At 62.3% G+C, this 114043-nt stretch carries 99 protein-coding genes and 5 pseudogenes (2 of these 104 only partly in view); 49 read left to right on the top strand and 55 right to left on the bottom strand.

Features of this window, described 5'->3' with window-relative positions; translation table 11 throughout:
- Both AC6I6U_RS17935 and AC6I6U_RS17930 read right to left on the bottom strand, forming a co-directional pair.
- A protein-coding gene (locus AC6I6U_RS17935; protein WP_497877373.1) for a filamentous hemagglutinin family protein crosses the window boundary here: on the bottom strand, positions 1-840 show its 5' portion. Its footprint begins 11715 nt before the window's first position; the window shows 840 of its 12555 coding nt (coding positions 1-840); the start codon lies at positions 838-840; its stop codon lies beyond the left edge, outside the window.
- 212 nt (positions 841-1052) lie between these two features.
- Positions 1053-2264 carry a substrate-binding domain-containing protein gene (locus AC6I6U_RS17930; RefSeq protein ID WP_497877372.1) on the bottom strand — a complete coding sequence of 404 codons (1212 nt, stop codon included), beginning with the start codon at positions 2262-2264 and terminating at the stop codon, positions 1053-1055.
- Between the two features lie 367 nt (positions 2265-2631).
- Here AC6I6U_RS17930 and AC6I6U_RS17925 point away from each other — a divergent pair, with 367 nt between their 5' ends.
- A complete protein-coding gene (locus AC6I6U_RS17925; protein ID WP_497877371.1) occupies positions 2632-3273 on the top strand; it encodes a DUF1345 domain-containing protein in 642 nt (213 codons plus the stop codon).
- A gap of 163 nt (positions 3274-3436) precedes the next feature.
- Here the strand turns inward: AC6I6U_RS17925 and hppD are convergent, their stop codons facing one another.
- Complete coding sequence (gene hppD, locus AC6I6U_RS17920) at positions 3437-4513, bottom strand: 4-hydroxyphenylpyruvate dioxygenase (RefSeq protein ID WP_497877370.1); 1077 nt, start codon at positions 4511-4513, stop codon at positions 3437-3439.
- A 348-nt stretch (positions 4514-4861) separates the two neighbouring features.
- Between hppD and AC6I6U_RS17915 the strand changes: the two genes are divergently transcribed.
- From AC6I6U_RS17915 to gloA, 3 genes are all read left to right on the top strand, one after another.
- Positions 4862-6403, top strand: a complete 1542-nt coding sequence (locus AC6I6U_RS17915) for an EAL domain-containing protein (RefSeq protein ID WP_497877369.1) — start codon at positions 4862-4864, stop codon at positions 6401-6403.
- 253 nt (positions 6404-6656) lie between these two features.
- Complete coding sequence (locus AC6I6U_RS17910) at positions 6657-7016, top strand: histone-like nucleoid-structuring protein, MvaT/MvaU family (RefSeq protein ID WP_497877368.1); 360 nt, start codon at positions 6657-6659, stop codon at positions 7014-7016.
- 598 nt (positions 7017-7614) lie between these two features.
- Positions 7615-8148, top strand: coding sequence for a lactoylglutathione lyase (gene gloA, locus AC6I6U_RS17905; protein WP_497877367.1), 534 nt, complete (start codon positions 7615-7617; stop codon positions 8146-8148).
- A 127-nt stretch (positions 8149-8275) separates the two neighbouring features.
- On the opposite strand, the gene ahpF is transcribed toward gloA, so the two are convergent.
- The 3 genes from ahpF to AC6I6U_RS17890 all read right to left on the bottom strand — a co-directional run bounded on the left by ahpF (position 8276) and on the right by AC6I6U_RS17890 (position 11749).
- Positions 8276-9841, bottom strand: coding sequence for an alkyl hydroperoxide reductase subunit F (gene ahpF, locus AC6I6U_RS17900; protein ID WP_497877366.1), 1566 nt, complete (start codon positions 9839-9841; stop codon positions 8276-8278).
- A gap of 267 nt (positions 9842-10108) precedes the next feature.
- Positions 10109-10672 (bottom strand): alkyl hydroperoxide reductase subunit C, encoded by a 564-nt coding sequence (gene ahpC, locus AC6I6U_RS17895; protein WP_017907017.1) that lies wholly within the window; start codon positions 10670-10672, stop codon positions 10109-10111.
- 132 nt (positions 10673-10804) lie between these two features.
- Entirely contained in the window at positions 10805-11749 is a 945-nt protein-coding gene (locus AC6I6U_RS17890; protein WP_497877365.1) for a tyrosine-type recombinase/integrase, read from the bottom strand.
- Positions 11750-11926: 177 nt separating this feature from the next.
- Between AC6I6U_RS17890 and AC6I6U_RS17885 the strand changes: the two genes are divergently transcribed.
- Entirely contained in the window at positions 11927-12934 is a 1008-nt protein-coding gene (locus tag AC6I6U_RS17885) for a DNA-binding protein (protein ID WP_497877364.1), read from the top strand.
- Here AC6I6U_RS17885 and AC6I6U_RS17880 read toward each other — a convergent pair.
- On the bottom strand, positions 12905-13150 hold the full coding sequence (locus AC6I6U_RS17880) for a hypothetical protein (RefSeq protein ID WP_497877363.1): 246 nt from the start codon (positions 13148-13150) through the stop codon (positions 12905-12907). The genes AC6I6U_RS17885 and AC6I6U_RS17880 overlap by 30 nt on opposite strands.
- A 145-nt stretch (positions 13151-13295) precedes the next feature.
- Positions 13296-13526, bottom strand: coding sequence for a hypothetical protein (locus AC6I6U_RS17875; RefSeq protein ID WP_497877362.1), 231 nt, complete (start codon positions 13524-13526; stop codon positions 13296-13298).
- A 73-nt stretch (positions 13527-13599) separates the two neighbouring features.
- Here AC6I6U_RS17875 and AC6I6U_RS17870 point away from each other — a divergent pair, with 73 nt between their 5' ends.
- Entirely contained in the window at positions 13600-14094 is a 495-nt protein-coding gene (locus AC6I6U_RS17870) for a hypothetical protein (protein ID WP_497877361.1), read from the top strand.
- Between the two features lie 93 nt (positions 14095-14187).
- Here AC6I6U_RS17870 and yghU read toward each other — a convergent pair whose 3' ends face one another.
- Positions 14188-15066, bottom strand: a complete 879-nt coding sequence (gene yghU, locus AC6I6U_RS17865) for a glutathione-dependent disulfide-bond oxidoreductase (protein ID WP_497877360.1) — start codon at positions 15064-15066, stop codon at positions 14188-14190.
- A 54-nt stretch (positions 15067-15120) separates the two neighbouring features.
- The gene (locus AC6I6U_RS17860; RefSeq protein WP_497877359.1) at positions 15121-16083 is read right to left on the bottom strand and encodes a LysR family transcriptional regulator; all 963 of its coding nucleotides are present in this window, start codon (positions 16081-16083) and stop codon (positions 15121-15123) included.
- A 180-nt stretch (positions 16084-16263) separates the two neighbouring features.
- Between AC6I6U_RS17860 and AC6I6U_RS17855 the strand changes: the two genes are divergently transcribed.
- Positions 16264-17790, top strand: coding sequence for an MFS transporter (locus AC6I6U_RS17855; RefSeq protein ID WP_497877358.1), 1527 nt, complete (start codon positions 16264-16266; stop codon positions 17788-17790).
- A 1-nt stretch (position 17791) separates the two neighbouring features.
- On the opposite strand, the gene AC6I6U_RS17850 is transcribed toward AC6I6U_RS17855, so the two are convergent.
- Positions 17792-18427 carry a TetR/AcrR family transcriptional regulator gene (locus AC6I6U_RS17850; protein ID WP_497877357.1) on the bottom strand — a complete coding sequence of 212 codons (636 nt, stop codon included), beginning with the start codon at positions 18425-18427 and terminating at the stop codon, positions 17792-17794.
- A gap of 82 nt (positions 18428-18509) precedes the next feature.
- On the opposite strand from AC6I6U_RS17850, the gene AC6I6U_RS17845 reads away from it, so the two are divergent.
- Positions 18510-19175, top strand: coding sequence for an O-methyltransferase (locus AC6I6U_RS17845; protein WP_497877356.1), 666 nt, complete (start codon positions 18510-18512; stop codon positions 19173-19175).
- A gap of 119 nt (positions 19176-19294) precedes the next feature.
- Here AC6I6U_RS17845 and AC6I6U_RS17840 read toward each other — a convergent pair whose 3' ends face one another.
- From AC6I6U_RS17840 to AC6I6U_RS17830, 3 genes are all read right to left on the bottom strand, one after another.
- A complete protein-coding gene (locus AC6I6U_RS17840) occupies positions 19295-20314 on the bottom strand; it encodes a branched-chain amino acid aminotransferase (RefSeq protein ID WP_497877355.1) in 1020 nt (339 codons plus the stop codon).
- A 152-nt stretch (positions 20315-20466) separates the two neighbouring features.
- Positions 20467-21543 carry a diguanylate cyclase domain-containing protein gene (locus AC6I6U_RS17835; RefSeq protein ID WP_497877354.1) on the bottom strand — a complete coding sequence of 359 codons (1077 nt, stop codon included), beginning with the start codon at positions 21541-21543 and terminating at the stop codon, positions 20467-20469.
- Between the two features lie 91 nt (positions 21544-21634).
- Positions 21635-22543 (bottom strand): NAD(P)/FAD-dependent oxidoreductase, encoded by a 909-nt coding sequence (locus AC6I6U_RS17830; protein WP_497877353.1) that lies wholly within the window; start codon positions 22541-22543, stop codon positions 21635-21637.
- A gap of 140 nt (positions 22544-22683) precedes the next feature.
- Between AC6I6U_RS17830 and AC6I6U_RS17825 the strand changes: the two genes are divergently transcribed.
- Positions 22684-23169, top strand: a complete 486-nt coding sequence (locus tag AC6I6U_RS17825; protein ID WP_497877352.1) for an Rrf2 family transcriptional regulator — start codon at positions 22684-22686, stop codon at positions 23167-23169.
- Positions 23166-23510, top strand: a complete 345-nt coding sequence (locus tag AC6I6U_RS17820; protein WP_497877351.1) for an FKBP-type peptidyl-prolyl cis-trans isomerase — start codon at positions 23166-23168, stop codon at positions 23508-23510. The genes AC6I6U_RS17825 and AC6I6U_RS17820 overlap by 4 nt, the downstream gene beginning before the upstream one ends.
- A 4-nt stretch (positions 23511-23514) precedes the next feature.
- Here AC6I6U_RS17820 and AC6I6U_RS17815 read toward each other — a convergent pair whose 3' ends face one another.
- Positions 23515-23970: a GNAT family N-acetyltransferase gene (locus AC6I6U_RS17815; RefSeq protein WP_497877350.1), complete on the bottom strand. Its 456-nt coding sequence runs from the start codon at positions 23968-23970 to the stop codon at positions 23515-23517.
- Between the two features lie 139 nt (positions 23971-24109).
- Here AC6I6U_RS17815 and AC6I6U_RS17810 point away from each other — a divergent pair, with 139 nt between their 5' ends.
- Positions 24110-24949 carry an NAD-dependent protein deacetylase gene (locus AC6I6U_RS17810; protein WP_497877349.1) on the top strand — a complete coding sequence of 280 codons (840 nt, stop codon included), beginning with the start codon at positions 24110-24112 and terminating at the stop codon, positions 24947-24949.
- A 24-nt stretch (positions 24950-24973) separates the two neighbouring features.
- Here AC6I6U_RS17810 and AC6I6U_RS17805 read toward each other — a convergent pair whose 3' ends face one another.
- Entirely contained in the window at positions 24974-25672 is a 699-nt protein-coding gene (locus tag AC6I6U_RS17805) for a glutathione S-transferase N-terminal domain-containing protein (protein ID WP_497877348.1), read from the bottom strand.
- Between the two features lie 121 nt (positions 25673-25793).
- Here AC6I6U_RS17805 and AC6I6U_RS17800 point away from each other — a divergent pair, with 121 nt between their 5' ends.
- Positions 25794-26018, top strand: coding sequence for a YgdI/YgdR family lipoprotein (locus AC6I6U_RS17800; RefSeq protein WP_497877347.1), 225 nt, complete (start codon positions 25794-25796; stop codon positions 26016-26018).
- Between the two features lie 44 nt (positions 26019-26062).
- Here the strand turns inward: AC6I6U_RS17800 and AC6I6U_RS17795 are convergent, their stop codons facing one another.
- From AC6I6U_RS17795 to lexA, 4 genes are read right to left on the bottom strand one after another with little or no spacing between them, the layout of a single operon-like run.
- Positions 26063-29143, bottom strand: a complete 3081-nt coding sequence (locus AC6I6U_RS17795) for an error-prone DNA polymerase (protein WP_497877346.1) — start codon at positions 29141-29143, stop codon at positions 26063-26065.
- Positions 29140-30558 (bottom strand): Y-family DNA polymerase, encoded by a 1419-nt coding sequence (locus AC6I6U_RS17790; protein WP_497877345.1) that lies wholly within the window; start codon positions 30556-30558, stop codon positions 29140-29142. The genes AC6I6U_RS17795 and AC6I6U_RS17790 overlap by 4 nt, the downstream gene beginning before the upstream one ends.
- Before the next feature lie 7 nt (positions 30559-30565).
- Positions 30566-31183 (bottom strand): translesion DNA synthesis-associated protein ImuA, encoded by a 618-nt coding sequence (gene imuA / locus AC6I6U_RS17785; RefSeq protein ID WP_497877344.1) that lies wholly within the window; start codon positions 31181-31183, stop codon positions 30566-30568.
- Positions 31183-31803 (bottom strand): transcriptional repressor LexA, encoded by a 621-nt coding sequence (gene lexA, locus AC6I6U_RS17780; protein ID WP_497877343.1) that lies wholly within the window; start codon positions 31801-31803, stop codon positions 31183-31185. The genes imuA and lexA overlap by 1 nt, the downstream gene beginning before the upstream one ends.
- A gap of 424 nt (positions 31804-32227) precedes the next feature.
- Here lexA and AC6I6U_RS17775 point away from each other — a divergent pair, with 424 nt between their 5' ends.
- The 4 genes from AC6I6U_RS17775 (at position 32228) to AC6I6U_RS17760 (ending at position 41128) form a co-directional block, all read left to right on the top strand.
- Positions 32228-33364, top strand: a complete 1137-nt coding sequence (locus tag AC6I6U_RS17775) for an aKG-HExxH-type peptide beta-hydroxylase (RefSeq protein WP_497877342.1) — start codon at positions 32228-32230, stop codon at positions 33362-33364.
- A gap of 99 nt (positions 33365-33463) precedes the next feature.
- Positions 33464-39088, top strand: coding sequence for a dermonecrotic toxin domain-containing protein (locus AC6I6U_RS17770; protein ID WP_497877341.1), 5625 nt, complete (start codon positions 33464-33466; stop codon positions 39086-39088).
- Between the two features lie 205 nt (positions 39089-39293).
- Positions 39294-40496, top strand: a complete 1203-nt coding sequence (locus AC6I6U_RS17765) for an MFS transporter (protein ID WP_497877340.1) — start codon at positions 39294-39296, stop codon at positions 40494-40496.
- A 44-nt stretch (positions 40497-40540) separates the two neighbouring features.
- Positions 40541-41128 carry an NUDIX domain-containing protein gene (locus AC6I6U_RS17760; protein WP_497877339.1) on the top strand — a complete coding sequence of 196 codons (588 nt, stop codon included), beginning with the start codon at positions 40541-40543 and terminating at the stop codon, positions 41126-41128.
- Between the two features lie 6 nt (positions 41129-41134).
- Here AC6I6U_RS17760 and nadE read toward each other — a convergent pair.
- The 3 genes and pseudogenes from nadE to AC6I6U_RS17745 all read right to left on the bottom strand — a co-directional run bounded on the left by nadE (position 41135) and on the right by AC6I6U_RS17745 (position 43845).
- Positions 41135-41957: pseudogene (gene nadE, locus AC6I6U_RS17755) on the bottom strand (NAD(+) synthase).
- Position 41958: 1 nt separating this feature from the next.
- A complete protein-coding gene (gene pncB / locus AC6I6U_RS17750) occupies positions 41959-43188 on the bottom strand; it encodes a nicotinate phosphoribosyltransferase (protein ID WP_497877338.1) in 1230 nt (409 codons plus the stop codon).
- A 3-nt stretch (positions 43189-43191) separates the two neighbouring features.
- Entirely contained in the window at positions 43192-43845 is a 654-nt protein-coding gene (locus AC6I6U_RS17745) for an isochorismatase family protein (RefSeq protein WP_497877337.1), read from the bottom strand.
- A gap of 166 nt (positions 43846-44011) precedes the next feature.
- Between AC6I6U_RS17745 and AC6I6U_RS17740 the strand changes: the two genes are divergently transcribed.
- The 3 genes from AC6I6U_RS17740 to AC6I6U_RS17730 are packed head-to-tail and all read left to right on the top strand — an operon-like array spanning position 44012 to position 45799.
- Positions 44012-44557: an adenylyltransferase/cytidyltransferase family protein gene (locus AC6I6U_RS17740; RefSeq protein ID WP_497877336.1), complete on the top strand. Its 546-nt coding sequence runs from the start codon at positions 44012-44014 to the stop codon at positions 44555-44557.
- 1 nt (position 44558) lies between these two features.
- Positions 44559-45275 (top strand): NUDIX hydrolase, encoded by a 717-nt coding sequence (locus AC6I6U_RS17735; protein WP_497877335.1) that lies wholly within the window; start codon positions 44559-44561, stop codon positions 45273-45275.
- Between the two features lie 8 nt (positions 45276-45283).
- On the top strand, positions 45284-45799 hold the full coding sequence (locus AC6I6U_RS17730; protein ID WP_497877334.1) for an NUDIX hydrolase: 516 nt from the start codon (positions 45284-45286) through the stop codon (positions 45797-45799).
- Here AC6I6U_RS17730 and AC6I6U_RS17725 read toward each other — a convergent pair.
- Both AC6I6U_RS17725 and hemB read right to left on the bottom strand, forming a co-directional pair.
- Positions 45796-46896 (bottom strand): DUF1615 domain-containing protein, encoded by a 1101-nt coding sequence (locus AC6I6U_RS17725; RefSeq protein ID WP_497877333.1) that lies wholly within the window; start codon positions 46894-46896, stop codon positions 45796-45798. The two genes, AC6I6U_RS17730 and AC6I6U_RS17725, sit on opposite strands and share 4 nt — an antisense overlap.
- Positions 46897-46967: 71 nt before the next feature.
- Positions 46968-47942, bottom strand: coding sequence for a porphobilinogen synthase (gene hemB / locus AC6I6U_RS17720; RefSeq protein WP_497877332.1), 975 nt, complete (start codon positions 47940-47942; stop codon positions 46968-46970).
- Positions 47943-48634: 692 nt separating this feature from the next.
- Here hemB and AC6I6U_RS17715 point away from each other — a divergent pair.
- From AC6I6U_RS17715 to AC6I6U_RS17705, 3 genes and pseudogenes are all read left to right on the top strand, one after another.
- On the top strand, positions 48635-48946 hold the full coding sequence (locus AC6I6U_RS17715; RefSeq protein WP_497877331.1) for a hypothetical protein: 312 nt from the start codon (positions 48635-48637) through the stop codon (positions 48944-48946).
- A gap of 440 nt (positions 48947-49386) precedes the next feature.
- Positions 49387-50082, top strand: coding sequence for a fumarylacetoacetate hydrolase family protein (locus AC6I6U_RS17710; protein ID WP_497877330.1), 696 nt, complete (start codon positions 49387-49389; stop codon positions 50080-50082).
- Between the two features lie 70 nt (positions 50083-50152).
- A pseudogene (locus AC6I6U_RS17705) lies at positions 50153-50326 on the top strand (AraC family transcriptional regulator); the annotation flags it as partial.
- A gap of 18 nt (positions 50327-50344) precedes the next feature.
- Here AC6I6U_RS17705 and rtcA read toward each other — a convergent pair.
- The 5 genes from rtcA to AC6I6U_RS17680 all read right to left on the bottom strand — a co-directional run bounded on the left by rtcA (position 50345) and on the right by AC6I6U_RS17680 (position 56687).
- The gene (gene rtcA, locus AC6I6U_RS17700; RefSeq protein ID WP_497877329.1) at positions 50345-51367 is read right to left on the bottom strand and encodes an RNA 3'-terminal phosphate cyclase; all 1023 of its coding nucleotides are present in this window, start codon (positions 51365-51367) and stop codon (positions 50345-50347) included.
- Between the two features lie 12 nt (positions 51368-51379).
- Entirely contained in the window at positions 51380-52168 is a 789-nt protein-coding gene (locus AC6I6U_RS17695; protein WP_497877328.1) for a nucleotidyltransferase domain-containing protein, read from the bottom strand.
- A 19-nt stretch (positions 52169-52187) separates the two neighbouring features.
- The gene (locus AC6I6U_RS17690) at positions 52188-53528 is read right to left on the bottom strand and encodes a PBS lyase (RefSeq protein ID WP_497877327.1); all 1341 of its coding nucleotides are present in this window, start codon (positions 53526-53528) and stop codon (positions 52188-52190) included.
- A 4-nt stretch (positions 53529-53532) separates the two neighbouring features.
- A complete protein-coding gene (locus AC6I6U_RS17685) occupies positions 53533-54759 on the bottom strand; it encodes an RtcB family protein (protein ID WP_497877326.1) in 1227 nt (408 codons plus the stop codon).
- A 380-nt stretch (positions 54760-55139) separates the two neighbouring features.
- A complete protein-coding gene (locus AC6I6U_RS17680; RefSeq protein ID WP_497877325.1) occupies positions 55140-56687 on the bottom strand; it encodes an RNA-binding protein in 1548 nt (515 codons plus the stop codon).
- 204 nt (positions 56688-56891) lie between these two features.
- Between AC6I6U_RS17680 and rtcR the strand changes: the two genes are divergently transcribed.
- The 6 genes from rtcR to AC6I6U_RS17650 all read left to right on the top strand — a co-directional run bounded on the left by rtcR (position 56892) and on the right by AC6I6U_RS17650 (position 64186).
- Entirely contained in the window at positions 56892-58499 is a 1608-nt protein-coding gene (gene rtcR / locus AC6I6U_RS17675; RefSeq protein WP_497877324.1) for an RNA repair transcriptional activator RtcR, read from the top strand.
- 172 nt (positions 58500-58671) lie between these two features.
- Positions 58672-59115, top strand: a complete 444-nt coding sequence (locus AC6I6U_RS17670; protein WP_497877323.1) for a CBS domain-containing protein — start codon at positions 58672-58674, stop codon at positions 59113-59115.
- 267 nt (positions 59116-59382) lie between these two features.
- Entirely contained in the window at positions 59383-60066 is a 684-nt protein-coding gene (gene pmrG / locus AC6I6U_RS17665) for a lipopolysaccharide core heptose(II)-phosphate phosphatase PmrG (RefSeq protein WP_497877322.1), read from the top strand.
- Between the two features lie 241 nt (positions 60067-60307).
- Positions 60308-61999 (top strand): lipid IV(A) 4-amino-4-deoxy-L-arabinosyltransferase, encoded by a 1692-nt coding sequence (gene arnT / locus AC6I6U_RS17660; protein ID WP_497877321.1) that lies wholly within the window; start codon positions 60308-60310, stop codon positions 61997-61999.
- Positions 61996-63564, top strand: a complete 1569-nt coding sequence (locus AC6I6U_RS17655; protein ID WP_497877320.1) for an ArnT family glycosyltransferase — start codon at positions 61996-61998, stop codon at positions 63562-63564. The genes arnT and AC6I6U_RS17655 overlap by 4 nt, the downstream gene beginning before the upstream one ends.
- Positions 63565-63661: 97 nt before the next feature.
- Positions 63662-64186, top strand: coding sequence for a DUF2867 domain-containing protein (locus AC6I6U_RS17650; protein ID WP_497877319.1), 525 nt, complete (start codon positions 63662-63664; stop codon positions 64184-64186).
- A gap of 55 nt (positions 64187-64241) precedes the next feature.
- On the opposite strand, the gene ggt is transcribed toward AC6I6U_RS17650, so the two are convergent.
- The gene (gene ggt / locus AC6I6U_RS17645; protein ID WP_497877318.1) at positions 64242-65969 is read right to left on the bottom strand and encodes a gamma-glutamyltransferase; all 1728 of its coding nucleotides are present in this window, start codon (positions 65967-65969) and stop codon (positions 64242-64244) included.
- A gap of 196 nt (positions 65970-66165) precedes the next feature.
- On the opposite strand from ggt, the gene AC6I6U_RS17640 reads away from it, so the two are divergent.
- Complete coding sequence (locus tag AC6I6U_RS17640; RefSeq protein WP_497877317.1) at positions 66166-67629, top strand: SulP family inorganic anion transporter; 1464 nt, start codon at positions 66166-66168, stop codon at positions 67627-67629.
- 17 nt (positions 67630-67646) lie between these two features.
- Here the strand turns inward: AC6I6U_RS17640 and AC6I6U_RS17635 are convergent, their stop codons facing one another.
- The 6 genes from AC6I6U_RS17635 to AC6I6U_RS17610 are packed head-to-tail and all read right to left on the bottom strand — an operon-like array spanning position 67647 to position 79249.
- Positions 67647-70994, bottom strand: a complete 3348-nt coding sequence (locus tag AC6I6U_RS17635; RefSeq protein WP_497877316.1) for an ImcF-related family protein — start codon at positions 70992-70994, stop codon at positions 67647-67649.
- A gap of 9 nt (positions 70995-71003) precedes the next feature.
- Positions 71004-72230, bottom strand: a complete 1227-nt coding sequence (locus AC6I6U_RS17630) for a KPHS_23130 family T6SS system protein (RefSeq protein WP_497877315.1) — start codon at positions 72228-72230, stop codon at positions 71004-71006.
- A 2-nt stretch (positions 72231-72232) separates the two neighbouring features.
- Positions 72233-73315, bottom strand: coding sequence for an SEL1-like repeat protein (locus AC6I6U_RS17625; protein ID WP_497877314.1), 1083 nt, complete (start codon positions 73313-73315; stop codon positions 72233-72235).
- Positions 73312-74595 carry an SEL1-like repeat protein gene (locus AC6I6U_RS17620; RefSeq protein WP_497883052.1) on the bottom strand — a complete coding sequence of 428 codons (1284 nt, stop codon included), beginning with the start codon at positions 74593-74595 and terminating at the stop codon, positions 73312-73314. Before AC6I6U_RS17620 ends, AC6I6U_RS17625 begins: the two co-directional genes overlap by 4 nt.
- Entirely contained in the window at positions 74595-76559 is a 1965-nt protein-coding gene (locus AC6I6U_RS17615) for a phospholipase D-like domain-containing protein (protein WP_497877313.1), read from the bottom strand. The genes AC6I6U_RS17620 and AC6I6U_RS17615 overlap by 1 nt, the downstream gene beginning before the upstream one ends.
- The gene (locus tag AC6I6U_RS17610) at positions 76556-79249 is read right to left on the bottom strand and encodes a type VI secretion system Vgr family protein (RefSeq protein WP_497877312.1); all 2694 of its coding nucleotides are present in this window, start codon (positions 79247-79249) and stop codon (positions 76556-76558) included. The genes AC6I6U_RS17615 and AC6I6U_RS17610 overlap by 4 nt, the downstream gene beginning before the upstream one ends.
- 517 nt (positions 79250-79766) lie before the next feature.
- Here AC6I6U_RS17610 and AC6I6U_RS17605 point away from each other — a divergent pair.
- Positions 79767-80165 (top strand): hypothetical protein, encoded by a 399-nt coding sequence (locus tag AC6I6U_RS17605; RefSeq protein ID WP_497877311.1) that lies wholly within the window; start codon positions 79767-79769, stop codon positions 80163-80165.
- 6 nt (positions 80166-80171) lie between these two features.
- On the opposite strand, the gene AC6I6U_RS17600 is transcribed toward AC6I6U_RS17605, so the two are convergent.
- The 4 genes from AC6I6U_RS17600 to AC6I6U_RS17585 all read right to left on the bottom strand — a co-directional run bounded on the left by AC6I6U_RS17600 (position 80172) and on the right by AC6I6U_RS17585 (position 84529).
- Positions 80172-81146, bottom strand: a complete 975-nt coding sequence (locus tag AC6I6U_RS17600) for an arsenic resistance protein (protein WP_497877310.1) — start codon at positions 81144-81146, stop codon at positions 80172-80174.
- A 101-nt stretch (positions 81147-81247) separates the two neighbouring features.
- Positions 81248-82603, bottom strand: a complete 1356-nt coding sequence (locus AC6I6U_RS17595; RefSeq protein WP_497877309.1) for an MATE family efflux transporter — start codon at positions 82601-82603, stop codon at positions 81248-81250.
- 93 nt (positions 82604-82696) lie between these two features.
- Positions 82697-83227, bottom strand: coding sequence for a DUF3087 domain-containing protein (locus AC6I6U_RS17590; RefSeq protein ID WP_497877308.1), 531 nt, complete (start codon positions 83225-83227; stop codon positions 82697-82699).
- A gap of 429 nt (positions 83228-83656) precedes the next feature.
- Positions 83657-84529 (bottom strand): LysR family transcriptional regulator, encoded by an 873-nt coding sequence (locus AC6I6U_RS17585; RefSeq protein ID WP_497877307.1) that lies wholly within the window; start codon positions 84527-84529, stop codon positions 83657-83659.
- 195 nt (positions 84530-84724) lie between these two features.
- Between AC6I6U_RS17585 and ampC the strand changes: the two genes are divergently transcribed.
- Together ampC and AC6I6U_RS17575 are read left to right on the top strand one after the other, a co-directional pair.
- Positions 84725-85894, top strand: coding sequence for a class C beta-lactamase (gene ampC / locus AC6I6U_RS17580; RefSeq protein ID WP_497877306.1), 1170 nt, complete (start codon positions 84725-84727; stop codon positions 85892-85894).
- An 86-nt stretch (positions 85895-85980) separates the two neighbouring features.
- A complete protein-coding gene (locus AC6I6U_RS17575) occupies positions 85981-86382 on the top strand; it encodes a hypothetical protein (RefSeq protein ID WP_497877305.1) in 402 nt (133 codons plus the stop codon).
- Positions 86383-86389: 7 nt separating this feature from the next.
- Here AC6I6U_RS17575 and AC6I6U_RS17570 read toward each other — a convergent pair whose 3' ends face one another.
- Entirely contained in the window at positions 86390-87298 is a 909-nt protein-coding gene (locus tag AC6I6U_RS17570) for a helix-turn-helix domain-containing protein (protein ID WP_497877304.1), read from the bottom strand.
- A 172-nt stretch (positions 87299-87470) separates the two neighbouring features.
- On the opposite strand from AC6I6U_RS17570, the gene AC6I6U_RS17565 reads away from it, so the two are divergent.
- Genes AC6I6U_RS17565 through AC6I6U_RS17555 form a run of 3 tightly spaced genes read left to right on the top strand, consistent with a single transcriptional unit; the run spans position 87471 to position 91253 of the window.
- Positions 87471-88829 carry a glutamine synthetase family protein gene (locus AC6I6U_RS17565; RefSeq protein ID WP_497877303.1) on the top strand — a complete coding sequence of 453 codons (1359 nt, stop codon included), beginning with the start codon at positions 87471-87473 and terminating at the stop codon, positions 88827-88829.
- Positions 88830-88866: 37 nt separating this feature from the next.
- Positions 88867-89955 (top strand): polyamine ABC transporter substrate-binding protein, encoded by a 1089-nt coding sequence (locus tag AC6I6U_RS17560; protein WP_497877302.1) that lies wholly within the window; start codon positions 88867-88869, stop codon positions 89953-89955.
- Positions 89952-91253, top strand: coding sequence for an NAD(P)/FAD-dependent oxidoreductase (locus AC6I6U_RS17555; RefSeq protein ID WP_497877301.1), 1302 nt, complete (start codon positions 89952-89954; stop codon positions 91251-91253). Before AC6I6U_RS17560 ends, AC6I6U_RS17555 begins: the two co-directional genes overlap by 4 nt.
- A gap of 104 nt (positions 91254-91357) precedes the next feature.
- On the opposite strand, the gene AC6I6U_RS17550 is transcribed toward AC6I6U_RS17555, so the two are convergent.
- From AC6I6U_RS17550 to AC6I6U_RS17540, 3 genes are all read right to left on the bottom strand, one after another.
- On the bottom strand, positions 91358-91630 hold the full coding sequence (locus tag AC6I6U_RS17550; protein WP_497877300.1) for a colicin immunity domain-containing protein: 273 nt from the start codon (positions 91628-91630) through the stop codon (positions 91358-91360).
- Positions 91627-93828, bottom strand: coding sequence for an S-type pyocin domain-containing protein (locus AC6I6U_RS17545; RefSeq protein ID WP_497877299.1), 2202 nt, complete (start codon positions 93826-93828; stop codon positions 91627-91629). The genes AC6I6U_RS17550 and AC6I6U_RS17545 overlap by 4 nt, the downstream gene beginning before the upstream one ends.
- 236 nt (positions 93829-94064) lie before the next feature.
- Entirely contained in the window at positions 94065-95672 is a 1608-nt protein-coding gene (locus AC6I6U_RS17540) for an ABC-F family ATP-binding cassette domain-containing protein (protein ID WP_497877298.1), read from the bottom strand.
- Positions 95673-96005: 333 nt separating this feature from the next.
- Between AC6I6U_RS17540 and AC6I6U_RS17535 the strand changes: the two genes are divergently transcribed.
- From AC6I6U_RS17535 to AC6I6U_RS17525, 3 genes are all read left to right on the top strand, one after another.
- Positions 96006-96530, top strand: coding sequence for an RNA polymerase sigma factor (locus AC6I6U_RS17535; RefSeq protein ID WP_497877297.1), 525 nt, complete (start codon positions 96006-96008; stop codon positions 96528-96530).
- Positions 96527-97348: a FecR family protein gene (locus tag AC6I6U_RS17530; protein ID WP_497877296.1), complete on the top strand. Its 822-nt coding sequence runs from the start codon at positions 96527-96529 to the stop codon at positions 97346-97348. The genes AC6I6U_RS17535 and AC6I6U_RS17530 overlap by 4 nt, the downstream gene beginning before the upstream one ends.
- A gap of 79 nt (positions 97349-97427) precedes the next feature.
- On the top strand, positions 97428-99767 hold the full coding sequence (locus AC6I6U_RS17525; protein ID WP_497877295.1) for a TonB-dependent siderophore receptor: 2340 nt from the start codon (positions 97428-97430) through the stop codon (positions 99765-99767).
- A 3-nt stretch (positions 99768-99770) separates the two neighbouring features.
- On the opposite strand, the gene AC6I6U_RS17520 is transcribed toward AC6I6U_RS17525, so the two are convergent.
- The 3 genes from AC6I6U_RS17520 to AC6I6U_RS17510 form a co-directional block, all read right to left on the bottom strand.
- Positions 99771-100082 (bottom strand): AzlD domain-containing protein, encoded by a 312-nt coding sequence (locus AC6I6U_RS17520; RefSeq protein ID WP_497883051.1) that lies wholly within the window; start codon positions 100080-100082, stop codon positions 99771-99773.
- Positions 100082-100777, bottom strand: coding sequence for an AzlC family ABC transporter permease (locus tag AC6I6U_RS17515; protein ID WP_497877294.1), 696 nt, complete (start codon positions 100775-100777; stop codon positions 100082-100084). The genes AC6I6U_RS17520 and AC6I6U_RS17515 overlap by 1 nt, the downstream gene beginning before the upstream one ends.
- Positions 100778-100894: 117 nt before the next feature.
- Positions 100895-101554: a ribonuclease T2 family protein gene (locus tag AC6I6U_RS17510; RefSeq protein WP_497883050.1), complete on the bottom strand. Its 660-nt coding sequence runs from the start codon at positions 101552-101554 to the stop codon at positions 100895-100897.
- A 295-nt stretch (positions 101555-101849) separates the two neighbouring features.
- Here AC6I6U_RS17510 and AC6I6U_RS17505 point away from each other — a divergent pair, with 295 nt between their 5' ends.
- The 5 genes and pseudogenes from AC6I6U_RS17505 to AC6I6U_RS17485 form a co-directional block, all read left to right on the top strand.
- Positions 101850-102674, top strand: coding sequence for an aspartyl/asparaginyl beta-hydroxylase domain-containing protein (locus tag AC6I6U_RS17505; RefSeq protein WP_497877293.1), 825 nt, complete (start codon positions 101850-101852; stop codon positions 102672-102674).
- A gap of 174 nt (positions 102675-102848) precedes the next feature.
- Positions 102849-103064, top strand: a complete 216-nt coding sequence (locus AC6I6U_RS17500) for a hypothetical protein (RefSeq protein WP_497877292.1) — start codon at positions 102849-102851, stop codon at positions 103062-103064.
- Positions 103028-103252 (top strand): annotated as a pseudogene (locus AC6I6U_RS17495) (spermidine/putrescine ABC transporter substrate-binding protein PotF); the annotation flags it as partial. The gene AC6I6U_RS17500 and the pseudogene AC6I6U_RS17495, both read left to right, overlap by 37 nt.
- A 65-nt stretch (positions 103253-103317) precedes the next feature.
- A pseudogene (locus tag AC6I6U_RS17490) lies at positions 103318-104267 on the top strand (aminotransferase class III-fold pyridoxal phosphate-dependent enzyme).
- A 143-nt stretch (positions 104268-104410) separates the two neighbouring features.
- A pseudogene (locus AC6I6U_RS17485) lies at positions 104411-104635 on the top strand (response regulator transcription factor); the annotation flags it as partial.
- A 36-nt stretch (positions 104636-104671) separates the two neighbouring features.
- Here the strand turns inward: AC6I6U_RS17485 and AC6I6U_RS17480 are convergent.
- Positions 104672-105949, bottom strand: coding sequence for a serine/threonine transporter (locus AC6I6U_RS17480; protein WP_497877291.1), 1278 nt, complete (start codon positions 105947-105949; stop codon positions 104672-104674).
- A gap of 489 nt (positions 105950-106438) precedes the next feature.
- On the opposite strand from AC6I6U_RS17480, the gene AC6I6U_RS17475 reads away from it, so the two are divergent.
- Entirely contained in the window at positions 106439-106984 is a 546-nt protein-coding gene (locus AC6I6U_RS17475) for a DUF4946 domain-containing protein (RefSeq protein WP_497877290.1), read from the top strand.
- 31 nt (positions 106985-107015) lie between these two features.
- Here AC6I6U_RS17475 and AC6I6U_RS17470 read toward each other — a convergent pair whose 3' ends face one another.
- From AC6I6U_RS17470 to galU, 5 genes are all read right to left on the bottom strand, one after another.
- Positions 107016-107975: a quinone oxidoreductase family protein gene (locus AC6I6U_RS17470; protein WP_497877289.1), complete on the bottom strand. Its 960-nt coding sequence runs from the start codon at positions 107973-107975 to the stop codon at positions 107016-107018.
- A 34-nt stretch (positions 107976-108009) separates the two neighbouring features.
- Positions 108010-108183, bottom strand: a complete 174-nt coding sequence (locus tag AC6I6U_RS17465; RefSeq protein WP_186679880.1) for a DUF1427 family protein — start codon at positions 108181-108183, stop codon at positions 108010-108012.
- 261 nt (positions 108184-108444) lie between these two features.
- Positions 108445-109212: an AraC family transcriptional regulator gene (locus AC6I6U_RS17460; protein ID WP_497877288.1), complete on the bottom strand. Its 768-nt coding sequence runs from the start codon at positions 109210-109212 to the stop codon at positions 108445-108447.
- A 2-nt stretch (positions 109213-109214) separates the two neighbouring features.
- Complete coding sequence (gene gorA, locus AC6I6U_RS17455; RefSeq protein WP_497877287.1) at positions 109215-110573, bottom strand: glutathione-disulfide reductase; 1359 nt, start codon at positions 110571-110573, stop codon at positions 109215-109217.
- 134 nt (positions 110574-110707) lie between these two features.
- Positions 110708-111547, bottom strand: a complete 840-nt coding sequence (gene galU, locus AC6I6U_RS17450; protein ID WP_010448179.1) for a UTP--glucose-1-phosphate uridylyltransferase GalU — start codon at positions 111545-111547, stop codon at positions 110708-110710.
- Positions 111548-111827: 280 nt separating this feature from the next.
- Between galU and AC6I6U_RS17445 the strand changes: the two genes are divergently transcribed.
- Both AC6I6U_RS17445 and AC6I6U_RS17440 read left to right on the top strand, forming a co-directional pair.
- Positions 111828-112016 carry a hypothetical protein gene (locus tag AC6I6U_RS17445; RefSeq protein WP_497877286.1) on the top strand — a complete coding sequence of 63 codons (189 nt, stop codon included), beginning with the start codon at positions 111828-111830 and terminating at the stop codon, positions 112014-112016.
- Between the two features lie 5 nt (positions 112017-112021).
- A complete protein-coding gene (locus AC6I6U_RS17440; protein WP_497877285.1) occupies positions 112022-112303 on the top strand; it encodes a hypothetical protein in 282 nt (93 codons plus the stop codon).
- A 20-nt stretch (positions 112304-112323) separates the two neighbouring features.
- On the opposite strand, the gene AC6I6U_RS17435 is transcribed toward AC6I6U_RS17440, so the two are convergent.
- The gene (locus AC6I6U_RS17435) at positions 112324-112683 is read right to left on the bottom strand and encodes a hypothetical protein (RefSeq protein WP_497877284.1); all 360 of its coding nucleotides are present in this window, start codon (positions 112681-112683) and stop codon (positions 112324-112326) included.
- A 211-nt stretch (positions 112684-112894) separates the two neighbouring features.
- Between AC6I6U_RS17435 and AC6I6U_RS17430 the strand changes: the two genes are divergently transcribed.
- The 3 genes in view from AC6I6U_RS17430 to alkB are tightly spaced (at most 40 nt apart) and all read left to right on the top strand, a layout consistent with a single transcriptional unit that may run on beyond the window.
- Positions 112895-113200 carry a DUF1883 domain-containing protein gene (locus AC6I6U_RS17430; RefSeq protein WP_186679865.1) on the top strand — a complete coding sequence of 102 codons (306 nt, stop codon included), beginning with the start codon at positions 112895-112897 and terminating at the stop codon, positions 113198-113200.
- Between the two features lie 40 nt (positions 113201-113240).
- Complete coding sequence (locus AC6I6U_RS17425; protein ID WP_497883160.1) at positions 113241-113402, top strand: hypothetical protein; 162 nt, start codon at positions 113241-113243, stop codon at positions 113400-113402.
- Between the two features lie 18 nt (positions 113403-113420).
- A protein-coding gene (gene alkB / locus AC6I6U_RS17420) for a DNA oxidative demethylase AlkB (protein WP_497877283.1) crosses the window boundary here: on the top strand, positions 113421-114043 show its 5' portion. 40 nt of this gene lie beyond the right edge of the window; the window shows 623 of its 663 coding nt (coding positions 1-623); it begins with the start codon at positions 113421-113423; the stop codon falls past the right edge of the window.

Below are 114043 nucleotides of genomic sequence, written 5' to 3'. Positions count from 1 at the left end.
CTGGATGATCGCACCACGCTGAACCTCGACCTTGCCCGCCGCATCGGTGAAGGTCGGCTGGGTACCATTGGTGTCGACATAGATGCCGCGCTGGGTGAACTGGTCATCGGTGATAGTTGCCGCGGCGGCCACCAGGTTGCGCACGTTGACCTGGCTGGAACCGCTGAAGACCACGCCGTTGCGGTTCATGATCATCACGGTGCCATTGCCCTTGACCTGGCCCTGGATTTCGCTCGGACGCGCCAGCGGGTCGTTGACGCGGTTGAGTACCGCCCAGTTCGACTGCTGCTGGAAATCCACCGTGGTGTTACGCCCGACGTTGAAGGTTTCCCAGTTGAGAATCGCCTTGTCGGCGGTCTGCTCGATGGTCACGGTGGTCTTGCCACCAGCTTGGGTCTGGGTCGGTGCCTTGGCATTCAGCCAGCCCTGGGTCAGGCTGTTGTCGACCTGCAGGCCGCCCTTGCCCAGCCCATCGGGAATGTTGCTCAACTGGCCAAGCGCGGCCTGGCGACCGGCAGCCTGGGCTGCCTGCTGGGCGGCGATGGCGGCCACGGTGCTGTTGAGATTACCCAGCGAGCGCTGCAACTGCTGGTTGGCACGGCTCTGCTCCGCCAGGGTCGGGATACCCGGAATCTGTCCGCTGTTGTTGCGCGCCGCAGTGGCCGACAGGTTGGCCCCCTTGTTGGTGAACCAGGCCGAACTGAACGCCGTTTCCGCCTGGGCACTGCCCGCCACCATCAACAGGGCGATGGCATGGGCCAGGGGCTTGAGCCGCAGGATCGAGGAAGCGTCGTCGTGACGCCGGGCGTTGAGTCTTGCCGAGGGTTTGCAACGCAGCATCACTACATCCTTTTCAAATCGTGCAAAGGGCTGCAACGCGTGACCCGATCTGTGACGGGGCGTTGCTCATTACCGGATAGGCAGTTACAGGAGGTCGCGACCGAACTCCTGTCATCGAAAATTCATCTGCCGGGAGTCGTGCTCCCACATGCAAAAAATCAGCAACGGCAGGGCCGTTGCTGATCGGGTATTACCAGTCGTTGAAGCGGGGGTTACAGCGGACGACCGATGGTGTTGCAGACGCTGGTGTTGCCGATAGCCTGAGCGCTGGTAGTGGTCAGGAAGGTCTCGCGGATCGCATCCTTCCAGGCTTTAGGCAGGGCTACGAAGCGGTTGTTGGTAATGGCACCGTCGTTGCTCAGAGCAGCCACGGCATTGTAGTGACGAGTGAAGAAGGTACGGACCTGAGAGCTCTGGGTCGCATCAGCGTAGCATTGGCTGAACACCAGGTTGGTGAAGCCAAGGATTGGATAACCCGAAGATGGATAAGCTACAACGCTTGGGTCAGTGGCGCTGGTGGTAGCAGCGAAAACCGGTACCCAGTTGTTCGGGTTGGCGCGGACGCTTGCAGGAGTAGCAGCTGGAACCGGTACGGCGGCGATAGCGGCCGAAACGTTGGCAGGAGCTGGCGACAGGCCGTTGATCTTGGCTACTTTGGTGGCGTCGTCCAGACCGGCCAGGGAGGTAGCGGCGAAATCAGGGCTCATGTAGGTCACACGGCCTTCGACGGCATTGACGGAAGCCATGACGCCAGCACTGGTGTCAGCCTGGGCTGGCACGTCCTGGTCGGCGCTGATGGCGTTCGATGGCAGACCACCCGAGAAGCTGGTGCCGAAGGTGGTGGTGACAGCGAAGGTGCCGCCTTCAGTTGCAGCCGAGCACTTGGCGTTCAGGAAGCGGGTGAACAGCTCGGTGGTACCGCTGCTGGCTTTGCGGTAAACGATCTGGATGTTCTTGTTGACGCCTGGAACGATAGTGCTCCAGTTGGAGATACGACCGGAGAACACGCCGCAGAGCTGGTCAACGGTCAGGTCTACGCTATTGCCGCCAGCCAGGTTGAACGGAATGGCAACCGAAGTGGCAACCGATGGAACCTGGATCAGCGGGCCCCAGGCAGTGCCGTGAGCGGTAACATAGCCATCCAGTTCAGCCTGGGTCAGTTTCGAGTCGCTGCCTGCCCAGTGCACGTTCTTGTTGGTGGTACCGGCCACGAACTTGGTGTAGTCGTTGTTCAGGAAGGCTGCCTTGCCTGCGCCGCTGCCTACGCCGATGTAAGGAGCAAAACCGGCAGTCAATACGCCGGAAGTCTGGTACAGCGGTTGTGGCAGGGTGGCACCGCCGCCGTTGAGGTCAGCCATCGCGGCTTGTGCGGTGCACAGGGCGGCGAGAGTCAGGGAAACTGCCAGAGCGTTGCGCTTAAACATGAAGAATCTCCTTTCGTCGTGTTCGTACGTTGAGGTTGCTCGTTCGTGACGCCATGGCGCTCGTGCGTCGACTTGGTTCCAGACGACTTGTGGGCTGAGGCCATGACGCAGAAGTTCTCAACTTCCGGTGACAGATAAAGGAAAAAACCTCGGGTGAATGCGATTGATTTTCAAATTATTTATCGGGTGTTTTTGCTGTTTTTACTGCAAGTTCGCGGTATTTTTCGGGAGTGGCAAAGAGCCCTGTGCTACAGGCGAGAAGAACCGGGACACAACTTTACGGATATGACAGAACAGGGAACCCGAGTTCTAAAGTAACGTCGCCTGCCAAGATGCAGAAAATCCAGAAACTTTCAGGCCATCATTCATGCCCCATCTCGCCCGAACCCATCCGCGACTGACCATCGCCACCCTCCTCGGCCTGGCTGCCGGTGTGCTGGTGCCGATCAGCCCAGTGCTGACCAAAGTGCTCATTGGCTGGAACAGTGCCGTCTGGTCCTACCTGGTGATGATGTTGTGGCTGACCCTGCGCTCCAGTTCCAAAGATGTGCAGCGGTTCGTCGAGCGCGAGGACGAGAATGCCGGGACAGTGCTGCTGATCGTGTCGATCGCCGCCATTGCCAGCCTGGCGGCCATTACCTTCGAGCTGGCGGGCGGCAAGGCCCTGGATACACATGCCAGGGCTTGGCACTACGCCTTTACCGGGCTGACGGTAGTGGGCTCATGGCTGCTGATCGGAGTGATTTTCAGTGTGCACTATGCGCGACAGTTTTATCTGTCGGAGGCGGATGAGCCGCCATTGCGGTTTGCCGATGGCGAAAAATATCCGGACTATTGGGACTTCCTGTACTTCTCCTTCACCATCAGCGTGGCAGTACAGACTTCGGATGTCGGGGTGGCGACTCGGGGAATGCGCAAGGTAGTACTGGCGCAATCGTTGATCGGCTTCCTGTTCAATACAGCGATATTGGGGTTTTCGATCAATATTGCGGCGGGGTTGTTTGGCTGAGAGGCTGGCTTACACCAGATTGTAGAAGCCTGGCTTGCCAGCGAATGCGGCCTTGAGGGCGCCAGAAACTTCGTGGGCAAGTCGGATCGCCGTACCGCCTACTCCTACAGGGCCGGAAACATCCGGAAGAACCGGATATTTCCGGCAGGAGCAAACGCCAGGATTACTCGGTGGTCAGCACACCACGACGAATCTGGTCACGCTCGATGGACTCGAACAACGCCTTGAAGTTGCCCTCGCCGAAACCATCGTCACCCTTGCGCTGGATGAACTCGAAGAATACCGGGCCCATCAGGGTTTCCGAGAAAATCTGCAGCAGCAGGCGCTTGTCGCCCTCTTGCGAGGCACCGTCGAGCAGGATGCCACGCGATTGCAGTTCCCCGACCGGTTCGCCGTGGTTCGGCAAGCGGCCTTCGAGCATTTCGTAGTAGGTGTCCGGCGGCGCGGTCATGAAGCGCATGCCGATCTTCTTCAACTGGTCCCAGGTCTTGACCAGGTCATCGGTGAGGAAGGCCACGTGCTGGATGCCTTCGCCGTTGAACTGCATCAGGAACTCTTCGATCTGCCCGGCACCCTTGGACGACTCTTCGTTGAGCGGAATGCGGATCATGCCATCCGGCGCGGTCATCGCCTTGGAGGTCAGGCCGGTGTACTCGCCCTTGATGTCGAAGTAACGGATCTCGCGGAAGTTGAACAGCTTCTCGTAGAAGTTCGCCCAATAGGCCATGCGCCCGCGATAGACGTTGTGGGTCAGGTGGTCGATGATCTTCAGGCCCGCCCCTTTCGGGTTGCGGTCGACACCGTCGAGGTAGACGAAGTCGATGTCATAGATCGAGCTGCCCTCACCGAAACGGTCGATCAGGTACAGCGGCGCACCACCAATGCCCTTGATCGCCGGCAGGTTCAGTTCCATCGGGCCGGTGGCGATGTGGATCGGCTGGGCACCCAGTTCCAGGGCACGGGAATAGGCTTTCTGCGCGTTCTTCACACGGAAGGCCATCCCGCAGACGGACGGGCCGTGCTCGGCGGCGAAGTAAGAGGCTTCGCTGTGGGGTTCGTTGTTGAGGATCAGGTTGATTGCGCCCTGACGGTACAGGTGCACGTTCTTGGAACGGTGGGTCGCAACCTTGGTAAAGCCCATGATCTCGAAGATCGGCTCCAGGGTGTTCGGGGTCGGCGATGCGAATTCGATGAATTCAAAGCCCATCAGGCCCATCGGGTTTTCAAAGATATCTGCCATGGTGGCGCCTCATCATGTCAATCAAGTAACGGTCGGTTAGTTGCTGTCGATGCGGACGCTTGCGGGTGGCGCACAGGAAATTCCCCGCACGCTGCGGGCCAGGAAATCGCCGTAGATCAGTTTGAACCCGAGTATCTTCATTGCAACCCAGTCTCTCAGGGCGAAGCTTCTGTCGCCAGAAGACATTATTCTTATATGCGTAAGTTGATTCTACATGGCGTAAACCGTTTTGTCCGTATCCCTTTTCATTTCCTTGCACCGACATGCGAATTGCGAATGCAGCCGCCCCGACTATCCTGCCTGGAGCAGTGCCACCCACCGCTTCCCCTGCCCGAAACAGGTCCCTCCATGCCACTGACCGTCAAAGGCCGCCCCTGGCCTGCCCGCTACGGGCTGAATCTGCTGATCGGCCTGCTGCCCATCATCTCGGGCATCGCCATCCTGCACTCGCAGGCCGACCGGGCGCTGGACGCCAACAGCCGCGACACCGCCCAGGATGCCTTGAAGCAATTCGAGCTGATGCTCGAGAACGCCGAACTGGCCGCCCACGCCATCTTGCCATTGGCGGGCCGGCCCTGTGCGCAGGTTGAGCTGGCCTTGCGCGAGCAGGTCACCCGCCGCCCCTTCGTGCGCGCTGCGAACCTGGCCTGGAACAACGATATGTATTGCACATCGCTGTTCGGCCCCTACCGGGAAATCATCAACCCGGCCAACTATGTCGCCGGCACGCTCTGGCTGATGAAAGGCAACACCGTGACACCCGGTTCATCGCTGCTGGCCTACCGATTACCCCAGGGCGATGGCGCGGCGATCGTCAGCATCGACGGCTATCACCTGAGCAACCTGCTGCACCTGATGGGGCGCGAAACCGGCCTGGTGTTGCAGATCGGCAACGCCTGGACCTCAGGCAAAGGCCAGATCCTCGACGGCAAGGCCCCTGGCTTTGCGGTGGCGCGGACGACCCTGCACTCCACCCGCTTCCCGTTCAGCGTCAGCGCAGGCTTTGGCGAAGGTGAAACCTGGCGCTATCTCGGCCGGGAATATCGGGAGCTGCTGGCGCTGCTGCTGATACTCGGCCTGCTGGCGGGCATCACCACCCGCTGGCTGCAGAAACGTTCGAGCGCACCCAGTCACGAGCTGCAACGGGCACTGGAAGCCAGGGAGTTCATTCCGTATTTCCAGCCAGTAGTGCGCAGCAGAACGCAGAAGTGGTCCGGCCTGGAAGTGCTGATGCGCTGGAATCACCCCCGCGAAGGCCTGGTGCGCCCCGACCTGTTCATTCCCTTCGCCGAACACTGCGGCCTGATCGTGCCGATGACCCGCTCGCTGCTGCAACAGACCGCCGCCCTGCTCGCCCCGCATGCGGCGTCGCTGGAGCAGGGTTTCCATGTCGGAGTCAATATCACCGCCCAGCATTGCCACGACCTGGAGCTGGTGCAGGATTGCCGGGACTTCCTGGCAGCCTTTGCTCCGGGACAAGTCCGACTGGTGCTGGAGCTGACCGAACGCGAATTGATCGAACCCAGCGAGGTCACCCACCAACTGTTCGAACAATTGCACGACCTGGGGGTGATGGTCGCCATCGATGATTTCGGCACCGGCCACTCCAGCCTGAGTTACTTGCGCAAGTTCAACGTGGACTATTTGAAGATCGACCAGAGTTTCGTCGCCATGATCGGCGCCGATGTGCTGTCGCGGCATATCCTCGACAGCATTATCGAACTGAGCGTCAAGCTGGAACTGGGCATTGTCGCCGAAGGCGTGGAAACCGCGGAACAGCGCGACTACCTGGCCGTACGAGGCGTGGACTTTCTGCAAGGCTATCTGTTTGGAAAGCCATTGCCGGCAGTGGACTTCTTCAATAGTCTGAAAAACCAGGCCAGCGATTAGTATTGCGTCATGGAAGATAACTGTTCACTCCCGGTAACATCTGCGCCCCCGGCTATATGATTTACTCCTGAGCAAATAACCACTACACTTTTGCTGCGCGCAGTAAATCGTCGGGAAAGCCTTTGGCTTATCAATAATGATCCGTAGCATTCCGAGGGCTTCCAACAACGCCTGATCGGGTCGACTGCAAGTGCCGGCTTGTCTCTTTCGCTACAGGTTGCCCGCAACCCAATAGACCACTGGAGTAAGAACCTTGTCCAAACTCGCTGAGTTCCGTGCTGCAGAAAAAGCCCTTCAAGAACAACTCGCCCAGCTGGAAGCGTTGAAAAACGATGCCGGGCTCAAGAAGGAAATCGAGTTCGAGCAGAAACTTAATGACCTGATGGCGCATTACGGCAAGAGCCTGCGCGACGTCATCGCCATCCTCGACCCGCACGCCAGCTCCGGCAGGTCAGCCCAGGCGCCCAAGCAACGCCGCGCCCGAGTGGTCAAGGTCTATCAGAACCCGCACACCGGCGAACTGATCGAAACCAAGGGTGGCAATCATCGCGGCCTCAAGGCCTGGAAAGAACAATACGGTGCCAGTACTGTCGACTCCTGGGTTCGCGGCTAACTGTGCAGCCGGTGAAGAACAAACCCTGCTTATGCAGGGTTTTTTCATGAATATAACCTATCTACTGGTTGCCCAGCGCAGATGGCATTGTAATCTCGACCTAATCGCATCGGGCGCACATCACGATATGCCTCCCGGACAGAAATAGTTCAAAAGAGTTCAACGATGCCAAAACTTTCATCTCCAGTCAATTAATGAAATTTCGCCAGCTAGCTATCGATTTAGACCTTGCAACGTTATACGCAGGCTCTCTCACACTCCTGACTGAACAGTCATATCTCTTTGCCCCGGTCGGATAAAAACCGACACCAGGCACCTTTCACATTTTTTTCACATCAACTCTTACAGGATGAAGGCTGCTAATGGATTAGCGCCCCAATGCCCGCTTCGGCGGGCTTCTTTATACCTTCTATATTTACCCTTCACTTCTTCATATAACTTCCCAGTCGCCTGAAGTAGCCCGCTATTACCTTTCGTCTCCTACGACGCTCTAGACTGCGGACCGAACGGATTTGGAGCTTGAGTCCGGTTTCCGTATCATCCCTTTCCCACAAGGTCCAATGAGCGACCGCCGTTCCATCATCTTCGCGGAGGGCTTATGAGCCTGCACGACCTGAACACTTTCCCTGGCGTCACCGCCCAACCCGACAGCGCCACCCAGGGCTTCGTGTTCAACCACACCATGTTGCGCGTCAAGGACATCACCAAGTCGCTGGACTTCTATACTCGCGTCCTGGGCTTCTCCCTGGTGGAAAAGCGTGATTTCCCCGAGGCCGAATTCAGCCTGTACTTCCTTGCCCTGGTCGACAAGGCGCAGATCCCGGCCGATGCAGCCGAGCGTACGCAGTGGATGAAGTCGATTCCCGGCATCCTGGAACTGACTCACAACCATGGCACCGAGAACGACCCGGACTTCGCCTACCACAACGGCAACACCGACCCACGCGGCTTCGGCCACATCTGCCTGTCGGTGCCGGACATCCGCGCCGCCTGCGAGCGCTTCGAGGCTCTCGGCGTCGAGTTCCAGAAACGCCTGAGCGATGGCCGCATGAAGCACCTGGCCTTCGTCAAGGACCCGGATGCCTACTGGGTCGAAATCATCCAGCCGACACCGCTGGCAGGCGCCGAATAACGCCCCCTGAAAGCAAAAGCCCCATGGATCGGCGATCCATGGGGCTTTTTACATTTGCGTCAGATGCTGCATTTGCTCTTTGTGAGGGCCGCCTTGCTGGCGATCCGCCGCATGCGGCCATTCACCCTCAGGCCGGTGCCGAGGTGCGGATCAGATGGTCAAAGGCACTCAACGAAGCCTTGGCCCCCTCGCCCACCGCAATCACGATCTGCTTGTATGGTACCGTGGTCACGTCACCCGCCGCAAAGATCCCCGGCAGCGACGTCTCGCCACGCGCATCGACGATGATCTCGCCACGCGGCGACAGCTCGATACTGCCCTTGAGCCAGTCGGTGTTCGGCAGCAAACCGATCTGGACGAAGATCCCTTCCAGGTCGACGGTGTGGAACTCACCCGAATCGCGGTCCTTGTAGACCAGGCCGGTGACCTTCTGGCCATCACCCTTTACTTCGCTGGTCAGCGCACTGGTGATGACGTTGACGTTCGGCAGGCTGTACAGCTTGCGTTGCAGCACAGCGTCGGCGCGCAGCTTGCTGTCGAACTCCAGCAGGGTCACATGGCTGACGATACCGGCCAGGTCGATGGCCGCTTCGACACCCGAGTTACCGCCACCGATCACTGCGACACGCTTGCCCTTGAACAGCGGGCCATCACAATGCGGGCAGAAGCACACACCCTTGGCCTTGTATTCCTGCTCGCCCGGCACACCCATTTCGCGCCAGCGGGCGCCGGTGGCGAGGATCACGGTCTTGGCCTTGAGGCTGGCACCGCTTTCGAAACGCACTTCGTGCAGGTCACCGGCGTTCCTGGCCGGCACCAGCGCACTGGCACGCTGCAGGTTCATGATATCGACGTCATACTGGCGGACATGTTCTTCCAGGGCGCGGGCGAGTTTCGGCCCTTCGGTTTCCTGGACCGAGATGAAGTTTTCGATCGCCATGGTATCCAGCACCTGGCCACCGAAACGCTCAGCCGCGACACCTGTGCGTATACCCTTGCGCGCAGCGTAGATCGCCGCCGAAGCACCCGCTGGACCACCACCCACCACCAGGACATCGAAAGCGTCCTTGGCGTTGAGTTTTTCCGCCTGTTTCTCGGCCGCCCCGGTATCGAGCTTGCCAAGGATCTCTTCCAGGCCCATGCGACCCTGGCCGAAGTTTTCGCCGTTGAGGTAGATACTCGGTACAGCCATGATCTTGCGATCGTTGACTTCATCCTGGAACAGCGCACCGTCGATGGCGACGTGACGTACGTTCGGGTTCAACACTGCCATCAGGTTCAACGCCTGGACCACGTCCGGGCAGTTCTGGCACGACAGCGAGAAGTAGGTTTCGAAGGTGAACTCGCCCTTGAGCGAGCGGATCTGTTCGATCACTTCGACACTGGCCTTCGATGGGTGGCCGCCGACCTGCAGCAGTGCCAGCACCAGCGAAGTGAATTCGTGACCCATGGGGATACCGGCGAAACGCAGGCTGATATCGGCCCCTGGGCGGTTCAACGAGAACGATGGCTTGCGCGCATCGGTACCGTCGTCCTGCAAGGTAATAAGACTGGAAAGGCTGGCCACTTCCTGGAGCAGCTCGAGCATTTCCCGAGATTTCGCGCCGTCATCGAGGGAGGCGACGATCTCGATCGGTTGCGTAACCCGTTCCAGGTACGACTTCAACTGGGCTTTAAGATTGGCGTCCAACATGCGGGCGATTTCCCTTTTTCAATACGCTAGAAATAACAACGCCCAGGTGGATACCACCCGGGCGTTATTGGGCGGTGCGGCTTACTTAAGAAGTGCGGATGACCGCCCTTGGCTGGAGCATGGCCGTCAGTTCTCTGCGATAACGTGCCGAGCGGCGATCAGGCAAGACAAAAACAGGCGAGGAAGCGGAGTGTAGGGACCTACATGAGCATTCCGAGCCTGTTTTTAACGCAGCATGATCGTCGCGCAGGCTGTTATCGCAAGAACTTAGATCTTGCCGACCAGGTCCAGGGAAGGAGCCAGGGTGGCCTCGCCTTCTTTCCACTTGGCTGGGCAGACTTCGCCTGGGTGGGCAGCAACGTACTGGGCAGCCTTGATCTTGCGCAGCAGCTCGGAAGCGTCACGACCTACACCGCCATCGTTGATTTCAACGATCTTGATCTGGCCTTCAGGGTTGATCACGAAGGTGCCACGGTCAGCCAGGCCAGCTTCTTCGATCAGCACGTCGAAGTTACGCGAGATAGCCAGGGTCGGGTCGCCGATCATGGTGTACTTGATTTTGCCGATGGCTGGCGAAGTGTTGTGCCAGGCAGCGTGGGCGAAATGGGTGTCGGTGGAAACGCTGTAGATCTCGACGCCCAGTTTCTGGAATTCGGCGTAGTTGTCAGCCAGGTCTTCCAGCTCGGTCGGGCAGACAAAGGTGAAGTCGGCTGGGTAGAAGAATACGACAGACCACTTGCCTTTCAGGTCAGCGTCCGACACTTCGACGAATTCACCGTTTTTGAAGGCGGTAGCTTTGAAGGGCTTAACTTGGCTGTTGATGATAGGCATCGTTGAATCTCCGTCAGTGGTTGTGAAGTTGATGGGAGAATCCTAGCCATTCTTTTCCGATCTGGCTCATTGGCAAAGCTGATGCTCGCGATTGGTTTTCGCTATAAGCCCAACATATTAATAGAAGAAATCTTATGAGCTCTGCCCGACCGGCTTCTCGATGGCCAGGCTCATGCCCTCGAATGGGCTGGCCTCGACATAACGCATGGCGGATTTCAGGTCCTTCCAGCCGACATAACTCATCAACGACTTCAGGTCCCAGCCGCTGCGATGTGCCCAAGTGGCAAAGCCCCGGCGCAACGAGTGACTGGTGTAGTGCTCGGCAGCGATCCCCGCGCGCCCCAGGGCCTGGCGCAACAGCGGGATGATGCTGTTGGCGTGCAACCCTTCTTCTCCCAGGTTGCCCCAGCGATCGATGGCCCGAAACACCGGCCCGCGAACCAGGGCCGCGCAGTTGATCCAGTCGACATAGGCCTGCACCGGGCAAAGCCGTTGCAACGCTGGCGTCTGGTAGGTACGCCCGAGGTTGTCGCGGTCACTCTTGCTGCGCGGCAGGTAGAGGGTAATGCCAGCGCCCGGCTGGGCTACCACGTTGCCCACCTCCAGCCGGCACAGCTCATCGCTGCGAAAACCGCGCCAGAACCCCAGCAGGATCAGCGCCCGATCACGCCGGGCGCGCAGCAGTCGCGATCGATCGTCCTGCGCCAGCGCGACCTGCACCTCGCCGTCCAGTGAGGCGATCACCTGCTCCAGATGCTGCAGTTGCAGCGGCTGCGCCTGTTTTTCCTGCACCGGATGCAGCGCGCGAATGCCTTTGAACACCTGGCGCACCACGGGCGCCTTGGTCGGGTCGGCAAAGCCCTGGCTGTTGTGCCACTGGGCCAGGGCCGACAGGCGCAACTTGAGGGTATTGATCGAGAGCACCCCGGCATACGCCGCCAGGTAGCGCGCCACGCTGTCACTGGTGGCCGGCAGGAAGCCGCCCCAACTGACTTCGAAGTGTTCGATGGCAGCCTGGTAGCTGCGACGGGTGTTGTCTCGCGTGGCGGCGTGCAGGTAGCGATCCAGCTCGCTCATGGGCAGAAATCCCGGCAGGTGTACGGAGAAGCCGTGCTGAAAGGTAAAAAACACTTCTAACACGGGGTAATACCACTATATCCCATGTGAAAAAATCTAAATATCGCTTTGTATCTTTTCGATCTATACTATGTATTTACATGCTACGTAACACAGTACGAAATCGTAGGAGAGAAGATGGCTCGCGGCGGCGTGAACAAGGCGGTGGTGCAAACGGCACGAATGGCGATCCTCGCCCGTGGCGAATACCCCAGCATCGATGCGGTACGCATCGAAATGGGCAATACCGGCTCGAAAACCACCATCCACCGTTACCTGAAGGAGTTGGACGAAAGCGACCAGCGCCAAGCGGCAGCCGGGGAGCACCTGGATGACGAACTGACCGACCTGATCACCCGCGTCTCCCGCCGCCTGCAGGAGCAGGCGCGCGAGCCCCTGGAACAGGAACAGGCCCGGCATCGCCAGCAGGAAAGCGAGTGGAAGGAGCAGTTGGGCACCCTCTCCCGCCAGTTGCAGAAACTGCAGCACGACTTCGAAGTGCAGGGCGTGGCCCTGGCCCAGGAAACCGAACAGTTGCACACCACCCGTTCGATGCTGCAGACCGAACAGACCCGCAACGCCGGCCTGACCCAAGCCTGCAGCGACCACGAGTTGCGCCTGGCGGACAAGGAGGCGCAGGTACGCTCCCTGGAAGACAAGCACCAGCACGCCCGCGACGCCCTGGAACACTTCCGCAACGCCGCCCGCGAACAGCGCGAGCAGGAACAACGGCGCCACGAAGGGCAATTGCAGCAGGTGCAGATGGAGTTGCGTCAGTCCCAGCAGAGTGCCCTGGTGCGCCAGGATGAAATCACCCAGTTGCACCGGGATAACGAACGGCTGCTGGCGGAAAGCCGAGGGCTGGCGAAAGAAACCCGGCAGCTCGAGGAACAACTGCACAAGGGCAGCCAGCGCGAGGAGCAGTTGCAAGGCCGCGCCTCGGCCCTGGAAAGCGAGCGCACCCTCCTCCAGGAACGCCTGCGGGTGGCCGTGGAAGAGAACGAGGAGATCAGGCGAGGCGCAGAGCAGCAGCAGGCGGCGAACACGGTATTGGAACTCAGGGCGCGGGAAGCCGAGACGGCGCTGACCCAGATTTTAGAAAAACAAGCGACGGAATCAGGCATCCAGGCAGCGGGCAAGGGCTGACCCAGCGACATCCCCCAGAATTTCACTGGTATCGTACTCGACCCGGAAACTCTTCCCATCGCAAGCGACAACAAAGACTTTCCGGGTGACAACATAGGTGATTCCGGGGGGCGATTCGAACCTCAGCTCATCTCCCACGTTGATAAATGGATCGAAGGATAAGCGCTGGAGTGTTTTCTGCTTGCCATCAAAAAAATAGATCACGTGGTTATCCATGACAACAACCTCCAGATAAGTGAGAGTGCATCACTGCCGCACCCTGTAACCAGCTCTATTTCATTACCTATCGGAGCCACTTGCTACTGTCAGAAATGACAGTAGCGACGAACGGCCTGACAGTCCCGCCGGCATCGATACAGCCTCACGGCATCAGGAAACGTCGACTTTTCTCATGCAACGCCTGGCAATTGCCGACTAGCCCGCCCGATCGCACCGGAGCAATCATCTGCTCTGGTTCGCTGTCATCGACAGCACCTGCCCACGTGGTCACGATCTTTGAGGCCACGGTACGCTTAGGCGTATTGATCGCCTGAAGTTCGCTCAGTATTCGGAAGCGCGAACAGTCGACGATGCCCTCGCCGACCGAATACACCACATCCCCTCATGACGGAGAACCCAGCCGTCAGGTGGTGTCTCCGTCGTTCGCGAATGAAAAAGGAGACACCATGGATGTAAAGCCATCGCTGCATGAATTACTGGCGGCGTTCACATCGGACCTGAAAGGCACCGAAAAGCACCTGAAGCAGTCGATTGCAGACGTAGGGAGCGAGCTTCGCGGCTCACATCAACGCCTACGGACTGCACTCGATGAAAAAGACAACGGCTTGCATGCCCTGCTTGAACGACAAGGCGAACAGATCGCGACCTTGAGCCTCTCCATCAACGAACTGCTCAACGAACCTCGGTTGTCCAAGGAGAAAGTGCCCGAGACTGCTCCAACTGCAGCCGAAAGCAAAACCCCTGACATTCCCGAGGTGGAGGAAATCGGGCAACCAGAGGGCGTCATCGACGAAAGAGGTGTTCAGCTGGAGGCTGCCATCAAGGGTCTCGACTCGAAAAACCGATTCATCCGATGGCACCTGGGGATCATTACCGTTGGCGTGGCATTTCCGTACGTACGGAGCGCTTTCGAGCAGATCATTGCTCTGTGCCAGTTCTAGACCACCGCTCTGCCTCGAGTTGATCGAGGCCGTCTGACCCCCTGCTCGCCCCTTCCGGGCGAGCAGGGGTTTCTCGCTGAACCGGCTATGCGGTTATGCCCGGCTGGCAGCCAGCTTGTCTTCGGTGCGGGTATCGAAGTCCGAGGCGTCATGCCGCTCGTGCAACTGACTGGAAGGTTCCCCGGAAGCGCGATTGACCATCCGCCCCCGCTGCACCGCCGGACGCGCGTCGATGGCATCGGCCCAACGCAGGACGTTCGGATAATCCTGTACCGATAGGAACTCTGCCGCGTCGTAGAGCCGGCCCTTTACCAGGCCACCGTACCAGGGCCAGATGGCCATGTCGGCGATGGTGTACTCGTCGCCCGCGATATACTCGGTCACGGCCAACTGCCGCTCCAACACGTCGAGCTGGCGCTTGGTTTCCATGGCGAAGCGGTTGATCGCGTATTCGATTTTGGTCGGCGCATAAGCATAGAAGTGCCCGAAGCCACCGCCCAGGTACGGCGCACTGCCCATCTGCCAGAACAGCCAGGACAGGCATTCGGCACGGGCCGCCGGCTCGGTGGGCAGGAACGCGCCGAATTTCTCCGCCAGGTACTGCAGGATCGCCCCCGACTCGAATACCCGGATCGGCTTGGCCCCGCTGCGGTCGAGCAGCGCCGGGATCTTCGAGTTCGGGTTCACGTCGACAAAACCGCTGCCAAACTGCTCGCCTTCACCAATACGGATCAGCCAGGCGTCGTATTCGGCACCCTTGTGACCGAGGGCCAGCAACTCTTCCAGCAGGATGGTGACCTTCTGCCCGTTGGGCGTGGCCAGGGAGTACAACTGCAGTGGATGACGGCCGACCGGCAGTTCCTTGTCATGGGTCGCGCCGGCGATCGGCCGGTTGATGTTGGCAAATTTGCCACCATTCTCGGCATCCCAGGTCCAGACCTTGGGCGGCTGGTAATCCGATGAATCACTCATGCTCGATACTCCTTGGTTTCAATGGATAAAGCGACGGCGCACCAGGGTGAATTCCTAGCGCGCCGATGAATTCTCATGGCGGCGCGAATACAGGCAATCCTGCGCCAGGGTTGCCCGCATCAGCGTGGCCTCCTGCTCCAGCCGCTCGCACATGAAGTCGACGAACACGCGGATCTTGCGCGACAACTGGCGACTCGATGGCCAGACGATGCTCAACGTATCCGGTGGAATCAGGTAGCCATGCAACAGGCAATGCAGCGAGCCATCGGCCAGGGCATCACGGGCCAGGAAGTCGGGAATGGTGCCCAGGCCGAAACCCTGGAGCAAGGCTGCCCGCACCATTTCCATGTTGTTGCTGATCATGACTGTGCGAGTCCGCGGCTCACGCGCGCCTTCCTCACGCAGCAAGGGAAAGTCCAACAACTTGCCGTTCTTGAAGTAGCGAAAGCGCACCGCCAGGTGGCCGTCCAGATCCGCCGGGGTTTGCGGCACACCATGACGATCCAGATAGGACGAGGCCGCACACAGCACCGGCTGCACACCGGGCAACGGGCGATGCATCAAGCGTGAATCCGGTAGCTCGCCACTGCGAATGACCACGTCCACCCCTTCCTCGATCACATCCACCAGCTTGTCGCTGAAGTCCAGGTCCAGCTCGATATCCGGATATGCCTCCATGAAAGCGATCAGAACAGTCTGGAACAGGTGGTAACTGGCCGCCGGCATGCTGACACGCAGACGCCCGCGCGGGATTTCCGTGGATTGCGACAGCGTTGACTGGGCGTCATCCAGGTCATCGAGAATGCGTCGGCAGCGCTCCTGGAACACCCGGCCCTCGTCGGTCAGGCTGAGGCTTCGGGTCGAGCGCTGAAACAGCCGGACACCCAGTTGCTGCTCGAGCCGGGTCACGCCCTTGCCTACGGCGGACGCCGACAACCCAAGCGCACGGCCCGCCGCCACGAAACTGCCCAGCTCCGCGGTGCGGATGAAAGACATCAAGCCACTGAGTCGATCCATCTGCCCCTCCTATTCGATCGTTTTATTCCGTTATGGGCGGAATTCTTACCGTTTTTAACTCGATTACCCGCTCCTTATCATCCTTGCATGTTCTGTCGACCTCGGTAAACCACCGAATAGTCGACGCAGTCCTCTTCAAGTCACGGGTGCCTTACCGACCCAACACAAGGATTTCATTTCATGTCCACCTTACTCCGACAACGCCTGATACTGCTGGCGGTGTGCCTCACCGCCATCACCATGCCCTTCAACTTCACCGCTCCCGCCGTAGCCCTGCCGGCCATCGGCCAATCCTTCGGTGGCTCCCCCATGGAATTGAGCTGGGTCACCAATGCCTTCATGTTGACCTTCGGCAGTTGCCTGATGCTTGCCGGTACACTGGCTGACAGCTATGGCCGGAAAAAGATCTTCATCGCTGGCGTCAGTACCTTCGCCCTCCTCGCTGCGATCCTGCCTTTCGCGCCCAACCTGGTGCTGTTCGACGTGCTGCGTGGCGCCCAGGGTGCGGCAGCGGCGCTGGCCTTCTCCGGTGGCATGTCGGCCCTGGCCCAAGTGTTCGACGGCACTGGCCGTATCCGTGCCTTCAGCTTCGTCGGCACCAGCTTCGGCGTCGGCCTGGCAATCGGTCCGGTGGTGGCAGGCGCCATTATCGAGGTGTTCAACTGGCAACTGATGTTCCTGCTGATCACCATGCTGGCCTTGATTTCCTTGATACTGGCAGGCCGCTACATGCCGGAATCGCGCAACCCCGATGCGGCCGGTATCGACTGGCCCGGCGCGATCACTTTCACCTGGGCACTGGGGATCTTCACCTTCGCCATCCTCGAAGTACCGGAGAGCAGTTGGACCAACCCACTGGTGCTAGGGCTGTTCGCCGTGGCCCTGCTGTCCTTCGTGGCCTTCGTGGTGATCGAAAAACACGTTGCCCAGCCCATGCTCGACCTGAGTCTGTTCCGCTACCCACGCTTTGTCGGCGTGCAATTGCTGGCGGCCGCTCCGGCCTACTCCTTCGTGGTACTGCTGATCCTGCTGCCGATCCGCTTCGTCGGCATCGAGGGCATGAGCGCGATAGCTGCCGGCTGGCTGCTGATGGCCCTGTCGGCGCCCTTGCTGGTGCTGCCGATCGTCGCCGGCTACCTGGCCCGCTGGCTGTCGCCGTCGACTCTTTCCGGTACCGGCCTGCTGGTGTGCGCGGCCGGCCTGTACTGGCTCAGCCAGGTGCCGGTGGGCAGCAGCGCCGCCGAACTGGCCTGGCCGATGCTGGTGATCGGCGCTGGCATCAGCCTGCCCTGGGGGCTGATGGATGGCATGGCGGTGAGCGTGGTGCCCAAGGAGCGCGCCGGCATGGCTACCGGCATCTTCAGCACCACCCGGGTGGCGGGTGAAGGCGTGGCGATTGCGATCGTTACCGCGCTGCTGTCGGCGTATACCGCCAGCAACCTGGGTACGTTGACGGACGGTGACCTGGTCCAGGTCGTCGGTGCCGCCCAGCACTTGGCCACCGGCAACCTGGCGGGCGCCGAACAATTGCTGCCAGCCGCGGGGCATGCGGTGCTGGCCAAAGGCTACAGCACTGCCTTCAGCAGTCTACTATGGGTACTGAGCGTGATCACGGTGCTGACGGCAGCGGTGGTGTTCCTGTTCCTCGATCGTGGTGCGGTGGAGGATAGCGAGACCGATGAGGCCGCATTGGACCAGGCGGCCTGATTCATTCCGCTGCGCCCAGCCCTTTCAGGTAGGCACAGAACATGTCCGCCATGGCGTCGGCGTAAACCCCAATCTCGGCCGCAGTTCGCGGGCTTTCCGAATAGGTCTTGCCCACCGAACCGAGGGTCATGCTGATCAACTCGCCCGCCAATGCCCGAGTGGCTGTCGAGGCCTCGGGCAACACCTCCTGCATGAACAACTCGACGGTGCGCCGGCCCGACGCCCTGACCTCCAGGGCCTGGGGCTCATCGCGATACAGCGGCGCGGCATCATTGAGGGCCACCCGCACCGCAGCCTCGTCGCATTCGGACTGGACGAACGCATGCACCAGCGTGCGCAGCCTCGCCAGGGGCGGATGCGCACGGTTCTCCAGGATGCCGTGCAGCATCTCGCTGGTCTGTTGCCACTCATCACTCTGCAAGCGAAACAGAATCGCCGCCTTGTTCGGAAAGTACTGGTACACCGAACCGACGCTGACACCGGCCCGCTCCGCCACCCGGGTGGTGGTAAAGCGGCGCATGCCTTCGGTTGCCAAAACCTGAACAGCCGCCTGGAGAATGGCTGTAACCAGGTCATTGGAACGTGCCTGCTGGGGCTGCTTGCGTGAGGTAATCCGCGGGTTCTGGCGTTCGTTCATGGGCGTGGCTCGCAATGCGAATAGAAAAACATGAAGGTTTATTCGCATTATAACCCCTCACTCACCTGTACAGGAAAAGCCCATGAACACCCTGACTCAAGCCCCTCTCGCGCCACTGCTCAAACGCCTGTTCGCCCAGGCCGAAGCCAGCTCGCCGATGGACAGCGCAGCCTTCGCCAACGTCTCGAGCGAAGAACGCGACCGACTGATGCGCAGCAAGACCGATTACCTGGATTTGTACACGCAGTTGAAAGACTTTCCACTGCCTGTATCCCGTGAGACAGGAGCATTGCTCTACATGCTGGCCCGCAGTTGCAAGGCGCGGAACATCGTCGAGTTCGGCACTTCGTTCGGCATTTCCACCCTGCACCTGGCCGCAGCCCTGCGGGACAACGGCGGCGGACGGCTGATCAGCAGCGAGTTCGAGCCCTCCAAGGTGGAGCAGGCACGAAACAACCTGGCTGCGGGCGAGTTGAGCGACCTGGTGGAGATTCGTGTCGGTGATGCCTTGCAGACCCTGGCCACGGGCCTGCCGGAGCATATCGACCTGGTCCTGCTCGATGGCGCCAAGGCGCTGTACCCGCAGATCCTGGCGCTGCTGGAAAGCCGCTTGAGGCCAGGTGCATTGATCATTGCCGACAATGCCGACTACAGCCCGGAATACCTCGCCCTGGTTCGTGGCCCCGAATCAGGCTACCTGTCCGTGCCCTTTGCCGAAGAGGTCGAGCTGTCCATGCGCGTGGGCTGAGAAACGTCCAGAGATGCCTCTTGGGGTAGCCTCATGGGGCGGTCGAAGGCAGCAGATAACACGAAAAAGCCCGGGGCGATCGCTCACCCCGGGCTTTTCAGACCGCCGGACTCAGCCGATCAGACCTTGACGATCCAACCTGCCGGCGCCTCGACGTCGCCGGTCTGCACGCCGGTCAGTTCCTTGTACAGACGCTGGGTCACGGGACCGACTTCAGTCTCGCTGTGGAACACGTGCAGCTTGCCTTGGTACTCGATGCCACCGATTGGCGTGATCACTGCGGCAGTACCGCAGGCACCGGCTTCGGTGAAGTCTGCGATCTTGTCGATCAGCACGTCGCCTTCCACCACTTTCAGGCCCAGACGCGATTCGGCCAGCTCGATCAGCGACAGACGGGTGATACCCGGCAGTACCGAAGGCGACTTCGGCGTGATGAACTCGTTGTTGGCGGTGATGCCGAAGAAGTTGGCCGAGCCCACTTCCTCGATCTTCGAATGGGTCAGAGGATCCAGGTAGATGCTGTCGGCGAAACCATTCTTCTTGGCTTCGGAGCCTGGCAGCAGGCTGGCGGCGTAGTTGCCACCGACCTTGGCCGCACCGGTACCCTGGGGGGCCGCACGGTCGAAGCTGGAGATCACGAAGTTGTGCGGCTTCATGCCGCCCTTGAAGTAAGGGCCGACCGGGATGCAGAACACCGAGAAGATGAACTCCGGAGCGGTACGCACGCCGATGTTGTCACCGACGCCGATCACGAACGGGCGCAGGTACAGCGCGCCACCGGTGCCATACGGAGGAATGAAGCGTTCGTTGGCTTTCACCACCTGCCTGCACGCCTCGATGAAGGCCTCGGTCGACGGCGCCGGCATCAGCAGGCGTGCACAGCTGCGCTGCATGCGTGCGGCGTTCTGGTCAGGCCGGAACAGATTGATCGAACCATCCTTGCAACGGTAGGCCTTCAGGCCCTCGAAGCATTGCTGGCCGTAATGCAGCGCGGTCGAGCCTTCGCTGATGTGCAGGACGTTGTCTTCGGTCAACACGCCATTGTCCCACTCACCCTGACGGAAGTAAGACAGGTAGCGCTTGTCGGTCTTGATGTAGTCGAAACCCAGCTTGTCCCAGTTGATGCTTTCCTGACCCATGACACCCTCAATCTGATAACTGCCCGGATACTCCGGGTTTATGGCTTTTTTTCGTAGACCACCACAATACTCTATTCGAGCAGGAATTCGCAGCCTGGACGATGTGCATGTCCTACATGCGTTTATGCGTGTTCCCCGAGACCGAGCAGTACTCAGTCGATATTGGCCGTCAGCGCCGTCGACCGGCCGAGGCGGTACTGGTTGTTGCCGCTGCGCTTGGCATCGTACATCGCCAGGTCGGCGATATGGATCAGGGTGTCCATGCTGACGGCATGATCGGGGAAAACCGCGACACCGAGGCTGGAACCGATGCGAACCGGCTGGGTATCGAGACTGATCGGTACCGAGAGTTCGATCAGCACCTTCCCGCACAGGCGGTGAATTTCTTCCGACAGGCCGATCCCCTGCTGCGCCAGGCCCTCGAAAATCAGCACGAACTCGTCGCCACCGATACGGGCCACGGTGTCGGAGACCCGCATCAGGTTCCTCAGGCGGCCTGCGGTAGCGATCAGGATCTGGTCGCCAGCGGCATGCCCATGGGCATCGTTGATGTCCTTGAAGCCGTTCAGGTCGAGAAACACCAGGACCACCCGCGTTCCGCTGTCGCGCGCACGTTCCAGGGCCCTGGACAGCCGCTCCTCCAGCACCAGGCGGTTGGGCAAGCCGGTCAGGGCATCGTTATGGGCCAGGGTGTGCAACTGGCTGGCCCAGGCCTTTTCCTCGGTGATATCGCGGACCACGCCCATCATCTTGATCACCGAGTCATGGACGTTCTTCACCACGTTGCCGGTCTCGCGCAGCCAGTGGATGCTGCCATCCGGCCAGATCACCCGGTATTCCTCGTCGTGGTTCTCGCCGGTCTCGATGCAGCGCAACTCGCCAGCGCGCACCTTGGCCCGGTCATCAGGGTGCACACTGGCGCAAAACAGCTCGTAGGACGGCACGACCTCGTCGACCTTGTAGCCGAACATGCCATAGATGGCTTCCGACCAATAGAGCTTCTCGGTATCGACGTCCCAGTCCCAGGTACCGATGCGAGCGAAGTATTGGCTGCGCCGGAACCGCTCGGCATCGTCGCCGGTTTCGCCGCGACGGTTGCACTCGCTCAATTGATGCAACAGCACCCGGCACTCGGCCAGCTCGCGACGAGCCAGGCGCTCGCGCCACCACAGCACGACAATCAGGGTGGCCATCGGCACGGCGACAAGCGCCTCGATCCACCCGCTCATCCGTGAAAACCAGTCGACTTGAACATGGGCACGCAAAAGGTCAATAACCAGCGACCATCTTAATCCATGCCAAAGATGTGCCTATAGCTTTTTAATGGCTATGGGACTCGGCAATCAACGACTGGTGCACACCAAAACCGGCCATGACGCCGGCTGCCGAAGCCAGCGTCGCGTTGTGCATGGGGCTGGCGGCATCGCCTGCGGCAAACACTCCCGGCACCGTGGTTTCCTTGCGCGCGTCCACCCGCAGATAGGGTCCGTTCGGTCCTTCCTCGAATTCGCAGCCCAATTGCTCGGCCAACGGACTGGCCATGTGCGTTCGAGGCCCGGTGAACAGCGCCTGTACTTCGACCCGCCGGCCATCACTCAAGCGCACGGCGTCGAGTTGCGGGGCCACGCCCAACAGTTCGACCACGGGCGTGCGCTCGATTCGTACCCCCCTCGCCTGCAGGTGCGCCAGTTGCTCGGCATCGGGTTCGAACAGACCCTGGGTGAAGTACACCGTAGGGCCCCAATCCGGGATCATGCCGGCCTGGTGCGCGGAAAGTGGCATGGTCGCCAACACGCCCAAGGCCTGGTCACGCACTTCATAACCATGGCAATACGGACAATGCAGCACCGTATCGCCCCAGCGCTCGCGCAGGCCGGGAATCGCCGGCAATTCGTCACGCAGGCCGGTGGCCAGGACCAGTCGGGCAGCCAGCTCTTCCCGGCCATCGGCGAGTATCACGGAAAATCCGACCTCGGCCCGGCGAGCAGAAACGACCTCCCCCTGCACAAACTCGACGGTCGGATAGCGCAGCAACTGGCGCAACGCCTCTTCGCGGATAGCCAGGGGCGGCTGGCCGTCCTGCCCGAGAAAACCATGGGAATGCGCCGCGAACCGGTTGCGTGGCAGGCCCGAATCGACCAACAGCACCCGCTGCCGGGCACGAGCCAACTGCATGGCAGCCGACAAGCCGGCAAAACTGGCCCCCACCACCACTACGAAATGAGACATGGGCAGAACTCCTCGTGGATTGAACTCACGAAACTTTATAAGTTACGTAATACTGCTTCGTCAACTCCCGTAACTTTTCTTGTTACGGGTAATCGATTTTGCTATATCTGCACCCTGTTCTTTCACCCGCGAAACGCCCCATGCGCAATGACAACCGCCTCTCCCGCATGCTGCACGTGCTGATCCACATGGATCGGCATGACCAGCGCGCCACCTCCGAAACCATCGCGCAGATGTTGCGCACCAACCCGGTGGTAGTCCGCCGGACCATGGCCGGGCTGCGCGAACACGGCTACGTGCATTCGGAAAAAGGCCACGGCGGCGGCTGGAGCCTGACCCGCCCCTTGAGCGAAATCACCCTGCTCGATATCCACCGCGCCCTGGGTGCGCCCGAAGTGTTCACCATGGGCCTCGCCCGTGAAGAGCCACAGTGCCTGGTGGAACAGGCGGTCAACGCTCGCCTGACCGACGTCCTGCAGGAAGCCGAAGCCCTGCTGCTCAGCCGCCTGGGGCAAGTGACCCTGGCCGAACTGGCCAGCGATTTCGACCGACGCATGGCGCAGATGCAGGTGGAAAACCCCGACCTGGAAATCATTCATGGGGTGCCAACCCTGGAGAAGTCATGACAGATACTGAACTGCAGGTCACCGACCTGCTCGAAGGCGACGGCAAGGCCGTGGTCAAGGGTGCGTTGATCACCACCCAATACCGCGGCACGCTCGCCGACGGCAGCGAGTTCGACTCGTCCTACAGCCGCGGCAAGCCGTTCCAGTGCGTGATCGGCACCGGCCGGGTGATCAAGGGCTGGGATATCGGCCTGATGGGCATGAAGGTTGGCGGCAAGCGCCGGCTGTCCGTACCGGCACACTTGGCCTATGGCGAGCGCGGCATGGGCTCGCGCGTTGCGCCCGGTGCCGACCTGACATTCGAGATCGAGTTGCTGGAAGTGCTGACCCGCGACGATTGAGCCGTCAGGCGCTCAGGCTTAGTTGCATGACGATGGTGCGCTCTTCACCGTGCCAGGCGTCCCGCACGGCCTCGAAACCCAGCCGCGCATAGAAGCCTTCGGCGGTCACCGTCGAAGGCACCTTCAGCAGACCGACACCCGCCTGCCGGGCCAATCTGATCACTTCAAGCAACAGCGCCCGGCCAACACCACTGCCCTGGGCCTGCGGCGCCACGAACACGCTGCGCACCACATCGCCATCCAGGCTGGCGGTGCCGATGACCCGCTCCCCTGCCAGTGCCACCAGCATGCTCCGAATGCCCATCAGGCTGCGCACGTCCTGCGGGCCGAAGCTCTGCTCGACACGGTCGATCACTGCGGCTGAATAGTCCTGGGCATTGCTGCTGCGCAGCGCCTGGATGATCACCTCGCTGATGGCCTCGGCATCTTCGTCACGGGCCAGGCGAATGCTGTACATCATGGGGCCGACCTCGGGAATCCACTCACGGGAGGGACTATCCTATGCATCGCGTCGCGCCCGCAAGGGCAAGCTTGTTGTACGGGAAACCCTGCGGCTATCCTTGGGCTGCCGCCAGCTTTTCGATCCCGGAGAGAACCCCATGTCCGACCCGCAAGTCGACCGTGCCCTGGAAACCCTCCTGCCGCTGATGGCCGAGCAGCCCTTCCTGGTGTTGACCGGCGCCGGCATCAGCACCGCCTCCGGCATCCCGGACTACCGCGACAGTGCCGGTATACGCCGGGGCAACGCGCCCATGATGATCCAGGAATTCCTCGGTTCACCTCAGGCCCGCCGTCGCTATTGGGCGCGGGCCATGCTCGGCTGGCCGCGGGTACGCCAGGCCCGACCGAATGCCGCTCACCAGGCATTGGCCCACCTGCAGGCACGCCAGCGCCTGGGCGGCCTGATCACCCAGAATGTCGACACCCTGCATGAACAGGCCGGCAGCCAGGATGTGATCGAGCTGCATGGCAGCCTGCACAAGGTGCTGTGCCTGGATTGCGGTATCCGCCTGAAGCGCGATGCCGTGCAGCGCGCACTGGAAACACGGAACGCCTACCTGCTGGAGGTCGAGGCGATGCAGGCGCCCGATGGCGACACCCTGCTCGACAGCCACTTCGAGTCGGACTTCCAGGTGCCCTGCTGCCCCCGCTGCCAGGGCGAGCGGCTTAAACCCGATGTGGTGTTCTTCGGCGAGAACGTCGCCCCGCTGACTGCCAGCCGGGCCATGGCCGGTGCCGAGCAGGCGGCAGGACTGTTGGTGATCGGCTCGTCGCTGATGGCCTATTCGGCTTTTCGCCTGTGCAAGCGCGTGGCCGAACGCGGCAAGCCGCTGATCGCCATCAACCTGGGCAAGACTCGCGCCGATGAGCTGCTGGACTTCAAGTTCGAAGCCTCCTGCGAGCAATTGTTGCCGCTGCTCGCCGAACGCCTGGGCTGATCGGCCCAGGCTTCGAACCTCGACTCAACCCGGAATGGTCAACCCCTTGATCACCGCCGGCCGGGCAAGGAATGCCTCCAGCGCACGAGTGACATGCGGGAAGTCCTGAATGCCCACCAGGTCGCCGGCCTCGTAGAAGCCGATCAGGTTGCGGATCCACGGGAAGGTGGCGATATCGGCGATGCTGTAGTCATCGCCCATGATCCAGCGGCGGTTTTCCAGGCGCTGGTTGAGTACACCCAGCAGCCGCTTGCTTTCGGCGACATAACGATCACGTGGTCGCTTGTCCTCGTAGTCCTTGCCGGCGAATTTGTTGAAAAAGCCGAGCTGGCCGAACATCGGCCCGATCCCGCCCATCTGGAACATCAGCCACTGGAGGGTTTCGTAACGGCTGGCCGGGTCCGTGCCGATGAAACGGCCGGTCTTCTCGGCGAGGTAGACGAGGATCGCACCGGACTCGAACAGCGGCAGCGGCTGGCCGCCCGGACCATTCGGGTCGATAATTGCCGGGATCTTGTTGTTGGGGTTCAGCGACATGAACTCGGGGGTCAACTGGTCGTTGGTGGCGAAGCTGACCAGGTGCGGCTCATAGGGCAGGCCCAACTCTTCGAGCAGGATCGAGACCTTGACACCGTTGGGGGTCGGCAACGAATACAACTGGATGCGGTCTGGATGTTGGGCAGGCCATTTTTGCGTGATGGCGAACGACGAAAGATCGGTCATGAAAAGCTTCCGGCTGGCGACTGGGAACAACAATCGCCCCGATTATAAGCACAGCCGACGAACACGCTCACCCCGTTTGGTTGGGTAGTTTGCGCGATGAACACTGAACCTGGAGATACCCATGATGCTGAGAACCCTGAGCCGGCCACTGCTGACCGTGGCCTTCCTGACGCTGGCCGGCTGCTCGACGCCCACGGTGGTGACCTTGCAGGACGGCACCCAGTACCTGACCAAGGACATGCCGAAGACCTACAGTTCCGATGGTTTCTATGAGTTCCAGGATATTTCCGGGAAGGTGGTGCGAGTCAAGGCGTCCGAGGTGGCGACGGTCAAGGCTGAAGACTGAATGTGGCGCTTTCGCGGATGAGTCCGCGAAGGCGTCGGTGAGTATCAGCGGAAATCCCGGCTGCGTACGGTGATGTCCGCCAACATCGGGCTCAGGTCGCTCAGGCGCCCGGCTATCACGTGCCGCACTTCGCCCTCGGTTTCCACGCGCCCATCCACCCTCAAGAGTTGCGACCCTACCAGCACCTGGCGTTGGCGCTCTGCGAGGTCACGCCAGACCACTACGTTGATGTTGCCGAACTCGTCTTCCAGGGTGACGAAGGTCACCCCGCTGGCCGTACCCGGACGCTGGCGACCGGTGACCAGGCCGACGATGCTCACCGGCCGCCCATGTGCCAGATCCAGCAACTCCCGTGAACTGCGGCAACGCAAGGCGCGCAGTTGTCCACGCAGCAAGGCCAGCGGATGCGGACCGAGAGTCGTACCCAAACTGGCATAGTCGGCCTGCAGGTCCTCGCCGACACTCGGTCGCGGCAAGGCCACCTCGGCCTCAGTCTCCCGCGACAAGCCGGCGAACAGGCCCAGTTGCCGATCCACCCCGGCTACTTCCCAGCGGGCCCGATAACGATTGCCCGCCAGGCCGCGCAAGGCACCGGCGTCCGCCAGCAGCTCGCGGGCGCGACCATCGAGCTGCGCCCGGTCGATCAGGTCGGCAATATCGGCAAAGTCCCGCCGCTGCCTCGCCGCCTCGATCTGCCGGGCATCCTCCTCGCGAAACCCGCGAATCATCCGCAACCCCATGCGCAGGGCCGGCTGCGGACCGTCGTCCGGCTCCAGGCTACAATCCCAGGTGCTGGCACGAACATCCACCGGGCGTATGCGTAGCCGATGACGACGGGCATCCTGGAGGATCTGGTCCGGGCTGTAGAAACCCATCGGCCAACTGTTGATCAGCGCACAGGCGAACGCCGCCGGTTCGTGGCACTTGAGCCAGCAACTGGCGTAGGTCAGCAGGGCAAAACTGGCGGCATGGGACTCGGGAAACCCGTAGCTGCCAAAGCCCTTGATCTGTTCGAAGATCTGCACGGCGAATTCAGGCTCGTAGCCGCGTGCCGCCATGCCCTCGGCCAGCCGCTTGCGATGGGGCTCGAGTCCACCATGGCGCTTCCAGGCCGCCATGGAGCGACGCAACTGGTCGGCCTCGCCCGGCGTATACCCGGCCGCGACCACCGCAATCTGCATCACCTGTTCCTGGAACAGCGGCACGCCCAGGGTCCGCTCCAGAACCTCCTTGAGCGCCTTGGATGGGTAGGTCTCAGGCTCCTTCTTATCCCGGCGACGCAGGTACGGATGCACCATGCCGCCCTGGATCGGTCCCGGCCGGACGATCGCCACCTCGATCACCAGGTCATAGAAGTTCTTCGGCTTGAGCCGCGGCAGCATCGACATCTGCGCCCGCGACTCGATCTGGAACACCCCGACGGTATCGGCCCGGCCGATCATCTCGTAGGTCGCCGCGTCATCCGCCGGGATGCTCGCCAGTGTCCAGCGCGGGCCGCCGCGATACTGCTGCACCAGGTCGAAACAGCGGCGCAAGGCGCTGAGCATGCCCAGGGCCAGGACATCGACCTTGAGCAGGCCGACCTTGTCCAGATCGTCCTTGTCCCACTGGATGATCGTCCGCTCGGCCATGCTGGCGTTTTCCACTGGCACCAGCGTATCCAGGGGCTGCTCGGAAATCACGAAACCGCCCGGATGCTGGGACAGGTGCCGGGGAAAACCGATCAGTTGCCGGGTCAACCCCAACACCCGACGCAATACCGGGCTGTCGGGGTCGAAACCGTTTTCCCGCAATCGCTCGGCCGAAGGCGGCTCGTCGCTCCAGCGGCCGCAGGCATCGGCCAGGGCATTGATCTGGTCCGGCGGCAATCCCAGTGCCTTGGCCACATCCCTTACCGCCCCGGCACCATGATAGGTACTGACTACCGCGGTCAGCGCTGCCCGCCCCCGGCCATAACGACGAAAGACATATTGCAGCACCTCCTCGCGGCGCTCATGCTCGAAGTCGACATCGATATCCGGCGGCTCGTTGCGCTCACGGGACAGGAAGCGCTCGAACAGCATGCTGGTGCGATCCGGGTTCAGTTCGGTAATGCCCAGGGCGTAGCAGACCACCGAGTTCGCCGCCGAGCCGCGGCCCTGGCAGAGAATGTCCTGGCTACGGGCAAAGCGGACGATGTCCTGCACGGTCAAAAAGTAGCTGTCGTAGTCCAGGTCGGCGATCAGCTTCAGTTCCATCTCGATCAGATCGCGGACCCGCTGGCTGGTTCCCTCGGGCCAACGTCGGCAAATGCCTTCCTCCGTCAGTTGACGCAACCAGGAGGCCGGCGTCTGCCCTTGCGGGACCAACTCGCGCGGGTACTGGTAATTCAACTGGTCGAGCGTAAAGCGACAGCGCCGGGCAATCACCAAAGTCTCGGCCAACAAGGCTGGCGGATAGATGCCATGCAGCACATCAAGATTGCGCAGATGCCGCTCACCATTGGCAAACAACTGCTGCCCGGCATCGGCCACGCGCACATGCAGGCGGATGGCGGTCATGGTGTCCTGCAGGGCACGGCGCCCGCGAACATGCATATGTACATCGCCGCTGGCCACGACAGGGATCGCCAGCATCGCGGCCAAGGCCAGCAGGCGCGCCAGACGGCCCTCGTCGTCCTGGCCGCAATGCAGCTCCACGGCCAGCCAAAGCCGTTCGGGAAAGCGTTCGCGCAACCAGTGGCCATCGGCCTCGACGAGATCCGGCGTTGGCAGCCACAACGCCAGAAGCCCTGGCAGATCCTGCTCGAAGTCCTCGCGCAGCAGTTGGTAGCGGCCCTTTTGTGCCCGACGCCGGGCCTGGGTGATCAGCCGGCAGAGCCCCTGGTAACCCGGCAGGTCTTCCACCAGCAAGACCACCCGAGGACCATTTTCGATCTGCATCTCACTGCCGATGATCAATGGCAGGCCGGTGTCCTGCGCCGCCTGCCAGGCCCGGACAATGCCGGCCAGGGTGCACTCGTCGGTGATCGCCAGGGCCTGGTAGCCCTGCTCGCGGGCCCGCTCGAACAGTTCCTGGGCACTGGAGGCGCCACGCTGGAAGCTGAAGTTCGACAGGCAATGCAGCTCGGCATATTCGCCAGTCATGCAAACCAGCCCTGCAGCAGCAGCGGGCCGCCCTCACCCGCCGGACGATAGGCCCAGGCCTGCCGGCCGCCACGAGTCTCGACCCGATAATAGTCGCGGCGCACATCCGCGCCATCCCACCAGCCCGATTCGATACGCTCCGGCCCCAACAAGATTCGTGCGGCCTGCTCCGGCAGCGGCAGCGGCTCCTTGAGCAACCAGCCCGGGCGCAGCGGCCCGGCTTCAGCCAGCGGTCCCGGCGTGCTGGCCGACTGTGGTTGCCAAGCGCATTCGGGCCGGTGATCGGCCTGGAAGCACAAACCCTGCACCGCCTCGTCGCCCAGCCGGGCGCGCAGGCGTTCGCGCAGCTGTTCCCAAGGCAAGGACTGTTGCGGGCGCTCATCGAAGAGTTCGCGATGCTGCGGGACGAAGGCCGGCAGGTCCTCGGCCTCCAGACGAAAGCCGCGCACCGCCGAGGCCACCTGGACCTGTTCCAGGCGGCCTCGGGCCAATTCGAAAAGCATCGCCGGATCACGCTCGGCGCTGAGCAGGCCAACCTTGATCAACGTATCGGCCCCCTCGACATGCTCCAGCAGCAGGTCGAAACGCTGCACGCCGCTGTCGCGGCCACAGAGAAACGCCGCCAGGTCGCCGGTCAAGCGGCGTAGGGGAAACAGCAAGGCCTGGTGGGACGTCACGTCGAAATTCAACTCGATCCGCGTAGCGAAGCGATCCGGTGGCAGATAGAACGCCAGGGCCAGCGGTCGCTCGCCCAGCAGGGTATCGACATGTTTGAGCAGCGACGCCTCGAAGCGCCGGGCCAGGCTATGCCGGGGCAGCGCCAGTACCTGCTGCAAGGTCCGCAGGCCCATGCGCGACAGTGCCCTGGCCGCCTCCTTCTCCAGGCCGACCCGGTCGATGGGCATCTGCCCCAGGGCCTGTCGCAGGTCGGCATCGTCGGCCAGGGCCAGGCCGTCGTAGGCATTGGCCAGCGCCCGAGCCGCCGCCGGATGCGGCGCCACCACGATCCGATGGCGAAACCCCAGTTCGTCGAGTTCCTGGCGCAGACGCGCCTCCAACTGCGGCCAGGGACCGAACAGACCCAGGCTGGACTCGATCTCGAACAGCAGGGCCCGCGGATAACGCAGGCTGACCTGGGAACTGAAACGGTAGGCCCAGGCGGCGAGCAACTGCTGCCATTGCTCGATTTCGGCAGGATCGTACTCGGCCGTGGCGAAGGCCTTGGTCAGGGCATGGGCGGCGGTCAGCGATTGTCCGGGGCGCAGGCCCAGGGCGCGCGCCGAGGCATTCACCGCCTGCAGCACCCGCCGTTGTGGTGAACCGCTCAGCAGCGCCAGCGGCGCATCGGGTTCGGGGACACGACGCAACACCCCGTCCAGCGCCAATTGCGGGAATACAATGCAGACCCAGCGCATACCAACCTCAATGCCCCGCGCCGAAGGCGATCGGTGCCGGATAGGCCAGGCCACCGCGACACTTGAGCACCCGCAATTGCGCAGGCCAGCCATCGATGGCGATCCGCAGGGACGCCGGCGACGGGTTGCGCGCTTCCTCCTGCGGGCGATAGGCGAACGCCAGGGTCTGGCCGCTTTCCGCCGCCACCTGCAGGCGTCGCAGTGCGCGGTCATCGGCCTGCTGCGGCCAGCACAGCACGGCCCCGCAACTGCCCGAGCGCAGGCATTGCTCGGCCGCCCACAGGGCATCGCGGGGCGCGGCCTGGATCACCGACAACTGCCGCAGGTCCACGCCGGCACCCAGCCAGGCCTGGGGGTAAGGCACATGGGGCGGCGCCACCAGTACGATCCGCTCACCGCTGGCCGACAGGCGCGCCAGGGTCGGCCAGACCAACTGCAACTCGCCTACGCCCTCCCCGGCAATAAGGATTTCCGTCAGCGCCGACTCCGGCCAGCCACCACCCGGCAGCACCGCATCCAGCCGGGCATGCCCGGTCGATGGCAGGCGGCTGACCGGAACTGCTGGCCGGCCCTTCCAGACCCGCCGCTCATCCAGCAGCGAGTCGAGCGCAACCACGGCGCCCATCAACCTTGCCTCACCAGGCCGCAGAACACCCCTTCGATGGCCAGTTCCTGGTGTTCAGGGTCGACGACAATCGGAGCGTAGGCCGGGTTGCGGGCCAGCAGGCGGATACCTGTCGCATTGCGTTCGAAACGTTTGATGGTGACTTCGCCGTCGAGCCGGGCAACGACGATCTGGCCGTTGCGCACGTCGACGTTGCGCCGCACTGCCACCAGGTCGCCGTCGAGGATGCCGTCACCGATCATCGAATCACCCTGGACCCGCAGCAGGAAATCCGGTGTGCGGGAAAACAGCGCCGGATCGAGCCACAGGCGCTCGTGAACCTGCGCATCGACATCGATCGGCCGGCCAGCGGCCACTCGCCCCAGCAGCGGGATTTCCAGCAAGGCCGGACGCGCCGGCTGGTTGAGCAGGCGGATACCCCGGGCCTGATGGGCGTTGACCTCGATGAAACCGGCTTCGGCCAGTGCAACCACGTGCTTGCGCGCCACGCTGCGCGAGGCGAAACCAAAGGCCTCGGCGATCTCGGCGAGGCTCGGGGGCTGGCCGCGGTCCGCGATACGGTCGCGGATGAAGGTCAGGATGGCGGTACGGCGGGGAGTCAGATTCGTCATGGAGTACATTTGTACTCCTGTGGGATTTTCCTGACAAGAGCCGTCAGTCGATCCCTGGTCACGGCGCCTTCGCGGCGCCTCGCCCCGGTATCAGGCCCTGCTCGCCGAGCAGATAAAAACGGTTGGAACGGAAATAACTTACACACTTATCGCACGAACTTTAGAAAGTAAGAAAACTCCTTACAGCCACCCACAAAAATAACAAAACTCCAAGTTTAAAAAATCAAAAACAATATTGAAAATTACAACTCAGCCGTTATATTCAGAAACCGCCCCGCATCGCCGGGGCCCGCCACAAGCACCGGAAAACGCCGCCCCGCCGAATTCAAAAACGCTAAAAGAGGCGCACGGGGCACAAAAGAAAACGGCAGGCCAAGTCCCGCAAACGGACTTCTTTCCAACATTGAAAACTTGCCCACGGAGACTTACCAGCATGCACCCGTGCCATCCGGCTGAACTCGATGACCTGTTCCAACACAATACATTCCTGCCCGACTCGACCCCGGACCGTTTCAACCGTTTGCTGGACCATGTCAGCCAGCATCGCTACACCACCCTGGCCGCCCTGTATGCCGAAGCCTATCGGCTGTTTCCCGGTGACGATGGACTCGGCGAGTTCTTTGCCAGCACGGCCCAACTGATCCTGCTGCCCATCGCCCAGCGTCAAGCAATCATCAACGAGCCGGTGTTTCAGATCTGGGCTCGCCGATCCGTGCAACTGACCCATGCCATCCTCGACGGCAGCCAGTCGGATCTTTCGCACCTGCAGGGCAGCCTGCGGGAGTTGCCGGCGCTCCTGCAGCGGATCGCCCGCGCGAACGCCGAACATCGGCAGGTCGATTGCCCTCCGGTACGACGCTTCGATATCGACCCGCTGCTCGTCGCCGTACTCGCGCCCAGCTACACGTTCCCGGCAGACGAAGCCACCCGCCAGGACATCCAGAACAGCGGCTATTCCCTGGAGTTTTTCAGCGATGTGCTGAATGTCGCCCTGTCGCGTATCGCCATGGCCTGGCCTGGCTGCCACAGGCAGTTCCAGCAGTTGGTCAGGCTTGTCTGCTACCTGCCGGACGGCCACTTCCACAGCGGTTCGGCCGTGCGCCATGGCGGTGCGATCCTGCTGTCGGCCAGGGAGCACTCGCTACTGGACGTCGAAGAATCACTGGTGCGTGAAACCGCTCACCAGTTGTTTTACTACATCGAGGAAATCGCCCCTCTGATCGACCCCCAGGCCGATGGGGAACGCCTGTACTTCCTGCCCTGGTCGAACCGACCCTGCGACCTGTCGACGTACTTCCAGAACTTCCTGGCCCAACTGATGCGGGCCAAGTACCTGGAGCGTGTGCGTCAGCGGCCGGCCAACGAAATGCAGCGCATCGAGGAGCGCCTGGCGTTCATCCTGCGTGGCCTGGGCCGTGCCTTGCCGACACTGACCGGCAACGCCGAGCTGACCCCTCGGGGCCGGGTCCTGCTGGACAACCTGGCCGAGGCGGTGCAGGCCATGGAGCGCCATCACGCCAGGCTGCTGGACAGCCCCGACGGCGTGCACGACCTGAACCTGGCGGTCTGAACCCGGCGTCCGGTGCCGCCCTGCCCAGCATTAACTACCGCCTCCCGCCCTGAGCTTGCGTGCTGAATGGCAACCTTCACGCAACGAAGGACCTTGCACATGAGCCACTCAACGCCCTCGAACGATCCGCCCGCCGACGCCAGCGCACCGCTGTCGCCGGACGATGCCATCAAGCACTTTCTCGCCGACCTGCCCGCCGAAACCGCCCGCCGCATCCGCCTGGCCAGCGGTATCGACAGCCCCGCCTTGCGCACCGCCTACCGCGAGTCCCGACAGGTGCCGGCGCTCCTGCTCGATACCCGCCAGCGCTTCGAACTGGAGCAGGAGATCGAGGACTTCCTCGACACGCTGAGCCGTCCCGCCTCGGCCGAACCCGCCGTGACGACACTGTCCTGGCAGTTGCATCTGTTCGGCCTGGACCTGCTCTGGCCAAAGACGAGTGTGCTGCAAGTCTACGACGTCCCCGAAGGCGAGGCGGCCGCCGAGTACGGCCCCGACCTCTCGCCCGAGCTGCCCAGGGTGCGTATCAGCCGCGCCCTGGTCCTGGAGGGCCGCCTCTGGAGCAGCGTTCTGCAACAGTTGAGCCCGACCGAGCGCGAATCGCTGCTGGGCGGGCAGTACTCCACCCCCGATGCCCAGCTGTCGGCACTCAGCCGCAAGGCCGTCGTCGTCCTGTCCAGTCACCGTGAAGACCTGTTCGACCGTCTCTACGCCTTCAGGCAACAGTCGCGTGATCCGCTGGTGAACCTGCTGCGCAACCGGCTCCCCCGGCTGTCGCAGTCGGCGGCCCGCGAACTGCTGGCCAACTCGAGCGCGCATGACCGGCAATCACTGACCCTGTCGGAAGGCGAACCGAGCGAAGCCCAGACCCGTGATGCCCACTGGTACCTGCAGGAGGAACGCCTGAGCCGGGCCCATGAGGGCCTGTTCCTGGAGAGTCGGCAACGTAACGAGGACACCTGCCGACTGATGCTGCACCTGCTCGCCACCCTGCCGGGCTGGCCGGGTGCGGTGCGCCTGGAGCTGCGTGAACGCACGCCGGACGGCGCCCTGCTGGCCAGTGCCGGCAAGCCAGGTGCCACACAGACCCACCTCATACTGCGCCGCGATGGCGGCTTCATCCTGCACCCGGCCCCAGGGCAGGCGCAAGCGCTGCAGCCCGACCTGCCCGCGGTCCTGGCGACCCTGCCGGACAGCCTGCGTACCCCGCTCGGCCTGACGGACCGCCAGGCCGTCCAGCACCTCCTACGCCAGCAGGCGCCCATCTCGCGTGCCCATCTGCGTGCCCTGCTGGGGATCCCCCCCCTGGAACCGGCACAACGTCTTTCCGATAGCAACGGCTACCTGCAGGACTCACCTGGCAGTTTCGTCGGCCCCGACCAACTCGCCCAGCGCCAGCGGGAAACCTTCGATGCCTTGGCCGCCACCAATGAACGCACCTTGGCGCTGACCCGCCAGCAACCGAATTTCCGCTGGTTCGCCGCCCTGCTCCTGAGCCGGCAACTGTCACGGGACTTCCCCCAGGCCGCCTCGACGGATCCCGACGCCATCTGCCTCAACGTCTATGAGCAAAGCCTCTACTGGCCCCTGTCGGACAACGGCGAACGCGGTGAGCAGGTCCGCTATCGCGGCGTCACGCAGTCGCGGACGTTGACGGAGGTCTTTACCGAGCACCTGGCCGGCAATACCCAAACGTTCGACCCGGCCTCCAGCGGCCTCTACGCCAGCGCCACGGCGGCCGACGACACAGAGCAACTCAGCGGCCTGGACCTCGGGCGCCTGGAAAAAACCCTGGAGGCCGCGGGCCTGGGCTTCGACACGCGCTTCACCGAAGCCGTGAACAGTTTCTGGACCAGCGCCGCGCCGTTGTTGCAGGAAAACCTGCGGACCCAGATTCGCCTGGAAGCGAAGTTGCGCGAGCTGGACCTGAGCCTGGATGAAAGCAACCGCCAGGATCTGGAGCGGGTACTGGAATATCCCCGGCATGAGTTGCGTCGAAAACACTACCCCATCGGCGGGCCGGTCTACGTCTACCGAATTGTCCTGAAACCGTCCGACCTGGTGCTGCAGGGTTGCCTGGTCATCACCCGCAGCCCCACCGAAGACACCTACAAGATACCGGCGCTGCTCTATCAGGTCGGTCGCGGCCTGGAACAGTTCCCGACGTTGCAGGCCCTGACCACCCACCTGACCCTGCGCCTGTCGGACAAGCCCGAGCGCGAGTCGCTGCTCGACCTGCTGGCGCAGCGACAGCGCACCTGGAGCCCGCCGAAGGCGACCGATGACCGCGCACCGTTCAGCTATGCGCTCGAACAGGACGATCCCTTCGAGCGTCTGGTGGACGGCTTGCGCGCCAAGCAGAAAGACGACTTCGCCGATGCCTGGCGCTTCGCCCGAGGCGCGCCGGGGCTGTACAACGATGTCGGCGAGTTCGCCAAGCAACTGGACAGCGCCGCCAGCCTGACCCGGCTGCTGGATATCGTCCCGGCCCTCCAGCGGCGCAATCGCGACCTGATGTTCAGCGACCTGCTCACTCGCCTCCACGGCATCAGCCCGGACGAACAGCACCGTCTGGCCACCTTGTGGCGGCCGACCCTGGAGGCCACCCCCGTCCCCTCCTCGCTCAGCAGCCTGCCGGCGCTCAAGGACCACGCCCGCGACCTGCTCAAGACGCACCTGCAACAGCACTATCCGCAGATCCAGCTGGCCCCTGACGACATCCTGGTGCATGTCACCCACACCACCTACCACCTGAGCCCCGCCTGGCAAAGCCAGCCCGCGCTTTCGCGAGTCCACCCGCGCAGCCTGTCGCTGACGGCCCTCGCGCTGGAAAACATCCAGGGCACGCGCCTGGGCGAAACGACCCATTTCAAGGCCGAAATCAACAACCCGAGCGGCACCACCGTCAGTCTTTCAAACGCACAGGTGAAAGCGATCGTCCGCGCCGTGGATGCACCCGGCAGCTACAAGCAGCGGCTCGAACAGAAACTGCTCGGCACGGACCAGGCCGCGCTGCGCAGCACCTGGCTCGAAGGCCAGCGCGCACGGATGAAACTGCAGGCCTATATCGCCCGCCTGAGCGGGGACTTCCTCGATGCCAGGGACAGCGACCTGGAACGCGGCTACCGGCACATCGAACACCTGCTCGAGCATCCGTCGGCGCAGGGGCGTCCATCGCTGGATGGCTACAAGATCCAGGCCAACTACCTGATGCTCGGCGGCACGGATGGGGCACGCAACGGCGTGAGTATCGACGAAGTCGTCATCATCACCAGCGACGACCCCGCCGGCCGCCTGCTGCTCTACGCGCCACAGGCCCATGACGGCAAGGACTGGCGCGAGCTGGCGGACAACGCAGCGCTCGAAGCGCTGTTGCGCGAGCAGGACTGGAAGCACTACTGCATCGCCCGGGCCGCCCGGAACGAACAGTGGGACCCGGCCCAGTTGTTCGCCCGTCAATTCCCGCTGGTCCGCTGCTTCCCCATTGACGGCGACCTGTTCACCACGCTCTACGACGCCCGTGCCCGGCACCTGATCAGCAGCGTGGAATACCTCGGGGCCAGCAACCAACGGGTGGACAGTGAGGCACTCTGGTACTGGATCAACGTCAGTTGGCGCTTCGCCGCCGAACTGCTCCTCGGCATCGCCGCCCTGCCCCTCAGCCTGCCGGTCTATCTACTGCGGGGGCTGTACGGCCTGGGCAATGTCGGCCAGGCACTCGCCCTGGGGCATCACCAGGAAGCCGTCGATGCACTGCTCCAGACCCTCACCGACGCGGCGGCACCGCTGCCCCTGCAAGCGTTCAAGCCACTGTTGCGGCAGATACGACCACTTGCCAGCATCCGGGTTTCCCGCCTGGTCAAGACTCGCCGCCCCAGCCAGGACAGCCTGCGTCAACCGTTGTTGAGTGCAGAACCTTCGACGGCCACCTCGCTCAGGTCCCTGGCCGCCGAACTCAAGGATTATGAAATCGGCACCGTGCCGGAGCTGAACTACTACCGCGACGGGCTGTTCGTCGACCGCACGGCGCGCATGAACCACTACGTGAAACTGGAGGGCAAGTGGTACCGCACCGGTGCCCGTGGCGGCAAGCGCTACCTGCTCAAGGAACACACCTGGACGGAAGATATCGAACTGGTGCAGGTCGGCAAGCAATGGCAGCCGCTGCCCAAGGGCCGTCTGCTGGGCGGCGCGCCCGAACCGGTCGGTACCGCGCGCTATGAAGTCGATGCCAGCCACCGCGGGACGATCGACGATATCATTCGTACCATCACCCGAAGGCTCGATCCGGGCTGGCACATTGTGGATGCGACGGAACTGCAGCGCCAGGCGTCCGCCCATCTGCACGAGGCCTCACATCGGTTGATTGACGATGCCGAGGCGTTCTTCGCCGAGAAACCGGCACCCGTGGCCAAGACCCTGCCACCGGACCTGCTGGAGGCCGGGCTGGCGACCCACCTGCTCGAACGCGGCTATCGCAACGGCAATGGCATCGTTCTCGGTGCGCCCTTTCATGCCAAGGGTGGTCGCAAGTTCCTGATCGACAACATGCGCGCGCTCGCCCTGGAACATCAGGTCAAGACCCTGTACCTGGAAAACCTGCTGAGCGATTTCGACCAGGTGCATCTCAACGAATTCCACCGCACCGGTGTCATGCCCCAACGCCTGAGAACTGCACTGACGCAACAGGATCTCGCTCAAGGCATCGACCCGCAGAGCCCGCACACCCTGTACGAACTGTTGAGCAGCGCGCAACGGCATGGCATTCGCGTGCAGGCGATCGACTGCGCCACGAGCTACCGCCAGGGCCTGCGCAGCTACAACCCGAATCGGGCCATTACCCTGAAATACTATGCCCGGCAGGTCATCAATACCGACCAGTTGCAGCAGGGACCGCACCGCTGGATCGCCCTCGTGCAGGACTCACACGCCAGCGCCCTACAGGGCGAAACAGGCCTGGCCGACCTGCTGGGGGCCGTCAACTTGCGGGTCGCCGATACCGGTGGGCTTCCCTCGCCGTTTCGCATCCTGCGTGATACGGGAGAGTTCACCCAAGGCCAGTTCGTGCGTGACATACAGCTGGTGCAGGCCGATGCCAAGCTGGAAGTGAACGTATCAACCCAGCCATTGACGCAGGCGCCGAAGCCCCACAGGGGCCTGCTGCTGCGGCCCAAGGATTTCCTGATCGAACAGCAAGGCGACCAGTACACGATCGTCCACCGGCCGCTCTATTTTCTGGGCGGCCACTCACTGATCCCGGAGGAGATACCAGTGACGCGAAGCGCCCTTGTCGACAGCGCAGGACGCCCCTACGAGGTGTTTCATATCGAAACCCTGACGAACATCGACATCCGTGGGGTCAAGTACCGAAGCATCGAGGACCTGATCTGGGGACTCAGGCAAGGTGGCATGAGGCAAGTGGTCGAACTCAACGATGTCACCTACCTGCGCCAGCCCAGGCTCGACACCCATCCCAAGCTGAATCGTGCCGGCATGTTCATTATCGAAAAGACGCCGCAGGGCAGTGTGCTGATCAATCGCTCCCGCGATCGTTCCCTGGCCACCACGGCCATCCGCACCACCCCGGACACGGGCAAGGTCTATATCGTTCATCAACGCTGGGGATTCAGCGAAGCGCAGTTGTTCGACAGCATCGATGACCTGAGCCAGGCGCTGGTCCAGAAGGTCGGCCTGGTGCGCCTGGTCGAGTCCACCGACCTCTGACGCAGGCCACCCTGGTGGCGCGGGCGATGAACCGATCGCCCGCGCCCTGGACAGTGACGATGGGCTGCGGCGCGACCGGACCGTCACGTCCCTTGCGCCGCCGAACATCAACGCGACTGATAGCGACTATGCCTGTCACCCTCTTACGCGGCGGCGCCGGAATCTCTAGACTCGCCTGCCCGCCCCGTTCCAGAGCCTGCCCGCCATGTCGACCCACCCTCATTCAACCCCCGTGATGACCCGCGCCCTGGTGATGCTGTTCGCCTTTTGCTGCGGCGCCATCGTCGCCAATATCTACTACGCCCAGCCGATCATCGAACTGATCGCCCCGGACCTGGGCATCTCCACCCACAGCGCCAGCCTGATCGTCTCCCTGACCCAGATCGGCTACGCCCTGGGGCTGTTCTTCCTGGTGCCGCTGGGTGACCTGCTGGAAAATCGCAAGCTGATGCTCGCCACCGTGGTGGTCTCGACCCTCAGCCTGGTGGCCGCCGGCCTGTCCCGACAGCCCGGGGTGTTCCTGGTGGTGTCGCTGCTGATCGGTTTCAGCTCGGTATCGGTGCAGATCCTGATTCCCCTGGCTGCGCACCTGGCGCCCGAGGAGTCCCGCGGGCGAGTGGTCGGCGGGATCATGGGCGGCCTGCTGCTCGGTATCCTGCTGGCCCGGCCATTGTCCAGCGTGGTCGCCGACTACTTCGGCTGGCGCACGGTGTTCATCGCCGCCGCCGTGCTGATGCTGTTCATCATGCTGGTGATCCTGACCACCATGCCCAAGCGCCAGCCCAGCCACAGCGCCACCTACGGGCAACTGCTCGGTTCGCTGGGCAAGCTGTTTCGCGACCAGCCGGTGCTGCGCCAGCGCGCCTGGTACCAGGGCCTGATGTTCGCCACCTTCAGTCTGTTCTGGACCGCCGTGCCGCTGGAGCTGTCGCGGGTTCATGGCCTGTCGCAGTCGCAGATCGCCCTGTTCGCCCTGGTCGGCGCGATGGGTGCCCTTGCCGCTCCATTGGCCGGGCGCCTGGCGGATGCCGGGCATACCCACCGCACTTCCCTGCTGGCGATGCTGCTGGCGACCCTGAGCTTCACCCCGGCGCTGATTCATCCGGCCTACAGCGTGATCGGCCTGGCGGTGACCGGTGTACTGCTGGACTTCGCGGTGCAGATGAACATGGTGCTCGGCCAGCGCTCGGTCTATGCCCTCGACGCAGCCAGTCGTGGCCGACTGAATGCGCTGTACATGACCAGCATCTTCATCGGCGGCGCCATCGGTTCGGCGGTGGCCAGCAGCCTGTACGAGCAAGGCGGCTGGGCGGCGATCATGGCCCTGGGCAGCGCCTTGCCGCTGGTGGCGCTGGTGAGTTTCCTGGTGGTTGCCGGACGGCAGAAACGTTCGGTTGCAGTAGCCTGAACAGGCAGTATGATCTGCGCTTTGCCCACCACAAGGCGTGGATCATGACCGCTACGAAAGACCGGGTTCGCATCGTCGACAGCACCGTCCTCTCGGACGACTGGTACCTGCTGAAGAAAACCACCTTCGACTTCCTGCGCAGCGACGGCACCTGGCAACGCCAGAGCCGCGAGACCTACGACCGCGGCAATGGCGCGACCATCCTGCTGTTCAACCGGGAAAAACGCAGCGTGGTGCTGACCCGCCAGTTCCGTTTCCCGGTCTTCGTCAACGGTCACGACGGCATGCTGGTGGAAGCGGCTGCCGGCCTGCTGGAAAACGCTTCCCCCGAGGACCGGATTCGCGCAGAGGCCGAGGAGGAAACCGGTTACCGGGTACAAAACGTACAGAAGATCTTCGAAGCCTTCATGAGCCCAGGCTCGGTCACCGAGAAACTGCACTTCTTCCTCGGTGAATACGACAGCGACAGCAAGGTCAGCCACGGTGGCGGGCTGGAGGCCGAGGGCGAGGACCTGGAGGTCCTCGAACTGTCCCTGGAGGATGCGCTGCAAGCCGTGCGGCGCGGGGACATCGTCGATGCCAAGACCATCATGCTGTTGCAGTACGTGGCCTTGAACAACACCCTCGACTGATTCGGCTCAGACCGGCGAGTACGGCAGCGCCCGCTTGTGCGCGGTGCGGGCGTAGGCCGCCTCGATGATCGTACCGACCTGCACCGAAACCGGCTCGCCCAGCAGGTAGGCGTCGATCTCGGCATAGCTGCAGCCATAGGCGGCTTCGTCCGGCTTGCCCGGCACCAGCTCCTCCAGGTCCGCCGTTGGTGTCTTGAACACCAGCGACTCCGGTGCGCCCATGGCCGATGCCAATCGACGCACCTGGCCCTTGGTCAACCCCGAGAGCGGTGCCAGGTCGCAGGCGCCATCACCGAACTTGGTGAAAAATCAATGCTTCGGCGGCATGATCGGTGCCGACCACCAGGCCGTTGACGAAATTGGCCAGCGCATACTGGGTCATCATCCGCGCCCGGGCCTTGACGTTACCCTTGACGAAATCGACCTGCGCCGCAGTGGCCTGCCCCGCCTCGGCATCGAAGCCCCCCATGAGGCCGTCGACGCAAGCGGAAATGTTCACGCTGCTGACCTCGTCCGGCCGGATGAACGCCAGGGCGGCCTGGGCATCGTCCTCGTCGGCCTGGTTCCGGTACGGCAGGCGCATGGCGATGAAGCGGGCACTCACGCCCTCCTCGCGCAACTGCTCGACCGCCAGCTGGCACAGGCGGCCAGCAGTCAATGAGTCGACTCCGCCGCTGATGCCGAGTACCAATGCCCGGCAGCCGGAACGCTTGAGCGTGGCCTTGATGAACTCGATGCGCCGAGCCAATTCCGCGGCCTCGCCACCGTGGGCCAGTTGCCGATTCACCCCCAACGCCTTGGCAATACTATCCTGAGTCTCGGTTCCCATCTCACACCTCCAGTTGCCGATTGATTTCAGTCACCTTGAACACCTGCGCCGCATAACGCAGAAATGACGGGTCCTCACAAACGTTCTTGACCGGGTCATCGGAAAACTTCACCACGGGTTCACCGTGCACCCGCACCAGCTTCATCACGATGCTCAGCGGTTCGACCCCCTCGACATCGCACGCCAGGCTGGTGCCCATGCCGAAGCCGAAACGCGCCTTGCCACGCACGTGGCGCATGATCGGCAGGCACTTCTCGAAGTTCAGGCCGTCGGAGAACATCAGCTCCTTGCTCATCGGATCGATGCCCAGCTCCCGATAGCGCGCCAGCACCTTGCCGGCCCAGACGATCGGATCACCGGAGTCCTGGCGCAGGCCATCGTAGAGCTTGGCGAAATACAGGTCGAAGTCCTCGAGGAAAAAGTCGGTGCTGATGCAGTCGGTCAGGGCAATCCCGAGCCGGCCACGGTATTCACGGACCCAGTTCTCCAGCGCCGCGTTCTGGCTCTCCCGCAGGCGACCGAGTTGCTGGTGCACCATCAGCCATTGGTGGGCCATGGTGCCGATCAGCGGCAGGTCGAATTCGTAGGCCAGGTGCGCATTGCTGGTGCCGACGAACACGCCGGGGAAATCGCGGCGCATGATGTCCACCACCTCGCGCTGGGCGCGGAACGACAGCCGCCGACGGGTCGAAAAGTCCGAGACCCGCAGGTCGGCCAGTTCCTCGCGGCTGAAGTTCTTCTCCAGCCACTCGAACTTCTGGTAGAGCTTGCGGCTGACATCTTCCAACGCCACGTCCGGGTACTTGTCGCGGTTGCGCAACTCACTGACCAGGGCCAGCACCGGTTGTTCGAACATGATGCAGTGCAGCATCGGACCGCGTACGCGGATGGCCAGCTGGCCGTCCACTTCACTGACGTGGATGTAGCGCAGATTGAAGCGGAACAGGCCGAGAAACTGTTCGAAGTCGGCGGTCAGGTACTCGCGAAACCGCCGATTGAACAGGAAGCGCAACTCGCCCTCGCGCATCTGCAGGCCGGCGAGCTTTTCCAGCTCGGTGCGCACTTCGGGAATCAGGTGGCCGAGCTTCTCCCTGGAACGGACGATGAACTGGTATTCCACCTCGACGTTGGGGTGCTGGTGCAGCACCGCCTGCATCATGGTGAAGGTGTAGTAATCGGTATCCAGCAAGCCCTGGATGACGCCGCCTTCGCGGTTGAATGCGCTTTCCATGAGTTACTCCTTGTGGCCGGTCGCACGGACCAGTTGTTCGCGACTGTTGACGACTTCGACCCGCGCCTGTTGCAGATCGTGGATGGCCTGCTGCGCGCCATCGGCGCTGATGGCCCGGCAGGCCGGCAGATAGACGATCACCTTGAAGCCGGCCCCCGCCAGTTGCAGCGCGGTGGTCTTGACGCAGAAATCCAGGGCCAGGCCGCCGACGATCACCTGCCCGACCTCGCGGGCGTTCAGGTACTCGATCACTCCGGTGGAGAGCTGGTGGTAGAGATCGTGGAAACAGGCTCCGTAGGGGTGCAGCGCCGGTTCCACGCCCTTCCAGACGAAGTAGTCGTAGCCTTGGGGCTCCGGCAGTTCATCGAGCAGGGTGAAACCTTCGGTACCGGGGACGCAGTGGCTGACCCAGGTCAGGTCGGCATGTTCCAGGCCGGTCGGCTTGAGCATCTGCTCGTGGGACTCGACTACCCAGGGCGCCTTGGGGCTATGGGCGTCCTTGCTGCCGACCCGGACCTGGGCCAGTGACGCCATGAAGTTCAACTCGGCGCCGATCAGATGCCCACCCACCACTGGCAGTTCATCCGGGCAGAGCGGCGTGAAACCCTTCTGGGCATCGACATCGAAGGCGGCGGTCTTGATCACTTGAGCGTTCATGGCGGGTTCTCCCTTTGCGATGAAACAAAGGTACATGTCATGTACTTTCAAATCAAGAGCGATTTCAAAAAATCTTTACTCCACACAATTAAATTATAGGATTGTCGAAATCACCCTTGACCAGTAAGTACACGACAAGTACTTTTTAGAAAAGGAGAAACCAACCATGTACGAACTTGCCATCTATGGCGGCGCCTTCAACCCGCCCCACGCCGGTCACGCCCAGGTGATGATCGAGGCCTCCCGCCACGCCCGCTCGGTATGGGTGGTGCCCTCCTTCAGGCATCCCCATGGCAAGCGTATGGCCGACTATGAGCGGCGCCTGGGCTGGTTGCAGGCGATCGTCGAACAGGTACGGCCGGCCTGCTCTTCGGCCATCTCGGTGAGCCGGATCGAGCAGCAGTTGGCCCAACTGACCGACGCCCCGATCTACAGCCATGGCCTGCTTTGCACCCTGGCCGACATCACCGGCCTGCCGACCCGGCAAATCGCCCTGGTGGTCGGGCACGACGTCGCCGCGCAACTGCCGGACTTCCATCAGGGTGCGCAATTGCTCGAACGTTTTTCGGTGCTCTGCGTAGACGAACAGGTGGGTGTGCGCAGCACTTTGCTACGCGAGCGCCTGGCCCTGGGCGAAACACTGCCCACCCAATGGATGGCGCCGGGGATGAATCCGGTAGACTACGGCCTCTATGCCGCACACAGGAACTGACATGCCGGACCCGACCCTCAGCCCACCGAAGAAAAGCGACTATCTGCACACCGTCGACCTGTGCGTGCTTTTCTACTGCCGCGAGACGCAGGCACTGCAGATTCTCCTGCACAAGCGCGAGGCCGAGCCGTTCCAGGACCATTGGGCCCTGCCCGGCCTGGTAGTCAACGGCGCCGTGCCTGACCGGACGCTGGCCGACGCGGTGGAACGGCTGCGCGCCAGCGACAAGGTCAACCTGCCGCTGGCCTGGATCGAGCAGGTCGGTACCGTCGGCGATGCCTTTCGCGACCCGCGCTGTTGGTCGTCCTCGACCTACTACCTGGCCATTGTCGCCGAACCGCCAACCCTGAACGAACACCAGGCCTGGTTCACCCTCGACGCCGTTGCCAACGGTTCGATGCGCCTGCCCTTCGACCACAACACGCTGGTGGCCGCGACCCAGGAGCGACTGCTGTCCAAGTCGCTGTACAGCAGCCTGCCATTGACCTTCCTCGGCACCGAGTTCAGCGCCCCGGAAGCCACCACGATCTTTTCCCTGGTACTGGCACGCCCGGTGCTCAAGACCAGCACCCGCCAGCGCCTGTTGAAAATGACCGAAGCCGGCTATCTGCGCGAAACCGGGCGCAAGAAACAAGGGGACGGCGGTCGTCCGCAAGCCACCCTGGAAAACCTCAAGCCCGACAATCTCTACCTGTTCGACCGCTGTTTCCTGGAGTGATACCCCGCATGAAGCCCGATACCGAATCCGAATGCCTGCTGCACACGCCCTACTTCGACGTGGTCAAGCAAGGCGGCTATTTCATCATCAAGGAACGCCAGGTCATCAACGGCGTGGTGGCGATTGCGGTCATGCCCGATGGGCGCCTGATGCTGGCGGAGCTGCGGCGCCGGGCCATCGGTAGCCAGTCCATCGAGTTTCCCCGTGGCGCGATCGACCAGGGCGAGACCGCTCGCGACGCCGCGGCCCGTGAACTGCTGGAAGAGACCGGCTGGCCGGCGCGCAACGTCACACAGTTGGGCCTGTTGCACAGCAACACCTCGCTGATCGCCAGTGCAGTGGCGGTGTGCCGGGTCGATATTGACGGTGAAGCGCTCGAAAACACCGATGGCGAGGTCGACAAGGTGTTGTTCGTCACCCGACAGGAACTCATGGCGATGATCGCCGCCGGCCGGATCACCGATGGCCACACCCTGTCGGCGGCAATGATGCTGATTGCCCAGGAGCAGGCGACGCCTCTCTAGGCTTGATCGCCGGCCCTGGCCATGCAGCGCTGGTGTCGCTCGTCGACACGCTTGGCGAACCAGGCCGTGGTCAGCGTGCGGGTGATCTTCGGGCTTTCCAGGGTGATGCCCGGCAGGATCGCCCGCGGCAGTGGCTTGCCAGCCGTCTTTTGCGCCAGGGCGAAGACTTTGCGATAGACCTCGGTGCTCTCGAATTCCAGACTATTGCCTTGCTCCAGCTGGCTGCGAATCTGCGGATTGCGCAGTCCCAGTTGTGCTCCCAGGGTGCGCACCGCCCGCTCCGTGCTCCCAGGCAGCAACGCGCCGTAGTTGATCAGGTCGCCATCGAGGGTCAAGGCAATCCCCGAGGCCCGACTGAGCGCGCTCTGGAACGCGGCATTGCGGCTGGCGTACCAGCCGGCATTGAAATCGGCGAACCGATAGATCGGCTCGGGGTAGTTCACCGGATAACCGAGCAGATGAACGATGCCGAAGTACAGGCCACCGCGACGGCTGAACACTTCATGACGAATCGAGCCCTCGACGGTGTAGGGATAGCCCCGCGCCTGCTGTTGCGCAAAGGCGATGCTGACCTGCATCGGGCCGGCGGTATGCACCGGGTTGAAGCCATCGAACAGCGTCCGTCCGAGCGGCACCTGGTCAATGAAGTCCTCGAAGATCAGGCTCAGGTCCTTTTCCGTGCGGGCGCTGTCCAACCGCTCGCTGTAGCTCTTGCCGGTGGACGATGGCAGGCGCAGTGCGGCGCTGACCAGGACGCCGGGAATATGGACCTTGGCCGCCCGCCGGTCGACTTCCTGGCGGGCGATCCTGCCCATGCCCGGTACCGCCGGATCGACCTGGAAATTCGATTCCTGCTCGGTCACCGCCAGCACCGAGCAGAGATTCGCCGCGCTCGGCACCAGCCCGCGACTGCTGAACGCCTGCTGGATATCGGCGGCCCAGCCGGCACGGTCGGCGACCTTGGGCGGCAACAGGCGGAGGATCCTTGCACGCACCTGCTGCGGGTCTTCGGCGGGACTTTCATGAGCACGCTGCGAACCGCAGCCGGCAAGTGCGAGCAACGCGGCGAGGGTCAGGCTGTATCGGCACACACGCATGGGCGGGCGGGATCCCGAGGGTTGAGGAACCCTCAGGATGAACCAAATGGCAACGGATATCGAGTCGCGGCTCAGATCCCGTCGCGAGCGATATCCATCGCAAAGTAGGTGAGGATGATATCAGCGCCGGCGCGCTTGATCGCGCCCAGGCTTTCGCGCACCACCCGATGCTCGTCGACGGCACCGGCCTGGGCAGCGAACTTGATCATCGCGTACTCGCCGCTGACCTGGTACGCCGCCAATGGCAGGCGCGAGGCTTCGCGGATGTCGCGGATGATGTCGAGGTAGGCACCGGCCGGCTTGACCATCAGTGCGTCGGCTCCTTCATGTTCATCCAGCAGCGACTCGCGTACCGCTTCGCGACGGTTCATCGGGTTCATCTGGTAGGCCTTGCGGTCGCCCTTGAGGGCGGTGCCGCCGGCTTCGCGGAAAGGCCCGTAGAGTGCCGAGGCGAACTTGGTCGAGTAGGCCATGATCGAGGTATCGAGGAAACCGGCGGCGTCCAGGGCGCTACGGATGGCCTGGACCTGGCCGTCCATGGCAGCCGACGGCGAGATGAAATCCGCCCCGGCCTGGGCCGCGATCACCGCCTGGCGTCCGAGATTGCGCAAGGTGGCGTCATTGTCCACCGCCTCGCCATGCAGCACGCCGCAGTGACCGTGGGAGGTGTACTCGCAGAAACAGGTGTCGGACATCACCACCATTTCCGGCGCGGTATCCTTGCAGATCCGCGCCATGCGCGCCACCAGGCCCTGCTCGTTCCAGGTGTCGCTGCCCTCGGCATCGAGATGGTGGGATACGCCGAAGGTCATCACCGACTTGATCCCGGCGCGGGCGTAGCGCTCGATTTCGCTGGCCAGTTTCTTTTCCGGAATCCGCATCACCCCAGGCATGCTGGTGATGGGCACGAAGTCGTCGATGCCCTCCTCGACGAAGATCGGCAGGACCAGGTCGTTGAGACTGAACTCGGTTTCCTGGAACAGGCCGCGCAGGCTTTCGTTTCGGCGCAGGCGACGCAGGCGCGTGGTCGGAAATAGCTGTGACATGGAGTTTCCCAAAACAGTTTCAGAGACGGATTCAGAGGCTGCCGAGCTTAGGACAATCGACCAGTGGTTTACACCGGAAGATCGAGAAAGCTCTGTTACGACTCCTGCAACAGTCTGACGCCCGCCAGACCCGCGGCGCCAGTGGTTTTCACCGCAGAACCGAGACTTGCCAGTCATTTTTTGGCCGTCCAGCCCTTTGGGCAAATCGTCGGAAGGTCTGAATTGGCAATATGTAGTGCTATAAAAAAATCACTACAAAAGCATTGACGCGCGCATTTCGCACTTGCATGATGAAGCCACTCCCCGATCGGGAGTGCTGCAAAAAGCTGTTGTGCAACAGGCTCGACAAGCCGTCGAGCTGTTCCGGATATGTACTGCCCACAAGGCAGATTGATGAAGCTGACCTGTCGTGATCGTCCCAACGGGCGAGAAGCAACGGCCTAACGTCCTCAAAATGCTTGTGGCTGACTTCGTTACTGTCGTCGGCGCCGTTCAAGGATCGCGCTGCTGCTTCTTTTCGTCGAGACGTCCTGTGTAGCGGGCCTGAAACCACGCTACACGAATCACAACCAGGGCTGGCGCCACATTCCACGGGCAGTATTGCCCGCATGCGGCACCTCAGCAATTCGCCGTCTTGGCAACGATACACACGTAAACCAGACAGATTAACGAGTGGTCAAAGGGGCTTTAACATGAATCTGAACAATCATCCGACTATCGATCAATTGGCTGGACTGTTCGCCATCTGCAAGGACAGCCACGACGACCACATTCTCTGGATCAGCCAGACCGGGGAAGTGAAACTCGATCGCCGTTCGTCCCATGTCGACGAACAGCATTTCAGCCGCGCCCAGCCCAAGCTGCTGGCCTGCGTCGTGATGTACCGTCGCGGCCAGGGCTACACCGGGAAAAAGGCCGCTGCCGACAAGGACTTCATGGGCCGCGTCATGCAGACCCTGAAGGCCGAATGGGCCTCCCATCACGCGCTGGCCAAGAGTGCCTGATAACTGAACCAGGAGCCTGCCCGCACTGGGCAGTGCTCCACCGTGATGAATTGGCCTGCCTGCATGCCCCTGCCAGGATGAGCGGCAACCTCCAGGATGAGGGACAACCTGAGGATGATCGGCAACCTGTGGCGAGTGGGCTTGCCCACGCTGGGGTGCGAAGCGCCCCTAAACCCGGGCGACTCGATCCCTCTGCCACACCGCGGAAACCGGCCTTGCGACTGCTTCGCAGCCGAGCGCGAGCAAGCTCGCTCGCCACACGAGTACATCCCCACCGCCCCGCACACATTCACACACCGATCTCGGCGCCTGCCCTTCACTCCACTGCCGTGCAAAAGTCCAGAAGCCTGCCGGATTTATCCAACTCCAAGCCGCCCAGCTCTTCCACACTGGAGTCATCGCCGATCATCCACGGCCCGATTCCACCCAGGAGAACTGCCATGAGCGACTATGTCTTCGCCCCCCATGCCATCCCATCCCTGCCGATCGTCGGCGAATCCGCGCGCTTCCCGATCCGCCGGGTGTTCTGCGTGGGCCGCAACTATTCCGAGCACGCACGGGAGATGGGCCACGATCCGGACCGCGAACCACCGTTCTTCTTCATGAAACCCGCCGACGCAGTGGTGCCGGCCAGCGGCGTGATCGCCTATCCACCGCTGACCGAAGACCTGCACCACGAAATCGAACTGGTCGTCGCGATCGGCGAAGGCGGCACGAACATCGAACCGGACCATGCCCTCGCCCATGTCTGGGGCTATGGCGTCGGCCTCGACCTGACCCGCCGGGATATCCAGGCTCAAGCCAAGAAACTCGGGCGGCCCTGGGACTGGGCCAAGGGTTTCGACGAATCGGCACCGTGCACGGCGCTGCACCGGGCCAGCAGCGTGGGACATCCGCAAAGCGGCGCGATCTGGCTGAAGGTCAACGGCGTCGAGCGCCAGCGCGGCGACCTGGCGGACCAGATCTGGTCGGTGCCGGATGTGATCAGCTACCTGTCGCGCTCGGTCGCCCTGCATGCTGGCGACCTGATTCTCACCGGCACGCCGGCAGGTGTCGGCGCCCTGGTGCCTGGCGATCGCGTTACCGCCGGGATCGACGGCATCGCCAACTTCGAGTTGAGCATCGGCAAGCGCTGAGCGGATGCCGGGATGCCATCATTCCCCTAGAATGGCGGCATCCCGCCCCTGCTGCTCAAGGACAGTGTCGATGTCGAGTTCTTCCCGCGTGCGCACCTATGGCATGCAGCAACGCAGCGACCGCCCGGATTTCTACATCCGCGACAAGCAGGCCCGTCCGGCCATTGTCACCCCGCACCGGCACGACTACTTCCAGATCCAGATCAACCTGGGCGGCGATACCGTGCAACATATCGGCGGCGCCCACGGCCGGAACACTGAATCAGGCTCGGCACTCGACGAGCAACACGCCATCCGGACCTGACGTACACCGCATCTTCAGCGGCAGGAAGGCTTCGATCACCTGGATGTTGCTCTGCAGATGCTCGGTCATCTGCGGCGTGGTGAAGCTGCCGCCGCCCGCCATCGCCATGGGCAGCAGCAATTGATCGGCCAGGTGCTCGGCTACCGCGGCCTGACTGTTCAGCCAGTGCCTGGCAGCGTCGACCGCCACGTCGGCCACCGCCTCGGAGCGCACATTGAACTGCCCGAAGGCGCAAAACACCTCGCTCAACTGTTCGCAACGATACTCCAGCAGCAACACGTTGCCGGGACTGTCCGCCGAATCGGTGCGAACCGTGCGACACGCCTCCTCAGGCAGATGCAGGCGACGCGCGACCCTGGCCAGCTCACGCTGGGCCACGGCCTCGGCAATGCCCGCGAGCAGCACGCTGACCTCACGCTCAAGCACCTCGCCACGCTCGTTCAGGTGCAGGGGCTGCAGGGTCGAGGGCTGGACAAACACTTCCAGCTCGCCGCCTCCAGCCGGCACGAAGCCATGGCGCAGCAGTTGCAGTTCAACCTTCGCGCCCATCCGCCGCAACAGCGGCAACCAGGCACGCTCGAGAAACTCGAACGGCGGCGCCAGCGGGTTGTGGGTCCCGCCGCTGATCACTACCCGACTTGGCTGAGGCGCCTGCAACAAAGCCGGCAGCAGGGTCTGCAACACCAGCGAACAACTACCGGCCGTGCCGATGGCGAAACGAAATTCCCCGCCACGAATCGGTCCAGGTTCAAAGTACAGGCTTTGCGAACCGAGTTGCGCCCCCTCCACTTGCGCCCCGCAGACCTCGGCGGCAGCCAATACCGCCGTCAGGTGCTGACGCAGCAAACCGGGCCGGCTGCGTCTGGCGCGTATGTTACCGATACGCAGTGCCCGCCCCGTCAGCATCGACAGGCTCAAGCCGCTGCGCAATACCTGGCCGCCACCCATGGCACCGTCCAGTTCGATCATGTCCTTTTTCATATCCTTCCTGAATCATGCATAAGTACGGACCATCTCCCTCAGGTAGTGGTCCAGTCGCTCGCTGTTCTCGTGGGTGCGCGGCAATACCGGCACCGGCCGTTCCAGTTGCGTTTCGATAAACCCGTGTAGCGCCGGACGCCGTGGGCCGTAGGCAGCTTCGTCTGCGCTGCGCTTGAGCTGCAGCAGCTCATCGACCTCGGCCAGCAGCAACGGATCGTCAACCGTCTGGAGCAGCGCATCGAAGGTCATCGGCGGCCGCCCCAGCCCACTGTCGATCCAGCGCACCGCCAGCAAGGGTCGCAGTACGTAGAAGTACTTCTTGAAGCGCACGCTCTCTCCTTGCAGGTAGCCACGGAAATTCTTCCTGGCCATCGACAGGTAGTGATTGCGCGCGGCAGGCGGGCTGTAGAACGCCTCCGCCAGCTCGCGCAACGAGCGGGTCGCCGCCTCCTCACGGTGATACACCAGTGGCGAATCGAGCCATTCGAGCAGGGTCGGGTTGGACTTGCGCAACAACCCCAGGGTCTTGCGCAGCTCCCAGCCACTGATATCCAGCTCGTCATCCAGTGGCCGCTCGATCACATCCCGTGCCTCGCTGACCTGGACGAACCAGTCCGGCTTCTCCACATAGACGAAACGCACATCGTAGTCGCTGTCGGTCGAAGAGAAGCCCCAGGCGCGACTGCCCGACTCACAGGCATACAACACCTTCACATTGCGCTCGCGCTCTATCCGCGCCAGCTCCTCAAGCACCCGCGCACGCATGGCGTCATCCAGCGGGTGGCGTTCGGCGTGTGCCATTTCCATACCCTCCCTTTTTCTATCGGAGCTTATCAACGCTCCCCTTGGGCAATGCCCCCCGCCCCTCAAGCGCCTGCAGTTGCTGCAACACCGCCTGGCGTACTTCCCGGGGGGTACTGGTGTCGCCCCAGGTGCACCTGCAAGCACAGCGGCCAGCCAGTCGATCGAGCCACTCATTCGACCCGCGGCCTTCCTGCTCATGACGCTGCAGCAGATACCCCAGCTGTCGCCATCCTGCCTTGAGACTCAATAGCGGACCGCGACGCGACTCAGGCAGTTGGTGCCATTGGGCATCCATGAGTCGTTCGAGCGCAACTTCGAAGAGCCCCCAGGGCTGCTTCCGAAGCAAGGCCACCGCCGCCTTGAACACCTTTTCCGACGGATCGCCCAGGGCCTCGATCTGCTGTGCGACACCTCGGTCACCCAAGGCATTCAAGGCCTGCAACCGAACATGCAGTGAGCGGGACCGCAGCGCCTGCACCAGCATCGGCCCTGCCTGAGGCTCATCCAGATCCCTGGCCAGGCCGATCAACCCCAGCCACTCATGCTTGCGGGCTGGAAGCGGGCCAGACAATCGAGCCGACAGCACCTGGCGGCAATCCATCTGCCAACGCGGCGCCGCCCAGATTGCCAGGTTACGCATGCTCGCCGACGTATCGAACAGCGCCTGGCACAGGAACGCCCTTGGGTCATCGAGCAGTTTCAACAGCACCCGCAGCACCTTGACCCTGACGCAGGCAGCCGAAGTCCGCATCGCCTCTTCCAGCAATGGCAGGGCCTCACTCACCGGCCACTCGGAACAGGCCTCCACCGCCAACTGCCGTACAGTGGTGTCCTGGTGACGCAGCGCCACCTCAAGCAGCCCCCGACGCGCAGTCGAATCCTCAAGCAAGACACCGAAGAGAAACCGTGCAACCGTGCCTTTGCTCGTCCGGAACACCTCTTCCATCGGTTGACGCACAGGCGCCAACGACAGTGTCGAACGCACCCTGGCCAGGATGCCGCCATGATCGGCACGTCGTCCACCGGCCAACGCCAGCAAGGCATTCAGCGCTTGCAGCAAAAGCCCGGCGTGCTCGGACACCAGATACGATTCCAGCGCCGAAGCCGCCTGCTGGCGTACCTGCGGCACCCAGTCGTTCAAGCGCTCGAACAGCACATCCAGCGCCTCGACGCAGACATGACCGGACAACTCGCGAACCGCGGCCTCACGGACAAAGCCGTTGCCAGACCGGCTGAGGATCACCAGGGCGGCAAGCGTATCGTGCCTGTTCAAGACGCCGTGAACCTGCTCCGCCTCGTAGTCTTCCAGCGAGGGAAGCCAACCTCGTACTCCCCCCGCCCCATATCCATCACTCATGATCCTACCCCTTCACGCAAACCACCTGCCGCAAGGTATGCAGCACTTCCACCAGCTCGCGCTGGGCGTGCATCACCTGGTCGATATCCTTGTAGGCCATCGGGATCTCGTCGATTACCGCCTCGTCCTTGCGGCACTCCACATGGGCCGTCGCTCGGATCTGGTCCTCGACGGTGAACATCTGCTTGGCCTTGGTCCGGCTCATCACCCGCCCGGCACCATGGCTGCAGGAGCAGAACGACTCTTCGTTACCCAGCCCGCGGACAATGAAGCTCCTGGCGCCCATGGAGCCGGGAATGATCCCCAGCTCACCCTTCTTCGCCGAGACCGCGCCCTTGCGGGTCACCAGCACTTCCTCACCGAAATGCCGCTCCTTCTGCACGTAGTTGTGGTGGCAATTCACCGCCTCCAGCGCCACGTCGAAGGGTTTGCGGATCACTTGGCGGGTCGCGGCGATCACCGCCTCCATCATCACTGCACGGTTCTGCCGGGCGAAGTCCTGGGCCCAGGCTACCGCCTGCACATAGTCATCGAAGTGCTGACTGCCTTCCTCGAAGTACGCAAGGTCGCGGTCCGGCAGGTTGGCGATGTGTCCACGCATGTCGGCCCTGGCCAGTTCGATGAACAGGTTGCCGATGGCGTTACCGACACCACGCGAACCGCTGTGCAGCATGAACCAGACCCGGTTCGCTTCGTCCAGGCAGACCTCAATGAAGTGATTGCCCGAACCCAGGGTTCCCAGGTGCTTGCGATGGTTGGCGTTCTTCAGCTTCGGGTACTTGTCGGTGATAGCCTTGAACCGCGGCTCCAGCGCCGACCAGGCCAGGTCGGCCATGTTCGGCACATCCTCCCAGGCGCCTTTGTCGCGCCCGCTGCGAGGACTGGTGCGACCATGGGGCACAGCCCGCTCGATGGCGCTGCGCAGTCCTTGCAGGTTGTCCGGCAGGTCGCTGGCGGTCAGCGAGGTGCACGCGGCAATCATTCCGCAACCGATATCCACGCCCACCGCCGCCGGGATGATCGCGCCCACGGTCGGGATCACGCTACCGATGGTCGAACCCTTGCCCAGGTGCACGTCGGGCATCACCGCCATGTGCTTGAAGATGAACGGCATCTTCGCCGTGTTCATCAATTGCTGGCGCGCCTCGGGCTCGACCGGAACCCCTTGGGTCCAGAGCTTGATCGGCTTGCCGTTGGCGACTTCGAGCAATGTGTAGGTCTGGTCTTGCATATTCTTCATTTCCTGATGGCCATTTCGGCCTTGTCCTGGTTTGACGGCGACAAGGGGCGGTGAAACATGGACACGCTCTACCTCTGAGCTATCACCTTGTGGTGAGCGGGAATCGAACCCGCGACACTGTAGTTCCACCAGCATTCGCCGGGTAAATCATCAATAAAGGGTGGTACGACAAGGGAAGTGACTGATCCGTGTTGCCACGGGCCGGATTCAGACCGGCATTCAGATGTACAGCCACTGGCATTCGTACCTTTCGTGGCAACCGACAAGAAGGTGATGAGACGTCTTTGGATGTAGTCCCACCGGCATTCGGTTGCCGCGAAATTCAACAGGGTTGTGCCCTGCCCATCACGGGCGAGCAGGTTTTCCTTCGTTCATATCGACAGCTCGTCGATCACTTTCACCCAGTGCCGCGCGCCGTAGGTGCCGGCGGTGAACTGGTCGATGACATCAAACACCGCATCACTGAAACCACCGACATTCAGGATGTCCGGCCGGTCCGGTGCCTGGGTGCTCGCCCCGGGCTGCATGTCGATGCAGATCAATCGCGCATCGGGGTTGATCCGCCGGATACGCTCCCACTGTGCCAGGGTTTCGGTCGCGCCATGGCGACGGTCATCGATCCAGGACTCGTTGTCCGAAACCAGGATCAGTGTGTCGACCTTGGCCTGCTCGCGAACCAATTGCGCCAGGGGTGCCGAACAGCAGGTTCCGCCACCGCCAATGGCGGCGAGCTTCTGCGCATTGCTCATCACACTATCGCGTGGATTGAGCTGCACCTTCACCACGCCACGCTCGAACGGCATCACCCTCGCCTGGGGCGTCTTGCGCAATACGGCCGCCGCAATCAGTGCCGCCACATCGATGCATCGCACCGCCGTAGTCGCGCCCTGGCGATAACCGGTGACCGGGCTATGCATGGACCCCGAAACATCCGGGCAGACCACCACCGCTCCCTGCAAGGCCGGGACATTCTCCAGCGACAGCTCCAAGGCGTCCTGCAAAGCCTCACCGATCACTGGCGGCACATCCTCGCCGATCATCCGATAGGCGGCGAGCAACTGGTACGGATAGACCCGCGCCCTGGCCACTTCCTGTGGATCCGCCAGCCGCCCGGCAACCGCCATGGCACATCCCGCAACCTCGAAGGCACCCTGGCGAGCCAGGGTGTTCAGGTTCATTCGCAATGCCTGCCATCCCATGTTCACGGCCAACTGCGCCCACTGCTGCCGGTCCAGCGCCTCGTTGCCGAGCAACTGGAACGGTACCTGCGGCAACTGCCGGCTTGCCCCGCCACGAAACTCCAGCAGCGAACGGGTCAATGGCGGCAAGGCATCGAACGCCACCGGCTTGCCCATCAGCCAGGCAAAGAATGCCTCGCGCCAGGCCTCATTGGGCTTGGGGTGAACCATCTTCACCACATCGGCCAGGGACGGCTGATTACCTACCGACGCCTGCAGCAACTGTCGTTCGCTGGCGTTGTTCAACCACTCCTGCACCAGTCGCTTGGGCTGCGAACCCAGCGATTTGCGCCCGGTGACGCCACTGCGCAGGATCTGCACGAAGTTGCGCAGCATCTTGCCGCTGTCCACCACCTTGGCGAACACCACCGGCAGCATGACCGAGCGTTGGGCCGCCAGGGCTGCCAGCAGCAGGGCTGGCATGTCCTTCATGTGGCCTTGCTGGCGAGCGTAGATCGCGGCCTTGGCCACAAAGGCGCTGTCGACTTCGGCGACGCGCTTGAGCACCTCGTCCAGCTGGCCTTGCGCGCTGGCCTGGTAGGTCTGGTTCAGGCAACCGGTCACCGCCAACTGTGCCAGGGCATGGCGAGCCGTATAGGCGTATGCCACGGCGCCGGAGGCATTGCGGGTGTTGCAGGCCGCAGGCTGAGGGCGGGTCTGGAACAGTTGGGTATTGGCCATCTTGGCTTCTCGCTCTGTTGTCTCGTTCGTTGCCAGAGATATTGCAGAGCACGTGCCAGGTTTTGAAAATCACCCAGATAAATTTTTAAGTCATTGATTTTATTGATAAAAATATTTTTCTTTCAAAAAATCAGGTTCAACGACCAGACGAGCAATCGATTTTTATTTATCCTTTTATATCGCCATCTATCCTGAAAGATAAACATGCCCAGCAAGCGCACAGTCACCATCGGTTTCATCGGTTCCAACCTCGATCGCGTCGGCAAGGGCGCCAACCGCTGGAGCCACTGGCGCCCGAGCATCGGCCTTTGCCAGCAGCCCGATCTGCTGGTGCATCGCTTCGAACTGATCCATGGCACCGATGCCCGCGATATCAGCCTGGCCGAACGGGTACGCAATGACATTCAGCAGGTGTCGCCGGAAACCGAAGTGCGCCTGCATCCAATGTACCTGCGTAATCCCTGGGATTTTGAAGAGGTCTATGGCGCGCTGGACGACTTCACCAACACCTACCGCTTCGACACCGAGCATGAGGAATATCTCGTGCATATCACCACCGGTACCCACGTGGCGCAGATCTGCTGGTTCCTGCTGACCGAAGCACGCTACCTGCCGGCACGCCTGGTACAGACCTCCCCTGCCCGGCGCCTGGATGAAGCGGCACGGGTCACCGGCACCCACACATTGATCGACCTGGACCTGTCGCGCTACGACCGGATTGCCAAGCGCTTCAGCGACCGCCGCCTGGAGGGACTGGCCTTTCTCAAGTCGGGCATTGCCACCCGCAACGCCGCCTTCAACCGCACCATCGAGCAGATCGAGCGGGTTGCCGTGCGCTCCCGTGCGCCGATGCTGCTGATCGGCCCGACCGGCGCCGGCAAGTCGTTCCTCGCCCGGCGCATCTATGAACTCAAGCGCAGCCGGCATCAGGTCGAGGGACGATTTGTCGAGGTCAACTGCGCCACGCTGCGCGGCGATGGCGCCATGTCGGCCCTATTCGGCCACACCAAGGGCGCCTTCACCGGCGCGCAGAACAGCCGCGATGGATTGCTGCGCTCGGCCGATGGCGGCTTGCTGTTCCTCGACGAGATCGGCGAACTGGGCCTGGACGAACAGGCGATGCTGCTCAAGGCTATCGAGGAGAAGCGCTTTTTCCCCCTCGGCTCGGACAAGGAAGTGGAAAGCGATTTCCTGATCATCGCCGGTACCCACCGTGACCTGCGCAGTCGCGTCATCGAAGGGCTGTTCCGTGAGGACCTGTATGCCCGCATCAACCTCTGGACTTTCGACTTGCCCGGCCTGGCGGATCGGCGCGAAGACATCGAGCCGAACCTGGATTTCGAGCTGGAGCGTCACGCTCGCGAGCAGGGTCACCTGGCACGCTTCAACGCCCAGGCGCGACGCCGCTACCTGGGCTTCGCCTGTTCCGCCGAGGCGAGCTGGCTGGGCAACTTCCGCGAACTGTCGGCCTCGATCACCCGCATGGCAACCCTCGCCGACAGCGGGCGTATCGATGAATCCCAGGTCGAGGAGGAAATCATCCGCCTGCGGCGTGCCTGGGGCCTGGTCGAAGCGGCAGACGCCGTGGAGCGCCTGCTCGGTGAGCGCGCCGGGGAAATGGATCTGTTCGATCGCCTGCAACTCAACGCGGTGATCGAAGTCTGCCGCCGTGCCAGCAGTCTCTCCGATGCCGGCCGGCAACTGTTCAACGCTTCCCGCCAGGCCAAGGCCAATCCGAACGATGCCGACCGCCTGCGCAAGTACCTGGCGCGGTTCGACCTGGACTGGAAGCAACTGAACGACGGTATTTGAGGCTATCGCGTGGGACAGGCACGCAGACGAGCTAAAAATGACGTTTTTTCGCGCCTGGAGGCCGCTTTCTGCATCGTCTGCGCGGGATCAGTCTACGATTCTGTAAGACCGGTCGCCAGGGAGTGTGGCCGCAACACAAGAACCGCATGAAAAACGCATGAGAGAACCATCCATGAAGACCGTCGCAGATCTGTTGAAACTCAAGGGTAGCCAGCGTCAGGAGGTCTACACCGTCCGCAACGATCACACCGTGTTCGAAGCGTTGATCAAGATGGCCGAGAAAAACGTCGGCGCCCTGCCGGTGGTCGACGAAAGAGGCCGGGTGGTTGGCATCATCAGTGAGCGCGACTATGCGCGCAAGGTCATCCTGCACGGACTGAGTTCGGTAACCACCAAGGTCAGCGAGATCATGAATGCACCGGTGATCACCGTGGATTCGCACCAGAAGGTCGATACCTGCATGACCATCATGACCGACAAGCACCTGCGCCACCTACCCGTGGTAGAAAACGACCAGTTGATCGGCCTGCTGTCGATCGGCGACCTGGTCAAGGAATCCATCGCCCAACAGGCCGACCTGATTCGCCAACTGGAACAATATATCCGCGGCGAGTAACCGCCAACGCCAATGCCGATTGCGCTGTCGATCGGCATTGGCATGCTGCGTATGCCCTGCAAATCCCCTCGCTCAAACACTTCCGAATATTACCCAACTACCCGGAAACGCCTTGAAAAGCGCACTTTCAATTTTTTCACAACGCTTTCACTTCGCGCCCACCTGCACCTCTTTAAATTCTCACCATCGTTTTCAGTATCGCTGCAAGCCAACTGATCACGACTGTCATGTTCCGGGGTGATGCCCTTCAAGTTGCCAGACCAGTCAATGGGTGAGTTCGTGGTTATCCTTAATGCCGTCCAATCCGTATTGCCGCAACCTCTCAAGCCCCGCGTCAAGTCAGCCCTGCTGGCGATCGGAATGGCCCTGGCGGCGTTGATGGCCACCGGTTTTGCCCTGTGGCCCAGGACGCCTCTCGATCTCGCGGTGCGAGATCACATGCGCAGTACCGGGGTCTATGCACAATGGAAAGCCGGGGATGTGATCGTGCTGGTCCGCCATGCCGAGCGCTGCGACCGTTCGAGCAACCCTTGCCTGGGCCCTGCCGATGGCATCACCCAATTGGGCAATCGCTCCGCCAAGGAGGTGGGCGGCGCCTTCCAGCAAGTGGGCATGGGCAACTCCGATGTACTCAGCAGCCCGACGACCCGCACCGCGCAGACCGCCGAAGCGATGTTCGGCAAGAGCGCCATCACCGCGGACTGGTTGGTCAGTTGCGGCCCGACCCTGGGCCAGGATGCGCTGGCCCACAAGGCCGCACATCGCAACCTGGTGCTGGTGACCCACAGTGGCTGCATCGATGACCTGGAGAAACAACTGGGTTATCGACATGTCCCCAAGAGTGAATACACCAGTTCGATGTTTGTCTCGGTGGGCGCAGATGGCAAGTTGAAAATGCTCGGAACACTCAATGCCGAGGATTGGCAGGCGGCCCTCAACACCAGGATATAAGACAGCGACACTTTGCAATTTTAAACATCATGACCATGGAACAGCACTGCCACTTGAAGGCATCTTGTTTCACCAACTTCGGTTGAACGCTCACTCGCTGCCAGATCCATCTTTTCGCCTCCGCCATGATCGCACCGACCCAAGCCCCCATGGACTTGAGCCGGCGCGGACAGGCGCGCGCCTGGCAGTCGCGAATCTCGGTTAAAACCCTTGTGGCGGTGATTACCGCTAAGGCCGACTCATGAACTCTCACTTGTCACTTCTTTCTCCCGCCGTACTCAGGCGCTGGTCGCTGCCAGCACTGATACTGGCCTTCGGGCTGTTCTACCTGCTGCCGATGATGTTTCACGGCCTGTGGGTTCCCGACGAAACCCGCTACGCCCAGATCAGCCAGCAGATGCTCCTGAGCGGCAACTGGACTTCCCCGCATTTCATGGGCCTGCGCTATTTTGAAAAGCCCGTCGCCGGCTACTGGATGATCGCCATTGGCCAGGCGATCTTCGGCGAAAACCTTTTTGGCGTGCGTGTCGCCTCAGCGGTCAGCACCGGGCTCAGCGTGCTGCTGACCTACCTGATCGCCCGTCGCCTATGGAACGACCCGCGCAAGAGCTTTGCCTCGGCGCTGCTGTTCATGAGCTTCGGCCTGATCGCCGGGCAGGCCGGGTACGCCAACCTCGATCCGCAGTTCACCTTGTGGTCGAACCTCAGCCTGGTCGCCTTCTGGTTCGCGATCGACAGCCAGCAACGCAGCCACCGCCTGTGGGCCTGGGCAACACTGGGCCTGGCCTGCGGCATGGGTTTTTTGACCAAGGGGTTCCTGGCCCTGCTACTGCCGGTGCTGATCGCCCTGCCCTACATGATCTGGCAGCGGCGCCTGGGCGAGCTGCTGCGCTGGGGGCCGATCGCGGTGGTGGTGGCGGTTGCCGTCGCGCTACCCTGGGTACTGGCCATCAACGCCCAGGAGCCCGACTACTGGAATTTCTTCTTCTGGCACGAGCATATCCAGCGCTTTGCCGGCAATAACGCCCAGCATGCCCAACCCTGGTGGTTCTACCTGCCGCTGCTGGTGGTGTCATGCCTGCCATGGTCGGTGCTGCTGGTGCCGACGTTCAAGCAGGCCTGGCAGGAAAAGCGCCAGGCACGTACCGGCTTCCTGTGGCTGTGGTTCGCCCTGCCACTGGCATTCTTCAGCCTGAGCAAGGGCAAGCTGCCGACCTACATCATGCCTTGCCTGCTGCCGCTGGCACTGATGATGGGCAACGCGGTAATCGATCGGGTGGCCCGCGCCGAAGGCCGCGCGCTGCGTCTCAACGGCGTGCTCAATCTGACCCTCGGCGTGGCCGCCCTGGTTGCCCTGATCGCGCTGCAGGCAACCCGCTCCGTCTATGCCAACAGCCATGCCGAGGTGTTCAGCCTGTCGCTGGTGTTCGTCATGCTGATGGCCTGGATCATCAGCAACGCCTTGCTGGTCCTGCGACCCATGGCGTTCTGGGCGATGCCGGCCCTGGGCATCGGCCTGCTGGTGACCCTGCTGCCGGCTGGCATGCCAGCCAGTGTGATCAGCAACAAGATGCCCGACCAGTTCATCGCCGAGCATCTCGATGAACTGCGCCAGACCAAGCGCCTGCTGAGCAACGAACTGGGTACTGCCGCAGCACTTTCCTGGCGCCTGCAGCGCCCACAGGTCGATTTGTTCAATACCGCCGGCGAACTGAAATATGGCCTGGATTACCCTGATGCACAGGGACGCCAGGTCACGCTCGAAACCATCGGGCAGTGGATGAGCGAGGCGCGCAAACAAGGTTCGGTCGGGGTGGTCATGCGCATCAAGGGTACGGCGGAAATGGAAGAGCTCGGCCTGCTGCCGCCCGATGGCAAGCGCTACAAGCAAGGTGACAGCGAGATCATTATCTTCCCGCAGACCCAGCCATGAACCTGCGCTACTGGAAAACCGACCAGGGTGCCCTGTCCCTCCTGCTGGGCGTCTCGGCCCTGCTTCTGCTGCTGGGCCTCGGCTCGCGGGAGCTGTGGGGTGCGGAAACCCGCTGGGCGAACATCGCCTTGCAGATGCTGCAGTCGGGCAACTACTTCGACCCGTACCTCAAGGGGCTGCCCTACTACGACAAGCCCCTGCCCTCCTATTGGCTGATCACCGCCAGTGCCAAACTGCTGGGAGGCCTGGGCAACGTGTCGTTGCGCCTGTCCTCGGTCATCGCCGCCTGGCTGAGCGTGTGGCTGATCTACCTGATCGGCGAGCGCCTGTGGCGCAAGGGCACCGGCCTGGTGGCCGGGTGGATGCTGGCAACGACGTTCTACTTCGTGTTCTGGGCCCGCGTGGCCACCGCCGATATTCTCACGGTGTTTGGCGTGCTGGCCGCCGTCTGGTGGTACTGGCGCGGACCGGATGACACGCGCCTGGGACGCTACACGGCATTCTTCCTGATACTGGCGCTGACTTCGCTGTTCAAGGGCCTGATCGGCTTCGTCCTGCCGGGGCTGGTGCTGCTGCCGCACCTGCTTGCCGAGGGCCGCTGGAAACGCCATCTCAACCCACGGCTGCTGCTGGCCCTGCTGATTGCCCTGGCGCTCTACGCCGTGCCCTTCGTGCTATCGAACCTCTACGGCACACCGACCTATAGCGGCGAGAGTGGCCTGACACTGGTGTTCAAGGAAAACGTCGTACGCTTCTTCGAGCCCTTCGATCACATGGGGCCGATCTACACCTACCTGATCTACCTGCCGGCCTACACCCTGCCCTGGGCACCGTGCTGGCTGATTGGTCTGTGGCTGGCACTGCGCCAGTGGCGGCGGATCGAACCCAACACCCGCTGGCTGGTCTGGGGCCTGGGCCTGCTGTTCGCGTTCTTCACCGCCAGTGGCAGCCGGCGCAGCTACTACGTGCTGCCACTGGTGCCGTTCGCGCAATTGCTTGCAGCCTGGTGGGTGACCCGGCGCGTGGCCGAAAAACGTGAAGCAGGAAAGACCAGCGGACCGGGCTGGAACAGGGGTTTCGCGGCTGCAGCAGCGTTCGTGCTGCTGGTGGTCGGGATCGTCTATCCGTGGAGCAACGGCGGTGGCGGTGCCATGCGCTTTGCCGACGACGTGCAGGCCAGGGCCAGCCAGAGAGCCCCGTGGGATGAATGGCAGATGGTGATGATCGAGGTCGACAACAAGCTGCCGATGTACCTGAACAACCAGGGCAAGCCTTTCTACTACGTGCAGGAAAACCAGGACTACCCGCGCAACGGCGACAGCGATGACCTGATCGACTGGCTGGAGAAAACCAGCGGCCGCCGCTGGGATCCGACCCGGACATTGATCGTTACCAGTTTCAAGGCCGGCGACACCCTGCCCCTGGGCTACCTCGCGGTCGACCATGACGTCGTGGTGACACAACCCACCAACGGCGCCCGCCTGGCCCATAACCATGAGAACGGCAGCGTGGCCTATGTCCCACGACGGGACGGGCCGCTGGAAGCCGAGGGCCACCCCCGGTAACGGATCGGGCTGCGGTGCACAAACCCGCGGGTTCACGTAGAGTGGGGCTCCCGAGGCAACTTGGGTCCCCATTCATTTCTTGCAAGGATCGCCATTGATGAAGCCCACCGTGCAAACCTGCCCGGTCCCGCCAGATTCATCCATCAATCGTCTGTTGCCCAACGCCGACTTCATCGACAGCCAGTGCATCAGCGATACCCATCTCGACCGTACGGCGCTGCGCCATGCACTGAACATGATGTCGACGACACCAGCCTGGATCGACGGCCTGATGCAGTTGCGCAATCGCCTTGTGGGAGTGTTCGGACTCAAGGATCTCGGGCGCCTGACCCGTATCGACCTGGCACGGGCGGATGCCGATTACCGGGAGAATGACCGCGTGGGGATCTTCACGCTGATCTCCAACCAGCCTGATGAAGTGATGATGGCCGATTGCGACAAGCATCTGGATGTCTATCTGACGCTGCACCGCTCGCCGATCACGCCAGAGGGAACGCGTACCCTGACACTGTCGACGGTGGTCCACATCCATAATCTGCTGGGCCGCCTGTACATGTTGCCGGTGGCGCCGTTTCATCGGCTGATCGTGCCGATCACCCTGAGAAACGTCAGCCGGCACTGAGCCGGTCGGCGGCCCTGGCACGCCCTCCACGCGCCAGGACCGCCAGAGGCCAGGCTCAGTAGCCCAGCGACAACCCGGTGTTGCGCCGCGGGTCATTGGCGCCGTAGAAGCGGTTGTTGCCGACCGGCTTGCCATCGAGCGAAGGCGCACCGACAAGGATCGCCGCCAGGTGATTCAGCGGCTGGGGGCCGGTGAACTTGTGACCCCAACTTTCGAGAATCTTCTGGGTATCCGGGCTGACCGCATAGGTTTCGAGGTTGGTTTCCTCCGGCAGCCATTGCTGGTGGAACCGTGGGGCATCCACCGCTTCCTGGATATTCATCTTGTAATCGATGACATTGAGGATGGTCAGCAGCGTCGCGGTGATGATCCGGCTGCCGCCGGGCGTACCGACCACCATGACGGTCTTGCCGTCCTTGGTGACGATGGTCGGGCTCATCGACGACAACGGCGTCTTGCCGGGCGCGATGGCATTCGCCTCGCCCTGTACCAGGCCATACATGTTCGGCACGCCGACCTTGGAGGTGAAGTCATCCATCTCGTCGTTCAGGATCACCCCGGTCTTGCTCGCCATCACGCCGGCACCGAACCAGTCGTTGAGGGTGTAGGTCACCGAGACCGCATTGCCCCACTTGTCGACGATCGAGTAATGGGTGGTGTTGTTGCCTTCATGGGGCGCCACGCCAGGCTTGAGGTCCTTGGAGATCCCCGCCTTCTGCGGATCGATCGCGGCCCGCAGCTTCTCGGCGTAGGCCTTGTCCAACAGGTGTGCCACCGGGTTCTTGACGAAATCGGGATCGCCCAGGTAGCTGTTGCGGTCGACATAGGCGTGACGCATGGCCTCGATCTGGTAATGCAGGCCCTGGGCGGAGTGATAGCCCAGTTGCTCCATCGGATAGCCTTCGAGGATGTTCATGATCTCGCAGATCACCACGCCACCGGAGCTGGGTGGCGGTGCCGAGACGATATGATAGCCACGATAGTCGCACTCGATGGGCGCCAGTTCGCGGGTCTTGTACTGGTCGAGGTCGGCCTGGGTGATGATGCCCTTGCCGGCCTGGCTCGAATCGACGATGGCCTTGGCGACCCAGCCCTTGTAGAAGCCGTCGGTGCCCTTGGTGGAGATTTCCCGCAAGGTTTTCGCCAGGTCCTTCTGCACCAACTTCTGGCCGACCTGCATCGGCTCGCCCTTGTTCAGGAAGATCGCACCGGAATCGTGGATGTCCTTCTTGAACTCGGCGGTGGCGGTGTGCAGCAGATCGATGTCGCCCTGCTCCAGCGCGAAACCTTCCTCAGCCAGCTTGATCGCCGGGGCGATCACTTCGGCGCGCTTTTTCGTGCCGTATTTTTGCAGCGCCAGTTCCATGCCCGACACAGTTCCCGGGACCGCGACCGCCAGGTGGCCTTTCGAACTCAGGTCGGGGACGACATTGCCGTCCTTGTCCAGGTACATGTTGGCCGTGGCAGCCAACGGCGCCTTTTCGCGGAAGTCGAGGAAGGTCTTGCGACCATCGGCCAGTTGCACGGTCATGAAACCGCCGCCACCGAGGTTGCCTGCTGCCGGGTAGACCACCGCCAGGGCGTAACCGACCGCCACTGCAGCATCGACCGCATTGCCACCAGCCTTGAGCACATCGACACCGACATGGGTGGCCAGGTGCTGCGCCGTGACGACCATGCCGTTCTCCCCGGCGACGGGCGCCTGGGATGCTGCATGAACAGGATTAACAGCCAGAATCAGCGCCGTCGCCAGCAGCGTGCGCGCAAGGGGTTCGAATTTCATGAGCCAATTTCTCTTTTTTTTATTTGCTGGAAACGCAGACTCCTGTCTGCGCGGGCCCTAATCAAGGTAGTCGCTGGGGGCGGATTCACCTAGCACCAATTACCGAGTTTTTGCAGGACCAGTTACATTTCCGTAACATTCCCCGCCTTTCATAGACCCCTCGCTTGCCTCCGCTGGCTCCCACCTCAGGTAAACCATGAAACCCGCCCGCCTACGCGCCGATGTCCTGGCCGGACTCACCACCTCCTTCGCCCTGGTGCCTGAGTGCATCGCCTTTGCCCTGGTCGCCCACCTCAACCCGTTGATGGGCCTGTACGGCGCCTTCATTATCTGCACTCTGACCGCGCTATTCGGTGGCCGGCCGGGCATGATCTCCGGTGCCGCCGGTTCGATGGCCGTGGTAATCGTCGCCCTGGTCGTCCAGCACGGCGTGCAATATCTGCTGGCGACAGTGCTGCTCGGTGGCCTGGTGATGGTTGCGTTCGGCCTGTTGCGCTTGGGCAAGCTGGTGCGGATGGTGCCGCATTCGGTGATGCTCGGCTTCGTCAACGGCCTGGCGATCATCATCGCGCTGGCCCAACTGGAGCAGTTCAAGGACGGCGAAGGCTGGATCACTGGCGAGCCACTGACCGTGATGCTCGGCCTGGTCGCACTGACCATGGCCATCGTCTACCTGCTGCCGCGCCTGAGCCGCGCAGTACCGCCGGCGCTGGTGGCGATCCTGGGGGTCGGCCTGCTGGTCTACCTTTGCGGCCTGCCTACCCGCACCCTGGGCGACATGGCCCATATCGCCGGCGGTCTGCCAATGCCGACGCTACCGCAGGTGCCGTGGAACCTGGAAACCCTGCACATCATCGCGCCCTATGCCGTGCTGATGGCCCTGGTGGGTCTGCTGGAGACCCTACTGACCCTCAACCTCACCGACGAAATCACCGAGACCCGCAGCTACCCGGATCGCGAGTGCACGGCGCTGGGCGTGGCCAACATGGTTTCCGGCCTGTTCGGCGGCATGGGCGGCTGCGCGATGATCGGCCAGACCGTGATCAACCTCAGCTCCGGCGGCCGTGGCCGGCTCTCCGGCGTGGTGGCCGGGGTGATGATCCTGCTGTTCGTGCTGTTCCTGTCGCCGCTGATCGAGCGTATCCCGCTGGCGGCGCTGGTGGGGGTGATGTTCGTGGTGTCCCAGCAGACCTTCGCCTGGGCTTCGTTGCGAGTGTTGAACAAGGTGCCGTTGAACGATGTGCTGGTAATCATCGCCGTCACCGTGATCACGGTGTTTACCGACCTGGCGACCGCGGTGCTGTGCGGCATCCTGATCGCCGCGCTGAACTTCGCCTGGCAACATGCCCGCGAACTGTACGCCGATACCCACGAGGAGCCCGATGGGAGCAAGCTCTACCGCTTGCACGGCACATTGTTCTTCGCCTCGACCACGCCATTCCAGAACCTGTTCGATCCGGCCAACGACCCACAGAAGGTGGTACTGGATTGCCGCCACCTGAGCTTCGTCGACTACTCGGCGATTGCCGCCCTGAAAAGCCTGCGGGATCGCTACACCAAGGCCGGCAAGCACCTGCGGGTCGAACACCTGTCCGAGCGCTGCAAGCAGTTGCTCAAGCGGGCGGGCGTGCAACATGGAAACATCGAGCAGACCGAATAGCCTAAAAGGCTGCAGGCTCATTCGAAACGTTCCTTTCCGGCCAACGGCTCCCCCGACTCGCGGGAAGCGATAAAGATCTGCCTGGGCAGCTTGAAACCGCGCAACTTGAGCAACGCCAGGGGCCCGGCCCCCAACTCGGTGCGCAGGTGCCAGGTCAGGTCCAGGCCGTCGGGGGCCTTGAGCACCAGGCGGTAACGGCTGTCGCCATCGTCCAGCGGCGTGACCCGGGCTTTTTCCAGCAAACGAATCAGCCCCCAGGTGCCCGAATGATCAGCCAACAGTCGTTCACCGGCGTAGATGCTGGTCCAGCTCAGGCTCACGCCGGGATAGTCGCTGCGGCCCGGCCAGTTGAAGCGTTGCCAGCTTTCCTGCTGGTTGAAGTACAGATGCTCCTGGCCATTGAGGATGAAACGGGTCTGCTCCACGTCGCGCACCGCCTTGCCTTGCAGTTCGAAGCCCAGGCCCAGGCCGCCATCGGTGTAGAGCACGTCGGCCAGGTGGCTGAGTTGGTTCACCGCAGTGAGGAACTGCGGATTGACCGTCAGCCCCTGACTGTAGGTGGGGTCGACCACCCACTGGCTGCCGTCCTTGTGCAGCACCCCGCCCAGTTGCCGTTGCAGGAACTGCTCGATGCGCCCCGAGTCGGCGCGAATCATCTGTCCCAGCATGGGCAGCGAGGCGTCGCTGCTGGTGTTCACGAAGGGGTAACGGCCGGTAAATGCCGTCTGCCAGTCACTGACGATCGACTGTTGCCACTGGCGATTGAGGCTGGTCGCCGAGGGTTGCAGCACACGTTGCCAGGCCTGTTCCAGCGGTTGCACGAACAGCGTGCGGCCGACGCTCTCCCACTCCGCGCCCAGGCTGGCGGCGATCAGGCTGGCGTAGGCGCGGGTGTCGGTGAGGTCGATGCGCCTGCCCTGGAATACCGTCTGCGCCAGGCCACGGGCCACGGCCTGCGGATCGGCAGCGGTACTCACCTGCTGCAGTTGCAGGCGCACGCCGGTCACCCGGGTAAGAAAGGCTTGCAGGCTCAAGGTTTCCGGCCCGGCCGAGCCCTCGGAGTGCTTGCCCAGAAGACTCAGCAACGGTCCGAAGGTGGCGTCCAGTGGGCCGGCCAGGCCCTGGGTTTCGAGGGGTATGACCTTGTCCTGCGCCACCAGTTGTTGGGCGGACTGGATCAACGAGTCGGCCAGGGCCTGGCGGCGACCGCCGGCCTGCCCCTGGTAGGCCAGGGTGTTCATCAGCGCGATCAGTGGCGACTGGCGCGTGTCGCTCATCAGGCTCAGTTGCTCGATCACATCACCCAGACTCTCGGCCCGATGCCAGCGCAGGCTGTCGAGAAAATCCAGCCAGGCGCCGGCGTATTCCTGGAAATAGCGTTCGGTGAGGTGTTCCCTGAGCACCTCGGGGGTCAGCGACGGGTCGACGGCGACCGGCCTTTCACTGAGTACCCAGTCGATTTCCTCGCGGCGCGCCCGAGCGACCCGCTCGATGGCCGGGCGCACCTGGCCTTCCCAGGCCTGGCGGGTGAACACCCCCGGTACGCTGGCGGTGGTGGAAAACAGCCCGTGAGTGTCGCCGAGCATTTGTGGCAGGCCCAGGTCCGGGTAATGCGGCGCGGCCTGGTCGAGCACCTGGCGGTATAGGCTGGCTTCGGCATTGCGCTGGCCCAGTTGCCCGAGCAGGACTTGCCGCACCTGCCGGACCAGCAGCGGGTCGGCCTCGATGCGCCAGCCCGGATGAGCCGCCAACTGGTCGGCATAGAACTGCCACAGGCTGGGCGACAGGAGTTCCCACAGGTCTGGGGAAATGCCCTGGCGCAGGGGTTCGAGGCTGCCCAGGGTGCTGGCGAGGAAGTTCGCGTCGACCTTTTCCGGGCGGGCCATCATCAGGTACGCCTTCAGTTGCCGATGGGCCGCCGGGGCTTGGCGAGTGCGCTCGGGGCTGTCCGGGGGCAGTTGGACCAGGGCATGCAACTGTGCCTCCAGGGCCTTCGCGGCCGGGTCGCGGATCAACCGATGGTTGGCCTCGATGTAACGGGGCCACAGGGCGTCGAGCAGGTCGGCGGTCGGGTCCAGGCCGAAGCGCTGGTACCAGGGTGCGCCGTACTCGGCCCGGTGAACCAGGCGACCCAGCACGAGCACCAGATCATTGAGGCTCAGCACTTGTCCGTTGCCATCGCTGGGTTGTTCCAGCGCTGCCAACGACGTGTGGATCTGACCGATCTGGGCGCGGTTGCTGGCTGCGGACAACAGCAGTCCGGCGCCCCACACGGCGGCCAGGGTCAGCAGCGCCACATGACCGACTCGCGTGGCCGGCCAGCCGAGCCGACGCAGCCGCACGCCGCGGTCATCGACGATGCCCTGCCAGCTCGGCGTCGGCGGCCAGAGATGCGCCGCCTCATTGGCCGCGCAGGGCAGCGGCAGGCCGAACCACAGGCCGCGCAGCGGTACGCTTCGGCCCAGCGCGCCGAGCCAGGGCGCCAGGGCCTGGCGCCAACGGGCCATGCCCTCGGCCTCGAGATCGCGGGCCAGACGATAGAGAAAGTCATGGGTCATGACCTGGCGCATCTGCCGCATGCCTTCCCGGCGCAAGGGGGGCAGCAGCGCTTCGAGCCGGGTGTGCAGATCGGCGGCGTTGAACGGCGCCGGCATCAGCGTGCCGACCGGCTGGGTGGTGCGGTCAGCCTGCGACCACTCGCTGTCGCAGACCTGCCACAGGTGCAGCGGCAGTTGCCAATGCAGGTCCTGGGCCAGTTGCCGCAGGTGGCGGGTGCCGTTGCGGATCGCGGTCGGGTCGGCGCTCTGCGTCTTGTTCAGCGCCCAGACCACGCCGTCCAGCGGGCGCCAGCGGCTGAGGCCGTGCCAGTGGCTGAACAGTGCGGGGATGGTTTCGGCGTGGATGTCACCGCCCCAGAGCAGCAGTGCGCCCTCGCCTTCCTGCCACTTCTGCCCGGCCAGGCCAGGGGCGATGGCTTCGATCTGCTCGGGCTCGCCGACGACCAGCAGCAGGCGCAGTTTGCGGCGCCAGAGCCTGCCGTGGTGGTCGTGCAGGTAAGATCGAACTTGCCCAAGCCGATGACTCCCCAGCGCACCAACACCTGCTTGTGTGAACAGCTCTACATCATCCGACACAAGCTGGACATAACCTGCGTGCGCGGCCCCACGTACCCACCAACGGTAAACGGCCACGCCCCCTATCAGGGTAAGGATTGCCACCGCTATCACCAGCCACGCTACGGTTTGCCGGTCATTTTGAGAGGGAGCTTGCAGCCATTCAGGAAAACGCCAACCGCCCAGGAGCAAGGCAGTCCCGGTAATCATCAAGGTGCCAGCCAACTTTCCTATCGAAGATCCAGGTTGCATTCGAGAGTCCTATGCCGAAAGTGATGGCACAGGCGTCAGCACCGTGCTCCAGAGCCCCGACTCGACGGGGCTGTCACCGCTGAAAATGAACTGCGGCCCAGCGTCGCGCTGAAGGGCCTGCGTCGCGGCGGCGATCGCCAACCAGGGTGACGTCTTGCCTGAATGCCCCAGCAACCGGTCGAGGTTGTGCAGTTCCCGTTCGTGCAGCAGCATCGGTGCCGCCCTCAGTACCGTGCTCAGTGCGCCAGCACGTTGCGCACTGACGCCCACGCGCCAGACCCGATCAATGGCCTGCGCCTGCAACGGCACCCAGTCCAGCGCCTGGCGTGCTGCATGGAGCAGGGCCTCGGTGGTGGTTGCGTGCTCCTGCTCCGGACGATGGAGGTGAGCGACAGGCGCCAGAATGTGTTGTGTCAGCCGATTGCCCAGCAGCAACCCGACGGCCACTTCCGCACTGCCCTCAGGTTGCTCGGGTGCAAACTGCAACGCGACCACCAGTAACAAGGCCGGGTCATCGATACGCTGGTCGAGCCAGTGGTCCACTGCACCCAACCCGCTCTGCTCGAGGGGCGCTGTCGACTGACGGATGCCGGACGCCCGCCATGCCTGTTGCCACGTTTGCCGTGATTGATCCGCTGGCAAAATGGTGTCGATCTCCAACAGCAGGGCCAAGGGGGTCGCGTCGGGTAACTGCGCCAGGGTTGGCGACAAATCCGCGAGTACCTGCCCCAGCACGCGCTGCATCGCCTGCGCAGGCTCCTCCCGCCCATCACCCGGTAGACGACTGCGGCACAGCGTGACCGGGTTCAAACGCGAGGGTTGTGGCTTCAGGGGCTTGCGGCCATCGAGCACGGCATCCAGTTGCGTCGTCGGGTCCCCTGGGCCGCGCAAGGCCGTGTGCAGGCTCACGCTCAACACCTGCAGGGAACGCCGACCACGGCGAATCCTGCGCGCCAGATCCTCTTCACGGGCGGCATTCCAGCCCTCGGCGACACTCTGCTGGCCGATATACACCACGGCACGCACAACGAGCAGCAGGCACCAAGCCAGGAGCGGCACCCCCAAGGCCAGCTCCCAGGCGTTCGACAGTTGCTGCTGAAGCGGCTCGGTCCCCCACAACGCTGTCGCGGCGAGGCCCAGTAGCAGAAACGACAACAGCAAGCCCAGCCAGAGCAGGAGACGAGGCCGCGCGGGCCATGGCGCCTCGGCAGGAAGCTGATCCAGTCGGATGGCCATGGCTAGTGCACACTCGCTTTGGGGGTATTAGAGGGGGTAGGGATGAAACCGACCGCTGTCGGCGTAGGGCGGCCAGTGGCGGCTTCGAGGTGCTTGGCTTCGGCCAGCCGGAGGATCAGTGCCTCGCTGGGTTTCTCTGGGGGGATATTCGCCAACCGTTCTTCCAGCCATTGCAGCTTGCCGTCCCAAGGGGGCAGCCTGGCCGGTGGCAGGGGCAGGATTTCATTGATTTCGGGGACCTTGGGGTTGGCGTAGGAGTACCTGGCAAGGATGCGCCAGATGGTTTTGTATCGCTCGGCGCGTTCGAGGTCTTCCTGTTGGTCCAGATAGTGGATTTGATTAGTCGCGGGAGGACCACGAAATGCTTTCTCTAAACGACCTGCAGCGCTCTCGTTACCTGCAACAACCCCCATCTGGAAAATCTCAAGTGCCTCTTGATATTGCTCCTTGTATTTAAGATAGATACCCAAAGTGCTGGCAGCCTCGCCATGCCCTTGCTCGGCAGCACAACGGTACATGGAGATACCTACTTCCCGAGAGGAATCGACCGAATCAAGTTTTTCCCCCACGTAGAACTGGGCCAAGGCACTGCCTTCGTCGGCCGCCTTGCGAAAATAACGCAGTGACATATCCGGGTCCGCCCTCAACCCGGCCGAGCCATTTTTCAGGAAGATGCCAACAAAATAGTAACCGGTCGCCACCCCCGCATCGATCAGTTCCTGGCTCAGGCGCCGATGTTCTTCGCCCAGCAGCGCGAACTGACCGCGCATACTGCCGTTCTGCAAATTGATATTGGCCTTGTAATGGCCATGTTCGGCGGCAATGCGATACAACCGTTCGACCTCGGCATCGACACTCTTGTCTTCCTTGAGCTGGTTGTTCTTCTGTAGCCAGCGGGCGTACTGGAACAGCACATCAGCTTCGGCTGACGGCTCCGGGATGGTTTCATGCACGCAGGTGAAAGCCAGCTTGGCCTTGATATCGGAAAGAGGTCTCACATCGACCTGCTGCTTGTCCACGCTGGAAGCGTCGCAACCCAGCAACAAGGTGCTCAAGAGCCCGAACAACAAATACCGGCGGCTCATCCGTACAGCTCCCATTCGATCTCCTCCACCCTGACCATCAGCTTGTCCGGGAGCAGGAAGCGAGGGCGACGGTATTGAACCTTCAGCGTCGGCAGGATCTCGCCCTGCTCGAAACGCCGGATGGTTTTATCCTCAAAACGCAACATGTACTGGTTGGCAATGCGGATGGCTTGCCAGTAGCCGGTTTGCGGGCAGGGCTGGCCGCTGTTGCAGGTGGGCGCCCGAATGCCCGCGCGGACAAAGCCGACCGCTGTCGGCGTAGGGCGGCCGGTGGCGGCTTCGAGGTGCTTGGCTTCGGCCAGCCGGCGGATCAGTGCCTCGCTGGGTTTCTCTGGGGGGATATTCGCCAACCGTTCTTCCAGCCATTGCAGCTTGCCGTCCCAAGGGGGCAGCCTGGCCGGTGGCAGGGGCAGGATTTCATTGATTTCGGGGACCTTGGGGTTGGCGTAGGAGTAGTTCGCCAACACTCGCCAGATTTTTTCATAGCGATCGGCGCGTTCGAGGTCTTCCTGTTGGTCCAGATAGTGGATTTGATTAGTCGCGGGAGGACCACGAAAAGCTTTCTCTAAACGACCTGCAGCGCTCTCGTTACCTGCAACAACCCCCATCTGAAATACCTCAAGCGCCTCTTGGTACTGCTCCTCATGCTTGAGATAGATACCCAAAGTTTTAGCAGCCTTGCCATGTCCTTGCTCGGCAGCACAACGGTACATGGAGATACCCACTTCCCGAGAGGAATCGACCGAATCAAGTTTTTCCCCCACGTAGAACTGGGCCAAGGCACTGCCTTCATCGGCCGCCTTGCGAAAGTAACGCAGCGACATATCCGGATCCCCCCTCAACCCGGCCGAGCCATTTTTCAGGAAGATGCCAACCAGGTAGTAACCGGTCGCCACCCCCGCATCGATCAGTTCCTGGCTCAGGCGCCGATGTTCTTCGCCCAGCAGCGCAAACTGACCGCGCATGCTGCCGTTCTGCAAATTGATATTGGCCTTGTAATGGCCATGTTCGGCAGCGATGCGATACAACCGTTCGATCTCGGCATCGACACTCTTGTCTTCCTTGAGCTGGTTGTTCTTTTGTAGCCAGCGGGCGTACTGGAACAGCACATCAGCTTCGGCTGGCGGCTCGGGGATGGTTTCATGCACGCAGGTGAAAGCCAGATTGGCCTTGATATCGGAGAGTGGGCTCACGGAAATGTCCTTGCTCGAGTGACTCGGGAGGTTGCCGCCATCACAGGCGACCAGCAGCAGGCTGGATAAAAGGAGGATCAGGCGCATCAATCGAGGTTCTCCAGTTTGGTTTCGTTGTAATAAAACTCGACAAGAGAAGCGCAGGGGGTCAGTTTTTTGCTCTGAAAGCGTTTGTTTTCATCAATGATTTCCTGCCAAGCCTCAAACGCCTTCGCCGGATCATCCTGCTCCTCCCACTTCTCCGCCTCCTTTGGATCATCCTTCTCCCCCGGCTTCTTCGTATGCAGCCTCCACAACCTCCGCCGCAAACGCTGTGTCACGCTCGCCCACTCATGGGCAATGTTCAGCTCGCTGTCGACCTGCATGCTGCGGGTGTTGATATTGGCCGAGCCGTGGGTGGTGAACGTGTCGTCGACGATCATCAACTTGGAATGGATGTACACCGGCATCCACCGCTCGCCCGGCGGGGAATCCGGTGCCACCAGCGAGCATATGTGGACTTTCAGGCCCGGGCGCTCCTGCGGGGTGAGCGTACTTTCCTCGATCTCGCGGATGCGGCGGTCGAGGGCCATCTGCCGCCCACTGTCATTGTTGACACGATCCAGGGCCGCCTCCTTGGCCTTGGCGCTGACGTCAGTACCGCCCAAGGCGTCGATCAGGCTGGTCAGCTTGACCAGGGCCTGTTCCTCGAGCCTCTCGGTCACGCTCTGTTGCTGCTCGGACGCTTCGGCCCGGGCCTTTTCGATCAGCCGCAACTTGCTGATGGCCGGCATGGTATCGGCACGCCCCAGGCTCTCGAGCATGCGGTAGGTATTGACCGTGCCGGCGCCCACGCCGTCGGTGGTGTCATTGGTGACCACGAACAGGTGCAGCGCGCCATGCCGGCCAGGATCGCGGCCGGCCTTGCTGAGGGTGGCCGCCACCAACTTGATCAGCTCAGCCAGCGGTGGCCAGCGAAAGTACTGGTTCTCGATGTAGATGAACTGGGTCGCGTTGTTCACCGCCTGCAGATAGGCCTGCTCGATATCGCGCTTGTCCTCCTGCGGTTGGGTACGCAGTACCTGGGCCATCTGCAGGGGGACCTCGGAGGGCAGCGGCAGCGGCGGGCCGATGCGTTTGGCCGCGCGTAGCGCGAGCAGGTCCTCGCCGGTTTCCTTGTGCCAGGCGCTGGCGAAGTTGTGGTGCAGGTGCTCCAGGATCGGCCCGCTGACCTGGCTGGAAATATCCTGGCGCGGGGTGTCGCCTCGCGGGCCTCTGTCGGGTGCCGGTTTGGTCTGCGGGCTGCGGTTCAAGGCTGAATGCTTGTCGGTGTCCCAGTACTCGTCGAGCAGGTTGTGTCCCATGACGAAGCCGATGACGCCATCGGAGCATTCGTAGTCGACCAGCACCATTTTCTGGTGATGGGTGGGCGCGGCGGTCAGGGTCAGTTGCGTGCTGAGGCTGAGCTGCGGATCGAGACTGGCGCGTCTGGTCTGGTGATTGATTTCAGCCCGCTCGGACAGGTCGAAACCGCGGCTGACGAAGATGGGAATGTTGCGCGCCTCGCGCAGCGCGGCAGCCATGTTGTCGACGGCGGCGCAGCGGGCAAACCATTCACGGTCGAAGGCGTACTGGTCCTGCGTGGAACGCTGCATGGCACGGTCCATGATGCGCACCGGGCCCTTGCCGGGCAGGTTGGCTTCGCCGGCGACACCGGCGGAGTTGAACGGCATTTCCCAACCCAGAATCCGCACTTCCACCCCTTTGCGGGCCTTTTCCATGAGCAGGTCGCCAAGGCACGGCTCCTTGCCGTCGCGGATCAGGTACATCGACGGCTGGAAGCCCCAGCAGATGATATCGACCGAGCGCTTGGCCTGGGCAATGGCCAGGTGTACGGCCTTGAAGGCTTCCTCACCATTGATCAATGGCCGGTAGGTCGCCGGCATCGGCGGGTATTCGGTCTCCTGCACGTACCAGGGCGGGGTGCAGACCGCTCGCTGGGTGTGCTTGAGCGCGATGGGCACCACGATTTCGTACTTTCTGATGGGGGGTATCGTTATTTCCTGGCTCATTGCACGTCCTCTGGCGGGGGAATGGCGGCGTCCACGACAGCTTCATACGTGGCCCGATGATCCGGGGCATCGCCTGGCGAGCGATGCTTATGCAGGCCGCGATTGGCTTGCGGCCCCTGGGCCGGGTTGTCGTAGTCTTCTGGAACCGGCAACTGGTACTGCACGCCGTTGGCCAGTTCCAGGCGGTATTGCCGGGTCACGGCCTGGTGCTCTATCGCCAGTTGCTGCGCCTCATCCAGCACGCCCTCCTGCAGCAGGGCGCCATCGGCGAAGAGCTTGTAGGGCATACCGGCCCAGCCGCCCAGTTGATTGGCCGCACGCGGCATATCGAACCGCAACGCCTGCCCGAACTGGCTGGCTGGATAATCGGGGTGGGCTGCTCGCAGAGCGGACGGCCCGCTACACTCCAGATACGCGGACTTGATGAGATGGTCCCCCTGGGTGCCGGACTCGATGCCGCTGGGCTCCAGCGTGAGGTAACTGCCCCCGCCATTGAGGACGATCTTCTTTTTCGCGGTGATATGGATCTCGTCTTCGCTGCTGGTGATCTCCAGGCCATGCCGGGCCAGCAATTGCAGGCGGTCGTTCTGTGCCTGCACGCTGACCGGGCCCTGGTTGGCGACCAGCCTGATCCCCAGCTTGCGCACGAACAGGCTGAGCCCCTGTCCCACCCCGATGAACAGTTGCTTGAGTACGCTGATATCGGCCTGGGCGCCGGCGTTGATCATCAGGTTTTCCTGCGCCGCCAGTTGCAGGTGCCGACCGCTGCTCAGGGCAATCCCTTGGGGCGCACTGAGCAGCAACACGGATGACTTGAGCTGTTCCAGGTCCTGGCGCAGCAGGTCCAGTTGCGCCTGCACGCCGGCCGGCTCGGCGTTGGCGGCCTGGGCATCGGCGGAGAGTTGCTGCAACTGCTCGCCAGCCTGCTGCAGACGCTCCAGCGCGGCCTCCATCTGCAGTTGCGGACCCTTCGCCTTCTCCTGTTTATCAGCACTGATAAACACCCCCCTGCCCCCCCGAATCGCCCCCCAATCATCGGTGCGCAACTCAAAGCCTTCCCCGCGCTTGTTCTTCGCCGCATCCACCAGATGCCCCAGGTTCAGCTGGCTCTTGCCGCCATACTCGGTGCTGAGCTTCACATGTTCCTGCCCGCGCAAGTCCTCCATGCGCAGCTTGTTGTTGGCCGGGGTACGCAGCACGTTGCGGCTGTGGTCGCGCCGATTGAAGGTCACGTGGTCCGGCCGGTCGCTGTCGTGCAGCGCATGGGCGATATACGGCCGGTCCGGGTCGCCCTGCTCGAAGGCCACCGCCACTTCGGTGCCGGCGATCAGCGGCAGGTGCAGGCCGTGGGTTTCGCCGGCATAGGGTCGCGCCAGGCGCAGCCAGCCGCTTTCCTGCCCCGTCGGCCAGGGCTCGCGGTCGAACAGGAAATGCACCCGGTAGCGGCCTTCGAAGTCGATCTCGGCGTAGCGGTGGGTCTTGTCCGGGTGGCTGACCCGGGCCGGCAGGGTGCCGGCGATCTTCGGCCGGGGCAGCACGGGCGGGCGGAAGCAGATGCGTTCCGCGTAAGGCATGGCCTCGAAGCTGACTTCCAGGCTGCGGTCGCGCGCGGCCTCCAGCAGCAGGCGGGTGATCACCGCACCCGGCTCGAAGGCCTGCGGCGCCCCGCCACTGATGTTCAGCACCTGGCCGGGCGCCAGGCCCGCCTGGCTGCTGTGGCCGCTCAGGCGGGTGCGCTCGTTGAAGTAGCGCTCGTGACGCAGCCGGGCATAGAAGAAGCCGCTTTCGCTTTGCAGGTCTTCGTCCTGGGCATAGGCATCGCCCAGCACCCGATAGGCTTCGGCGTAGTGGTAGGCCTCGCCGTAGGTGCCCAGGGCCCCACGGCTCTGGTCGACCTCGCCATCGAGGTGGGCGTGGGCCTCACGGTGGTGGTAGGCACGAACGCTGACGCTCTTTTCCACCACCCGGTGGCGGCACTGCAAGCCCCACACGCTGTCCTCGCCGAGGCTGCTCAGGCCCGAGGACGGGCGACAGGGCAACTCGATCCGCGGCTTGGCGTAGCCACGCTGGTCGTCGTGGAACTCGACGACATCAATCATCAGGCGCTCGTCGTGGCGGAAGCAGTACCAGATGCCGACCTCGGCCAGCAGCCGGGCAATGAACGCCAGGTCGCTCTCGTCGTACTGCATGACCTGCTCGCGCCGGGGGTATTCGCGCACCAGTTGGAAGTGAAAGTCCTGGCCGTAGAATTCATGGCGGCCGCGCAGGATATGCTCGACGATTTCCGGCACCGAACGTTGCTGGTAGAGACGAAATTGCTTGCCCCGCTCCAGCAGGGCCAGGTGCGGCTGCAGGGTGATCTGGTAGCGGGCCTCGTCGCGGGACGCGGACAGGCGCTGGAAGTCGGTGATCACCCCGAACACGCTGCGCAGCGGCTTGATCTCGGGCTCCTTCAGGCCCGGGATGTTCAGGCGTTTGACCGGCATCGGCCACAGGCTGAAGCCGGCGTCGCGACCGAGGATGCTTTCGACCGCGAGGTCCTGTGCGGTGCAGGTGAACTCCACCGTATAGGCGAACGGTTGGCTCAGCTGTTCCTCGCCCTTGAAGGCCAGCACGTCGAGGCTGGCATCCAGGTCACGGACCTCGAGCTTGTGGCGGCTGTGGTCGAAGAAGATGGGCGGTTGGGGCATGGTCAGGCCTCCATGGCGGTGGGTTCGGTGTGGTAACCGTGGCCCGCAACCGCCCATTTCTAGAGGCGTAGACTAAACACTGACGCGTACGGGGACGGTTTCTTCCCCGGCACGATGAATGATCCGAAATGCCTGTTCCATCCCTTGGAACATTGTTCGGACAGTTCCTGCTTGTTTACAGAAACAACCTACAAGCCATCTCTTTGACAAGCACCCCGCTCTCTGGAGCTGGCCTTCACTAAAATGGTCCACAGACACTCAAGGGGCTGCTAATCCCATCTGCGATCACAACCATTGCGACACCCTCTCACCGGGTGCGGCTTGTTTATTCGATCAACCCCATCATACGAACTTGCTGACAACAACCAGAACAATGGCTTGGAAATATCGAGACAAGGCTGACAAGACTCGGAACAACTCTCCTGCACAATCTGCAAGGCACGGAAACACCCCTCCCACCTGCCAGTTTCAGTCAGTCACCACTGATGAAAAGCGTAATGAAACAAGGAATGTCAGGATGAAAGCCCTTCTATTGATGATCGCCGGCCTGCCCCTGGTCGCTTGCGGCAGCGACACCCCGCCAACCGTCGATGCGGTACTCGATGCCCTGAAAGCCAACGGTGTGCCCTTCGGGGCCGTGAGCTACCCCAAACGCAAACCCCTCAGCCTGCTGCCCAACACCTACAAGGAACGGGTGGAAGTGGCCTTTCCGAGCATAGCCCCCAAGGGCGGCCAGTTCTTCGTCTGCGAAACGCGCGAATACTGCGATCACCTGCAGGAACATTTTCATGCCCTGCGGGCCCTGGCAGGCCCGCATGTCTATCGTTCGAGAAGCGGCCGGGTCCTGGCGCAGCTCTATAGCACGCTGGAACAACCGGTCGCCAACCAGATCCGTGCCGCCATCGAGGATCTGTAGAAAAGCTCAGTTTGACGAGTCATCCTTGCGCCAGACCAGTACCGGGATGGCACGGATGTAGATCAGCTCCCCCACCAGTTCGACCAGGGTCTGGGTGATCACGGCCGCAGCCGCCAGGCTGCGAATGTCCTCGGGCAACGCCAGGGCCAGTGGCAGCACCACCAGCGAGTTGCGGGTGGAGGCACTGAAGACCACCGCCCGTGCGGGGCTGGCCGGAAGTCGGCAAAGACGTGCGGCCAGCCCCCCCAGCAGCGGTGCCAGCAGCATGAAGCCCAGATACACCGGCAGCACCGGCGCGAGACGATCGATATCGCGCACCACTGCCGCAATCTGCGAACCGACCACCGCCACCAACACCGCAGCCATCGCCGGCACTGGCAGCCAGGCCCAGATATCGCTCCAGGCGGTGACGACCCGCGAGCGCCGGGCCAGTGCCGAAGTCATCAGGGCCAGCAACAGCGGCGCGACGATCAGCATGAGAAAGGCCACGACGAAAGGTTCGACCGATATCACCACGGCAGATTGGCCATCGAGCATGAATGCCAGGTATACCGGCAACAGCATCAGCTGAAGCAGCAGCAGGATCGGCGTTGCCGCCAGCACCAGTTGCGAATCGCCCTTGCCGATATGGGTGAACACCACCGCATAGTCGATGCAGGGCGTCAGCAACACCAGCAGCGCGCCCACCAGAATCGCCGGATGCCCCACCAGTCCACGGCTCAACCCCCAGACCAGCAGCGGGACCAATACGAAGTTGGCGAGCAGCAGTGCCGCCATGAAGCCCTGGTTACCCAGGCCCCGGCGCAGGTCGAGAAAGGGAATCTGCAGGAACATCGCGTACATCAGCACCGCGATGCCCGGTGTTACCAGGGCAGCAAGGCCCTGGGCAATGCCTGGAGACATCAACCCGACCAGCATCGCGGCGATCACCGCGATGAAGTAGACCGGTATCTGGTTCTGCTCAAGTATGTCTCGATTCAAGCTGCGTCCTCCTGTCGCAAAAGGCCGTCAGCCTAGGTTTGCCGCCATGCTATCCAACCAGGGCGGCGCTCGTCGTGAAACCGGGCCCGAGCAGCGAGCGCTCAGATCAGGCGCTCGATCCGCTTGTGCCGCCAGACCAACTGGTAATAGGCCACCTGCAACAACAGCATGCCGATATAGGCCGCCGGGAACGCCATCCATACACCCTCGAGCCCCAGGCGGGCATCGAGCAGGTAGGCCACCGGCAACTCTATCCCGACGATGCAGAAAATGATGATCAGCACCGGCGCCATTACCGTGCCGCTGGCCCGCATGATGCCGCCGATCAGTGCCTGGAAGCCGAAGATCAGCAGGCTCCAGAGCAGGATATGCAACAGGTGCTCGGCGGTTGCACGAGTCTGCGGGTCGGTGATGAACAGCCCCAGCAGCCAATGGGAAAGACCGTACCCCAGTACGATCAACCCGCCGGTCAGGCAGGTGTTGATCAGCATGCCCGTGCGCAGGATCGGCCCGATCCGCTCCAGCCGCCCTGCCCCGATGGCTTGCGCACCGAGAATCGAAGCGGTGATGGCAATCGACAGCGCCGGGAACTGCACGTAGTTGACGATCTGCGTCACCGCGCCATAAGCCGCCGTGGCCTGGGAGCCGTGATGATTGACCAGCGACAGGATCACCAGCTCGGACACCGACAGCACAATCATCTGCAGACCGGTCGGCAGGCCGATACGCAGGACCTTGCCGAGGATTTCCCGGTCCAGGCGCATCGCTACCAGCATCGCCCGGTCCGGCGCCATCACGCTGCTCTTTTGCCGTAAACGCAGACCGAGGAACAACATGGCACAAGCCGTACTCACCAGGCCGGCCAGGGCGGCACTCTGGATGCCCATTTGCGGCAGGCCCAGCCAGCCACGGATCAGCGCCGGAGTCAGCAAGAGGCCGATGCCGGTGGAGACCAGCAGCGCCAGCAAGGGCGACAGCGTATCGCTGATACCGCGCAATAGTTGGGTGAACAGGATGAAGATCAGCAGCAGCGGCATCGTCAGCATCATCACCCGCGCATAGCCGACCGCGTCATCCAGCACATCGGCAGGCGTGCCCAGCCCTTGCAGGGCCGGTCGGGCGAAAATGCTTCCGAGCACCGCCGCCACCAGCCCGATCAGCATGCCCAGGGTCAGGGTCGCGCCCACCACGGCCTTGACCGCATGCGGTTCCCGCGCGCCCCAGGCCTGCCCGATCAGCACCGACGCACCAGCCCCCAGGCCGATGATCAGGGCAATGAAGAAAAACACCACCGGGAACATCCCGGACACCGCTGCCAGGGCTTCGGTACCCAGCATCTGACCGATATAGATGCTGTTCAGGGTACCGGAGAACGATTGCAGGAAGTTGGACAGCACCATGGGTGCCAGGAAAATCAGATAGACCTGCCAGAGAGGGCGTTGCGGGGGTGGCTGCATGTAGGACTCGGATCTCGGATGAGGTACATCGACGTAGGCGCCGACTCTATCTTATAGAAGATGCCGAGGGGAGCTTGCGTCACATGTTCCACTTCAAGGGGAAGGATATTTCCCGACGAGGTCCAGCCATTGCGGGTCAAGCCTGGACTGTTCCGGATCGAGGCCCTGCACCTGCATGGCGGCCTTGTGCTGGGCTATCTCCTGCGCCATCTGGTCGAGGCTGCTGCTATTGCCGTCCAGCCGGTGCATCTGGTTCAGCCCCAGGTGATAGAACCGCAGGAGCTTCATTGCCGTCGGATCGTTGGCCTGCACGCCCGCCTTCACCCGGTGCATGACATTGGTGACGCGCATCAGGCTGCGCTTGAGCTGCCAGCCGTAGACAGCCGCGGCCATCCAGGGTTGCGACCAGAACACCTGGCGCACCAGCAGCGTCATCACCAGTACCGCAGCCAGCACTCCACCTGCATTGAAGCGGAAGTTGTCGCCACCCGGCGTGCCAAGGAGCATGACCGCCAGCCCGGAAAGCAACATCGCCAACGCCACGAAAACCGCAGCAATGATCAGCGTGCTGCGACGGGTCTGTTGCCGATAGGTCTCGGGGTCCAATGGTTTTATTTCGAACATCGATACGGTGCGCCTGAGGTGGAGAGATCCCCGCATTATGCTGCCTTGCAAGCGAGACAGGGGGCGGCCAGGTCAATGAAAAGTGTTTTCAGAGGGCGGACGCAACGTTTAATTGCATGCAGACAGCTAGGCAATAACCTACAAAACCTGAAGAACGGCCTGATCATCATCTGCGTCGCGATACCGCTGCTCAAGCTCGCGTTCGACCTGCTGGCACGCTAGCCGGAAACTCTCGGGCCAGAGCGGCAGCGTCATCATTTCGATTGATCATTCAAATCGTAAAACGGAATTTTTAATTTGCGTCCGTTCCCGACAGGATAAGCCACCTCGAACAACCTGTCGGACGCACCACCATGAACCTCAACCTGGCCATCGCCTGTGCAATCGTCGTCTCTTTCACCGTTGCATTGATTCACAGTTGAACAACCCTCAACCGGCCTGCTCGATCAACCAACTGCGGAAGGCCGCCATCGCCGCTGTCTCGACCCGCGACTGCAACCGCGTCAGCCAGTAGCTGCCTGTGACGATGCCGATATCGAAAGGCTGCCGGATATCACCGGCATCCATCTGGCGGGAGAACATCATCGGCGGCGCCAGCGCCACCCCCATGCCTTGTAGCGCGGCCTCCATCATCGCCAACGACGAGTCGAAAACCACACTGTTGGAAACCAGGCTATTGGCTGGCAGGCCCGCGCTCTGGAACCACTCGGGCCACTCGTCCGCCCGGTAGGAGCGCAGCAGGGTCTGCTTGAGGACATCTTCCGGAGATTGCAGTAGCCCGGCGATCTGCGTGGTACACAACACCGACAGTGGTGCTTCCAGCAAGCGCATGGCGTCGACCCCGTGCCAGGCCCCCGTACCAAAACGAATGGCGAAATCGAGTCCTTCGGCCGCCACATCCACACGGTTGTTGTTGGTGGACAGGCGCAGATCGATGAACGGGTGCCTGTCGCGAAAATCCGCCAGGCGCGGCAACAACCAGCCCACGGCGAAAGTCCCCACTGCCCCGACTGTCAGCACCTCGCGATAATGTCCGCCGTCGAAACGCCCCAGGGCCTGGGCGATCCGGTCGAACGATTCGCACAACACCGGCAGCAGGCTTTCGCCTTCGGCGGTCAGCATCAAGCCACGGGGCAGGCGCTTGAACAGCACGACCTTCAGCTGTTCCTCGAGGCTCTTGACCTGATGGCTGACCGCCGCCTGGGTCACGCACAACTCGACGGCTGCCCGGGTAAAGCTCAGATGCCGCGCCGATGCTTCAAAAGCCCGCAAGGCATTGAGCGGCAGATGGGGACGAACCATACGTCGCTCCTAGTTTTTCTAATGGCTAATCCGAAATTTCATCGTTTGCCGGCGATGGACTCATCCCCTAGATTGGACCCCACCCCGCACCACTCAGTCGAGCTTTACGTCAGGTGCCTGAGTAGAAAACACAGCACCATGAAGTGCTGCGACAGAATGCGGAAAAAATCAAAAAATCATGGAAATTGTCCGATTATGCCAACCAGATTCACATTTAGTGACACATTTATCATCAGCGCCCTGTGCCTGCTCGGCGCGGCAAACAGCTTTGCCGCCGACACAAAACCCGACTCGCTCAAGGCCGTCGTCGACGCCGCGATTCAACCACTGATGAAGGCAGAAGGCGTGCCCGGCATGGCCGTCGCAGTGCAGATCAACGGCAAGGCACATTACTTTAACTACGGTGTTGCCTCCAAGGCGGACAAACAGCCTGTAACAGAAAACACCCTGTTCGAGATCGGTTCGGTCAGCAAGACCTTCAACGCCACCCTCGCCGCATATGCAGTGGCCCAGGGCAAGCTGTCGCTCTCGGAGAACACCAGCCACTACCTGCCCGAGTTGCGTGGCAGCGCCTTCGACCGGATCAGCGTGCTCAACCTCGGCACCTATACCCCGGGCGGACTGCCATTGCAGTTCCCGAGCGACTCGGACAGCGCCGAAAAGATGATGGGGTACTTCCAACACTGGAAGCCGATTTATCCCGCCGGTGAGAAGCGCCAGTACTCCAATCCGAGTATCGGGCTGTTTGGTTACGTGGCCGCCAAGAGCCTTGGTCAGCCATTCGACGACCTGATGGAAAAGACCCTGCTGCCCAAGCTGGGGCTCCAACACACCTACCTCAGCGTCCCCAAGGACCAGATGGACCGCTACGCCCAAGGCTACACCAAGGACGGCAGCCCATCCCGGGTCGGCCCTGGCGCGCTGGACTCCGAGGCCTATGGCATCAAGACCACCGCCAGCGACCTGCTGCACTACGTGCAGGTGAACATGCGACCGCAGCCGCTCGAGGCGCCGCTGCAGCAAGCAATGGCCCTGACCCATAGCGGGTATTACCAGTTCGGCAATACCACCCAGGGCCTGGGCTGGGAGTTCTACCCTGCGCAGGCCAAGCTGGACACCTTGCTCGACGGCAACTCGAACAGGATGCTCGAACCGCAGCAGGCCACCTGGTTCAAGACACCACAACCACCGAACGCCGACAGCTGGGTCAACAAGACCGGCTCCACCAATGGCTTTGGCGCGTATGTAGCCTACGTCCCGGCGAAGGACATCGGCATCGTGCTGCTGGCCAACAAGAACTACCCGAATCCGGCTCGGGTCAAGGCGGCATACGAGATACTGAGCGCCGTAGAAAAGCAGCAATAGCCAGCGACACCACGCACCTGCCGCCTGAAACGGCAGGTGTGCTGCCCCATGGGCAAAAGCCCTTGCACTTGGCTATGATCGCAGATATGAACAGCCAGCCTCCGCTCCGCCAGCCCTGTCCTCCCGGCGCCTGCAACTGCGAGCGGGACCAGTTGCTGGAGACACCCGGTACGGATATCCGAATCCTGCGCCTGACCCGCCAGGAAGAAAAAATCCTGCTCGAACGACTCGAAGACCTCAAGAGCCTGGCGGACCTCGAGCGCCTGCAACTGCGGATGTACGAACAACTGGGCATTCGCCTGACCATCGCCCCAGGCCCCAACGAAGTACGGACCATGCGCGGCATCGGCATTCACATCGAGGAACTGCCGGGCCTGTGCCGCAAGACCCGCCAATCCATCCCGGCAGCGATCCGCCGAGGCCTGGAAAAACGCCCGGAAATCGCCTACGAACTGCTCAACGCCCACGACCTGCTGGGCGGCCTTTGATCCCTTCTCAACGCCCCACCGACCGACGTTTCAAGGTCTCGCTAGGCAACTCCCGGAACAGCGCCCGGTAGCTACTGGAAAATCGCCCCAGGTGCCAGAACGACCAACGCATAGCCACTTCGGCGACGGTGCTTTCCAGCTTGCCATGCAGCAGTTCGTGGCGCGCGCTGTTCAGCCGCCGCAAGCGCAACCATTGGGTCGGCGTCATGCCGGTAAACGCCTTGAAGGCATGTTGCAACTGCCGTAGCGGCACACCGGCGACTTGGGCAAGCTCCAGCAGATTCAGGGTTTCCTCGGGGACATCCGCCGCCCACTCGCCAATGCGCTTCATGATCCCCCGCTCCTCTGCCCGCCGCTGCAATGAGCCACGATCCAGACAGACGCAGGCGTTATCGAGGATGTACAGGCAGTCCTCCAGCAACTGCTGGGTCAAGGCCTCCCTGCTCGGCGGATCGAGAGTCTGCGCCAGGCGCGTCAAGGTTCCGCTCAGCCAGCGACCGAACAAGGCATTCTGCTGCGAGTTGAGTGGCGCCATGAACAGCCCCTCCAGCCGGGCGATATCCAGGCCGTGGCGCTGGACGAATTCCGGGCCGAATACCACCGCCACTTCCTGGTAGTTCTCCGGGGTGATCCAGATATTGCGGCTCTCGCCATTGAGCACGTACAGGGCGTTGTCGCTGCGATCGAAACAGAAGGCAAGCGCCCCCGAGGGCGCACTGAAATTCTGCTCCACCCGGGTGTTCATGCACTCCTCGTAGATCTCCACGCCCTGCAGGTCCAGGTAACGAATCTGTCCGGCAAAATGCCCCGGTGACATCTGCTGGTAGTGCTGGACCCAACCGGGCGTTGCCCGGATCTGTTCGGTCACGTCGGCGGTATTGAACGCCTGGACCCGCAAGGGATTTGGCTCTGTCATGGAAGACCATAGCGCACCTTTTTGGTGCGTCTTGGAGTGGGGAAAGTGGATAGATGGAACCGCGCAGCTGCCAGCAAGATAGTCGTCAACGCGCTGCAGGGGAAGCCTCCCGCCATTTTCAGGCAAGCGGAAGGCCCAACCTGGCGTCGATAAAACCAACGACGAGGTCCTTATGAACGCCCCTTTCGATCAGCTGTACGCCTGGCTGAAAGAACACAAGATTACCGAAGTGGAATGTGTGGTCAGCGACCTGACCGGCATCGCCCGCGGCAAGATCGCACCCACCAACAAATTCCTGCATGAGCGAGGCATGCGCCTGCCGGAAAGTGTGCTGCTGCAAACGGTAACCGGGGACTTCGTCGAGGACGACGTCTACTACGACCTGCTCGATCCCGCCGACATCGACATGATCTGCCGCCCCGACGCCTCATCGATCTACCTGGTGCCGTGGGCCATCGAGCCCACCGCGATCGTGATCCACGACACCTTCGACAAGCAGGGCAACCCGATCGAACTGTCGCCGCGCAACGTGCTCAAGAAGGTTCTGCAGCTCTACACCGACAAGGGCTGGCAACCGATCGTCGCGCCGGAGATGGAGTTCTACCTGACCCAGCGCTGCGAAGACCCGGACCTGCCGCTCAAGGCCCCGCTGGGTCGCTCGGGCCGTGCCGAGAGTGGCCGGCAGTCGTTTTCCATCGACGCCGCCAACGAGTTCGATCCGCTGTTCGAAGACGTCTACGACTGGTGCGAGGCCCAGGGTCTGGACCTCGATACGCTGATCCACGAAGACGGCCCGGCGCAGATGGAGATCAATTTCCGCCATGGCGACGCCCTCGACCTGGCCGACCAGATCACCGTCTTCAAGCGCACCCTGCGCGAAGCGGCGCTCAAGCACAACGTCACCGCTACCTTCATGGCCAAGCCGATCGCCGACGAGCCCGGCAGTGCCATGCACCTGCACCAGAGCGTGGTCGACATCGCCACCGGCAAGCCGATCTTCGTCAATGCCGACGGTTCCAAGAGCGAACTGTTCCTGCATCACATCGGCGGCCTGCAGAAGTACATCCCCAAGGTGCTGCCGATGTTCGCTCCCAACGTCAACTCGTTCCGGCGATTCCTGCCGGATACCTCGGCACCGGTCAACGTCGAATGGGGCGAGGAGAACCGCACCGTCGGCCTGCGCGTACCAACGTCCAGTCCCGAGGCCATGCGTGTGGAGAACCGCCTGCCGGGCGCCGACGCCAACCCCTACCTGGCGATCGCCGCCAGCCTGCTCTGCGGCTACCTAGGCATGGTCGAGGGCATCGAACCCAACCCACCGGTGGAAGGCCGGGCCTATGAACGACGCAACCTGCGCCTGCCGATCACCATCGAGGACGCCCTGGCCCACATGGAGGATTGCCCGACCCTGGAGCGCTACCTGGGCAGCCAGTTCGTCCGCGGCTACGTGGCAGTCAAGCGTGCCGAGCACGAGAACTTCAAGCGGGTGATCAGTTCCTGGGAACGAGAGTTCCTGCTGCTCAGCGTCTGATCCCGCAACACCCACAACCACTCAACGAGGTGTCGACATGCGTCTATTGAAATCCGTAGTCCCCGTCACCCTGGCGCTGCTGTTCAGCGCCACGGCTCACGCCGAACCCACCGTCAGCGTCTACAACTGGACCGACTACATCGGCGAGACCACCCTTGCCGACTTCCAGGCCCAGAGCGGGATCAAGGTGATCTATGACGTGTTCGACTCCAACGAAACCCTGGAAGGCAAGCTGCTCGCAGGGCGCACCGGCTACGACGTGGTGGTGCCTTCGAACCATTTCCTCGGACGCCAGGTAAAGGCCGGGGCGTTCCTCAAATTGGACCGCGCGCAATTGCCGAACTGGAAGAACCTCGACCCGCAACTGCTCAAGCTGCTGGAAAAGAACGACCCGGGCAATGCGCACTCGGTACCGTACCTGTGGGGGACCAACGGCATCGGCTACAACGTCGAGAAGGTCAAGCAGGTGCTGGGCATCGATCATATCGACTCGTGGGCGGTGCTGTTCGAACCGGAAAACCTGAAGAAGCTCACCCAGTGCGGTGTCTCGTTCATGGACTCGCCGGACGAAACCTTTCCGGCGATCCTCAACTACATGGGCATGGACCCGCGCAGCTCCAAGCCTGAGGACTACAAGAAGGCCGAGGCCAAGCTGCTGACCCTGCGGCCGTACATCACCTACTTCCACTCCTCCAAGTACATCTCGGACCTGGCCAACGGCGACATCTGCGTCGCCTTCGGCTACTCCGGCGACGTGTTCCAGGCCGCCAACCGGGCCAAGGAAGCGAAGAACGGCATCAACATCGCCTACTCGATTCCCAAGGAGGGCAGCAACCTGTGGTTCGACCTGCTGGCGATCCCGGCTGACGCGGGCAACGTCAAGGAGGCCCATACCTTCATCAACTACCTGCTCGACCCACAGGTCATCGCGAAGGTCAGCGCCTCGGTCGGCTACGCCAACGCCAACCCGGCCGCGCAGCAATACATGGACGCCGATCTGGTGCACAACCCCGAGGTCTACCCACCGCAGGAAGTGCTCGACAAGCTGTACATCTCGACCACGCCAACACCGGAAATCATGCGCCTGATGACCCGCTCCTGGAGCAAGGTGAAGACCAACAAATGATTCAGGCCAACCCAATGGAACACGCCCGCTCGTACTACGCTGCCACCGCCCACTCGATGCCGGCTCGTCCCCGGCTCGAGTCAGACCTGGTAGCGGATGTCTGCGTGATCGGCGGCGGTTTCACCGGCGTCAATACCGCCATCGAGCTGGCCCAGCGCGGCCTTTCGGTGATCCTGCTCGAAGGCCGGCGCATCGGCTGGGGCGCCAGCGGGCGCAACGGCGGCCAGCTGATTCGCGGCATCGGCCACGATGTCAGCGGCTTCGCTCGCTACGTCGGCGCAGATGGCGTGCGCTACCTGGAACGGGCCGGGATCGACTCGGTCGCTCTGATCGGCGAACGAATCCGCGAACATGCCATCGACTGCGACCTGCGCTGGGGCTTTTGCGAACTGGCCAATACTCCGGCGCAATTCGCCGCCTTCCAGGCCGAGCAGGAACACCTGGCACAACTGGGATACGCCCATGAGACACGGATCGTCGAGCCAGGGAACATGCGCGAGATCGTGGCCTCCTCAGCTTATGCCGGCGGTCTGGTCGACATGGGTTCAGGCCACCTGCATCCGCTCAACCTGGTGCTGGGCGAAGCCCGGCTGGCCGAGGTGTTGGGGGTACGGATCTTCGAACAGAGCGCGGTGCGTGAACTGATCCACGGCAACACTGTGCAGGTGCGCTGTGCCCACGGCACGGTACGCGCCGACAATCTGGTGCTGGCCTGCAACGCCCACCTGGACGACCTCGAACCGCGCCTGGGCGGCAAGGTGCTGCCAGCCGGCAGCTACATCGTCGCCACGCAACCGTTGAGTGAGACGCTGGCCACCGAACTGATCCCGCAGAACCTGGCGCTGTGCGACCAGAAAGTCGGCCTGGACTACTACCGGCTGTCCGCCGATCGTCGCCTGCTGTTCGGCGGTGCCTGCCATTACTCGGGGCGGGACCCTGCGGACATCGGCGCCTATATGCGACCGAAGATGCTCAAGGTGTTCCCGCAACTGGCGGATGTGCGCCTGGACTTCCAGTGGGGCGGCAAGATCGGCATCACCGCCAACCGCTTCCCCCAGGTCGGCCGCTTGCGCCAGCAGCCGAACGTGTTCTATGCCCAGGGCTATTCCGGACACGGCGTCAACGTCACCCACTGGACCGCCCGGCTGCTGGCCGAAGCGATCCATGCCGGCCAGAGCCAGGGCATGGATATCTTCAGCGCGGTGCCGCACATGACCTTTCCCGGCGGCAAGGCCCTGCGCTCGCCGCTGCTGGCGCTGGGGATGTTATGGCATCGGTTGCGTGAGGTGCTGGGCTGAGTGAGAGCACAACACCACCGAGCCAGAGGGACTTCTACAATACAATCCAGCGCCACTATTTCCTTGAAAGAACGGCGCAATTACTGCCCTCCGAATTAAACTTATCAAGTAAAATTAAACCTACCCAAAGTTTCCCTGACCTCTCTCAACAGACCTGCATCATCCAGTTCAATATCCTCTCGCTCAGGATCAGAGGTATAGCAATCCACAAGAATAAATAAAGCAGAAACGCATTCACCTACAGCTTGGGTGTCTTGACTTAAGGCACCTGACTCGCCCTCCGCCCTCCAAAGGCCCAGATACTGAGCCTCAAACTGAGCAGCCGTTATCTCTGACGACAAAAATCTTTTCGCCAAATCTATCAATTTCATACTCATTGCAGCACCCCATTAATAATGTAGTTATTAAACTGCGGCGTCCCAGGATACAAGCGCCAACCAGAAACAAATTTACCACTCGCATCAAGAACCACAACATTATTAGTAACATCATTGAAATACACTTTAAAACCCTCTCCCCTAAGATAAACGCCTCTCTCGCTAGTACGTGCATCCTTCATGTGGTCTTCAATCGCATCACGAAACCTAGTTAACGTCGTGGTATTTTTCTTTGTATCTGCAACGCCAAAGTGGGAAGCATGTTTAAACTTCTTATCCAGCTGTCTTCTAGTGAATATTCCAGAATCCAAAGACTCACTGAGCACCACATACATCGGCGCCAATCCCGAGCCGATCGGGAAAACATAAATTCCATCCCGGATATCCAGCTGATCCAGCGACGGAAAAACTTCGGCCTTCACCTCGATCGGTGTCAGCGTAATCCCCGTGTAGACAGGAATCTCTACAGGTTGAATCGGCGTTATCGTTGAACTGCCTCCTCGACCCGCAATCGGAAAGGTCAGCGTGACCGGAGGAGTGTCCGTGCTCACGAAGGTATAGGCATTCATCTCCGGATCCAGGGTCAAGGCCCTCACCGGCACGTGCGCAGAATCCCCATCCTTGCTCTGCGTGGCAATCAATGAATACTTCAAGCGGTCGCCGTAAAGCCGATAAGGCAAATTCACCGTGCCGCCCGCCGCCGCTATCTCGGAGAGGTTTTCCGGGAGGTCGGGAATTAGATTGTCGGCCGGAAGGCTCAGGCTGGTCGTCGGATACCGGTCACTGTTACCCAGCGATGGTGCATAGAGCAACAAACCGATTCCAACGCCCGTAGCGCGATCAAACACCGCGCCACCAAGGGTTTTCAAGGCCTGGATCCCTGCCTGAATAACCGCCTCCAGCGTCAGCCCGGAACCCGCGGTTGGCGCGATGGCGGCGGCCGCGGCACTGAGCTGAATCGAATCTGTTGGCAAGAATGTAAAGGCATGGGTCCGCGCTTGTGCTTCCTTTGCCTTGCGCTGCTCCTCGGCAGCCCTCTCAGCCAAGCGGGCTTGCTCATTGGCAACATCTCGCGCGCGCTCAGCCAAGGCCCCAAAAGCATTGGAGGTGATGGTCAGGTGCCGGGCGGACTCGGACTTCAAAAGCGCATCATGGTAGCTCGCCCATTTCGTCCCAATCTGGCCGCTTGACTGCAAGTGCACCAGGTTGGCCAGGGCCTCCAACTCCGGTTTGCTCAAAGGAGAAACAATCTTCGGGTTTGTGGGAGGAAAGTTGATGGTGACCCCACCACTCTTCCAGGGAGCAGGCGGTTGGATGGGCCGGATCGCGGCCATCTTGCTGGCAATCATGTTGTCTAGCACGACTTTATAATGGGTCAGCGCCTGAGCCGGAAGCAATCCGGCTACAGAGCCCGCAGCAGCCAGGAGTTCTGCCTGAAGAAACCCCGGCATGAGCTGGACGTGGATATCACGCTCCGCACCGATAATGCCAAGGCGCTCTACCAGCAAATGCAGCAAAACAGCCTCATTTGCGGAAGCGGCTGACTCCGCCTGGCGTCTTTTGCGATCAAGCTCCACAAGTTTCAGGGCCAGAACGTCCATGGAGAGCGAAAGCACCTTGAGCTCCAGCGCCGCCTGGTATACAGAAATAAAAAGAGCATGCAGGCTTGCTATGGACTCGGGCGTGGCTGTGCCCGAGATCCAGTGCTCACGCATCTTCTGCCGAGGCAGAACCTCCATCAGGAAAAACGGGCTATGACCGTACAGGCCAAAGATGGTGGGGGCCGTGGAGACATATTGTCTTTTTTTGGCTTCGATGAGTTCCAGCGTGGTCGCCTGATCCAGCCTGGCCGACTCCTCGGGAGATAGAGTTCCAACAATACTGGCGGCTTGCCTTTTTTGCTCCAGCTCTCGCTCCGTATCAGTTATCAGGGCCTTGAGACGTGAATCGTATCCATCGGCGATGGACTGAAAGTCGGTTTCTCCCCCCATCAGGTCAGACAGGATATTTTGCGTAGGTTCTCGAAGCCTGCCAGGAGCACCTTCCCCTCGTCGCGGCCCTTCCTGAAGCCCCCAACCGTTACCATTTCCTGCGTAGCTTCCACCTACCCCAGGGCCGAAGGTTTGCGGCCTTCCCGCTACAATGTGCAAGGGCCTGATTTCAAAGGCCTGCCCGGCTACGTATCTATCGTCCGCCATTTTCAAGTCTCCACCAACATGGTTACCCCCATTCAGAACGTCTACTGTTGTTGATTCTGATCAGAGAACACTGCCGGTGGAGAGCCTGGTATCTAAAGGAAACAGCCTTTTGTTGCGTAAGGTATTACGCTCAACTCAGCGTGTGCCCGAAGCGGGTTCCAAACATCCGTGAGGGCCGTAGCACGACGTCAACGTGACCCACGCATGTGGCTAGGAGCAGAAAACACTGGTCTGACTCAAACCCTGCCCCAAGGCAGCAATTGCCCACCCTCGGCGCTGATCTGCAGCCGGTCGGTCAACACAAGTCGATCAAGAAACCGCTCGTCATGGGACACCACCAACAGCGTCCCCTGAAACTGCAGCAACATGCTTTCCAGCGCCTGGAGCGACGCCAGGTCCAGGTGGTTGTCCGGCTCGTCCAGCAACAGCACCTGGGGAGGCTCGTCCGCGTAGAGCACACAGGCCAGCGCGCCCTTGAGGCGTTCGCCGCCACTGAGCAGTCCGCTGGGCTGCTGGATGCACTCGGCGCCCAGGCCCAACTGCGCCAGGCGTGTACGCAGCACGCCCTCGCTCGACTGACGATTCACCGCACGCAAGTGATCCAGGATCGAACGTTGCGGATCGACCGCGGATAACCCTTGATCGAGATGTGCCAGGCGGCCATTGACCGCGAAATCACCACCTGCCGCGGCCAGTTGTCCGGCCAGGACCTTGAGCAAGGTGGATTTGCCACTGCCATTGCGGCCCGTCACCCCGACACGCTGCTGGCCATGCAGCACCAGGCTGATACGTCCCGGTACACGAGGCAACTGTAGCGCCTCGAGAGCCAGTACCCGTCGTCGCGCGGCGTGAGGGCTGAGCGGTGCCTGCAGGACGATCGCCATCTCCTGCTCCACCGCGCGGGCCGCATCGCGCACCTGTTGCGACAGACTCTCACGCAGCGCCGACTGCCGTACCTGCTGCTTGCCACGGGTGTTCTCACTGATGCCCTTGCTCCGCCCCAGCAGGATCGGCGCCTGGTTGGCCTGCCCCGCCTGGCGCTCGGCACGCGCCTGGCGTTGCTCCTGGCGTTCCTGCTGCTGTCGCAGTGCCTGCTCGGTGCGCTTGCGCTCGAGCCGGGCATGCTCCAGGTGGCGCAACGCTTCATCGCGCTCCAGGGTTTTCTGTCGCGCATAGAAGCTGTAGCCACCGCCATAACTGCGCAAGCCCAGGCTGGACAGCTCGACGATCCGGCTCATCTGCTCCAGCAACTCGCGGTCATGGCTGATCACGATCAGCCCCCTGGGCCAGCGACGCAGTTGCTCCATCAGAGCTTGTCGTGAGTGGCGATCGAGGTGGTTGCTCGGCTCGTCGAGGATCAGGGTCTGTGCATCGGACAGGCTGGCACCGGCCAGGGCCACACGCATCGCTTCGCCGCCACTCAGGCTGGCGGCGGGCCGATTGATATCCAGCCCTTTCAGGTCACGCCGCTCCAGCTCGGCCTGCAGTTGCTGGCGAATATCCCAGCGTTCACCCACCCGGTCGTAATCGGCGGGGTCGAGACCACCGGCCTCGATACGCTCCAGGGCCGCGAACAGTTCCCGTACGCCGAGCAGTTCAGCGATCGAAGCCAGCGGATCGACCTGCTGGGCCAGGTAATGGACCTTGCCACTACGTCGGCAATAACCGTCGGAGGGCGACAACTGCCCGGCCAGGATGCGCGCAAGCACACTCTTGCCGACGCCATTGCGCCCGACAATCGCGGTCGGTTGTCCATCGAACTGGGCATCGAGCCCGGAAAAAAGCACCCGGCCATCGGCCAGCACATAGGAAACGCTTTCCAGCGAGAGGTATGAATTCGTCATGCGAACTCCAATCAATGCCATGGACTCCACCCTGTGAAAAGAGTGTGCGGAGACTGGCCGTCAGGACAGACGGCGGCATTAATTGCGCATTGGACGAACACCTCGAAAGAAGGAAACAGGCCGTCAGTATCGCCGTGACTGAGGCCCTATGGCAACCCGGAGCGCTTTTAGTAGGAGCCGGCTTGCTGGCGATCCGCCAAAGGCGGCCATCCAATGAGATCAGTGGCGTCTGCCGCACCGCAATCGCCAGCAAGCCGGTGCCCACAAACACGCTATGAATGAAAAGATTTCTCATTTATATTTGCACCTGCGCTGCCTCGTCCCAGGTCCATCATGCCGTTCGACCCCGCCAAGCCGTCCCTGCTCAGCACCCTGGTGCGTCACTACGACGAACTGGTCGATCACGTGCGCCGGCGCTTCGGCGATCGCGGATTTGCCCGCGAGGTGGTCCATGACGTCTGCGTGCAACTGCTGGAAAAGCGCCAGCCGGAAGAAGTGCGCACGCCCCTGGCGCTGCTGCGCAAGATCTCCCACGACCAGGCCATCGACCGCTATCGTAGCGAACGTCGACGCCAGGCCTGGATCATCGAGCAACCTGAAGAGTTCGATGCGGTCAGCGAAATGCCCTCGCCCGCCCGCCAATATGAAGGCGAACGCGAACTGGAACGGCTGGCCCAGGCCATCGAACAATTACCGGCGCGTTGCCAGATGGTCTTCGTCATGCACAAGATCCACCAGTTGCCGCAGGCGGAAGTCGCGGCGCGCATGGGCATCTCGCTGAAGACCGTGGAAAAACACCTGAAACTCGGCCTGACCGCTTGCCGCACCCAACTCGACTTGTCGGAACGCGCCTCATGACTGCCCAGCCACCGTCCTCCCGCGAAGAAGAAGCCCTGGCGCGCCACCGCGAAGAGCTGCGCAAGCGTTTTCCACTGCCCGAGCCCAAGCCGCGCAGCCCGCGCAAGGCCCTGGGAGCCGCCGCACTGGCCGTGCTGCTGGCTGGCGGACTGACCTGGCTCGACCCCGCTTACCATCGCGAATCCTATACCAGTGCCATCGGCGCGCGACGCGTGCTGGACCTGGCCGACGGCAGCCGCATGACCCTGGACAGCAACAGCCGCGCCACGGTCGAGTGGCACCTGCGTTCGCGACGGGTCGAACTGCAGGGCGGCCAGGCGCTGTTCGATGTTTCGAAAACCGTGTTCCGGCCATTCCAGGTGGATGCCGGTACGACCAGTGTTCGTGTGCTGGGTACCCTGTTCAGTGTCGACCGGCTCGACCCGGCCGTGCGCATCACCCTGGTCCGCGGCAAGGTCGACGTCGCGACCGATGACGGCCAGCACCTGCAGTTGCTCCCTGGGCAGCAAGTGGAAGCGCGTCCAGGGCAGTCACTGCAATCGGTCAATGTGGACGCCGAGGCAGCCATCTCCTGGAAAGACAATCAATTGATCTTCGACCGCACACCATTGGCCGAGGCCCTGAAGCAGATCCAGCGCTACCGCGCGGCGCCGATCCGCCTCGACACCCCGGACCTGGCGAAACTGCCGATCACCGGCGTATTCGACAGCAGCCGGGTCGAGGGGCTGTTGGCCCTGCTGCCAAGCATCCTGCCGGTAAGCCTGAACAGCGACACAGACGGTACCTTGCACATCCGCCGCAAGGTCACGAAAAAATAATCGTTTCGCCAGGTAGGGTTTTCCAAGGTGGCTGACGGCAAGTAGTCAAAGCATCCTACTTTCCGAGGACCACCGCCCCATGAAGCCCCAACTGCGCAGCGCTCGCCTGCCCCTGTCCCTGTTGGCCAGCAGCCTGTTGTTCGCCCTCTCCGCCCATGCCCAGGACAAGGTCCTGCTCGACCTGCCCGGCTCGCGCCTGGACCAGGCGCTCAATGCCCTGGCACGCCAGTCCTCGGTGCAGATCCTGTTTGCCAGCGACATCGCCCAGGGCCGCACCACGCAGCCGCTCAAGGGCAGCTTCACACCACAGCAGGCCTTGGAACGGCTGCTGGACAACAGTGGCCTGCAGCCCCAGGTCAAGGACGAGCGGACCTTCGTCATCGTGCCGGCCGGCACACCCCAGGCGGCGGAAAAACCGGCGGAAACCGCCTATATCGCGCCGATGGTGATCAAGGGTGATGTGCTCGGCAGTGCCAGCGATCCCGAAGTGCTGGCCTACGCCGGCAGTCGCACGGTGGTCGGCTCGGACAACCTGAACAAGGCCAGCGTACGCGGCGTCGACGACGCCCTGCAGCGCGTTCCCGGGGTGAAGATCTTCGATGAAACCGGCACCGGCGCCCTGCCGCAGATCGCCGTGCGCGGCCTGTACGAAAGCCGCAGCGGTCGGCTGCAGGCACTTTCCGATGGCATCCCACTGGCCCTGGCGCCCTATGGCCAGACCGGCCTGTCACTGTTCCCGGTGACCATGGCCACCGTCGACCGGATCGATATCGTCCGTGGCGGCGCCGCCGTGCAGTACGGCCCGAACAACGTCGGCGGGGTGATCAACTTCATCAGCAAGCCGATCCCCCGCGAATGGGAAAACACCCTACAGGAGCGCACCACCTTCAACGCTGGCGGGCGCCAATTGTGGGACACCTACTTCGGCACCGGCGGCTACCTGACCGACAACTTCGGCCTGCAACTGGACCTCAACACCCTCTCCGGTGAAGCCGGCCGCCAGCATTCCGACACCGATATCCAGAATTATCGCCTGCGCGGCCAGTGGAACATCGACGACGACCGCGAACTGAGTTTCGGCGTCCAGCACTACGAGGCCGACATGGACCTGGCCGGCGCCCTCAGCGTCAAGGACTACCGCGACGACCCACGCCAGTCGACCCGACCGCTGGACCACTTCGATGGCAATACCGATCGTGTCTGGGGCACCTACACCCAGCGTTTCGGCGCCGTCGGCCCGTTCGACTCGGTGGAATTCAGCTGGACCAACTTCGCCCACGACAGCTATCGCAACTTCATCGTCGGCCTGCCCTTCACCCCGGACGGCATCGCCGCCACCAAACAGGATGGCCCGCGCAACTTCAAGGTCTGGGGCAGCGAACCGCGCCTGAGCATGAGCATCGACGGCGACGAAGTCAGCCAGACCTGGCTGGTCGGCGCCCGCTACGTCAGCGAAGACATCGACTACAAGGTCGACCGCCAGAGCATCGTCACCGGTCGGACCACGCCGTTCCGTGACTGGCAGTTCAATGACGAAGCCAAGGCGTTCTACCTGAGCAACGCCATCGGTCTGTTCAACAATCGCCTGACCATCACTCCTGGCGTGCGTCATGAGGACGCGCAGATGGACTACAAGGACGGCATCAGCGGCTTCAAGCATGACAACGAGTCCAAGGAATGGCTGCCCGGCCTGACCGTCGGCTGGCAGGCCAGCGACGACTGGTACCTGTATGCCAACGCGCAGAAGTCGCTGCGGCCACCGCAGGTGACCCAGATCGTCAAGGAAGGTGATGTCGGTGCCGAGCTGGCCTGGAACTACGAAACCGGCGTGCGCTATACCCCATGGCAAGGCCTGCGGGTCGACTTCGACGTGTATCGCATCGACTTCGACGACCAGATCGTCTACGACGCCACCAGCGACCGCTACGTCAACCTCGGCAGTACCCGCCACCAGGGGATCGAGAGCGAGATATTCTGGACCCCGGGGGCCCTGCCCGACCTCGACCTGCACGCCAGCTATGCCTATCTGGATGCCAAGCAGCGCAACGGCAGCTTCAAGGGTAACGAGGTGCCGTTCTCGTCACGCAACCAGTTCAGCGTCGATGGCCGCTACCACTTCGCCGAGCGCTGGACCTACAGCCTCGACGGCCTGTACGTCAGCAGCGCCTACACCGACGCCGCCAACTCGGGCCCCGAGGATGCCACTGCCTCCGTGGGGCGGCTGCCGTCCTACTGGGTCTGGAACACTGCCATCGAGCGCCAATTCCCACTGCACGACAAGACCGTGCTGACCGCCTCGGCGGGGGTCAGCAACCTGTTCAATCGCGAGTACTACTTCCGCGGCATCGACACCAGCCCGTGGGGCCGGCAGCCGGCGCCGGAGCGCTCGCTGACCCTGGGGCTGAACTATCGGTTCTAGGCCCTACAGCCACCAGCGCAAGAGAAAGAAGAACGCCATGCTCAGCAGCATGCTGAGCAGGGTGTTGCGGGTATAGAGCACCAGGCCGACCGCCACCAGCGAGCTGATCAGGTAGGGGTTGTCCAGGTGCAGGTTCAGTTGCCGCTCCGGCATGAACACGATCGGCCCGCAGATCGCCGTCAGCATGCCCGGCACGGCAAAGCCGAGGAACTGCCGGGCGTTGCTGCTCAGCCGCAGCGGCAGCCGTGGTTCGAGGAATACGTAACGGTTGAGGAATACCAGCAAGCCCATTCCGAAGATCACCGCCCAGACCATCATTCACGCCCCCAGAGCTTGTTGCAGACAAATCCTGCCGCCATTCCCGCCAGTCCCGACAGCACCAGCGCCGAACCCCACTGCCAGTAGCTGAACAACACCGAGCAGAACAGCGACACGGCCACGCACACCACTGTCGGCACATTGCGCACCACCGGCGTGATCAGGGCAATGAAGGTCGCGGCGATCGAAAAGTCCAGGCCCAGGTGTTCCAGACCGGGAATGCTGCTGCCCAGGACGATCCCGGCCAGGGTGAACAGGTTCCAGGCGACATAGAACGTCAGGCCCACTCCGAGTGCGTACCAGCGATCGAACTGCTGCTTGTCATGCTGGCTGGTCAGGGCGAACAGCTCATCGGTCAGCAGGAAGCCCAGGCCGAAACGCCAGCGACCCGGTAGCGGCGCGATCACCGAACGCATGCTCATGCCGTACAGCAGATGTTGTGAGGTCAAAAGCGCAGTGGTCAGCAAGATCGAGAAAATCCCCGCCCCGCCCTTCAGCATGCCGATGGCCACCAGTTGTGCGGCACCCGCAAACACGATGCTGGACAGGCCCTGGCCCTGCAGCGGGGTCAGGTTGGCCTCGATGGCCATGGAGCCGGCCAGCAGCCCCCAGGGCGCGGTCGCCAGGGACAATGGCATGATGGCCACGGCACCGCGCAGGAACGCGGCACGGGGCAAGGAGTGTTCGGACATAAAACTCGGACTTCAGGAAATTGGCAGCCCACTTTGGCAGGCCATTTCCGCCGTGTCTTGAACAATCTTGCAACATGAGCGGCGTCATCCGAGACCGCTCACGAAACGCGTCAGCCTTCAGCGAATCGGTGGCAGGCGGACCTTGCCGTCCCGACACTGGGTTTTAACACCCTTGCCGCACGACTCGAAGCCCAGGTCCTTGCCCAGGCACACCCGCACTTCCGACAGTTGCGGCCCGCTGCAGCCTATGGCGATGCCGTCCGCCGGCAGGCCCGGGTTGCTCTGCTGGAACAGTTGGGTGATTTGTGCAGCGGAGTACTCCCGCACGCTGGTCGATGGCTGCAGCGCCTCGGGAATGTGCACCTTGCCCAGGGCCTGGTCGGTGGTGTTCAGGTAGCCATCGGCCCCCAGGCCGCTACAGGTGCCGTGCTTGTTCCACTCATGTTCGAGCAGCTTGGCCGTCGGGAACATCGTCTGGCCCTGTTGACGCTGCGCAACCGTCAGTGGCTTCAACGGTGCGCAAAACTGCGGCCAGCCGCCCTTGGCATACTGCGGCCAGAGGCCATGCAGTACAAAACCGTAACCCTTGCCCTTGCACTGCTCGTTACCGGCATGGGTCAGGCAAAAGGTCGGCGACCAGGACAGGCTCAACAGGTAATAATCGAACTCGCCCGCCTCCCCCTTCTGTTTGTTCTTGCCCGATGAAGACTGCTGGTCCGCCTGGGCGCCGCCCATCGACAACATCAGTACGGCCAATGTCACGGAAATCCACTTCATTTTCATTCCCTGCTCCTTGTTGGGGCTGGACGTCCATTCCCCGATGTCAATGATTGCCTACACGAGTCACGTTAAATAAATTGTTAAGAAACCTTACAAAACAGTAACATTTGATACGATTATGCCTCGCCCGAACTTCTATCATGGCTGGTACCGTCCGACCTACACGGCCTGCTGATTCGCGCAAGCCGTCGCCCCGGACGGCTCCGTACCCGGACGCGGTCTTTTCCTGGGTTTCAACGCGCCACTCCGGCGCCCGCCACACCTGACGCAGTCGCTCTAAGGGAGCAGGTTCATGAGTATCCGCAACATCCGCAAGAAAATCGTCTCGCTCCTATGGACGCTGGGCGTGCTCCTGATCATCTATTGCTTCCCGAAAACCGTGTTCGGTTTCCTGGCGCTGGTGGTGATCTGTGGCCTCTACGATTTCCTGCGCAATGGTATCTACACTGCCGAACTGGCGAAAAAGTATTTTATCGGCAACGGTCGCAATACTTGGGTTCTGTCGCCATTCAACACGTTGTTCGATCTGGTGAGCCGTCGCAACCGCGGGGTCTACCGCATGCAGGACCTGCCTGAAGACTGCCAGCGCGAACTGCAACAGGTCATCGACCGGGCCATGGACCACAAGGACGAGATCATCCAGTTCCTCGACGGTCGCATGGCGCAGAACAAGCGCGGCATGCTGTTCTTCCAGTGGTACGGGCGCAAGATCGACACCGAACTGGACATCCACGAACTGCAGCAGAAGTACCCCTACGTGAAGACCATCGGCGTCTCGGTATTCAACGCCAACCAGTCGACCTCGTTCCACTTCGGCCCGCTGCGCATGATGTTCCGCGTGCTCTATAACATGGCGCCGGCTCCCCACCATGACGGCGTCTATATCCAATGCCGCAAGGACAAGCATTTCTGGCATGACGACCCGCTGTTCATCTTCGATGACACCCTGCTGCATGCCTCGTTCAACAAGAACGACACCAAGCGCTACTGCCTGTTCATCGATATCGTCCGGCCGTCGCGTACGCCGTTCATCCTGCGCGGTGTGATCGCCGGCTTCGCCGGAGCGGTGTTCGCCCTGCGCCGGGTCTTCTACAAGAACTGGAAACTGATCCAGTAAACCCTCCCCAGCCCTGGGCGCCGGATATCCGCTCGCCCAGGGTCGCCTGTTCCGACAACGCCTGCGCAAAAGCGACTACCTACCCATTCGGAGTATGGTGGCGCCAGTGTGCTCACCTGATAGTGGATTCACCCCGCTCCCCGCGAGCTGAATCCAGCCCAAGGTGAAATGCCCATGCACAAGGCGTTAGTGGTAACCCTGAGTCTCCTGCTTGCCCCCGCGGCGTTGCCATCGCACGCCGAGGAAGTCGATGCCTCGCGCACCCTGCAGCATTTGCAGGGCTACGATCCGGGCATCGCCTACTCGGCGCCCTACGCCTGGGGCAGCAACGGCGTGACCTATAACGTCGACAAGAATACCTGCTGCAGCCCAAGGTCATGGCCGACGTGACCAACTTCATCCACTACGCCAATAGCAACAGCGCCTCGACGCCACTGGTCAATACCGACATCCGTGCCAACCCGGCGATCTACCCGGACGATGCCACCCGCCAAAGGCTGTTTGCGCAGAAGACCCAGGACGCCAAAGACAAGCGGGCCATAACCCGCGTCTGGAACACGGTAAAGACCGGCCTGTAGGAGCGTGGCTTGCCCGCGAAGGGATCGCCTCGCCCCTCACCATTCTCCCCACAAAGGACAGCCCCATGGCCATTCCAACCCAAGCCTTTCTCGCCGGTTTCGATCAGCTGGCGCTGGTCGAAGCGGACAAGACGCACTACATGCACGGCTACCACATGTTCGATGAACACCGTGAACAAGGCGCCCTGAACATCGTCGCCGGTGACGGCGCCTACATCTGCGACACCGAAGGCAATCGCTTCCTCGACGCGGTGGGCGGCATGTGGTGCACCAATATCGGCCTGGGCCGCGAGGAAATGGCCGAGGTGATCGTCGAGCAGGTTCGCCAGTTGGCCTATTCCAACCCGTTCTGCGACATGGCCAATCCGGCCACCATCCGCCTCTGCGAAAAACTTGCCAGCCTGGCTCCCGGCGACCTCAACCACGTGTTCCTCACCACCGGCGGCTCCACCGCCGTAGACACCGCCTACCGCCTGGTGCAGTTCTACCAGAACAGCCGCGGCAAGCCACACAAGAAGCACATCATCGCCCGCTACAACGCCTATCACGGCTCGACCACATCTGGAACGTGATCGGCGAGCCGGGCAAGGGCCGCTGCTTCACCCACGGTTTCACCTACAGTGGCCACCCGGTGTGCTGCGTCGCCGCATTGAAGAACATCGAGATCATCGAGCGGGAAAACCTGCTGGGCCATGTCGAAGAAGTCGGCAGCTACCTGGAACAGCGCCTGGCCAGCCTGCGCGAGCTGCCGCTGGTGGGTGACGTGCGTTGCCTGCGATTGATGGCCTGCGTCGAGTTCGTCGCCAACAAGCAGACCCGCGAGCTGTTTCCCGACAAATTGAACATCGGCGAACGCATCCACCTGCTGGTGCGACCGATCATGCACCTGAACGTGATGTCGCCACCGCTGATCATCACCCGTGCCCAGGTCGATGAAATCGTCGAAACCTTGCGCGAATGCATCCTGGAGGTGGCCGACGAGTTGCAGAAAAGCGGCCAGTACGCCGGGCGATGAACGCCTTTTCCAACCCCTGGCGGCCCCCGCAGTCACTGGTTAGACTGCGGGGCATGAAGCCCATAGCCGACGACGCCCGCCTCTGCTGTCACGCCCTGCATCGCTGGCATGTCGGGCTCGCGGGCGCCGAGGTCAGCCGGCGGATCCAGGCGGCCTTCAGCCGGTTCGGTTGCGAGGTGCTGACCGAGCGTGAACGCGAAGCGGCGCAGATGGTCCTGCGCGGCCACTCGGTGAAGTCCACGGCGAGGGAAATGAACATTTCCCCGGAAACCGTGCGCATGCACCGCAAGAATCTTTATCTGAAACTGGGCATCGGTTCCCAGTCGGAGCTGTTCGCCCAGTTCATCGACTGGCTGCGCCAGGGCTGACAGGATGCAGGAGCCGGCTTGCCGGCTCCTGCAAAATCAGGATGCCAGCGAGTAGATCAGCGCCGAAATCGAAACCAGCCCGATCAGAGTCACGAACACGTTGGACAGCTTGCCCGAGTACTGGCGCATCGACGGCACGCGACGAATCGCATACATCGGCATCAGGAACAGCAGCGCGGCAATGATCGGCCCGCCGAGGGTCTCGATCATGCCCAGGATGCTCGGGTTCAGCGTCGCCACCAGCCAGCAGACCACCAGCATGAAGGCCGCGGTCACGCGGTCCAGGGTCTTGGCAGCCGGCTTGCGCCCGCTCTTGATGATCAGGCCCTTGAGACCTTCGCTGGCACCGATGTAGTGGCCCAGGAACGACTTGGAGATCGCCACGAAGGCAATCAGCGGCGCGGCAAAGGCGATGGTCGGGTTGCTGAAGTGGTTGGCCAGGTACGACAGGATCGACAGGTTCTGCGCCTTCGCTTCAGCCAGTTGCGCTGGCGACAGGGTCAGCACGCAACTGAACACGAAGAACAGCACCATCACCACCATCAGCAGGTGCGCACGGGACAGGATCTGGCTGCTGCGCTCTTCGGCGTGGACGCCGTAGCGACGCTTCTGGTCAACCGCGAAGGCCGAGATGATCGGCGAGTGGTTGAACGAGAAAACCATCACCGGAATCGCCAGCCACAGCGTGTGCAGCAGTGCAGAAGGCTCCGGGACGCTGCTGGCGGTGGCGAGGATGCCGCCGTTCCAGTGCGGAATCAGGTACACCGCGAGGAACGCCAGGGCAACGATGAACGGATAGACCAGCATGCTCATGGCCTTGACGATCAATTGCTCGCCGCAACGCACCACCGCCAGCAGGCCGAGAATCAGCGCCAGGGACAGAATTGCCCGCGGCGGCGGCGCAATGTGCAACTGGTGTTCGAGGAAGCTGCCGACGGTGTTGGTCAGGGCGACGCTGTAGATCAGCAGGATCGGAAAGATCGCGAAGAAGTACAGCAGGGTAATCAGCGCACCGGCGGTCAGGCCGAAATGCTCCTCGACCACTTCGGTGATGTCCGCGCCATCGCGACCGGAGAGCACGAAACGGGTCAGGCCACGGTGAGCGTAGAAGGTCATCGGGAACGCCAGCAACGCCAGGATCAGCAGCGGCCAGAAGCCGCCCAGCCCCGCGTTGATCGGCAGGAACAGGGTCCCGGCGCCGATCGCCGTGCCGAACAGGCCCAGCATCCAGGTGGTGTCGTGACGGTTCCAGCTGCTCAGTGCAGCGGGCGCCGATTCATAGCGTTCATCGACGCTGTTGGCCTGGTCATTCATCCGGTCGAGTCTCCGTTAGCCGGTCATTACCACGCGACCGGAGCGGAAAAACAGCTTATTGGCAGCGCCCCGGCCATAAGAGGGCCGCGATTGTCCGGGATAACGCTTGAGAAGCAAAGGGTTAGCTGAGCAACGGTTGCCTGTGTCGGTGTTTCCGGGGACACCTGCGCACTTGCCTGACGGCTTGTGCAGCTCCCGATGCGACTTGTCGTCACAGCGTCAGAAAGATGTTTTTCCCTGAAGATAACGGCAAGAACCCACTCAATAGGCACATATAGACTGACCAGGCGGCAATGCCAATCGATAGATTCAGGCTAAGTTACTGATTCGGTTGGAAAAATAGAAATTCCAAGAAAAATGGCCATGACCGCCCCGGCCAGATACCGAATACGCCTTCCACGCGAGGACCACGCAGAAGAATCGGCCTTTCACCCCAGACTATTGATACACTGTAACAATAACCTCTACCCTCCCTTGCCAGTACCGTCCATGACTCCACTGCCCTGTCGCGCCTGTTTCACCGCCCTCCTCCTGCTACTGTGCAGTTCGCCCGCCCTCGCCGATGACCTGATGATCACCTGGCCCGGAGACTGGGAAGTGCAAACCCTGCCCCCAGCGCGCAACGCCGCTGGCGAAGTCATCAGCGGCCTGCGCCAGCGCGCGGTGAAGAGCGACCCCAACGGCGACCCGTTGATGGTCATGGAACTGACCCAGTCGGCGCTCACGCCCGGTCATGAAGTCAACCTGCCCGGGGTGCTGCTGGAAATGCGCAAGGCGGTGCAGAAGAACTTCGTCGAGCGTGGTTTCATGAGCGCCTGCAATCGCATTCACGACAGCACCCTGGGTGGCATGCCAGCCGTTGAAACCACCTGCACCATCACCCAGAACGGTGGCCACGTGATGACCCAGACCCTGGTGGCCGCGGCGCGTGAAGGCAAGGCCTACTCCCTGCTGTACGCAGGCTCGGCGGACGGCTACAAGGCGCAGGAACCGGCGGTCAACGGCATCCGTGCCAGCCTGCACCTCGAGCCCTGAGCCTCTCCAACCCGAGCTGGGCGGATTTTTCTCAAGGCAGCAGAATCACCTTTTCGCTGCTGCCCTGGTTGAGTTCGGCATACCGCGCAGGCCCCTCGGCCAGTGGAGACTCGCGCAAGCCCGACGGCAATTCCAGCAACCCTTCATCGAAGAAGCGGCCGAACTGTTCGAGCATCCGCGCACACGCCTCGGTGCCATAGAGCAGCGAGTTGATGCCTACCACCGAGCCACCCTTGCGGTACAAGGCCAGGGCCGGCAACTGCACATGGCCATCAACTGGAGCAGCGATGATCGCGATACGGCCGAACGTCGCCAGGGCGCCGACTGCCGCCGGTAGCCAGAAGCCGGTGGTATCGAAAATCACCTCGGCGCCGCCAGGGAACACGCCATTGACCGAGACTGCCAGATCCTCCGGCTTGTCCAGTACGATGGCATCGAAGCCACGGGCCCGCAGCGCCTCGGCCTGTTCCGGCCGACGCACCGCCGCCAGCACTTGCGCACCACGAATCTTCGCCAGGGCAATGGCCGCACTGCCGACCGCACCATTGGCACCAATCACCAGCAGTCGGGTATCGGCTTTCACCAGGCTGCGCTCCAGCGCATCCCAGGCGGTGGTGTACGGCACACCGAGGCTGGCCGCCTGGGCAAAGCTCAAGTGCGCCGGCTTGAGCGCCACGCCCTTGGCCGACAGGGTCAGGTACTGCGCATGGGAACCATCGCCGGTGAAGCCCAGTTCCTTGCCGGTACCCCAGACTTCCTGGCCGAGCAGCGCCTGAGGGCCTTCGACTACCACGCCGGCAAAATCACGCCCGGGCACCCGGGGCAAGGTGGTGTAGGAGAAACGGCCAAGCACGTTCTTCACATCGCTGGGGTTCAGGCCAGCGGCCTTCACCTGCACCAGCACCTCTCCGGCAGCAGGCACGGGCATCGGCAGGTCGGCCAGTTGCAGCGCCGAGAGATCACCAGTCTTCAAAAATTGCAGGGCTTTCATAGAGTGCTTATCCAGACAGGGAACAGGAAGAGTTTCAGGACAACCAGCCAGCCACCAGTTGTTTGCCCAGCGGCCAGGCCTTTTCGCCCAGCTGCATGCCGAGCAGGCCGACCAGGGCCACGGCGGGAGGCGCCGGGGAACGGAAATCGAGACCGCCGTAAAGCAGCCCGACGGCAAGGCCAATGGCGAGGGAAATCAGATAGCTCATGATGAAATCCAGGCTCCGAAAGGGAATGCCTGCAGTCTATGGCCGACAAACAGCAACTGTCGGCCAAAGGCTTCTGGATATCGGTCAAACGCGGGAGAAGTGGCTTAGGCTGTGTACGAAATTGTTTGAAACGCAGGTTAGGCAAGGCAAAAAGCGGCGAGGAACGGCCGGGGTCGCGCCCGACTTGACTGGTTGTCAATGAGCATTCCGAGCCGCTTTTTAACGCCGCATAACCAAGTTTCAAGCGATTTCGTACATAGCCTAGTCCACCGGGTAATGCGAAGGCGAAATGCCCAGGGCGCGACGGAACATGTCGCTGAAGCTGCTCGGCGAATAACCCAGCGAGCGGGCGATACGACTGACCGGCACGCCCTGGATCAACTCCGCCACCGCCGTAGCCAGTTGTACCTGACGCCGCCATTCGGCGAAGCCCATGCCCAACTCCGCCTGGAACAGCCGCGCCAGGGTACGCACGCTGGCACCGGCGGTCTCGGCATGCTGGTCGAAGGAAATCGCCAGAGACGGTGTGCCCATCACCGCCTGACACACCGTCAGCAGACGGCGATCGCTGCCGGAAGGCAGGGCGACTTTCAGCATCGAACGTCGCGCCCGCCGCAGTTCCAGCAGTGTCAGGCTGGCCAGCGCCTCGTAATACTCGCCCCGCGTCTCGTCGGCCTGCCCCACGAGGCCGATGATCAGCTCGCGCAGCAGGCCGCCGACCTCGATCACCTGGACCGTGCCTTCGAGGGTTTCGGCCAGGGCCGGGCGCAGGTAGATATTGCGCATCTGCAGGTCCGACACCACCCGAATGCCATGGGGCACCCCAGGCGGCAGCCAGACCGCCCGCTGTGGCGGCACCGCCAGGGCCTCGTGGGGCGTCTCGACCCACATCACGCCGGACATCGCGTACAGCAACTGCCCCCAGGCATGCTCGTGTGGCTCGATGAACAAGCCCCGCGGGTAGGTCCGTGCCAGCGGCTGTACGGGCCGGTTGGTATCGCTGAGGTCGGGCGGTGCGGCCAGGGCCATGATCAGCCTGCGACTGGCGTACGCATTGTGACGAACTCTTCGGCCGCCGTCGGGTGCACGCCGATGGTTTCGTCGAACTGTTGCTTGGTCGCGCCGGCCTTCAGCGCAATGGCCAGGCCCTGGACGATCTCGCCGGCGTCCGGCCCGACCATGTGGCAACCCAGGACCTTGTCGGTACGGGCATCCACCACCAGCTTCATCAGGGTCTTCTCCTGGCAGTCGGTCAGGGTCAGCTTCATCGGCCGGAAGCGGCTTTCGAAGATCGTCACCTCATGCCCCTGCTCCCGAGCCTGCTCCTCGGTCAGGCCAACGGTACCAATATTCGGCTGGCTGAACACCGCAGTCGGAATCAGGTTGTAGTCGACCGGGCGATACTGCTCGGGCTTGAACAGCCGCCGGGCCACGGCCATGCCTTCAGCCAGGGCTACCGGCGTCAGTTGCACGCGACCGATCACGTCGCCGAGGGCGAGGATCGACGGCTCGGTGGTCTGGTACTGCTCGTCGACCTGAATAAAGCCGTGCTTGTCCAGTTTCACCCCGGTATTTTCCAGGCCCAGGTTGTCCAGCATCGGACGGCGCCCGGTGGCGTAGAAAATGCAGTCGGCCACCAGCTCGCGACCATCCTTGAGGGTCGCCTTGAGGCTGCCGTCGGCCTGCTTGTCGATGCGCTCGATATCGCTGTTGAACTGCAGCTTCAGACCCTGCTTGGTCAGTTCTTCGGCCAGGTGCTTGCGTACCGCGCCATCGAAGCCGCGCAGGAACAGGTCACCGCGGTAGAGCAGTTGGGTATCGGCGCCCAGGCCGTTGAAGATGCCGGCGAACTCGACGGCAATGTAGCCGCCGCCGACCACCAGGATGCGCTTGGGCAGTTCCTTGAGGAAAAACGCCTCGTTGGAGCTGATGGCGTGCTCATGCCCCGGAATCCCGGGAATCTGCGGCCAGCCGCCGGTGGCGATCAGGATATGCTTGGCGCTGTAGCGCTGGCCGTTGACCTCGACCTGGTGCGGATCGACCAGTTTGCCATGGCCTTCGAGCAGGGTGACGCCGCTGTTGACCAGCAGGTTGCGATAGATGCCGTTGAGGCGGTTGATTTCCTTGTCCTTGTTGGCGATCAGAGTCGCCCAGTCGAAGCTCGCTTCGCCCAGGGACCAGCCGAAGCCCTTGGCCTGCTCGAAATCTTCGGCGAAGTGCGATCCGTAGACCAGCAGCTTCTTCGGCACGCAGCCAACGTTGACGCAGGTCCCGCCCAGGTAGCGGCTTTCGACCACCGCCACCTTGGCCCCGAAACCGGCGGCAAACCGCGCCGCACGCACACCGCCGGAACCGGCGCCAATTACAAACAGATCAAAATCGTAGGCCATTTCTATCTCCTCGGCAGGCACACAGCATACCCGCTGTAGCCTCTCAGGTCAGTTAGCCATTACATAAGGACGAATAACAAAAAAGCCACCCGAAGGTGGCTTTCTCTACGACGACGCTACGAAATCGGCGACTCTTAGTAAGCCTTGCCGGTCTTGTAGAAGTTCTCGAAGCAGAAGTTGGTCGCGTCGATGTAGCCTTCGGCGCCACCGCAGTCGAAACGCTTGCCCTTGAACTTGTAGGCGATTACACAACCGTCCTGGGCCTGTTTCATCAGGGCGTCGGTGATCTGGATCTCGCCGCCTTTGCCTGGCTCGGTCTGCTCGATCAGGTTGAAGATGTCCGGGGTCATGATGTAGCGACCGATGATCGCCAGGTTCGACGGTGCATCTTCAGGCTTCGGCTTCTCGACCATGTTGCGCACGCGGTACAGGTCGTCACCGATCAGGTCGCCGGCGATCACACCGTACTTGCTGGTTTCCTGTGGGTCGACTTCCATGATCGCAACGATGGTGCAGCGGTACTGCTTGTACAGCTTGACCATCTGCTTGAGAACGCCGTCACCATCCAGGTTGACGCACAGGTCGTCCGCCAGTACCACGGCGAACGGCTCGTCGCCGATCAGTGGACGGCCGGTCAGGATCGCGTGGCCCAGGCCTTTCATTTCGGTCTGGCGGGTGTACGAGAACGAGCACTCGTCCAGCAGGCGGCGGATACCGACCAGGTATTTCTCCTTGTCGGTGCCCTTGATCTGGTTTTCCAACTCGTAGCTGATGTCGAAGTGGTCTTCCAGCGCGCGCTTGCCGCGACCGGTGACGATCGAGATCTCGTTCAAGCCAGCGTCCAGTGCCTCTTCGACGCCGTACTGGATCAGTGGCTTGTTCACCACCGGCAGCATTTCTTTGGGCATGGCTTTAGTCGCTGGCAGGAAGCGAGTGCCGTAACCGGCTGCTGGGAACAAGCATTTCTTGATCATATGAGTCCTTAAAAAGGGCGTTGTGTACGAGTTTCGGCGCAGTCTAATCAGGCGGCGGTCACCTTACAATGCCCCGCTGATAGCATACTGACGTCAACATAGAGAAAAACCGTGGCCGATAGTTCCAACGTATTGAAAAATTGTTCGATGGCCGGTTTGGCAAGCGATCGGGCAACCCTGTCTAGCCCGCCATCCAGGGATTGATTCTAGCGGCTGATAGCGGTTTGCGCCGTGTTCTGCGCTATCATCCTGACATTTACCCAACCTGTGAGATGAATCGATGTCGGCAGCAAAGAAAGTGAACGGTTACCTGATTACCCAGGCCGCAGATGGCCAATGGTGGGTTGCCGGTGTCGACGGCGAGCAGATTGCCGGACCGTTCGCGAGCGAAGCCCTGGCCAGCGAAGTGGCCTCGGTGTTCGAGGACACCCCTGCCCCAACGACCAAGGCCGCGAAAAACAAGGGCTGAACAATATGAAGCGTTTTCTGGCACTGCTCGCGGTACTGGCCTTGGCAGGATGCGCAACAGCCTCCAGGACCTACCTGAACAACGGTCAACAAGGCCTGGAAATCGACTGTTCCGGCGAAGCGATGTCCTGGGCCAAATGTTACGAAAAGGCCGATGATTCCTGCGCTGGCACCGGCTACACCATCGTCGGTACCGATGGCACGCCGCAGCCCAGGGAAAGCGACAAGACCCTGGGCGTGGATGTCGGCAACTTCAAGAGCCGCACCGTCGTGGTGATCTGCAAGTGACGCGGGCGCTCAGGCCAACCTCAGGGTTGGCCTGAAATGCAGCGGGTCGCCGCGTCCAGTACCGCGCTGGAGCGCAACGGATTGTTCGACATGCTCTCGTAGAGCCGGATGCTGCTGCCATTGGAGCGTTCCTCGATATCCAGCAGCGCCGCCGGCGAAGTCGACAGGCGATCGCGCACCACCATCTTGATCCCGCTCTTGTGCGGCGTCAGTAGCGACGGACCGCGACTCTTGTTCAATAGGGTGTCCACGCAACTGGCATACTCATTGGGCTTCTTGCCCGAAATCACGTTCAACGTCGGCGGCGTCTGCTGGATATCCGAAACACTTGCACAACCACCCAACGCCAGCACAGCAGCGACCCAAGCGCCCCACTTCATGAAAAACCCTCCAATAAAGACGCTCCGACAGCATCAACGCGAATTTTCTCCCTGGCAGCATAGAAATTAATCGAACTTCTATGGCGGCAAGGCGGTGTAATCCGTCAGACTTGTCGGCCTACCCGCAGAATTAACTCATCGTAGCCGTAAAACCGGGCTACGCCACATGCTATCTTTTTGATTTTGTAGAAAAAGCCTTCTGGAGGCGGTCATGAAATTCATCCACCAGCGCGAGCACCTCAACGAAGACGACATCGTCGTGATCGAATGCTCGCAGACCTGCAATATCCGCCTGATGAGCGACGCCAACTTCCGCAGCTTCAAGAACGGCGGTCGCCATACCTACCACGGCGGTGCCTTCGATACCTTTCCAGCGAGGATCACCGTGCCCAGCACCGGCTTCTGGAACATCACCCTGGACACCGTGGTGACCAAGCGCGCCATCAGCGTCACGCGCAAGCCGAACATGAAGCATTCGATCCGCATCATCCGTCGCTCCAGCTCGAAACTGCGCTGAGTACGGGCCCCCAACTCACCTTCTTTCAAGTGGAATGATCATGACGACCAAATATGTCATCAAGTACACCCTCAACGGCGAGCGCCGTTTCGAGTTCGCCCAGCTGGAAAACGGCACCGAAGCCGAAGCCCGCGCGACGCTGGAAACCATGCACGGCAAGGACGATGTCATCGCCGATGTGAAAGTCAGCAAGGCGCTGTAGGCACCGCGAGAAACCCGCATGACCCTTGACCTGTTTGCCGAAGACGACCTGCGGCAACCCGAACGCCACGAGCGGATCGGCGAACAATCCTGGGTACTCCGCGGTTTTGCCCTGCCCCGGGTCGAGCAGTTGCTCCCCGCCCTGCGCCAGGTGTTGCACCAGGCGCCCTTTCGCCAGATGGTCACCCCAGGTGGTTTCACCATGTCCGCCAGCCTGAGCAGTTGCGGCCATTGGGGCTGGACCACAGACCGTAACGGCTATCGCTACAGCGCCATCGACCCGCAAAGTGGCCGGCCCTGGCCAGCCATGCCCGAGGTGATCCGGCAGCTGGCGGTGGAAGCCGCGCAAGCCGCAGGTTTCGACGACTTCGCACCCGACGCCTGCCTGATCAACCGTTATGCGCCAGGGGCCAAGATGTCCCTGCATCAGGATCGCAACGAGCTGGACCTCGACGCCCCGGTGGTCTCGGTCTCCCTGGGGTTGCCGGCGATGTTCCTGTTCGGCGGCCATGAGCGCGCCGACAAGAGCCAGCGCATCCCGCTGGTGCATGGCGATGTGGTGGTCTGGGGTGGTGTCGACCGCCTGCGCTTCCACGGCATCCTTCCGGTCAAGGACGGCCAGCATCCGCTGCTGGGAGCGCA

Source organism: Pseudomonas sp. UTLPPB19802, assembly GCF_059730225.1.
This window is presented reverse-complemented; position numbering and strand designations above follow the sequence as displayed.

Coding starts and splice junctions, on each gene's coding strand:
- AC6I6U_RS17930 (WP_497877372.1), bottom strand. CDS start 2,264: ATGTTTAAGCGCAACGCTCTGGCAGTTTCCCTGACTCTCGCCGCCCTG.
- AC6I6U_RS17925 (WP_497877371.1), top strand. CDS start 2,632: ATGCCCCATCTCGCCCGAACCCATCCGCGACTGACCATCGCCACCCTC.
- hppD (WP_497877370.1), bottom strand. CDS start 4,513: ATGGCAGATATCTTTGAAAACCCGATGGGCCTGATGGGCTTTGAATTC.
- AC6I6U_RS17915 (WP_497877369.1), top strand. CDS start 4,862: ATGCCACTGACCGTCAAAGGCCGCCCCTGGCCTGCCCGCTACGGGCTG.
- gloA (WP_497877367.1), top strand. CDS start 7,615: ATGAGCCTGCACGACCTGAACACTTTCCCTGGCGTCACCGCCCAACCC.
- ahpF (WP_497877366.1), bottom strand. CDS start 9,841: ATGTTGGACGCCAATCTTAAAGCCCAGTTGAAGTCGTACCTGGAACGG.
- ahpC (WP_017907017.1), bottom strand. CDS start 10,672: ATGCCTATCATCAACAGCCAAGTTAAGCCCTTCAAAGCTACCGCCTTC.
- AC6I6U_RS17890 (WP_497877365.1), bottom strand. CDS start 11,749: ATGAGCGAGCTGGATCGCTACCTGCACGCCGCCACGCGAGACAACACC.
- AC6I6U_RS17885 (WP_497877364.1), top strand. CDS start 11,927: ATGGCTCGCGGCGGCGTGAACAAGGCGGTGGTGCAAACGGCACGAATG.
- AC6I6U_RS17880 (WP_497877363.1), bottom strand. CDS start 13,150: ATGGATAACCACGTGATCTATTTTTTTGATGGCAAGCAGAAAACACTC.
- AC6I6U_RS17870 (WP_497877361.1), top strand. CDS start 13,600: ATGGATGTAAAGCCATCGCTGCATGAATTACTGGCGGCGTTCACATCG.
- yghU (WP_497877360.1), bottom strand. CDS start 15,066: ATGAGTGATTCATCGGATTACCAGCCGCCCAAGGTCTGGACCTGGGAT.
- AC6I6U_RS17860 (WP_497877359.1), bottom strand. CDS start 16,083: ATGGATCGACTCAGTGGCTTGATGTCTTTCATCCGCACCGCGGAGCTG.
- AC6I6U_RS17855 (WP_497877358.1), top strand. CDS start 16,264: ATGTCCACCTTACTCCGACAACGCCTGATACTGCTGGCGGTGTGCCTC.
- AC6I6U_RS17850 (WP_497877357.1), bottom strand. CDS start 18,427: ATGAACGAACGCCAGAACCCGCGGATTACCTCACGCAAGCAGCCCCAG.
- AC6I6U_RS17845 (WP_497877356.1), top strand. CDS start 18,510: ATGAACACCCTGACTCAAGCCCCTCTCGCGCCACTGCTCAAACGCCTG.
- AC6I6U_RS17840 (WP_497877355.1), bottom strand. CDS start 20,314: ATGGGTCAGGAAAGCATCAACTGGGACAAGCTGGGTTTCGACTACATC.
- AC6I6U_RS17835 (WP_497877354.1), bottom strand. CDS start 21,543: ATGAGCGGGTGGATCGAGGCGCTTGTCGCCGTGCCGATGGCCACCCTG.
- AC6I6U_RS17830 (WP_497877353.1), bottom strand. CDS start 22,543: ATGTCTCATTTCGTAGTGGTGGTGGGGGCCAGTTTTGCCGGCTTGTCG.
- AC6I6U_RS17825 (WP_497877352.1), top strand. CDS start 22,684: ATGCGCAATGACAACCGCCTCTCCCGCATGCTGCACGTGCTGATCCAC.
- AC6I6U_RS17820 (WP_497877351.1), top strand. CDS start 23,166: ATGACAGATACTGAACTGCAGGTCACCGACCTGCTCGAAGGCGACGGC.
- AC6I6U_RS17815 (WP_497877350.1), bottom strand. CDS start 23,970: ATGATGTACAGCATTCGCCTGGCCCGTGACGAAGATGCCGAGGCCATC.
- AC6I6U_RS17810 (WP_497877349.1), top strand. CDS start 24,110: ATGTCCGACCCGCAAGTCGACCGTGCCCTGGAAACCCTCCTGCCGCTG.
- AC6I6U_RS17805 (WP_497877348.1), bottom strand. CDS start 25,672: ATGACCGATCTTTCGTCGTTCGCCATCACGCAAAAATGGCCTGCCCAA.
- AC6I6U_RS17800 (WP_497877347.1), top strand. CDS start 25,794: ATGATGCTGAGAACCCTGAGCCGGCCACTGCTGACCGTGGCCTTCCTG.
- AC6I6U_RS17795 (WP_497877346.1), bottom strand. CDS start 29,143: ATGACTGGCGAATATGCCGAGCTGCATTGCCTGTCGAACTTCAGCTTC.
- AC6I6U_RS17790 (WP_497877345.1), bottom strand. CDS start 30,558: ATGCGCTGGGTCTGCATTGTATTCCCGCAATTGGCGCTGGACGGGGTG.
- imuA (WP_497877344.1), bottom strand. CDS start 31,183: ATGGGCGCCGTGGTTGCGCTCGACTCGCTGCTGGATGAGCGGCGGGTC.
- lexA (WP_497877343.1), bottom strand. CDS start 31,803: ATGTACTCCATGACGAATCTGACTCCCCGCCGTACCGCCATCCTGACC.
- AC6I6U_RS17775 (WP_497877342.1), top strand. CDS start 32,228: ATGCACCCGTGCCATCCGGCTGAACTCGATGACCTGTTCCAACACAAT.
- AC6I6U_RS17770 (WP_497877341.1), top strand. CDS start 33,464: ATGAGCCACTCAACGCCCTCGAACGATCCGCCCGCCGACGCCAGCGCA.
- AC6I6U_RS17765 (WP_497877340.1), top strand. CDS start 39,294: ATGTCGACCCACCCTCATTCAACCCCCGTGATGACCCGCGCCCTGGTG.
- AC6I6U_RS17760 (WP_497877339.1), top strand. CDS start 40,541: ATGACCGCTACGAAAGACCGGGTTCGCATCGTCGACAGCACCGTCCTC.
- pncB (WP_497877338.1), bottom strand. CDS start 43,188: ATGGAAAGCGCATTCAACCGCGAAGGCGGCGTCATCCAGGGCTTGCTG.
- AC6I6U_RS17745 (WP_497877337.1), bottom strand. CDS start 43,845: ATGAACGCTCAAGTGATCAAGACCGCCGCCTTCGATGTCGATGCCCAG.
- AC6I6U_RS17740 (WP_497877336.1), top strand. CDS start 44,012: ATGTACGAACTTGCCATCTATGGCGGCGCCTTCAACCCGCCCCACGCC.
- AC6I6U_RS17735 (WP_497877335.1), top strand. CDS start 44,559: ATGCCGGACCCGACCCTCAGCCCACCGAAGAAAAGCGACTATCTGCAC.
- AC6I6U_RS17730 (WP_497877334.1), top strand. CDS start 45,284: ATGAAGCCCGATACCGAATCCGAATGCCTGCTGCACACGCCCTACTTC.
- AC6I6U_RS17725 (WP_497877333.1), bottom strand. CDS start 46,896: ATGCGTGTGTGCCGATACAGCCTGACCCTCGCCGCGTTGCTCGCACTT.
- hemB (WP_497877332.1), bottom strand. CDS start 47,942: ATGTCACAGCTATTTCCGACCACGCGCCTGCGTCGCCTGCGCCGAAAC.
- AC6I6U_RS17715 (WP_497877331.1), top strand. CDS start 48,635: ATGAATCTGAACAATCATCCGACTATCGATCAATTGGCTGGACTGTTC.
- AC6I6U_RS17710 (WP_497877330.1), top strand. CDS start 49,387: ATGAGCGACTATGTCTTCGCCCCCCATGCCATCCCATCCCTGCCGATC.
- rtcA (WP_497877329.1), bottom strand. CDS start 51,367: ATGAAAAAGGACATGATCGAACTGGACGGTGCCATGGGTGGCGGCCAG.
- AC6I6U_RS17695 (WP_497877328.1), bottom strand. CDS start 52,168: ATGGCACACGCCGAACGCCACCCGCTGGATGACGCCATGCGTGCGCGG.
- AC6I6U_RS17690 (WP_497877327.1), bottom strand. CDS start 53,528: ATGAGTGATGGATATGGGGCGGGGGGAGTACGAGGTTGGCTTCCCTCG.
- AC6I6U_RS17685 (WP_497877326.1), bottom strand. CDS start 54,759: ATGCAAGACCAGACCTACACATTGCTCGAAGTCGCCAACGGCAAGCCG.
- AC6I6U_RS17680 (WP_497877325.1), bottom strand. CDS start 56,687: ATGGCCAATACCCAACTGTTCCAGACCCGCCCTCAGCCTGCGGCCTGC.
- rtcR (WP_497877324.1), top strand. CDS start 56,892: ATGCCCAGCAAGCGCACAGTCACCATCGGTTTCATCGGTTCCAACCTC.
- AC6I6U_RS17670 (WP_497877323.1), top strand. CDS start 58,672: ATGAAGACCGTCGCAGATCTGTTGAAACTCAAGGGTAGCCAGCGTCAG.
- pmrG (WP_497877322.1), top strand. CDS start 59,383: ATGGGTGAGTTCGTGGTTATCCTTAATGCCGTCCAATCCGTATTGCCG.
- arnT (WP_497877321.1), top strand. CDS start 60,308: ATGAACTCTCACTTGTCACTTCTTTCTCCCGCCGTACTCAGGCGCTGG.
- AC6I6U_RS17655 (WP_497877320.1), top strand. CDS start 61,996: ATGAACCTGCGCTACTGGAAAACCGACCAGGGTGCCCTGTCCCTCCTG.
- AC6I6U_RS17650 (WP_497877319.1), top strand. CDS start 63,662: ATGAAGCCCACCGTGCAAACCTGCCCGGTCCCGCCAGATTCATCCATC.
- ggt (WP_497877318.1), bottom strand. CDS start 65,969: ATGAAATTCGAACCCCTTGCGCGCACGCTGCTGGCGACGGCGCTGATT.
- AC6I6U_RS17640 (WP_497877317.1), top strand. CDS start 66,166: ATGAAACCCGCCCGCCTACGCGCCGATGTCCTGGCCGGACTCACCACC.
- AC6I6U_RS17635 (WP_497877316.1), bottom strand. CDS start 70,994: ATGCAACCTGGATCTTCGATAGGAAAGTTGGCTGGCACCTTGATGATT.
- AC6I6U_RS17630 (WP_497877315.1), bottom strand. CDS start 72,230: ATGGCCATCCGACTGGATCAGCTTCCTGCCGAGGCGCCATGGCCCGCG.
- AC6I6U_RS17625 (WP_497877314.1), bottom strand. CDS start 73,315: ATGAGCCGCCGGTATTTGTTGTTCGGGCTCTTGAGCACCTTGTTGCTG.
- AC6I6U_RS17620 (WP_497883052.1), bottom strand. CDS start 74,595: ATGCGCCTGATCCTCCTTTTATCCAGCCTGCTGCTGGTCGCCTGTGAT.
- AC6I6U_RS17615 (WP_497877313.1), bottom strand. CDS start 76,559: ATGAGCCAGGAAATAACGATACCCCCCATCAGAAAGTACGAAATCGTG.
- AC6I6U_RS17610 (WP_497877312.1), bottom strand. CDS start 79,249: ATGCCCCAACCGCCCATCTTCTTCGACCACAGCCGCCACAAGCTCGAG.
- AC6I6U_RS17605 (WP_497877311.1), top strand. CDS start 79,767: ATGAAAGCCCTTCTATTGATGATCGCCGGCCTGCCCCTGGTCGCTTGC.
- AC6I6U_RS17595 (WP_497877309.1), bottom strand. CDS start 82,603: ATGCAGCCACCCCCGCAACGCCCTCTCTGGCAGGTCTATCTGATTTTC.
- AC6I6U_RS17590 (WP_497877308.1), bottom strand. CDS start 83,227: ATGTTCGAAATAAAACCATTGGACCCCGAGACCTATCGGCAACAGACC.
- AC6I6U_RS17585 (WP_497877307.1), bottom strand. CDS start 84,529: ATGGTTCGTCCCCATCTGCCGCTCAATGCCTTGCGGGCTTTTGAAGCA.
- ampC (WP_497877306.1), top strand. CDS start 84,725: ATGCCAACCAGATTCACATTTAGTGACACATTTATCATCAGCGCCCTG.
- AC6I6U_RS17575 (WP_497877305.1), top strand. CDS start 85,981: ATGAACAGCCAGCCTCCGCTCCGCCAGCCCTGTCCTCCCGGCGCCTGC.
- AC6I6U_RS17570 (WP_497877304.1), bottom strand. CDS start 87,298: ATGACAGAGCCAAATCCCTTGCGGGTCCAGGCGTTCAATACCGCCGAC.
- AC6I6U_RS17565 (WP_497877303.1), top strand. CDS start 87,471: ATGAACGCCCCTTTCGATCAGCTGTACGCCTGGCTGAAAGAACACAAG.
- AC6I6U_RS17560 (WP_497877302.1), top strand. CDS start 88,867: ATGCGTCTATTGAAATCCGTAGTCCCCGTCACCCTGGCGCTGCTGTTC.
- AC6I6U_RS17555 (WP_497877301.1), top strand. CDS start 89,952: ATGATTCAGGCCAACCCAATGGAACACGCCCGCTCGTACTACGCTGCC.
- AC6I6U_RS17550 (WP_497877300.1), bottom strand. CDS start 91,630: ATGAGTATGAAATTGATAGATTTGGCGAAAAGATTTTTGTCGTCAGAG.
- AC6I6U_RS17545 (WP_497877299.1), bottom strand. CDS start 93,828: ATGGCGGACGATAGATACGTAGCCGGGCAGGCCTTTGAAATCAGGCCC.
- AC6I6U_RS17540 (WP_497877298.1), bottom strand. CDS start 95,672: ATGACGAATTCATACCTCTCGCTGGAAAGCGTTTCCTATGTGCTGGCC.
- AC6I6U_RS17535 (WP_497877297.1), top strand. CDS start 96,006: ATGCCGTTCGACCCCGCCAAGCCGTCCCTGCTCAGCACCCTGGTGCGT.
- AC6I6U_RS17530 (WP_497877296.1), top strand. CDS start 96,527: ATGACTGCCCAGCCACCGTCCTCCCGCGAAGAAGAAGCCCTGGCGCGC.
- AC6I6U_RS17525 (WP_497877295.1), top strand. CDS start 97,428: ATGAAGCCCCAACTGCGCAGCGCTCGCCTGCCCCTGTCCCTGTTGGCC.
- AC6I6U_RS17520 (WP_497883051.1), bottom strand. CDS start 100,082: ATGGTCTGGGCGGTGATCTTCGGAATGGGCTTGCTGGTATTCCTCAAC.
- AC6I6U_RS17515 (WP_497877294.1), bottom strand. CDS start 100,777: ATGTCCGAACACTCCTTGCCCCGTGCCGCGTTCCTGCGCGGTGCCGTG.
- AC6I6U_RS17510 (WP_497883050.1), bottom strand. CDS start 101,554: ATGAAGTGGATTTCCGTGACATTGGCCGTACTGATGTTGTCGATGGGC.
- AC6I6U_RS17505 (WP_497877293.1), top strand. CDS start 101,850: ATGAGTATCCGCAACATCCGCAAGAAAATCGTCTCGCTCCTATGGACG.
- AC6I6U_RS17500 (WP_497877292.1), top strand. CDS start 102,849: ATGCACAAGGCGTTAGTGGTAACCCTGAGTCTCCTGCTTGCCCCCGCG.
- AC6I6U_RS17480 (WP_497877291.1), bottom strand. CDS start 105,949: ATGAATGACCAGGCCAACAGCGTCGATGAACGCTATGAATCGGCGCCC.
- AC6I6U_RS17475 (WP_497877290.1), top strand. CDS start 106,439: ATGACTCCACTGCCCTGTCGCGCCTGTTTCACCGCCCTCCTCCTGCTA.
- AC6I6U_RS17470 (WP_497877289.1), bottom strand. CDS start 107,975: ATGAAAGCCCTGCAATTTTTGAAGACTGGTGATCTCTCGGCGCTGCAA.
- AC6I6U_RS17465 (WP_186679880.1), bottom strand. CDS start 108,183: ATGAGCTATCTGATTTCCCTCGCCATTGGCCTTGCCGTCGGGCTGCTT.
- AC6I6U_RS17460 (WP_497877288.1), bottom strand. CDS start 109,212: ATGGCCCTGGCCGCACCGCCCGACCTCAGCGATACCAACCGGCCCGTA.
- gorA (WP_497877287.1), bottom strand. CDS start 110,573: ATGGCCTACGATTTTGATCTGTTTGTAATTGGCGCCGGTTCCGGCGGT.
- galU (WP_010448179.1), bottom strand. CDS start 111,547: ATGATCAAGAAATGCTTGTTCCCAGCAGCCGGTTACGGCACTCGCTTC.
- AC6I6U_RS17445 (WP_497877286.1), top strand. CDS start 111,828: ATGTCGGCAGCAAAGAAAGTGAACGGTTACCTGATTACCCAGGCCGCA.
- AC6I6U_RS17440 (WP_497877285.1), top strand. CDS start 112,022: ATGAAGCGTTTTCTGGCACTGCTCGCGGTACTGGCCTTGGCAGGATGC.
- AC6I6U_RS17435 (WP_497877284.1), bottom strand. CDS start 112,683: ATGAAGTGGGGCGCTTGGGTCGCTGCTGTGCTGGCGTTGGGTGGTTGT.
- AC6I6U_RS17430 (WP_186679865.1), top strand. CDS start 112,895: ATGAAATTCATCCACCAGCGCGAGCACCTCAACGAAGACGACATCGTC.
- AC6I6U_RS17425 (WP_497883160.1), top strand. CDS start 113,241: ATGACGACCAAATATGTCATCAAGTACACCCTCAACGGCGAGCGCCGT.